Here is a 115343-nt window from a genome sequence, read left to right on the forward strand (position 1 = left end):
CCTGGGCGTTCAGCATCTCCCAAGCTGACCTGCCCGAGCACGTCACGGTCCGCGCACTCGGCGCAGACAAGGCCGTCCTGGCTGAGCAGCGGAACGATCTGGTATGGACCAGGGTTGGCGGGTCCGAGCAGTGCGGTGGACCTGTGACTACTCCGCCGATCATCCTCAGAGTTCCCTGAGATGGCCTAGTAGTCGATGGCCTTGCGGTCCATGGACTTCAGGGCGGCGAGCCGGGCTTCCACTTCGGTCTGCTCTCCGAGGTCTTCGAGGGAGGCGAACTGGGCGTCCAGGGATGAGGCGGCAAGTTCCTGCTGGCCGCGGACGGTGGCTTCCTCGCGGCGGATCCTGTCCTCGAACCGGCCGATCCCCGAGGTCGGGTCACCGGCGTCCAGGGCCTTGAGGGCGTCGTTCACCTGGGTCTGGGTGGCGGCGACCCGGGCACGGTTGACCAGTTCGTTGCGCTTGGCGGTCAGTTCGCCGAGCTTGCCGCGCATCTGGTCCAGGCCATCACAACCCGCCGCAGCAGCCAGAAGGGCGCCTTCGCCGCCATCGAAGCCACCGAGTACACCGCGGAGCTGAGCTACTACGAGGACAATACGCTGGCCGCCGTCGCACTGGCTTTGGTCCAAGAGCGGAACACCATCTAGGGAGAATGCACGAGCGGGCCTCCAGAACGCGGAGCAGACGATCGGAATCAACCGTCGGAGGCGATCTCAGTAGAATCGCTCATCGACATCCGCGATGTCATAGCCAGCCGCCTTCGCCTGTTCAATGAGGTCATAGCACGGCTGGCGACTAGTGAATCCGTTCCTACCCAACAGGCGACACACTCTGCGTCGTCGAACTCCACGCCATAGGGACGCTTCGCCCATCTGTCGTCGTCGATTGCGATTGTTGCCCGAATTGCCACTGCGGTACTCCCTTCCATGAGACCAAATCGCGATGGCCCCGGCTAACGCCAGATCTCCAGCGCGCCCGGGTCCCGCATCTCCATTGGTGCGACGCCGTTGTGATAGACCCGCTCTCGCAGATCGTAGCGCCGGGTTCAATCGGCTCGAGTCCTGACTGACGTTTACGAATATCCCGGACGAATTCGATCAGCCGACTTGTTGATTGATGCGCCTGAGCTGTTGCCTCGGGGCATTGAGGCAACGTTCGAGCTCTTTACGCTTCTGGTCGATTGTCGCTGGAATTGCTCGAGCTGGTTGCAAGAACTGGTCCGACCCGTCCTGTCCCTAAGCTACGATCGGCCCATGGCAATCAATACCGAGCTACTGGAGTTCGTCTCCGTAGACGAGCTCCTCGGCCCCGGTGCCCCCTCGCTCCGGATCCCCGACTTCCAGCGCCCGTACTCGTGGACGCCGCGCATCGCCGCGCAGCTGTTCACCGATGTCGAGGACGCTCTGAACGCCAGGCCCGAGCACCCTTACATAATGGGCACGGTCATCCTTCTCAGGCGACCCGACGACTCGCACTTCGAGGTAGTGGACGGGCAGCAGCGCCTGCTCACCTTCCACCTGCTAAGAGCACTACTGCGAGGCGAGAAGCGTGATCACCACGCGGAAGGAAGTACGCCACTCCATAAGGTCCACCGCGAGCTGGCCCGCCTCGTCTCCGCTCTCGAGCACGGCGAGCACGGCGAGCACCGCCTCGCGCGCTACAGAGACTTTCTGGACTCTAAGGCGCAGATGTTGCGGATCGTCACCGATGACGAGGACGAGGCGTTCCAGTTCTTCGACTCGCAGAACTTCCGCGGCAAGGCGCTGCGTCCACACGATCTGCTCAAGGCCTTCCACCTGCGCGAGATGGCCGATGCCTCGGCCTCGGAGCAGCGGGCCGTGGTGGAGCAGTGGGAGGAGGCCGACGAGAACGATCTGGACCGGCTTTTCGGCACCTACCTCGCTCGGATCCATTGGTGGAGCCGGAACCTGCCTGCGCACGACTTCACCAATGACGATCTCGACCTCTTCAAGGGGGTCGGCCGGGCGACGCGGCGCCTCCCCGGCGCGGAGTACCACCGCACTGCCAAGGCGGTACTGCCCGGCTTGCAGGCGTGGGCGCACCCCGCCCCCGATCTTGTCGCGCTACGAAATCTCAAACGTGCGCAGCATCAGCTCGATGCCCCGGTCGCGGCGGGGAAGTCCTTCTTCGACTTCGCCTCCTTTATGCTGGAAGAGTCCCAGCGCCTGGACGAGGAGCTCTACTTCCCCGCAACCGGCGCCGGCATCTCTCATCCGGAGCTGACAGTCTTCCGGAACAGCGCCCGCTTCCGATATTGCCGAGAGCTGTACGTCGCCGCAGCGCTGTATTACACCAACAAGTATTCGGAAGCGGACCTACCTCTGGCCCGTCAGCGCCTGTTTCGCTGGGCCTATGCGTTGCGCCTCGCCTACGAGCGGCTCGGCTGGAGATCTACTGACAATTACGCACGCGGACTCAGCGCCCAAGTCGACGGGCTGAGCTCACTCAACGTCTTCTCCACCATCCGCGACAGCCTCGATCCCAGAGATGTGCCGCTCACGGATGTTAGCGCTCCGAAGGAAGCACGCACCAAGAATCCCGAGGACGCGCAACTCCTCGCCCTCTTGAAGGAGGCCGGCTGAGATGACACAGATCCTCGCACCCGACGATGTCCAGGCCATCCCCGTCGGAAATCTCTTCGACCACGACGCACCGAAGTACTCAATCCCGCTGTACCAGCGCAATTACACCTGGGGCGAGGAGCAGATCCATCGCCTCGTCCACGACGTCCTCGACGAAGCAGAGCAGGAGGTTCAGAAGGACTACTTCCTGGGCAACCTCGTGGTCGCACCTCCGCATTACGCCGACGACCCCTTCGACGTGATCGACGGCCAGCAGCGACTAACCACCCTCTACCTATTGCTGACGAAGCTCAGTTCGCGCCAGCACTTGAGAGGACGCATCGGCGAGCTGCAGCCTCTCACCTACGAGGCACGAGACAAAGCCACCCGCGCACTGCGCGACGTCGCGGACACTTCTCTCAACCAACCGGAGAAAGAGAGCGACCGCGAGGATTCCGGCATCCTCCGCGCAGCCCGGATCATCGACCAGCTGCTCGACGGAGACAAGGCTGGGGCCCGTTTCCTGGCACCGCGCGTGACCGACTATCTGCTCACCCGGGTGCTCCTCATCCGCATGCCGATCGACCGGACGACGGATTTGAACCGGTACTTCGAGATCATGAACACCCGCGGCGCCCAGCTCAGCCCCGTGGACATCGTCAAAGCCCGGCTGCTGCGCCATCTGACCGATCCGTTGGACCGAAAGCTGCTGAACCGCGTCTGGACCGCCTGCGCGGACATGGAGCACTACGTGGGCATGACCGTCACGGCCGGTGACGCCCAGTTGCGCGCAGAGGTCTTCGGGTCGGAGTGGGACTCCGTGCCCACCGCGGACTTCACCAAACTTCGCGCTCAGCTCATCGACCGCCCGTCCAAGGACAACCCGGCGCGCGATGAGGAAAAGCTACCGCCGACGTCCACTGCGATGACGCTCGACGAGGCGGTCACGACCTACGCCCGCGACGACGTCGACACGGAATCAGTGGACGCAGACGGCGGGGACCGGTTCACCTCCCAGATCACGTTCCCGACCCTGCTGCTCCACGTCCTCGCCGTGCACGGACCGATCAACGACCCGAAGCGCGACGACCGGCAGCTCGATGACAAGCAATTGGTCAGCCGCTTCGCGAAACGCCTCGAGGAGCAGAAGCTTACTGAACGCCCGGCCTGGGTTCGGACGTTCACCACGGGCCTGCTGCGGATCCGGTATCTTTTCGATCAGTTCGTACTCAAGCGCGACGCGACCCTGACCCGAGGGCACGAGTCGACGACCGACGATGAGCCCGGGAACTGGTCGCTGTACCGCTTGGCGCGCGGCACGTCGAGCCAGGGCCGACGGGTGCAGGACACCCCGCGGTACCCCCCGACTTTCGCGGCCGATGAGACCGGGACCGGGCCGGGAAGCCTGCAGCGTCGCATCCTGCTGCTGCAGTCGGCCCTGCGCATCACCTACACGTCTCCGCGCACCATGCACTGGATTACCGATACGCTGCGCTATGTCACCGAATGCACCGACCGCGGCCAGCCGGTCACCGCGCGCGATTTCCTGGACCGGCTCGAGGCGCACACTCTCGAGCGTGTGCACGCGGCACTCTCCCCGGATCCGGAGAAGGAGGAGGTAGGGCCTGACGGCCTGCCGCTCGGTTTCGCGATCCCGCGCATCATTTACACCTACCTCGACTACCTGCTGGTCGAGGAGATGAACCGGTGGGAATTCACATTCAGTTACCGCACTTCGGTGGAGCACTTCTCCCCCCGTACCGAGGACGCCGAGCACATCTCCGATGCGTATCGAGTCGAGGACCGCAGCCTGCTGAACTGGCTGGGCAACCTGGCACTGGTCACGGTGAGCACGAACTCCAAGTTCAGCAACTACCTGCCGGCGCAGAAGGCAAACAACCATGCCGCACGCCGGCAGAGCCTGAAGCTCGAGCTGATGGCACGGCGGGCGGAGACCGGGAGTTGGAACGATGAGGACGTCCGGGCGCATCATGAAGTGATGCTGAAGCTGCTGATCGGGGCACTCGGCACCCGAAGCGGTGGAATCGTGCGTGGTCCGGCAATCGGGAAGCAATGACCCGTCACGATGGCCTCGATGAACCGGCCGTTGCGCGAAGCTTCAATGTGGGACGAGAGGTCCGGAAGAGCGACATCGACGCCTCCTCGTCCGACCCGGTGATCTCGCCGGCCTGCTTCTTGCCTCCAGAGGTTAGAGCGAGAAGCGAAACTCCACCACGTTCCGTAACCGAATAACCTTTGGGTGGTACGTGGTTCCGAGGCGCCGGGGCTGAGCGCGGACGTATGCTATGCCGACGTCAAGATGCTCCTGTGCCGACACCCTTAGCGCTAGGCGATTCGCGCCGTGGGAATGGGCGGCAATCTTCCATGCGGGCGCGAGTTGAATTCCGCCAGGAGCACCCGCCCGTGGGCCTTCAGTTATTGACGGTCGTATACGTCCATGGTCGGAGCGGGCCATGCCTCGCGGGTGTTGACAAGAACGCGCGCTTCGAAGTGGTCCTGCATGCCCTCGGCTTGGTCCATCTTCATCGTGCGCGACTCGATCCTGACCGCATCCATGACCGCCTCCGTTGTGAGCCATAGAATCTGACCGGTGGCCACAAATGGTCCTATAGGTTTCGCCTCAAATCCGACGATGGGCGAGTCTTATTCGACATAACGAATACCCATCCATATACCTTATGACCATGACTGACGATGTTAAGCCTCTCCTCGTACGAGCGCGAATGATGTGCGAGGACGGCCTTTTTGCGAAAGCCCACGAACTCGTCGATAAGGCGCTCAACATAGATCCCCAAAACGCTGACGCCTACATAGTCTTGCTGATGGCACATCATCAGGCCGTGAATGAGGCAGAGCTCGGAGCGATCCCTACCGACCGACTCGCCACGCATCCTGATTACGTAAAGGCAATGCGTTTCGGAGACGCAGAGCTTCGCCGCCGTTTAGGGAAGTACGCCGCTCGCGCATGCGAGTTAGCCTCCTTCGAGGAGACGACGCATCTACTGCGCTTAGTAGGCATCGCGCAGGACCGACCCCTAGCTGAAATGTGGCAGTCGAAGCTCGAGGCCTTCGCAAAGGAGCGTATGGAAGAAGAGCGACGCGAAGCCGAGGCAAAGGCAAGAGAAAACGCAACGAAAGCCCGCGAGAAGGATTTAAAAACAAGAGCGGAAGAAATACTCAACGCGGATTACCATCCCGATGGGGTTCGCTGGATAACCACCTACGTACACCCGAGCGAAGACCGCGTTCTCGTCCTGTCGAGCCACTTGATCGCGCAGCGGTCTTGGGAGGGGACGACATGGCGCGATTCGGAGTTGCGGGCGTGGCTGAATTCGGAGTTCCTGGGGTCATTGCCTCCACGTTTACGGGCGCGAGTCGTAGCAGTCGACCACCGCACGCGAGGCGAAACCGACTCGGTCATGGACGCGGTGTTCGTCCCGTCCCAAGACGAGCTTAGAGGATCCCGGTGTCCAACATACTTATACGTTGGGAAGGACAAACCCTCGGGACATGACTGGTCAAAAGGACAATGGTGGGTTCGGGATTCCGGCTCCGCGCCAGGACGTGCGGCAGCCATTGATAAGGACGGTGGCATCGTTTTCGAATGGGGCCGAGAGCGACGCTACGACTTCGAACAGATCTATGGTGTGCACACGGGATCTGTTCTTGGGGTACGTCCGTCCTTTTGGCTCAGCGTCGCCTGACCCAACGGCATCCCTGTACCCCGTGATGCTGGTGTCATTCGGCAGCGTGGACGTGCAGAGCGAAAGCATGGACGGCCCCTACATCGCGCCGCACGTCACGTTCCGCGGGCGGGCCATTGAGTCCTCGTGATCCGGAACAGTTCGAGGCTTCGCAGACTCTCCCGCGATCCGCCTACCCACGTTCCGGGTGAAGGATCGCGAGCGAGGCAGAAACGATGCAATCGCTGCTGCCAGACGTTAAAGTGCGAACCTAAATTCCACCACATCGCGTCACTCGGAAACACTCATGTCTTGCCACGTGGCGACACAGTGAACTCATACCGCCGGATCGGTATCCGTTCCACGGCTCCCCGCCATGGAGCCTTCGCATGACTCAGATGGTCGTCTCTGGACTCGGTCGACCATCTTAATAACCGGCCATACCACCAGCCGCAGACAGAACCACCAAATGTACAACGCCGAGTAACTCCACGCCGCGGCATCGTTGAGAAGGCCGTGCGCAACGTCGTTCCGCAGGTTCGGGCCCCCTTGGACGATCAGCATCGCCTTCATCTCCATGACCATGCCCGCACCGAAGATTTCCTCGGTCTCGGTCATGTCGAGAAGCGCATTCAAACTCTTCTCACTCTCTACGCCGTGATCATCGACGAACAGCGTATACACGTCGTTCCGTCTCAACATGACCCGCACGACCTGTTCCAACTGGGGCGCCAGCACAGATACCGCGGCACCGTAGTTGCCGCTTAAGCCGAGCGCCAGCCCTTCGCCCCACAACATCTCGTGTCCCTCCGGCACCGTTGGCGACTCGACGCACAGCGACACCATGTACTGCCGGTTGAACCGGTGCTCGGTCGTCAGAATCTCCTGCGCAGGTTGGATCATGCCCTTTCCGAGCAGCTGGGAGTGGTAGAACACTGTACGGACCATCTCGACCCAGACCGCGTTCTCGTCCGCCTGCCCCGAGGACCCTGGGCTCATGGCGATCTTACGGAAGTCAGCGGAGAACGTCGATGACTGGAAGATGCGACTAATGCTGCCCTCCAGCATCTTCTCCGCGTTCTCGCGCGTACTGGATTTGTCCATGGGCGGTGCGAGCGTCGCGAAGGCAGCGAGTGCGGCGAACTTGTCCGCGTGACCGGAGACTTGCGACCGCGCATAGGAAACGGCATCGGTCAGATCGACCGGGTCCGACTCAATGCGCATCATTTGCTCTATCGAGAGCTCCCGGCTCTCATGCAGCCGAGCGCGGAGGTCGTCGATGAGCTCGACGAGGTCGTTCTCGAGCCGGTAGGAGCGCGGGATGGTTCGCAGGACCGCGATGGCCTTCTCCAAGAAGTGGCCCTCGACCAGGGCACCCGCTTTCGGATCCGCCTTGATGCGGGCATCTGCCTCCGCGATGTAGGTCCTTGCAATGCGCTCGGTTGCGGCGTTCGCCGCCGCGGCGTCCGAACCGCCAAGCCATGCGAGCGCCTCCCGCTCCAGTTGACGTGACAGGCGTGGATTTTCCGACAATGCCCGGGACGCAAGCGCGAACAGCGCTTCGTGCACCTCAATGCGTCCGGCCGCGTCGACCCGACCATGCTTACGTAACGTCTCGGCGAACCTGACGGTTCTGAAGTTGTCCGTCACTTGGCCCGCCAAGACCTGACCCTTGAGCGCGTCCGACATTTCCTGTACACGGACATGACCGTCCGCGCCGCGCCGCCCCGCAAGCGCAAACGCTCGTACCCACGCATCCTGCCCCACGCTGAACCAAATATCGCCCGTGAGCGGCGCCGCCCGGTACGCGTCGATGGCTCGGTCCAACATCGCCACATCAGACCGGTCCCCGTAGACCCACGCGACATCGGCAACCCGGGCCCGGAGATCATCACGCTCGACAAGCGGAGCGATACGGGCCAGCAACGCAATCTGGTCCGCATCCAAGTCCGCCGGCACCGAGGTCCGCCTGTCACCGAGCTGCATCGCGGGTGTAAACGGCTCCAGCCAATCCTCAGCGTTCAACCTCGCCGACGTCGCCTTCGCCAGTACCGTAAGCACCAGCTCCTGGAACCCGGTGACAGCCGAGTCCGCCGCAACTCGCTCGAAATGCAACGACAGCAACTCTGGAGGCTCATATGGATCCTCCCTCGACGCCGCCGTCAGCACATCTTCCCACCATGACGGGTTAATCTCATCGTTCATCGGCTCCATGGCAGATCGTCCCCCTTCGCGTTATTACCAGCTGCGCCCGTCGGTGGGCAGGTCATCTTCGATCTCACGCTGAATGTCCCTTTCGGCCGACTTCGCCATATCGGCGTAAAACCGTCTCTCGATGGAGCCAGCCGGCAACTCCGCTGCGAGTGCGCGCGACCTGTCTCGCTGTTCGATCGTCTCCTGGAACGGCTCACCGGGAGTACCGATCCGGCTACCGGAAATCGTGGCCGACCATAGGGCTTCCATCATCTGGTGCCGTACATCGTCGCTCAGCTTGTCGGCTATTTGCAGCGCATTGCGCACGAAGACGGATTGGTCCCAAATCAAAGTCCGGGGAGCCTCGTGGAGGACAGCTGCTACGGCTCGTACCGAGCTCTCCGTGCCACCGGCGAGAGCCTTCCTAAGAAGATCCAGCACTTGGTCGTCGTACTTGACCGCCACCGCGCGAAAGATTTCGGCGCCCATCTTGCGTCGGAGCCATGAGTCGAGCTTCTCCGCGATCCAAGCCAGAATGCCACTCAGGCTCGCTTGGAAGGCTGACGTGTCCCGAATCCGCAAGTCGTTGTCCCAGGAGTGCGGGAGAGCTTGGTAATCCTGGATTGAGCCGAGAGTCTCCGCGAACTCAACCCGCTCTTGGAGAAGTCGGACGACCCACGCCGGGTTCGTTTCCGACCGATCCGCAAGCGCCTGTGAGACCGAGTACTCGCCGATACCTGGCAACGTCACGAGGTCTTGGCGAATTAGCTCAAGTTCGGCGTCCGAGAAGTCATCCCAGGCGATACCGGCGTCAAGGCGGAACGACATGAAGTAGTCACCAGCCAGACGTTGGCTATCACCGAACCGGAGGCGTGCAAGCAAACGGACCGCTTCTGCCTTCTGTCTTCCGATCAGAAGTTGAGCCGCCCGGACCACATTTCGTCGTATGACTACATCGGAGTCAGAGGCCAATTCCAGCAGCAGGTCGAGTTCCCCGGGATGTAGCTCCCGAAGGCCTCGGTTCCAACCCATCGCCTGGCTCACCGACCGTCGGCGATCTAGTGACGGCCCGCTAAGCAGACCTCGGGCGCTTAGCAGTGCAGCTGCAGGATCGTGCATGGCGAACGTGCCGAGGATGACCGGAAGGACCGGGTCGAGATCCGTGACAGCAGCGGCGTCCCGCATTTTCGCCAACATCGCGGGTGCGAGAGTCGGGCGAGCGTCGATCAGTCCCTGCACCAAGGGTCCCGGATAGCCTTCGGTCGGGCCAAAGACTTCCCGGTCGGCCCGGAGCCGCGCGATCAGCAGCTCGACTACCTCCTCGTCCGCGTGGGACTTAAGGGCCTCAACCACCTGCCCAATAAGTTCCAGGCGTTTGGCTTCCATCTCCTCGAAGTTGTCACCACGGCCACGCACCAAGCGGCCCCAGCCGTCATGAACCATAAGACCAAGCAGAGCCTCGACGTCATCCGGAATCGACTCTACGGCTCGCTGCGCGGCCTCCTGAGTCGGGCCGGACGCGTAACTGTCGTGCCAGAACAGAGCATCACGGACAGCGACGAGAACCGCAGGATCCAGATCGCCGGCCGCAGCTCTGGCGCCAAGGCGGTCGATGGTCTCGACCATGCCCGGGATCCACCCCGCTCGTTCATCTTTCGATACCTCGCGGCCGAAGCGCCCCGTCGGGAGATGCACTGCGGACTTCAAGGCCTTCGCTGCGGCTCCCGAACGTCGCAGGTCTGGGGAGTCTAGTTCCTCGAAGGCCAGGTCGATGACTCGTTGCCGGACCCTCATGATGCTTTGCGGGTTCAGCGCGAAAGGCTGAAAGGTGATTGCGTGGCCGCGAAAGGAAGACTCGTCTCCTTCCGTCGCGAGCAGTGGCTTGAGAACGTCAAACGGAGACAACTGCTGACCATCCACGAACCATGTTAAAGCACAGTCGACGATCAGCTCGTTGAACCAGATAGGCTTCCCGACACGGAACTCAGCTAGTTCACCCAAGACCCGAAGCGGATGACTCGGATGTGGGTTGGTAGCGCGCGTGTCGCCCTGGGCCAACTTCCACAACTGCGCAAGCGCCTCCGGGAGCGTCTCTTCGGTCAAGGCTGCGAGCTTGATCACTGCGGGCACCGCCTCAAACACGCCGTTGTAGTCCACCGGGAGCAGACTTCGCCAAGCGGCATGGTCACCGTCGAGACGATCTGTTGGGTTATCGATTAACCATCGGGTCAGTTCAAGAGCGCGGGTGGGTTGGAAGTACGCGACTTTGGCCAACGTCTCGACGAAGGTGCGTCGGTCGAACGCATCGGCAGCCTCGACACGGGCCCGGAAAGCAACCCAAAGGGAGTCAGAGAGGCTCGGTGCATCCTCACGGAGGTTACGGACCTGCCAGTCGACGCGACTCACGTTGATGAATAGGTGCTCGACGCTACTCCCCGTCACCAGCGGCTCGATGCGTGAGAGGTAACCGGTGCCCAGCGGGTTGATGTCATCAAATGCAGCTTCGGTCAGGATCACGTCGCCAAGGAGGTCGGGGACGATTCGCAGAGCCTCGCCGCGCCGCCGCAGGATTCCGGCGTTCTCCAGGCTCCGCAAGTGCTTGTGCAACTCGTCGTATGACTTACCCACGATCGCGCTCAGCGATGTGCGCGCAGCTTCGTCGTTAGTGCGGAACGGTTGTAGGGCAGAGATTGCATCCAATACTGCGCGTCGGATCGGCGGGTCATATGACAACGGATCGTTCACCAGAGCATCGCGAAACCCGCGCATGATGTGAAGTCGAACGTTGTCGTCCTGCTCCAATGCCGTCGGCTCGAGCTGGCCTTCCTTTATCAGGACACCCCCGATGACGGTCACCAGCGGAGAGTCCGTAGTGAGCCCGGCGAGCCGACGTGCGACGGCTGGAGACGCTGCCCCGCCAAGCGCTTCATGCGCCAGGGCCACGGCCTCGTCGAACTCAAGGTCTCCAAGCACAACCTCCGTATGTGGCACGGGAAGCAGTCCGTGGCGTGCCATTTCCTCCTTCAGAGTACGCAACCCATAAGGCCTGGTAGCGAGGATGACCTTCGCGTTTGGATTGCGCCTCCAAATGCCAGAAACGATGCCGGTGACCTCGCCGATCTCATGGGCGTCGTCGATGATGATCGTGAGTTCGGGGTCATAGGGCAGTAGCTCGAAGTCGGCTGCAGTCACTTGCACGTTGCCGGGCAATATCCGGACCGGGGAGCCTACTGGCGCGGTGTCCGCAAAGGCCTTGAGGAGTCTCGTTTTTCCGACGCCGCCAGCACCAGTTAGGAACGCGACGGCGGCGCCGCTCTGGTGGGCCGCGCCCATCAGTTGATCCAGTTGGAACTGCCGTCCGACGAGGCTCCACTCGTGGTTGAAGACAGTGCCACGGATGCCGCTGAAGTGCTCCTCCGGCAAGAGCCAGGGGCCAGACGCCGGAATGCCCAGGAACGACTCCCGGTGACCCGGGAAGTAATTATCGACGATTCGTACGGCACGCTCGAGCGGCAGGTTCCGGATATGGCGAGAGATGTCCTCACCGTCCCACAGTTCCCAAGTCGCGTGCTTCCCTGCCGCCTTACGTGCGGAGGGAGTAGCGACCAGTCGAGATAGGAACAGATAGTTCTTGGGAGCGGCGATCGTGACCTCATTGATTGCTTTCTCTACAGCGGCCGGGCCGAACTCTCGGTGGCGCTTGCACTGGCCGGTGGCGAGGTTCGTTCCGTTAGCAGTGACGATGATGTCAATGCCGTGCTGCTTATGTCCACGACCGCCGTACCTGCTCGCATGCCCGTCCTGGTGCAACGTGGCCACCACCTCGGTGAGCAGGTCCTCGAACCTTTCCTCAGTCAGTTCATCGAGGGGGAGAGCGCGTGTCAGTGGCCGGACAGGGACACGAACGGCCGGCGCCGGAGGCAAATATCCACCAGCATCGAGGAGAGTATCGAGATCGATTTCGAGAATGCGGGCGACATCGTCTAGTGTCGCCCGCCGCGGCCGAGAGCGACCCTTCTCCCACCCGCTGACGGCTTGCTGGCCGACGTTCAGGTTGGCTGCAAGCGTCGCCTGATCCAGCCCCAGCGACTCACGTCGTTCACGGATCATCTGCCCAAGATCTTTGTTCACAGAATTAGTGTACGCATTGCATGCGTGCGGACCAATAGTCCCACGCAGGAAATGCGTACGACACTTAGTGCCTGTAGCCCCACGCGGCCCCGACGCGCAGCTCTCGTCGTTGCCGCGCCTGCAACCACTAGCATTGGCCGAAACTCTTCGGGAAAGGCTTTGGGCACTGACGAACATCCTTTCACCCGCACGGATCAAATCCTCTCAGGCAGAGTGCCAATCAAACCTTCAGCAGTCCCCCGATCAGCACAAAGACGAACACTCGATGCTGCGGGAACCGTCCGGCTCGGGATCGCTTTAACGGGAGAGTCCGATAAACTGCTGCCAGGGTCAGGAAGAACTCGCGGCCTTGGTCTTAGTGTTCCTGGTGCACGCGCCGTCGACCACCTCACGGTAGTCCTCGATCACGTCGATCTGAGCGGCAGCCCCTAGTCGCGTCGGTGAAGAAGCCTTCCCATGGAGATCGCGGACTTCCATCTTGACCGGCTATCCGTCATTGCATGACCCACTCCGGGATCGGTTCGCGGCGTTAGCGGTCCAGAAAGGCCGCCAGCTCATGCCAGTAATCGACAGGCAGCCGCTCGACCCCATCCACTCCCTTGAGGGGCCTCGTAGCGGGGCTGGCTGAGGAAGTTGACGGCAGGACAAACACGAGGCTTTCGCCCACTGCCCAATCCTGCGGGCCGAAGTAGACATCGCCGTAATGCCCGATGAATGGACCGAAGAATGCTCCCACACCAAGCTTCCCGGTGAAAGCTACGACTTTGGGCCGGAGGGGTGTCAGACGGTCAATCAGGCTCTGACAATCAAAGCTGCCACTTTGCTCCTCGCTGCCATCCATGCCGGCATAGGTCTTGCTGAGGTCGGTCAGACCGATCCCAAAGACAGGCAGTAGGTGGTCGTCGGTCGGCTTCAGCAGATTTGGGGTGAACCCGGTCTGGTGCAGCCAGCGGTAAAACCGGTTGCCGCCGTTGCTGTAGTAATGCCCGGCTTCGGCGCTCCTCTTCCCCGCGGACGTGCCAACGAAGACAACGTCAAGATCAGGGCCCATGATGTCCGGAAGCTTCTCCCCCGCCACACTGCCTCCTTCAGGATGCACCATCGCCCTCGCGAGCAAGCGAGGCTGTGCTGGACGTTCTATCACATGTCCTCGCCTTCTACCGCTTCCGGGTGAAGGGCGGGGCTGCAGACGTAATTGGCAACTTCAGTCAGCACAGCGAGACCAAGCCCAACCTTGACGGCTCTTTCACCGCCATCGTTACCAGTGGTTAGAGCGCAAACCTAAACTCAACCACGTTGCCGTCTAACCAGCGGGGGGCCACGAGAAGTCTTCCGGCTACCGGGAGCTACCCCCCGTCGACGGCTGGGGGCGGAAAGGAAAAAACCAAGCTACTCAGGTTACAGCGAAGGTCCCAAGGCGCGTTTGCTTCGAAATTGACAACTGTTAAGAATGGGAGAATTCAAAAGCGGAATTGTTAATCTCCGGCCGCACTGGACAAACACGCGGGACTAGTACGAAAAACGACGACGCCCAAGTTGAAGTAGGGCAGATAGATCGGTACGACCGAAACAGCGACATCACGACGATGTGTGGCAGAGCGCGTGACCGATGCAGGACGACAGGAGTCCCTGGGAGAATGAGGCGGGCTAAGGCCTCTTGCCGGATGCGTCCGACCTACAAGCCGCGGGCGCAGACAAGTCCGGCTTTTATCGACCTCTAAGCAAGCCAAGTTCGGGCCAGAGGAAGTCGCCGCTATCCGGCAAGGCTCGTCAACCGGACGCCGGAGCCTCCGCCCACCAGTTGGAAGGGACGGCAGCGAAATAAAAGGTACGGGCTTTAGGGTTTGCAGGCAGTGACGAGTAGGACGGGAACAACGCTGCACAGATCCCAGCGAAGCTGCGCGCCAAACAGTCAGAGTTCAAAGCCTGGCGCGCAGGCAACGAGTGGAAGCCTCAGCTACCGGACGTCACTGACCGTCGATTAGCCCCTCTAGTACCTGCCGAAACGAGACGCCGGCTCCTGGCTCTTCCCATCAGAGCCCGGAATTTCACCCAACGGGATGGTCCTCCGGGTGCCGTCAACGTAGTTCCAGCCATTGGGTGAGTACTCACGTACTACTCGCCAGTCATCTCCGTCTTTCTCCACAATGCTGAGAACCCCGCCCGATACGAGATAGTGGTACTCCTTCGACCCGCCATCCTCGTACGTCTTATCTCCGCCATCAAAAACAACTGATACTGCCACGTCATCTCCTTCTTCAAAGGCGGCACGAGTGCGCCCCCCAACCCAGCAAAACTACCAATGTTCATTGGAGGAACGAGGCCCGACAGACCATCCCGGTTTCACCCCCGAGAGAGCTTCTGTTCCCACCTCGTGATCACGACCAAAACTGCCGAGTGCAGCAAGGGATGCAGCACGGCAAGCTGATAGCAAATTAGTTGCCTTCGGTTTCTTCCTCAGGGATTTCCCCCGCAGCGATCCTCTCGGCCGTGGTTTTATATGCCTGGCTGATGTATTCCTCGATGTCAGTCGTGGACACGCGCCAGATACCTCGGCCGCCGATCTGGATCCCGCGGAGTTCACCCGTCCGGAGGAGCGCACGAACGAGGGGCTGCCCGACGTTGAGTTCCTCGGCTACCTGCTCGATGGTCAGGAATCGGCGCTGCACTTGAGGCGTTATCACCGCTCAACAATATCGTTCTCGGCGGGCCAGCCGGGGCAGTGGCATGCTCAGAACTCGAAACCATGCCCGGCGACGCAGCTTCAACATCTCGGGGATGCCCGTCGGTCTGGCGAGCACAATGTGCAGCCTCCATCGACCGGATCGACACCATGAACGAGCGCACCGCCGCTATTGCCGCCGCCGCCGAATACATTGACCTGAACATCATCATCGCTCCTAGGGCGATCCGGCCGAAGAAGCGATGGACGCTGGGTCCGTGATGTCGCCTTTGGCTTGAGTGCCCATCCACGGAGACAATGTCGTCTTGCACGCGGAGGGCGGCGCCGACGACGCCTTGGGCCACTCGGTCCGGATTCTCGAAACCAAACACGGCGCCCACTGAAATCCTTGGGCGTGCACCTACTGGCATGCCTTGCTACGGCATCGGCCGTCAGATGCGAATCTCTGTCCGTTCAAGGTTACGGGGGCAAAAGGTAATGTCCCGCCGGCCGACGTGGGTGGAAAGGTTGCGTCGCAACGGTCGTTGCAACACCAGCCGTTTTGGGAGTTACAACGACCGGTCAACTCCGCCGAAAAGTGGGCAGCGTAGGCAGGGAGGAGCAAAAATTGCACCTAATTGGAAGACTTCCAACTCGTCACTTCGCGTCTTCCAAATAAGGGTGAGTTCTGCCACTTAGGTCTACCTCTCACAGAGGACTAGAAGTCCCAGTCCTCGTCTTCAGTGTTAACAGCCTTGCCGATCACGTATGAAGAACCCGATCCTGAGAAGAAGTCATGGTTTTCGTCAGCGTTCGGGGACAGTGCCGAGAGGATGGCCGGGTTCACGTCGGTGACGGAAGCCGGGAACATCGCCTCGTAGCCCAGGTTCATCAGCGCCTTGTTGGCGTTGTAGTGCAGGAACTTCTTGACGTCCTCAGCCAGGCCCACGCCGTCGTAGAGATCGTGCGTGTACTGGACTTCGTTCTCGTACAGCTCAAAGAGGAGCTCGAACGTGTAGTCCTTGATCTCCTGGCGGCGCTCCTCGGACACGGTCTCCAGCGCGCGCTGGAACTTGTAGCCGATGTAGTAGCCGTGCACGGCCTCGTCGCGGATGATCAGGCGGATCAGGTCAGCGGTGTTCGTCAGCTTGGCGCGTGAGGACCAGTACATGGGCAGGTAGAAGCCCGAGTAGAACAGGAAGCTCTCCAGCAGGGTGGAAGCAACCTTCCGCTTCAGGGGGTCATCACCCTGGTAGTAGTCCATGACGATCTGCGCCTTCTTCTGAAGGTTCTCGTTCTCCGTGGACCAGCGGAACGCCTCGTCGATCTCCTTGGTGGAGGCCAGCGTGGAGAAGATCGAGGAGTAACTCTTTGCGTGCACGGACTCCATGAACGCGATGTTGGTGTACACGGCTTCCTCGTGCGGGGTCAGCGCATCCGGGATCAGGGAGACAGCGCCCACGGTGCCCTGGATGGTGTCCAGCAGGGTGAGCCCCGTGAACACGCGCATGGTGAGCTGCTGCTCGGCCGGTGTCAGCGTGTTCCACGACTGGACATCGTTGGACAGCGGCACTTTCTCCGGCAGCCAGAAGTTGTTGACCAGGCGGTTCCAGACGTCCACGTCCTTGTCGTCCTGGATGCGGTTCCAGTTAATGGCCTCGACGTGGCTCAGCAGCTTGACCTTCTCGGTCATGTCATCCCCTATGCGTTGGGTGGGTTTTCTCTAAGTTAAAGCGTACGACGGCGGGCGGGCACCCGCCGTCGTACTGGCACGATTTAGTTGAATATTAAAGCATGCAGGAAACGCAACCCTCCACCTCCGTCCCTTCCAGCGCGAGCTGGCGGAGACGGATGTAGTAGATGGTCTTGATGCCCTTCTTCCAGGCGTAGATCTGGGCCTTGTTGATATCGCGCGTGGTGGCGGTGTCCTTGAAGAACAGCGTCAGCGACAGGCCCTGGTCCACGTGCTGCGTTGCGGCGGCGTAGGTGTCGATGACCTTCTCGTAGCCGATCTCGTACGCGTCCTGGTAGTACTCCAGGTTGTCGTTGGTCAGGTACGGCGCCGGGTAGTACACGCGGCCCAGCTTGCCTTCCTTGCGGATCTCGATCTTGGACGCCACCGGGTGGATCGAGGAGGTGGAGTTGTTGATGTAGGAGATCGAGCCGGTGGGCGGGACGGCCTGCAGGTTCTGGTTGTAGATGCCGTGCTCCATGACCGAAGCCTTCAGCGCCAACCAGTCGGCCTGCGTGGGGATGTGCACGTTCTTGAACAGCTCGCGGACCTTCTCGGTCTGCGGCACCCACTCCTGCTCCGTGTACTTGTCGAAGAACTCGCCCGACGCGTACTTGGACTTCTCGAAGCCGCCGAACGTCTGGCCGGTCTCGATGGCCAGCAGGTTGGAGGCGCGGACAGCGTGGTACACCACCGAGTAGAAGTAGATGTTGGTGAAGTCCAGGCCCTCTTCGGAACCATAGTGGACCCGCTCACGGGCCAGGTAGCCGTGCAGGTTCATCTGGCCCAGGCCGATGGCATGGCTCTGGTCGTTGCCCTTGGCGATGGACGGCACCGAGGTGATGTTGGACATGTCCGAGACAGCCGAGAGCGAGCGGATCGCCGTCTCGATGGTCAGGCCGAAGTCCGGCGAGTCCATGGTCTTGGCGATGTTCAACGAACCAAGGTTGCAGGAGATGTCCTTGCCGGTGTCGGCGTAGGAGAGGTCATCGTTGTACGTGGTGGGCTGCGAGACCTGGAGGATCTCGGAGCACAGGTTGGACATGATGATCTTGCCGTCGATCGGGTTGGCCCGGTTTACGGTGTCCTCGAACATGATGTACGGGTAGCCGGATTCGAACTGGATCTCGGCGAGGGTCTGGAAGAACTCGCGGGCCTTGATCTTGGTCTTCTTGATCCGGGAATCGTCCACCATCTCGTAGTACTTCTCAGTGACCGAGACGTCAGAGAACGGCATCCCGTAGACGCGTTCGACGTCGTACGGCGAGAACAGGTACATGTCCTCGTCCTTCTTGGCCAGCTCGAACGTGATGTCCGGGATGACCACGCCAAGGGAGAGGGTCTTGATGCGGATTTTCTCGTCCGCGTTCTCCCGCTTGGTGTCCAGGAACCGGTAGATGTCCGGGTGGTGCGCGTGCAGGTACACGGCGCCGGCACCCTGGCGGGCACCAAGCTGGTTGGCGTAGGAGAAGCTGTCTTCGAGGAGCTTCATCACGGGGATGACGCCGGAGGACTGGTTCTCGATCTGCTTGATCGGCGCGCCGACTTCGCGGATGTTGGTCAGGGCGAAGGCCACGCCGCCGCCGCGCTTGGACAGCTGCAGTGCGGAGTTGATGGAGCGTCCGATCGACTCCATGTTGTCCTCGATGCGGAGCAGGAAGCAGGAGACCAGCTCGCCGCGCTGCTTCTTGCCCGCGTTCAGGAACGTGGGGGTGGCCGGCTGGAAGCGGCCGTCGATGATTTCGTCCACCATCTGCAGGGCCAGCTGCTCGTTACCGCGGGCCAGGTGCAGGGCCACCATGCAGACGCGGTCCTCGTAACGCTCCAGGAAGCGCTTGCCGTCGAACGTCTTCAGCGTGTACGAGGTGTAGAACTTGAAGGCACCCAAAAAGGTCTCGAAGCGGAACTTCTTCTTGTAGGCGCGGTTGAACAGCTCACGGATGAAGTTCATCGTGTACTGGTCCAGGGTTTCGCGCTCGTAGTACTGGTTCTTCACCAGGTAGTCGAGCTTCTCCTCCAGGTCGTGGAAGAACACCGTGTTGTTGTTCACGTGCTGCAGGAAGTACTGGTGGGCGGCCTCGCGGTCGGCGCCGAACTGGATTTCGCCGTTGGGACCGTAGAGGTTCAACATGGCGTTCAGCTCGTGATAGCCCAGCCCCTTGTAGGCGGCGGGCATCTCAGGCTTCTGGGACCTGGTTACTTCTGTGTCTGCGACAGTCGTGTCCAAAACGTGTCCAATCCTTGGTTGACCCGGGTAACGTCTTCCGGCGTTCCCATAAGTTCGAATCGATAGAGGTGGGGTACCTGGCATTTGGCGGCGATGATGTCCGCGGCCATGCAGTAGTTGTCCCCGAAGTTTGTGTTGCCGGCGCCAATCACGCCGCGGAGCAGTTTCCTGTTCTGCGGGTTGTTGAGGAACCGGATGACCTGCTTGGGTACGGATCCTTCTCCCCCGGTGCCACCGTAAGTGGGCACCACCAGCACGAACGGCCGGGTGGCGAGGAGGGGTGCGTCCTTTGGATAGAGCGGTATCCGGGCCGAGTCGCGGCCAAGCTTCATGACGAAGCGGCTGGTGTTCTCGGATGCGGAGGAAAAGTAGATGAGCTGGCTGCCGGTGGAAACCGGTGCAGCCTCATGCTGTGGTCCGGACGGCAGGGACACCGCCACGCGCTGAGCCGCGTGGAGCTGAACAACCTGGTGAATGGGTAAGGCCTCGTGGTCATGCTGTGCTGCTGGTGCTGCCACGTGAGTCACCTCAGCTGGTTGATGGTTGCCGGCAGGAAAGCCGAACTCCTAGGCCACGGAGGAAACGGCGGAAAGTGCCAGTTCCTCGATCTTGTCGGGGCGGAAGCCTGACCAGTGGTCCTGGTCGGTGACCACAACGGGAGCCTGCATGTAGCCCAGTGCCTTCAGGCGCTCGAGGGCCTCGGCGTCCTGGGAGATGTCAACGCTCTGGTAGGTGATGCCCTTTTTGTCGAGAGCCCGGTAGGTGGCGTTGCACTGAACACAAGCAGGCTTGGTGTAAACCGTTACGGTCATGATTCCTGTCCCCTTTTCTGGAAAAACTTGCTCGTCCGGTGTTCCCGCCCAAGCTGTATGTAGATACTACATCTAGTGCAGACGCCTCTTCGGAACCCCAAGATGATGTATTACAAGTATGTCATTTAATGCACCTTTAATCCACAGGCAAGGGCCGTAAAAATGCCCGGGATCCCGGGTTTTTTAAGGGCTGGGTCCACACCCTGTGGAGTACTTAGCCACATTTAACGCCCAGCGTGTCGTGGAAAAGACGGCGTGTCGCCCCTGCCGCGTTGAGTACCGGCGGAGTGCGGACGGCACCAAAAAGGGGCTCCGAAGTGACCTTCGGAACCCCTTCTGGTGATCAAACGCACGACGCCGGCCGGCACCCGGGTGCCGGACCCGCCGCTGGCTGCGGCTGCTAGAGCTGCGCCTCCCGGCGGTCCAGGACGATCTGTTGCACGTCCAGGTAGCCCGACTGGAAACCGGCGCGCGAGTAGCAGAGGTAGAACAGCCACATCCGCTGGAAGACGGCATCGAAACCGAGCTCCCCCACTTCCCGGGACCGGGAAAGGAACCGTTCCTCCCACAGCCGCAGGGTGGCCGCGTAGTGGTCGCCCATGCCCATGCGCTCCCGAACCCGCAGTGTGGTGTGCTGCTGGGTCACGCCCTCGATGGCGCGGACGGACGGCAGGAATCCGCCGGGGAAGATGTACTTATGCACCCAGGTGTAGGCGTTGCGGGTGGCCAGCATCCGCCCGTGCGGCATGGTAATTGCCTGGATGGCCACCTTGCCGCCGGGTGCCAGGACGCGGTCGATGGTCTGGAAATAGATGGGCCAGTACTCGTACCCCACGGCTTCGATCATCTCCACCGACACCACGGCGTCGTACTCGCCTTCCACGGCACGGTAGTCCTGCAGGGCCACCGTCACCCGGTCCGCGAATCCGGCATCCTGAATCCGTTCCTGCGCGAGCGCCTGCTGCTCACTGGACAGGGTGACGCTGTAGACCCTGGCGCCGCGGGCGGCGGCACGCAGGGCAAGCTCGCCCCAACCGGTGCCGATTTCCAGCAGCCGCGTCCCCTCTCCCACGCCGGCCTTGTCCAGCAACCGGTCGATCTTGGCCCGCTGGGCCCCGGCCAGGAAGTCCCATGTCACGGCAGGGAGCGGCCCGGCCTCCTCCGGGAACAGGGCCGAGGAGTAGCTCATGGTGGAGTCCAGGAAGTTGGAGAACAGATCGTTGGACAGGTCGTAGTGCCGGGAGATGTTGCTGCGCGTGTTGTGTTCGGCGTTGCGTTCCTGGCGGGGAGTCCGGGGCAGGTACAGCGAGCGCAGTTTTTGCAGAGGCACGGGGATCAGCGTGTCGACGGAGGCTGCGAAGACTTCGAGCAGCGCGGCGAGGTCCGAAGATTCCCAGTCGCCCGCCATGAAGGATTCGCCCAGGCCGATCAGGCCGTTGTCGCCGATCCGCGCCTCAAAGGCGTCGGGCCGGAGCATGGTCATCGCGGGGGCCTGCGGGCCGCCCGTCCCGAGGACAGTGCCGTCCGGGTATTCAACGCGCAGCGGCAGCCGCTTGGCCGCACCCCTGAACAGCAGCCCGGCAGCCTTTCCGGCCAGCTCTGCCTTCAGGCCCGACGGCGGCTGGGCAACACCGGGCCACAGGTCGGGATCGATGGTGGCTGGCGACGCCGGCACCCCCGTTGCGCCCCAGGCTGCGGGCAGGCGTCCGGTGGATTGGCCGCCTGACTTGTCTTCGAGACGGCCTGCGGTGGTCCCGTTATCGTCCGTCATGGTCATTGAACTGCCTCCTGTGAGGTCTGGTGTGGTCTGGCGACGACGGGCAGGCGTCTTGCCCAGAGTTTAATGCCCTGTACCCGGATCAGGGCGGATACCAGCAGCGGCGCGGCAGGGGCTGCGAAAGCCGCTGCCAGGATGTTCGCAATGGTGGCGGGCCGGCGCCGGCCGTCCATGGTGGCCACGAAGGGCCTGTGCCCCTCCCGTTCCAGGATGATGGAGACGGCAAGCCGGTCCCCCGGTGCCGGGAGCTTCATCCGGTACTCGCCGTCGACGTCGTTAAAGGGTGAAACGTAGAAGGCCTTCGGCACCGAAGCCCGCCCGGAGGGATCGGTCCGCAGCAGGTAGCAGTGGCGCTCCCCGTAGGTGTTGTGGACCTCGGCCACCACGCACTGCAGTTCGCCGGTGGAGTTGTAGCACCAGAACAGGGTGAGCGGATTGAAGACGTAGCCGAGGACCCTGGCGCTGGTGAGCATATGGATGGGACCGCCGTCGGGCTCCATGCCTTGCGACACAAGGTACCGCTCCACGTTGGCCCGGATGCCCGCGTCGGGATCGCCCAGGTGGTCTCCGGCGCGGAACACTGCCAGCGGCCGGAGCAGGAACGGCAGGCGCGGCATCTGGTCCACGTCAACGAACCAGCTGTAGCTCCGGTAGGTGAACGCGTTCTTCAATGGACTGCGCCGCACGTGCGATATCGATGTGCGGAAGATTGAGGCGTCCATGGTCACGCAGGTTCCGTGGCGAGCAGTTCCCGCTCCCCCTCGCCGGAGGAGTCGGTGGAGTCCTCCGCGCGCGGCACTGGCCAGCTGCGGCCCAGTTTTTCAGCGGCCCGGACGCCGGAGAGGGCGCCGTCCTCATGGAATCCCCAGCCAAGGTATGCACCGGCATAGGCAATCCGGTTGTCGCTCAGCGCGGCGATGGTCTGCTGGGCCTGGAGGGATTCGGGTGTGTACTGCGGGTGTTCGTAGACCATGCGCTCCAGCACGGCGGAGCCGGCAATCAGCTCCGACTCCCCCAGGCTCACCAGGTACCGCTTGCCGTCCAAGGGAGTCAGCCGCTGCAGCCGGGTCAGGTCGTAGCTCACCAGGACCTTGTCCGGGCGGGCGTCGCAGGCCGGCAGCCGGTAGTTCCAGGACGCCTTGGCGTTGTCTGCGGCGGGCAGGACTGCGGGGTCCTGGTGGAACACGGTGTGGTTTACCGAGTACGGCATCCCGCCCAGCGCCTCCTTCTCCTCGGGTGTGGCGTCAGCCAGGAACCCGAGCGCCTGCGCGGGATGGGTGGCGATCACGACCGCGTCGAAGTCTTCCAGCCCCCTGTCCGTTGCGAGCTCCACGCCATCGGTCAGGCGCCGGATGGCGGTAACGGCTGCGTTGAGCCGGACGTCGGCCAGCGTGGCGGCGAGCTTTTCGACGTACCGTCCCGAGCCGCCGGTGACGGTGCGCCATTGCGGCGAGCCCTTGACTCCCAGCATGCCGTGGTGGCCCAGGAACGTGAAGAGGTACCGCGCGGGATAGGCCAGGGCGGTGGTGGGATCGCAGGACCAGACTGCACTGACCACGGGGGTCATGAAGTGGGAGATGAAGTAGGGGCTGAACTTCTCCCGTTCCAGGAACGCGCCAAGTGTCAGTTCCGGCACCTCCACGTCGTCGCTGACAGCCGACGGCGGCGCGGCATTGAGCAGTTCCCTCGCCTTCCGGTAAAAGCGGGTGACCTCCAGCAGCATCAGCAGGTAGCGGCCGTTCAGCAGGCTGGAGGGTTTGGCGATGATGCCGCGGGCGCCGTCCCTGGCTCCTGCGTATTCCAGTCCGCAGCCGTCGCAGCGGATCGACATGCTCATCTCGGAGTCCTGGGTTTCAACGCCAAGCTCCGCGAACAAGCGCAGCAGCGTGGGATAGGTCCGCTCGTTGTGCACGATGAACCCCGTGTCCACGCCGATGACGCTGCCGTCAGCCTGCGGGATGTCATGGGTGTGGGCATGGCCGCCCAGCCGCGAATCCGCCTCGAACAAGGTGACGTCGTCCTGCCGGTTCAGCACATAGGCGGCGGTCAATCCGGCCACCCCGCTGCCGATCACGGCGATGCGCCGCCGCCCGCCTGCACTTCCTGCTGGGTAAAGTGACAATTCATGCTCCTCTGCTGAACATTTGTCGCTGGGCTGGGTATACAGACGGTTGTTCGGCGCGGTACGGGCGGCGGATGGGTGCAGTACTGTGGGCTGGTGGTAAACCCGGTACACCTGAAGACCCTCCTTGAAGTCACGCGGCTGGGCTCGTTCGCTGCGGCAGCCGCAACCCTCGGTTACACGGCATCGGCCGTGTCGCAGCAAATGTCGGCGTTGGAGCGGGAAACGGGCGTAACCCTCTTCCAGCGTTCGGCGCGGGCAGTGATTCCCACGGAAGCCGCCGTCGTCATGACCAGGCACGCCGCGAAGGTGCTCACGGACATCGAGGCACTCATGGCCGCCGCGTCCAGGACGCAGGACACGGAAAGCCAGGAACTGCGGCTGGGGATCTTCCCCAGCCTGGCCACGTATGTCCTGCCGCGGATCCTGAAGAACCCGGCGTGGAAGAAACTTGGCATCGATCTGCGGGTGTCCGTGGCTGAACCCGGCCAAACCATCCAGGGGCTGCGCACCGGCGGTGACTTGGACCTGGCCGTGGTGTTCCAGGTGGGCCAGACCGGTTTTGCCTGGCCCAACACGATCAACCGGCAGTGGATTGGCGACGACGACTTCCGGGTGGTGCTGCCTGCCGGCTGGGGTTTCCGGGCCGATGCCAAGGTCGCCGCCGACCATCTCTCTGAGATGCCGTGGATCATGCACCATCCGGGCACCAGCGACGCGATGGTGATCGAGCGGCTGTTCGCGGGCTGCAACCTGCATCCACGGGTGGTGGCGCACAGTGATGATTTCCATGCCAGCCTGGAGATGGCTGCCGCAGGGCTGGGGGCGGCTTTGGTTCCGGAGCTCGCGCTGCGGAGCAAGCCGGCAGGCGTGGTGGTGCTGGACGTTCCTGAGATCCGGCTGGCGCGGAACGTGTTTGCCTTGCTGATCAATGACCGGAAGACCGCGCGGGTTCAGCTTTTCGTTGACCTCCTGGCCGAAACCCTTGCCGGAATGCGCACCGCGGTCAATTAGGGCAGAACGCTGGAATGGTCTGCCCTTCGGGTCTATGTTGAGAATATGAACAAGGTAGCGAGCCAGCACTTTGGGGAGATCGAGCTCAACCACGGCATGGATCATCTCTTTGCCGCCAAACATGAGCTGCGCGGCCACCCGCTGGAACTCGACCTGAACGTCACCGCCCACGACAACTTCGATGAAGCCGCGCTCCGCAAGGTCGATTACCGGCTGCGCTTCCTTCCGGAGCTTGTGGACGAGGTCCGGGAAATGATCGCCGAGGAACTTGAGCAGGAAGGCACCAGCCCGCAGGAGTACCTGCACTTCCACTGCAACGCGCTCAAGGACGAGCACCTGCACAAGGTGTTCGGCGTCCAGGACCGCAGCCAGCTCACCAACGAGGTTTTCCTTAAGGCTCTCAAACTCGGGCACGTGGCCATCTACCCCGGGCAGCCCGAACGCTACTTCGTCATGGACTTCACCCTGGGAGAGCACTTCACCGATGAGGTCCTGGTGGCCTCCGCCGACCAGGACGGCGTTGTGGACGACGAGATCGTCTGGGAGTCCTGAGCCCGCCGGTACTTCGAAAAAGGGCCGGGCACGAAGGATGGTGGGCGGTCATGGTGGCAGTTGATGACAGGCGCGGAACCTGGCGGCTCGCTTCGTCGCTGCTGCTGGCCGGCGTCGTGGTTTCGATTCTCGCCGGCCTGCTGCATGCCGAATCCCACGACGCGAACGACCATGTGGCGTCCTTCACTGCGTATGCCAACAGCGGTACCTGGACCGCAGTGCACCTTGGCCAGTTCGTTGGCATGGCGTTGGTTTGTGCCGGGCTGGTTTCTTTGGGCACCGCGCTTGCTTCCCTGGGCTCCGCGCCCGGGGTCCAGCGCCACGCGCTGGCATGGACCGCACGGCTTGGTGCTCTTTCCGCCGCTGCTGCAGTTGCGCTCTACGCTGCCCTGCAGGCGGTGGACGGGGTGGCCCTGAAGCAGGCGGTGGACGCGTGGGCTGCTGCTCCGGACACGGAGAAAATGCCGCGTTTTGCCACGGCCGAGGGCATCCGCTGGCTGGAATGGGGAATGCGCAGCTACCAGAGCATCCTGCTGGGCGCCGCTCTGGTGCTTGTGGGTGTTGTGGTGGCCGCAACGCACCACGTCTCCAGCGTTGTCGGCTACCTCATGGCGCTGTCCGGGCTGGGCTACCTGGCTCAGGGGTGGATCATCGGGGAATCCGGATTCTCCGCCGGCAACTCCATACCCACACTGGTCAGCATCCTGGCAATAGTCATCTCTGCCGCTTGGCTGGCTGTCAGCACGTGGCGGATGAAGGAACCGACGACGAGATCGTCTGGGAGTCCTGAATCGATTGCTCCGTAAACGTCCTTTTGCGCGCTCAAAACGGCAGCTACGGAGCAATGGATGGTTGGAACACGACGGCGGCGGGTCACTTCACGTGACCAGCCGCCGTCGTATCTGTCTGGTGCTACTTCGCTGCTTCCAGCAGTCCCGCGCGGACAGTCTGCGTGGCCTTGACCAGGTTGCGCAGGGACGCTTCGGTCTCGGCGTAGCCGCGGGTTTTCAGGCCGCAGTCCGGGTTGACCCAGAGCTGGCGGGACGGGACGTGTTTGACGGCTGTTGCCAGCAGTTCAGTGACCTCCTGCTCGCCGGGCACGCGCGGCGAGTGGATGTCGTAGACCCCCGGACCCACGCCGCGGCCGAAGCCGTGGGACTCGAGGTCATGGACAACCTCCATCCGGGAGCGGGCAGCCTCAATGGAGGTGACGTCGGCGTCCAGCCCGTCGATCGCGTCGATAATCACGCCGAACTCCGAGTAGCACAGGTGGGTGTGGATCTGCGTGGCGTCGGCGGCACCGGCGGTGGCCAGGCGGAAGGAATCAACGGACCACTTCAGGTAATCCGCCTGGTCTGCCTTGCGGAGCGGGAGCAGTTCGCGCAGGGCGGGCTCGTCCACCTGGATGACCTTGATGCCGGCAGCTTCAAGGTCGGCGATCTCGTCGCGCAGGGCCAGGCCAACCTGGTTGGCGGTCTCGCCCAGCGGCTGGTCGTCGCGGACGAAGGACCAGGCCAGGATGGTGACCGGGCCGGTGAGCATGCCCTTCATCGGCTTGGCGGTGAGGGACTGTGCGTACTTGGCCCATTCCACCGTGATCGGGGCGCTGCGGGTGACGTCACCCCACAGGATGGACGGCCGTGTGCAGCGTGAGCCGTAGGACTGGACCCAGCCGTGGACCGTTACGTCGAAGCCTTCGAGGTTCTCGGCGAAGTACTGAACCATGTCGTTGCGCTCCGGCTCGCCATGCACCAGGACGTCATAGCCGAGCTCTTCCTGCAGCTCCACCACGCGCTTGATTTCGTCCTTCATCAGCTGCGCGTACTGTTCGTCAGTGAGCTCGCCCTTGTTGTTCCTGGCCCGCGCCGAACGGATCTCCGACGTCTGCGGGAAGGAGCCGATGGTGGTGGTGGGCAGCGGCGGAAGGTGCAGCGCCTCCTCCTGGGCGGCTTCACGGACCGAGTATTCGGAGCGGGAGAAGTCGGCGGCGGTCAGGGCTTCAGTACGGGTCCGGACGTCGTCGCGGCGGACGCCTTCGGCGGTAGCGCGGGATGCGATCACCGCGGTTGCTTCGTCTATGGCTGCCTTCGCGGAGGCGGAGTCTGCCAGGTACGCGGCCAGGGTCTTGACCTCCACGGCCTTCTGGTCGGAGAACGCGAGCCAGCTGCGCAGCTGCTCGGACAGCTGGGTTTCCTCCGCAACATCGTGCGGGACGTGCTGGGTGGAGGTGGACGTGGAGACGGCGAGCCTGCCGGCGGCTTCCTTCAGCGCGTCCAGCTTCGCGGCGGATGCCGCGAGGTCGTTGCGCCAGATGTTGTGGCCATCCACGACGCCGGCCACCAGGGTTTTGTTGCCAAGGCCGGCCAGGGCGGCGGCGGAGGGAACTGCGCCCTTGAAGACGTCGATGTGCAGGGCGTCGATGTTGGTGGCGGCGAGGGTGTCCAGCTGGCCGTCGAGCGAGCCGTACGGGGTGGACACGAGGATCTGCGGGCGGTTGGCCGCCGCCGTGAGGACCTCGTAGGCGCGGGTAACGGCGGCTTCGATTTCGCCGTCCGGGGTGTCCTGGTCAACTACCAGGGCAGGTTCGTCGAGCTGGACCCAGCTTGCACCGGCTGCTGCAAGCTTCTCAAGCAGCCGCACGTAGACGGGCAGGATGTCCCCGAGGCGGGACAGCGGGTTGAAACCGGCCGGGGCGTCGTCGGAGGCCTTGGAGAGCAGCAGGTAGGTGACCGGGCCCACGATGTACGGGCGGGTCTCGATGCCGTTGGCCAGGGCGAAGGCGAACTCGTCAACCTTGGCGGTGGAGGCGAGGGTAAATCCGGTCTCCGGACCGATTTCCGGCACCAGGTAGTGGTAGTTGGTGTCGAACCACTTAGTCATTTCCAGCGGCTGCTGTTCCTTGCTGCCGCGGGCCAGCGTGAAGTAGCCGTCGATGCCCAGCTGTCCCTCAGCGTTGAGGAGGTTGCCGAAACGGGCCGGCACGGCGCCGAGGTGCGCGGTGGTGTCCAGTACCTGGTCGTAGTAGGAGAACGTGCCGGGGACGGCGGCGGCTTCGGTGAGGCCGAGTTCCTGCAGGCGCTTGGCGATGGCCAGCTGGATGTCCTTGGCGGCGGCGTCCAGCTTGGCGGCGTCGATTTTTCCGGCCCAGTAGGCTTCGACGGCCTTCTTGAGCTCACGGCGGCTGCCGATGCGGGGGTAGCCGAGCAGTGATGCTGCCGGGAACGGAGTGCGGGCGGTGTTCTGTTCAGTCATGGGGTACTCCTAAAGGTCGAGTAAATGTCGAGGTGAGGATCGGGGGCGTGCCGCTGTCAAAGCAGCACTGATGAACGCAGCGTGTACGAACGCTGCGCGGATGAATTGGAAGCTGTGTGGTGGCGGGCCGGTCAGCTGGCGAGCTGGCTGCGGGCCGAGGATTCCCGGCGGCTGCCGGGGCGGCTGCGCCGCGGAAGGGCAAGCTTGTCCAGCACTTCCAACGCACTTTGGTGCTCGTTAAAGGTGTAGATGTGGATGCCGGGGGCACCCGCATCAAGGGCGGCATTGGCCAGGTCAACGGTGGCGTCGACCCCGATGTGGAGACGTTCGATGTCGGTGTCGGCCGCAGCCAGCCGCGCCATCAGTTGCGGAGCGGGCTCCACTCCGGTCAGCTCGCCCAGCCGGTTGAGCCGGCGGAGGCTGGTCAGCGGCATGACGCCGGGGATGATCGGGATGGTCACGCCGGCGCGGCGGGCCCGGGTGAGGAGGTCGGCATACTGCCTGGTCTCGAAGAACACCTGGGTGATGGCGAAATCCGCGCCGGAACGCTGCTTCGCTAGCAGCACCTCGACGTCGTGCTCTTCACTGGGTGACTCGGGATGCCGGGTGGGGTACGCCGCGACGCCCACTGCGATCTTTCCGGCGCACAACAGGGCCGAACGGCGCTGCTCCACACGGCGGATGAGTTCGATCAGGTCCTGGGCGTACCGGAGGGACCCGCTGGCAGGGGCGCTGGCGTCCTTGGGAAGGTCTCCGCGCAGGGCAAGGATGCCGCGAACCCCGGTGTCCAGCAGTTCGCCGACGATGGCGGCGAGTTCCTGCGGGGTGTTGCCTACGCAGGTGAGGTGGGCCAGCGGCCGCAGAGTAGTTTCGAGCAGGAGCCGGTTGATGAGTTCGACGGCGGTATCCCGGTTGGATCCGCTGGCGCCGTACGTCACGGAGACGTAGTCCGGTTCAGTCGCTTCCAACTCACGGATGGTGGTCCAGAGCGTCTCCGCTGCCGCGGGCGAACGCGGCGGGAACAGCTCGTAGGAAAGGGCCACCGGAGCGGTGTCGGAAAGGTTTGGGTGTGCGTCAATCAGGCTGGGTGGTGACATTTGCGTCCTTGGCTTTGGGCCATTGGGGTTTCCTGGCGACGAAACAGGACAGGAAATCCGGCAATGAATTTGAGTTTGGGGAACACGGAGGGACTCCACAGGGACGCAGCCGCGACTGTTACGCCTTGAATGAAGTAGTCCGTGAGCAAATGTCAGGCCCACATGGGGGCACCCACACCCTCCGGAAGGAGGATCGCTGACACGTTACCGCGGTAACTTGTCTACGACTCTAGGGGCCCGGGCGGGGACCGGACAAGTCCGCGCCGAATTAAGACGCACTTTTACGGGTTGTTTCGTTCAGCAGCAGAATTTCCTTCGCCGGGGCAAGCGTCTGCCAAGGGCGGCCGGCGCCGTTCCAGGGCCGCCATTCCATCCGAGCCCGCTAAACGGAGCCGGGCAAGGGGCACCCCTCCCCATGCGAGGCCTGCAGGTCTATCCTTTTGCCATGATCGAGCTTCCAGCCAGTTACAAGGAATATCTCGCCGACAAGAGCCAGATGTTCATCGATACGGTCAGGCCGATCCTGATGCAGTCTGCAGCGGAGAAGCTGCACGGCGTCAGGGTCGTCTACAACCCAGGTTCCACCGGGCACCAGGCGCACCTGGACGACACCCTGCCGTTCGGCGTGGTGCTGGAGGATATCGATTAGCCCCTGACTGCGCCAGCAAGGGCCAGCGAGTTCCCGGAGCCCCGTGCCACGATGACGTAGAGGGCCAGGACCGGGATCGAATAGAGGATCGAGAATGCGGCCAGCTGGCCGTAGGCGACTGCCCCGTGCTGGCCGAAGAAGCTGAAAATCGACACTGCTGCGGGCTGCCTGCCCTCGGACAGCAGGAGCACGAACGGAACGAAGAAGTTCCCCCAGGCCTGGATGAACACAAAGATGAACACCACCCCCAGGCCCTGGCGCATGAGCGGCAGCACGATCGAACGCAGGGCTGCCAGCCTTGAGGCGCCGTCCACCCAGGCCGCTTCCTCCAGGGCCAGCGGCACCGCGTCCATGAAGTTCCGGGTCATCCAGATGGCCATCGGCAGGCTGGTGGCGGCCAGGAAAAGCACCGTTGCCGGCAGCGAATCCAGCAGCTGGAGCTGCACGAACAGCCCATAGACGGGCACCATGATGGCGGTGACGGGCAGGCAGGTGCCAAAGAGGATGCCATACATGAACGGGGTGTTGAACCGGGACCGGTACCGGGACAGCGGGTAGGCCGCCAGCACGGCCGCCGCCAGGGTGACCGTCCCGGTGCCCGCGGAGAGCAACAGGCTGTTCCACAGCGGACGAAACAGCAGCTCCGGGGTGAGGACGGCGGCAAAATTGTCCAGCCCGGGCTGCTGCGGAACCTTGGTGCCGTGTCCGGCGGCCGGATCCACGGAACCCAGCACCAGCCACAACAGCGGCAACAGGAAACAGGCACCAATCAGCAGCAGAACCGCATCCGCCCAGATGGCGGCACGCTGATTCACGGCTTCTGCTCCCTCAGGAGGCGGAGATAGCCTGCCCCGAACACGGCGCCGACCAGGATGAGGACCGACGCGACGGCGGTGCCGTAGCCGATGTCGCCGAACTTGAAGGCTTCCTGGTAGGCCAGGACGGGTAACGTGGTGCTGCCATTCGCCGGTCCGCCTGCAGTCATGACCCAAATCAGGGTGAAAACCGCCAGGGTCTGCAGCGTGACCAGCATCAGGTTGGTGGCGATGCTGCCCCGGATCACCGGCAGCGTCACGAAGGCCAGGCGCTGCCAGGCAGCGGCACCGTCCATCTGCGCGGCCTCGGTCAGCTCCGCCGGGACACCGTTGAGGGCGGCCCGGTACACCAGCATGGAAAAGGCCGTCCCGCGCCACACGTTGGCCAGGATCACGGCGGCCATGGGCACTGCATAAAGCCAGTCAGTTTCCGCCGCCCCAAACCGGCCCAGCATTTGGTTGAGCGTGCCGTCGCGGCTGAAGAAGGCATAGGCGGCGAACGCAGCCACGATTTCCGGCAGGACCCAGGCGGCCACGACGGCGGTGCCAACCGTCGCCGAGACGACGGGACGTGCGCGGCGCATGAGGACGGCAAGGGCCAGTCCCAGCACGTTCTGGCCCAGGACGGCTGAGCCTGCGACGAACAGGACCGTCAGCGCCAGGGAGAGCGGGAAGACCGGGTCCTGCAGCAGCCGCTGGTAGTTGTCCAGCCCCACCCAACCGGGGTTCCTGGCGTAGCGGCCGGTCAGTCCGGCATTGGTGAGCGAGGCGTGGAAAGCCCACAGCACGGGGCCGGCGAGGAACACGAGCAGCAGCACGACGGCAGGCAGGACGGGCAGGTAGCGGAGCAACTGCCGTGTCCGGTGGTTGGCCGCCACCGCTACTTCCGGATGGTTTTGTCGCCGCCTACAATGCCGGCCACGGCTGTGTCGTAGTCGGCCGCGGCCTGCTCAGGGGTCTTGCTGCCCGTGATCACGGCCTCGGTGGCTTCCTGGACGGCAGCCGAAATCCGTGGATAGTCGGAAGTGGCAGGCCGGAATTTGGTGACGGCGACCAGGCCGGACACGTCCTTCACAAACGGGTTGCCGGACTGGTAGGCAGGGTCAGCGGCTACGTCGGTCCGGACGGCGATCTGCGAGCTGGCCACCGTGAACGCCAGCGAGTTCTTCGCATTGAGCGCCGTGGTGAGGAAGGTGAAGGCAAGATCGGGCTGCTTGGTTTCCGCACCCACGGCCAGGGTCCAGCCGCCGGACATGCTGACTGCGCCGGGAGCGCCGCCGCTCTGCGTCGGGAACGGGGCCACGCCCATCTCCTGTTCGTACCCCGGCCAGGCGTAGCTTCCGCCGTCCTGCCAGAACGACGGCGCGTAGGAACCTTCCACGGTTGCCCCGAGTTTTGCTTTCGGGAACCATTCGCCGAACACCTTCTTCCAGACGTTCGGGTCCAGCGCCTCGGCCGGTGCCACCGCGAGGTTTTCGCTATAGAGCGTCTTGAGGAAGGTCAGCGAGTCCTTGAAACCGGCGGAGCCGACGACCCATTTTTTCGAATCAGTGTCATAGAGCGTTGCTCCCGTTCCATACAGGAGTTCGTAAAACCCCTGCATGACGGTTCCTTCACCGGTGCCCTTGCCGGCATACATGTTGAACGGGATCACGTCAGGGCTGGCGGCCTTGATTTTCCTGGCGGTGTCCAGGATGTCCTGCCAGCTGGACGGCCGCCAGGGCAACGCGACGCCTGCGGCCTCGAAGACTCTCCTGTTGTACCAGATGGCACGTGTGTCGGTGCCCAGCGGCACTGCGTACGTGCCGCCGTCGTCCGCTTTCCCCGCCTCCTTGGCGGCGTCGTCGAACTTGTCCCAGTCCCCCCATCCTTCCAGCCGGCTGTCCAGGTTCAGGAGGTACCCGGCGTCAACGTCGGAGCGGACCTTAAAGGTGTCTTCGTAGAAGACGTCCGGAGCAGTACTGGGTGAGCGCAGGGCCAGGGCCAGCTTGGTACCGTAATCGTCGTCGTTGGCCTGGATGGGCTGCAGCTCGACGGTGACGCCCTGGTTCGCGGCCTCGAACTCCTTTTTCGCGTCCTGGAACATGGTGTCCAGGGCCGTGAACGAGTCCGTTTTCTGGTAGGCGACCTTGATGGTCTTGTTTCCCTCGGCCGGATTTCCGGGGGTGCAGGCCGCGAGCGCCAGCACAGCGGCGGCCAACAGGGAGACTGTTTTCGATGCCCGGCGAAGCATGTCAGGTCAGCTTTCCAGCAGGAGCCGCTGGGCCCGGGGAGCGAGGGTATGTTCCAGGACCAGGGAGGCGGCGCCGATGGCTCCCACGTCCTCCCCCACGCCCGTGCCCACAACCTCGATGGGGTGGATGAGCCGGACGTCGCTGTTCGCATCCAGGAGTGGCGGAATCCGTTCCAGGTAACGCTCTGCCAGCCCGCTCCAGAAGGGGCCGCCGAAAACCACGCGTTCCACGTCGAGGGTGTTGGTGACCACCGAGACGGCGCGGGCGACCAGGACGGCGGACTTGTCCAGGATGGCGGCGGCACGTTCGTCCCCGCCGTCGGCGAGGGCGCACAGCCGGGAGAAGCTTTGCTGGACTTCGGCTCCGCTGTTTCCCTCGCGGGATCCGTCCAGGATGCCCGCTGCTTCCGCCTCGGCCACCAGGACCTGCGGGATGCAGGACGATTTGACGCAGCCGCGCAGGCCGCAGTCGCAGGGCGGCCCATCCGGATCCACGATGATGTGGCCTATCTCGCCGGCGTTGCCGGACGTGCCGCGGACCACCTCGTCGTTCAGCACGATGCCGCAGCCGATGCCTGTACCCATGTACATGAAGACGAAGCTGCCGGCTCCGCTGGGGCCGCCGGCCCACGTTTCCGCCACGGCGGCGCTGGTGACGTCCTTGTCAACGAGTACCGAGTAACCGGTGGCTGCGGCCAGCGCTTCCCGCAGTTCCACCCTGTCCCAGCCGGGCAGCAGTGGCGGATCCACCACGGTGCCGTTGTCCAGGTCGATGGGCCCGGGGGCAGCTACGCCCAGACCGGCGATACGGCTGCGGTCCACGCCGGAATCGGCGACGAGCTGGTCGATTTCCGTGGCGATGGTGGTGATGACGGCGGACGGGTCATTTCCACCGGGCGTCTTGATCTGCGAGTGCCGGACCACCGACCCCACCAGGTCCAGCACCACGAACGTGGTCACCGCCGGATCCAGGTGGACACCCAGGGCGTACATGCCCCCGGGATTGAGGCGGAGGATGGTACGCGGCTTGCCGGGGCCGCTGCCTTCCTTGCCTGCCTCGACAATCAGGTTCTGGTCCAGCAGGCGGCGCGAGATATTCGAAATGGTCTGCGGGGACAGGCCCACGATCTGGGCCAGCTCCACCCGGCTCAGGCCGCCGGACGTCCTGCGGATTGCGTCAAGGATGACGGTGAGGTTGAAGTCCCCCATCCTGGGCAAGTTGGTTCCGCGTCTCGGAGAAGATTGGCGGATCTCAGACACTGTGTCCCCTAAACGTCTTCGGCTACCTGCTGATGATGCTGCTTTGAATCGTACGTTAAGGGCGCGCCCCCGCCCATACGTGCGGGCAGCGGCGCGGCGTGCATGTTTCTTGGGTCCGGATGCGGTCCCGGGTGGCCGGGCGGCCGTTCCAGTCAGCGGGGAGTGCGGGTGCTGCGGGTGACGGTGAACTTGGGGTTCCGGCCCTCCACCACGGTGGGTCCGACGTTCCGTTCCAGGGCGGGCAGGTAGGCCAGGTGCCGGTTGAAGACCGTCCACAGCTCACCCCCGGGAGCCAGCACCTGCCCTGCCGCCTCAATCATCTTGAGGCCGGCGCCGGCGTGGACGCCGGCACCAACGTGGAAGGGCGGGTTGAGGAGCACGGCGTCCACGGTGCCCTCGGCGAAGGTGCTCAGCGCGTCGTCCTGCAGAACGGTGATCCGGTCCCCCAAACCGTTCGCACGGGCGGTCGCAAGGGCGGACTGGACCGCGGCTGCGGACTGGTCCGTCGCCGTCACCGCGGCGGCCGGGAACTGCCGCGCGTACATCGCGGCGAGGATTCCGGTGCCGCACCCCAGGTCGACGGCGTGCCGGGCAGGTTTCATCGCGGGCAGGAACGTCAACAGGAAACGGGTGCCGATGTCCAGCCTGGGGCCAGCAAAAACAGCGCCGTGGGCGGCGACGTCAAGGTCCAGCTCCGCCAGGTGCTCCACCACCGGGAAACGTGGCGCCGAGGTGGGGGGTTTGGGTCCGGCGGCAAGGAGGACCCGCGATTTTTGCCGTGCGAGCTGCGGCTGCACCGAAGCGAAGTACCGTTCAAGCACAGCGTTCATGCCCAGTGACATGTGTTTCACCCGGCCTCCTGCCAGCAGCCGGACTTCCGGTGCGGCATGCAGGGCCACGGCGGCAGCTATCTCTTCAAGTTCCGCCAGGGTTTTGGGAAGCTGCAGCAGGACCGTGTCTGCTCCTGCCAGCAGTTCGCGCCCCAAGGGCAGCTGGACAAACGTTGTCTCTGCCGCGATGTGCCCAGCAGCCAAGTCCGCCGCGTTAAGCCGGAGTGCCCGTTCCCCAGTGATCAGGTCCTGGTGCACGCGCAGCGACGCCGGGGCAAGCACCGCCGAAGCGCCGAGCGTCAGGGCCCCGTAGCGGTCACCGATCACCGCCACGGTACTGCCCGCCCGCCCAAGCTGCACTCCGGTCTCGAGCAGCAGCCGGTCCGTGGCGTCCCAAGCCTGAAGGTTGGGGGCTTCGACGTCGGGCCGCCGGCGCAGGACCTGGAAGATGTCCGCCAACGTGTTTACTGCCACCGGTGTCCTGCCGCCTTCTGTTGCCGCTGCCCGCCCCGCGTCCAGGATGGTCAACCCCACGTTACCGTTTCCGCCGCCGTCGCCATTCCAGGCAGTTTCAGGATGGCAGCCACAGCTGCGCGGCCTGCACGGTTGGCTCCAATGGTGGACGACGACGGCCCGTAACCCACCAGGTGCACGCGCGGTTCGGCCGCCACCTGGGTTCCGTCCATGGCGATTCCGCCGCCGGGTCCACGCAGGTGAAGCGGGGCGAGGTGTTCCAGTTCGGCCCTGAAGCCCGTGGCCCACAGGATGACGTCGGCCTTGAGGAGGCTTCCGTCGGCGCGGCGGACCCCGTCCGGTTCGATGGACGTGAACATGGGCTGCCGGTCCAGGGCACCCCGTTCCCTGGCCGCACGGAGGGCAGGGGTCCAGATGAGGCCGGTCACCGAAACGACGCTTTGCGGTGGAAGTCCCTTGCGGACACGGTCCTCGACGAGCGCCACGGCGTCGTGCCCGGCTTGGGCATCGAACGGGGCGTCGCGCCACACCGGTTCCCTGCGCGTGAACCAGCTGGTGGTGGTGACGCGGGAAATCTCCTCCAGGAGGCCGACGGCGGAAATGCCACCGCCCACCACGATCACGTGCTTGCCGCGGAACTCCCCGGCGGAGACGTAGTCGGCGACGTGAAGCTGCCTGCCCCGGAAGGAGGACTGGCCCGGGTAGATGGGCCAGAACGGGCGGGTCCACGTACCGGTGGCGTTGATGACCGCCCTGGCGCTCCAGTCCCCGTGCGTGGTTTCGACCCTCAGGCGCCCGGCCGGGTTGTCGTCTTCCCTCCTGACAGCCTGGACCTTCACGGGCCGGTGAACGGACAGACCCAGCTCAGCCTCGTAGCTTCCGAAGTAGCGGGTCAGGAACTCCGAGCTCGGTTCCGCCGGGTCCACTTCCGGTTTGGCGATGCCCGGCAAATCGCTGATCCCATTGACCGTGGCCATGCGCAGGCTCCTCCAGCGGTGCCGCCACGCGCCGCCCGGACCTTCCTCGGCGTCGAGCACGGCATAGTCGAGGCCGCGGCGCCGGAGATGGTATGCGGCCGACAGGCCGGCCTGGCCTGCCCCGATGACCACTACGTCGGTTGGGTCAGGAATCACCTGCCCATGATAGTCGCGGAGGGCAGTCCGGCCTTAGGGTGGGCGCATGGACACTGGAGCAGGCGCACTGACCGGAACCGGAAGCACTGGGCATGCTGCCCGGCTGGAAAAGGCCCTGGGGGTGGTACTGGGAACCGGTCAGATACCCCTGCGCCTGCGCGCATGGGATGGCTCGGAAGCGGGACCCCCGGACGCACCCGTCCTTGAGTTCAAGTCCCGAAAAGCCCTGCGGCGCATCCTCTGGTCGCCGGGACAGCTGGGGCTGAGCCGCGCATACGTGGCAGGTGAAATCGACACCCCGGACGACATCTTCGCGGCCTTCGCGGCGTTAAGCTCGGCCGGCAAATTCGCCGAGCCCGGGCCTTTCCGACCGCTGTCCGCCGGCGAGCTCTGGCTGCTGCTGCGCACCGCGGTAAGGCTCGGGGCGATCGGGCCCAACCCTGCCCCGCCCCCGGAAGAAGCCCGCATCGCCAGGAAAGGCAGGATGCACACCCGTCGCCGCGATTCGGCGGCCATTTCGCATCATTACGACGTCGGCAACGACTTCTACGCGCTCGTGCTGGGACCAACGATGGTCTATTCCTGCGCAGTGTGGCCCGCCGACGCCGCCGTCGCCACCGAAGCCACGGCCGGGGGCGGGCCGGATGCTGGGAAGGTGGCTGGCCTGGACGCTGCCCAGGAGGCCAAACTGGACCTGGTCTGCCGCAAACTTGGCCTTCGGCCCGGGATGCGTGTCCTGGATGTGGGATGCGGCTGGGGCAGCTTCGCCCTCCACGCTGCGGCCAGGTACGGCGTCACCGTGGTGGGGGTGACCCTCTCCACGGAGCAGGCCGGCCTGGCCCGCAAGCGTGCAGCGGATGCCGGCCTGACAGAGAGAGTGGACATCCGGGTGCAGGATTACCGGGACGTGCGGGACGGTCCGTTCGACGCCATCAGTTCCATCGGGATGTCCGAACACGTCGGGCGTGCCCAAACCCCTGCCTACGCCGCGGCCCTTTACGGGCTGCTCCGGCCCGGCGGGCGGCTGTTGAACCATGCCATCTCCTGGAACGCCGGCCCCACCAGCCCGGACCCGGACTCATTCATCCCCCGGTACGTTTTTCCCGATGGCGAAATGATCAGCCTCGGCGAGATGGTGACAGCCCTGGAAGCGGCACGGTTCGAAGTCCTCGACGTGGAGGCACTGCGCCGGCACTACGCTCTCACGCTCCGGGCGTGGGTAAGCCGGCTTGAGCAGAACTGGGACGAGGCGGTGAAGCTGGCCGGCGCGGGACGCGCCCGAGTCTGGCGGCTGTACATGGCGAGCAGCGCCATAGGCTTCGAAACCGGGCTCACCGGAGTCAACCAGGTCCTGGTGCGCCGCCCGGGCGGGGAGGAACCGCCGCTGCGGCGCACCGCCTGGCTGTAAGTCGGGCTGTAAGGTGTCAGTGCCCTCAGGCCGCCGTGGTCAGGGCGGCGTGGTCAGGCGCCGGGGTCAGGGCACCGGGGAAGGACCGCCGGGCTGGGTGAAGCGCTGGGTTTTCTCGATCTGCACCACCTTCGGGTCCGTTTCGTCCGCGGCGTAGTCCGTGGGCCGGGTCAGGTCCTTGCCCGTGCGCACCTTCAGGGCCCGCAGCACCAGGGTCAGGACGGCGGCAACGACCAGGTTCAGCGCGAACGCGGACACGGCGATATATACGCTGAAATCCGTCCCGGGGATGGGGGCAACAGAGCCGCCGAAGTGGGCCTTGGTTATTGGGTTGACCACGTTGTAGGCGGAGATGGTGCCGAAGACTATTCCCACCGCCCAGCCGACAAGCAGCGCCCAGCGGTCGAACCACCGGGTGTAGAGGCCCGCCACCACGGCCGGGAAGGTCTGCAGGATCCAGATGCCGCCCAGCAGCTGCATGTTGATGGCCGCCGACTGGTCCATGGCGATCACGAAGACCAGTGCGCCCACCTTCACCACCAGGGAGACGATCTTTGACACTTTCGCCTCGGTCCTGGGATCGACGTCAGGCCGGATGAAGTCGCGGTAGATGTTGCGGGTGAACATGTTCGCCGCCGCGATCGACATGATGGCCGCGGGTACCAGGGCCCCAATGGCGATGGCAGCCAGCGCTATCCCCGCAAACCAGGCCGGGAAGTGGTCGAGGAACAACTGCGGAACCACCAACTGCGGATTGACCGATCCGTCCAGGTCTATGGGCTTGGTGCCTGCCTTGATGGCCACGAATCCCAGCAGCGCCAGGAAACCAAGCATCAGTGAGTACAGGGGCAGGATGGCGGCGTTGCGCCGGATGGTATTGCGGGCCTTTGAGGCCAGCACTGCCGTCACCGAGTGCGGATACATGAACAACGCCATGGCCGAACCCAATGCCAGGGACCAATAGGCGGAGTAGTTGGCGGCGCCCGGGATGAAGACGCCTGCCGGCTTTCCGGTGGCCTGGTTCACCGTGCCCAGCTTCGCCTGTGCCGAGCTGAAAATAGTGTCCCAGCCGCCGAATTTAATGGGCAGGTAGATGACGGCCACGATCACGGCAAGGTAGATCAGGAGGTCCTTGACGACGGCGATCATCGCCGGCGCCCGAAGCCCCGAGGTGTAGGTGTACGCGGCGAGGACCACGAAGGCCAGGATCAGCGGCAGGTCGGTCAGCAGCACGTTGCCGGAGCTGCCCAGCCCAAGGACCGTCAGGACCGCCTTGATGCCCACCAGCTGCAGCGCAATGTAAGGCATGGTGGCCACGATGCCGGTGACGGCGACGGCCAGCGAGAGCCAGCGGCTGCCGTAGCGCCCGCCCACGAAATCCGCGGAGGTGACGTAGCCGTGGCGGTGGGACACCGACCACAAGCGGCTCATGATGATGAAGATGATCGGATAAAGGACGATGGTGTAGGGGACGGCAAAGAAGCCGCTGACCGCACCCGTAGCCCACATTGCCGCCGGCACCGCCACGAAGGTATACGCGGTGTAGAGGTCCCCGCCCAGCAGGAACCAGGTGATCCAGGTGCCGAATCCGCGGCCGCCCAGGCCCCATTCGTCCAGGCTGTGCAGGCCTTCCACTTCTGTGCCACGGCGCCACTTGGCAGCCAGGAAGCCCATGACGGCCACGACCACGAAGAGCAGCACGACAATGACCAGGGCAGTCCAGTTGATCTCGCGTCCGTTCATGGCCGGTCCCCTCCCAACCCGGCATCGGCGGAGGCGGCGCCTGCCCGCGGTGGCCCGCCTGCACGTACCTCGGCCCGCCGTCGTCGGTCTTCCCTGGTCACCAGCCAATAGGACGTGCCGGTCAGTATGGCCGAGATCGGCACCCAGAGCAGCTGGTACCAGTAGAAGAACGGCATCCCGGCCAGCCTGGGCGCATCAAAGGAATAGAGCTGCGGCATAAGCGGGAAGAGGATGGCGGCGGCCAGCAGGATGCCCGCGCCGACATACGGAGCGGGTCTCGCCGGCCCCCGGATGGCGGTATCGCGCGTCACGCGCGATTCCTCCGGAACAGAATCGCCGTTCGGGCTGCGGCCGGAACCATCTGCGTGGGACATCTGTGACCTCCTCGTCAGCCTGTCCCGCGTCCCCGCTTTTGGGATGAAAGCGGCCGGGCGGCGGGACGATGTGCCCTCAATGTCCAGTTGTACCCCCCTTTGACCTGCGCGGGAAGAGTTTTCACCGGCGCAGGCCCTTCAACCAGGGAGACCAGGAAGGGTCGGGCAGACAACGAAAAAAGGGAACCACCGCGAATGCGATGGTTCCCTTTTCCGTGTACCGGTGGAGCTGAGGGGACTCGAACCCCTGACCCCCTGCATGCCATGCAGGTGCGCTACCAGCTGCGCCACAGCCCCGTACTCTTGTTCCTTCCGGTCGAATTCGCCGGAGCAACCTGACCAGAGTAATGCACTTTTCCGCTGCACGCCAATCGGCCGCCAACACTCCCCGGAGCGGGCCAGCTCCGTCGGGGAATCCTGCCGTTCACCCCAGCCACTCGAAGGTGGGCAGAACAGCCGGAAATGAAAAAGTCCGCCGGAACCCTGATGGTTCCGGCGGACTCGCCGGTGGAGCTGAGGGGACTCGAACCCCTGACCCCCTGCATGCCATGCAGGTGCGCTACCAGCTGCGCCACAGCCCCGGATTGTTGCTGCTCCAAGGAGCTTTCTCCAAGGTCTCCCCCGAAGCAACTCAAATATCTTAGAACAGCAATTCCGAAAATTCCAAATCGGGAATATTCACCGTCCGCACACGTTCAGGGTGCGGCGCGGCTTACTCGATTTCGGCAATTGCCCCGGCTTTCGCGGATGCGTCGTCGCCGAGCTGCAGGTCCACTACAGGGCAGTCCTTCCAGAGACGCTCCAGTGCGTAGAACACCCGGTCCTCCTCATGCTGGACGTGGATGACAACGTCGGCGTAATCCAGCAGGACCCACCGGCCGCCGGAGCGGCCCTCGCGGCGCACCGGGCGCAGGTCCTGTTTGGCAAGTTCTTCTTCGATGCCGTCGACGATGGCGTTGACCTGGCGTTCGCTGGGCGCCGATGCGATGAGGAAGACGTCGGCCAGGGCCAGGCGTTCGCTCACGTCCATGGCGACGATGTCCTGCGCGATCTTGTCGGCGGCGGCCCTGGCGGCCGTGCGGGCTGTGGCGATGGACGATTGGGTTGCAGTCACGGGACTCCTTGTTTGATTAAGTGGTGATGCCGGTGCGGGTCAGCGGGACATGCCGCTGACGATCAGGATGATGCCGGCAACGAGGGCCAGGATCCCGAACGCGAGGATGCAGAACTGCAGGATTCGGTTCCGCCGGGCCCTTGAAAGGCCGGCAGTAGCGGCGTCCAGGGGGTCGAGGCCATAGGCGGAGCGGGCTGGAACGCGGGGAAGGTCCTCAAAGAGATCCTCGGCGTGGTTCTCAGACGGGATTTCCGGAACCGATACCCGCTTGGGACGGCTGGCCGCCTGGGCCGCTGCCTCGGCACGGGCGATGACCTGGGACCGGCCGGTGGCGGAATCAGGCGCAGGCGCCTTGGAACGGGTGGCGGGTTTGCGTTTTCCCGGAACCTTGGTGCCGGGCCTGGTGGTGACCGGAACATGCGAGGTTGCCGGCGGCTTCATCACCGGACGTTCGACGCCGGGCACCTGGACGAACTCAAGCGGCGTCACCATCGCCAGGTTGTTGGCGGTGGACGGGCCCGGCTTGTCGCCGGGCGCGGCCTCCCTGGCCGGGCCGGGTTTGTCCTTTGGAGCGGCTTCCCTGGCCGGGCTGGCAGGACTACCCGCCTGTTCAGCAAGTTTCTGCCGCGCCATGGCCCTGCGGTTGAGGACCGCTGCCCGTTCGGCCAAGGCAATCTGCTCAGCCAGGATCTCCGGATCCACGGCTTCCGGATCCATGGAGGCGATGTGCTCCATTTTGGCGATCTGGTTCCTGGCCTGTGCGGCGATCAGAGCCCGTGCTTCCAGCGCCTGTTCAACCGTCATCCCGTCCGGGGTGCTTCCGGAAGGCGGTGTTGGACTTTCAGCAGTTGCCGCGGCCGCCGGGCGGACAGTCTTTGCTGTGCCATTAGTTTCCCTTGCGCCCACAGTCTTTGCCGGCGCAACGGCATGCGGTGCGGGCGTAGCCGTGGGGGCCGGGACAGGCGCCGGCGGCACGATGGGGTTGGCGGCCGTCAGTGCCTGCTCTTTGAGTTGCTGCAACCGCAACTGGCGCCGGGTGGGCGGTCCCCCGGCAGCAAGTTGGCCTTCCTTTTCCTCAAGCTCCTTGATGGTGCGAAGCGCGGCACGGTCACGGGCACGGATCTGGGAGGAACGCTGGGTGGCCGTCTGGTCTGCGGCCCCCTGGCTTGAAGCCGCCTGGCCCGAAGCCTGGGGCCGCGCCGGCGAAGCGGTGCCTGCAGAGCGGGAGCCCGCCGTCGCATCCTGTCCTGCCGGTGCGGGCGCGGCGTCGGCCGGCCGGTTCGCGGCAGGCGGGCGCTGCCCAGTGGCGGGCAGCGAGGCCTGCTGGGCGTCCCTGGCCTTCCGGAGTTCCCGGCGGCTGCGGATTGGGGGCTGTTCCTGACTCATTGAGGGCTCATTCAGTACTGGCTGGTTCGCGTGCTTCAGAAGTTTGTTCATCCGCGCCTGCAGGCGCCGGATCCGAATACAGGCCGTACTTGGCGATGTATTGGACCACCCCGTCGGGGACCAGGTACCAGACCGGGTGGTTCACTGCCACGCGGGCGCGGCAGTCAGTCGACGAAATGGCCATGGCCGGAACTTCCAGGAGGCTGACGTCGTCGCGGCCCATGCCGTCAAGGACATGCCCGGGACGGGTTACCCCCACGAAGTGGGCCAGCGACCACAGTTCGTCAATGTCCTTCCAGGACAAAATCTGCGCCAGGGCGTCCGCGCCGGTGATGAAGAAAAGGTCGGCGTCGGGGCGCTGGGCCCGGAGGTCGCGCAGGGTGTCGATGGTGTAGGTGGGACCTGGGCGGTCAACGTCGACACGGCTGACGGTGAAGCGCGGATTGGACGCCGTGGCGATCACGGTCATGAGGTAGCGGTGCTCTGGCTCGCTGACCTGTTTATGGGACTTCTGCCATGGCTGCCCGGTGGGGACGAAGACCACCTCATCGAGGTCGAACTCCGCCGCGACTTCGCTGGCCGCCACAAGGTGGCCGTGGTGGATGGGATCGAATGTCCCGCCCATCACGCCCAGCCGCAGCCTCCCCCGGGCCCCATTGCGTTGCAGGTTGTGCGAAATCTTAGTGGCCCTGCCCGCGATCGTGCTTGTTGGGGTGCTGGCGGTGCGGATCGGCATGCTCGTCCGTGGCTGCGTGCCGGTTGCCCAGGTTGTTGTAGGACCAGGCAATGAACATCAGCACCACCAGGATGCCGAACATGGACACGCCGAAGACCCACGGTTCAGCCCACAGAGGCGCAAGCTCCTCATGGCCTGATTCGCCTGCGGCGGCGACGGACGTGGCAATCTGCTGGAGCAGCATTTTCTCCCCTTGTTCAAGGATTAATGGGCAGCGGAACCTTCCGCTGCTTTCCGGGTTCTGGTCTATGTTACCGCGTTGCTACGCGCGGACTTGGCCTTCGCCCTGGACAATCCACTTGGTGGTGGTGAGCTCGGTCAGGCCCATGGGGCCGCGGGCGTGCAGCTTCTGGGTGGAAATGCCCACCTCCGCACCAAGGCCCAGTTCCCCGCCGTCGGTAAACCGCGTGGAAGCGTTGACGATCACCGCCGCTGAGTCCACCTCGGCGATGAACCGTTCGGCATTGGCAAGGCTGTTGGTGAGGATCGCTTCGGTATGCCCGGTGGACCAGGTCCGGATGTGCTGGACTGCTTCATCGAGGCTGTCCACCATGGCCACGGCCAGGTCCAGGTCCATGTACTCGGTTGCCCAGTCCACATCCGTGGCCTGCTGGGTCTCGACCCCGGGCAACGCGGCACTGACGCGGGGGTCGACGTGCAGGCGAACGCCGGCGGCGCGCAGGGCGTCGGCGACGGCGGGCAGCACCGTTGAACCCGAGTGGACCAGGAGCGTCTCCACAGTGTTGCAGACACTGGGCCGCTGGGTCTTGGCGTTGAGCAGGACCTCAACGGCCATGTTTTCGTCAGCGGACTCGTCAATGAAGATGTGGACGTTCCCCTCCCCCGTCTCGATGACGGGCACAGCGGAGTTGGTGACCACGGTCTGGATCAGGTCCCGGCCGCCACGGGGAATCAGCACATCCACGCGGCCGCGGGCCTTCATGAGGATATTGGCACCGGCACGGCCGAACTGGTCCACGGTCTGGACGGCATCGGCGGGAAGGCCAACGGATTCAAGTGCTTCGCGGAGCACCCGTACCAGGACCTGGTTGGTGGCCTCGGCAGCACTGCCGCCGCGCAGGATGACGGCGTTGCCGCTCTTGAGGGCCAGTCCCGCGATATCCACGGTGACGTTGGGGCGAGCCTCGTAAATGGCTGCCACCACGCCCATGGGCACGTTGACCTGGCGCAGGCGCAGCCCGTTGGGAAGGGTCTGACCGCGCACCACGTTGCCTACGGGGTCGGGGAGGTTGGCCAGGTTTTCAAGGGCGGCCACCAGCCCGGTGATGCGGGCTTCGGTGAGGGTGAGCCGGTCCAGGAGCGCCTTGGAGGTGCCGTTGGCCTTGCCCTTGTCCACGTCCATGGCGTTGGCCGTGAGGATGGCCCGTGAATTCTCCTGCAGGGCGGCCCCGACGGCACGGAGGGCACGGTCCTTCCAGGCCCGGTTGGCGGTGGCCATCCGGCGGGCGGCATGGCGGGACCGGTCCGCGATGGCGTGGACAGCGGCCTCAACCTCCCCGGCGGAAAGCGGTGCGCCAGCTGATCCCGGGTCTGCAGCGGCACCCGGCTGCGCCTGCGCAGCAGTGGTTCCGGAATTTTCAGCAGCGTGGATCAGGGCTTCAGTCATGATCCAAGTTTAGGCGAGCCCTGGCCTCAGACCAGCACTAGGTCATCAACATGAACAACTTCACGGTCATAGCCGCTGCCCAGTTCCTCGCCCAGCTCCCGGGTGGACCGCCCCAGCATGCGGGGCAGCTCCTCTGATGAGTAGTTCACCAGGCCGCGGGCAACAACGGTGCCGTCGGCTCCTGCCAGCTCCACGGCGTCGCCCGCTTCAAAGTCGCCCTGCACCGCGGAGATGCCCGCCGGCAGCAGCGAGGTGCGGTGGTGCCGCACGGCGCGCACCGCCCCATCGTCCAGGACAAGGCGGCCCTGCACCGAGGCAACGTGCGCCAGCCACAGGAGCCGGACGGGCTTGCGGGAACCGTTCACGGAGAACCACGTGCCGACGTCCTCGCCGTTCAGCGCCGCCGCGGCGTTGGACGTGGAGGTCACCAGGGCATGGATTCCCGAACCGGCGGCCATGCTGGCAGCTTCCACTTTGGTCATCATTCCACCGGTGCCCACTCCGGCCTTGCCCGCTTTGCCGATGGAAACCCCTTCGAGGTCGTGCGGGCCGGTGACCAGGGGGATGCGCCTGGCACCCTGGGCGGGCGGTCCGTCATAGAGGGCGTCGACGTCGGACAGCAGCACCAGTGCATCGGCACGCACCAGGTGCGCCACCAGGGCGGCGAGCCGGTCGTTGTCACCGAAGCGGATTTCGTGGGTGGCAACGGTGTCGTTCTCGTTCACGACAGGGACCACGCCCAGGTTCAGCAGGCGGTCCATGGCGCGGAGGGCGTTGGTGTGCTGGCTGCGGCGCATCAGGTCCTCAGCTGTGAGGAGGACCTGGCTGACGGTGACGCCGTGCGCACCGAAGGCCTGCGTGTACCGGGCCATCAGCAGTCCCTGGCCCACGCTGGCTGCCGCCTGCTGGGTGGCAAGGTCGCGGGGCCGCTTGGCCAGCCCCAGCGGGGCCAGTCCGGCGGCGATGGCACCGGAGGACACCAGGATGATCTCGGCTCCGGCGTTGCGTTTGGCTGCCAGCGCGTCGGCCAGGGCGGTCAGGGATTCCTCCGAAATGCCGCCCTTGATGCTGGTCAGCGAGGAGGATCCCACCTTCACGACAATCCGGCGGGCACCTGCCAGCGCGCTTCTTTCCGCGGCACGTTCAGCGGATTCCGCAGTCATGCCCCTAGAGGTCATCGTCCGCTTCCAGTCCGCTCTCCTTCACGGGGTGGGCGGCGCGGCGGCCGCTGACGGATTCGGTCCAGATACCGGCTTTCCGTTCCGCCTCGAGCTCGGCCCGGGCGGCAGCCTTGGCATCCCGGCGCTCCTGCTGCTCCTCGCGCTTCTGGCTGCGGGTGGGGCGGTCACCGATATCGGCGAACCGCACATCGGTGCCGCGCGGCGAGGCCAGGAGTTCAGCCCCCGCCATCATGGTGGGCTCCCAGTCGAAGACGACGCCGTCGTCCTCGCCGATGACCACCGTGTCGCCCGGCTTGGCGCCCTGCTTGAACAGTTCGGTTTCCACGCCGAGCTTGGCGAGGCGGTCCGCCAGGTAGCCGATGGCTTCCTCGTTGGTGAAGTCTGTCTGCTTGACCCAGCGCTCCGGCTTTTCGCCCAGGACGCGGAACAGCGGCTCCAGGTTCTTTTCCTCGCGGCGGATCTTGAAGCCGGCTTCGTTGACGGCGCGGGGCCGCAGGACCGCAGGCTGGACCTTGGGCGGGGCGGCAGCGACGGCGTCGCGGGCGGCCTTGACGATTTCTGCCATGGCGAAGCCGAGCTGGCGCAGGCCCTCATGGCTGGTGGCGGACACCTCGAACACACGGTAGCCGCGTGATTCAAGTTCCGGGCGCACGAATTCGGCCATGTCCTTGCCGTCGGGAAGGTCAACCTTGTTCAGGGCAACCAGCCGCGGCCGGTGGTTCAGGGGAACCACTTCGCCGTCCTGGCCCGCGTAGCTCATGTCGACGGCGTACTTCTCCAGTTCGCCTTCGATGATGGCAAGGTCGGACAGCGGATCGCGCTCCGACTCCAGAGTGCCGCAGTCGAGCACGTGCACCAGCGCGGCGCAGCGCTCCACGTGCCGCAGGAAGTGGTGGCCCAGTCCCCTGCCCTCGCTGGCGCCTTCGATGAGCCCGGGAACATCGGCGATGGTGAACCGGACGTCGCCGGCCTGCACGACGCCGAGGTTGGGCACCAGGGTGGTGAAGGGATAGTCAGCGATCTTGGGACGCGCCGCGGACATTGCTGCGATGAGGCTGGACTTGCCGGCGGACGGGAAGCCCACCAGGGCGATGTCGGCGATGGATTTCAGCTCGAGGATGACGTCCCGGGATTCGCCTTCGATGCCCAGCAGCGCGAATCCGGGCGCCCGGCGCTTCTGCGAGGAGAGGGCAGCATTGCCCAGGCCGCCGATGCCGCCTGCTGCCGCTACGAACTCGGCACCTTCGCCCACGAGGTCCGCCAGGACGGTGCCGTCCTTGGATTTGACCACCGTGCCGTCCGGTACGGGCAGGATGAGCGTTTCGCCGTTCTTGCCGCCGCGCCAGTCGCCCATGCCCGGTCCGCCGTTGCTGGCGTGCCGGTGCGGTGCGTGGTGGTAGTCGAGGAGGGTGGTGGTCTGGTGGTCCACGCGCAGGATGACGTCGCCGCCGTTGCCTCCGTCGCCGCCGTCGGGACCGCCCAGTGGCTTGAACTTCTCACGGTGCACGGAGACGCATCCGTTGCCGCCGTTACCGCCGGATACGTGCAGTACTACCCGGTCTACAAAGCTGGCCACGTGGATCTCCTCAGAAGCTGTTTACCTGGCGCCCCGGGGACGCCACATCGATTGTAATGCGGTTAAAAGAACAGTGGAGCGGGCCCTTAGGCCCGCTCCACCGCTTCAGAACTGGTTGTTACTCTGCAGCTGCAGCAGCAACGATGTTGACCACGCGACGACCGCGGCGGGTGCCGAATTCAACGGCGCCCGGGGTCAGTGCGAACAGGGTGTCGTCGCCGCCACGGCCAACGCCGGCGCCCGGGTGGAAGTGGGTGCCACGCTGGCGGACGATGATCTCGCCTGCGGAAACTACCTGGCCGCCGAAGCGCTTGACGCCGAGGTACTGAGCGTTGGAATCGCGACCGTTGCGAGTGGAGCTCGCGCCCTTTTTATGTGCCATCTGAAATGCCTGCCTCTAAATTCTGGGGAATCTGTTGAAATGCCTGAACTGTAACGAAGGTTACTGGATACCGGTGATCTTGACCTTGGTCAATTCCTGGCGGTGACCCTGGCGCTTCTTGTAGCCGGTCTTGTTCTTGAACTTCTGGATGACAATCTTAGGACCACGCAGGTCCTGGAGGATTTCAGCCGTAACAGTTACCTTGGCCAGGTCGGCGGCGGCGGAGGTGACCTTGTCACCATCAACCAGGAGCAGTGCGGGCAGCTCAATGGTGCTGCCGGCTCCACCGGCGACGCGGTTCAGGGTAACGAAGTCTCCAACGGAAACCTTCTCTTGGCGGCCGCCTGCGCGGACAATCGCGTACACCACTTGGGAACTCACTTCTCTCGACGTTTATAACTAAATTTGCGTGCGGAACCGACTATCAAAAGCCTGGTTTCTCGCTGTGCCTCAACGCCGTGGGGTCATAACCCAAGTGTTGGCGTAAGCACCGAAGATCTAGATTACGCTAATTTTGTCTTCGGCCGCAAATGAGGCTGGTTCCCGGCGGGTTGCTGTGATAGGTACCACAGCTCAGGTCCGGCGTCCGCACCCTGCCCCACCATAGTACCGGCACAGCCGCCGGCAATGGATCAGGAGTACAGGCGCGGCGCGTCGAAGAAGTCCAGTTCCAGCCGGCAGGATTGCTTGAACGCCGTCACCATCGCGGCCCGTTCATGCCCGGATGCCTTCCGTCCGGCCGCATCCACGATGGCGATGGCCTGGCGGGTGGCTTCGGCAAAGCCCTCGTCGGCGTAGGTGCGCAGCCAGTCCGCGTAGGCATGCCCGTCGGGTTCGCCGGAGGCAAAGAACCGGGCATGCAGCGTGGCGCCAACCTCGGCGTAGAGCCAGAAGCAGGGCAGGACGGCGGCGGCGAGGACCGCGTAGCTGCCCGACGCCGATGCTGCCGTGAGGTGGTCGACGTAGGACTTGGTGACGGGGCCCAGGCCGTTCGGGGCCGGCCGGGTGCTGAGCCACGAGCGGTGGAGTTCCGTTTCCACCTCAAGGCACTGCTGCGCGGACCGTGCCCAGAACAGCTGCTCGGCCTCCGAGGGGGCCAGGGCGCTAGCCCGCGCCAGCACGCGGGAGTAGCCGTTCAGGTAGAGGGCATCCTGTGCAAGGTAGTAGGCAAAGTCCTTCTCGGGAAGGTCGCCGGAGGCCAGGCCGTGGATGAAGTCCAGCGCGTAGATGCCGGCGAGGTCCTGTTGGGCTTCCGCCCACAGCCTGGCCGCGAAGCTGCCTTCCGCCAGGACCGGCCGCACATGGTGGAAGTGGTCCACGGGTCCGTTCCCCTGGCCCACCTCCAGCTGGCCGGAGTTCTCAAGCGCCCCGGCCAGCCAGGGCTTGACCGTGCGCAGCGATGCCTCCCAGTCGCCCACCCGGGCCTGGACCGTTGCCATGGCAGAGGACAGGGAACAGCCGGTGCCGTGGCTGTTGCGCGTGGCAACACGCTTTCCCTGCACTTCCACCACGTCCTGTGCCAGCAGGCCCGCGGTGTTCACCAGCGCGTCCGGGCAGTCCATGCCTGCCAGGTGGCCGCCCTTGACCAGTACGGTGGCCCCGGTGGCATCCGCCAGGCGCCTGCCCTGGTCCAGTGCAGCGTTCCAGCTTGCCGCCGGGTCCGTGCCCAGCAGCAGCGCGAGCTCGGGCAGGTTGGGGGTGAGAAGGTGGGCAAGGGGCAGCAGTTCCCGGAGCGCGGCTTCGGCGGATTCCTGCAGCAGCCGGTCGCCGCTGGTGGCCACCATCACCGGGTCAAGGACCACGACGGCGGGACGGACCTTTTCGAGCCACTGGCGGACAGTCCGGATCACCGACTCGTCACCCAGCATGCCGATCTTGACGGCGTCGATGCTGATGTCATCACTGACCGCGTCCAGCTGCTGCGCAAGGAAAGCGGCCGGAGGGACGTGCACAGCCTGCACGCCGCGGGTGTTTTGCGCGGTGAGGGCGGTAATCGCGGCCATGCCGTAGCCGCCATGGGCGGCAATGCTTTTGAGGTCCGCCTGGATCCCTGCTCCGCCGGACGGATCGGAGCCGGCGATGGAGAGGACGCGCGGGACGTCACGGCCCACGGGAGGCCCGGAGGGGACACCGGGCGCGGTGGGCAGGGGCATGGAAAGGGTCGAAGACAAGAGACATCCCTTCGCCGGTACTAGCCGGACAGGTTCAACGGGTCTGGATCTCAGCCGGCCTTCTGCGCGGCACCCCGTGTCGGTGTCCAGCGTAGCTGCTGGGGCGCAACCGGCGGAAAGGTGACAGCACCGGTGCATGCAGGAAGTCCCCGCCGTGCGGTCCGTTCCACCGGAAATTCTCAGGGGAACGGACCACGCGACGGGGACTTCCTGGTGGCGCCTTTTTGGTTTGCGCGGCTCAGAGCTCGGAGGCAGGGACTCCGACGCCGAGGATGATCGGCTCCGACGCTGCGGCAGGTTGCGCTTTAGCGTTGTCCGGTGCTTTAGCGGTGTCGGGGGCCTTGGCTGCGTGTGAATGCCCCGTAGCCGTCGACTGGACGTTTTCGTGCTGCTGGACAGCGGTCTCGTTGGCAGCGCCCTGGGCGCGGCTGGCAGCCCGGTGGCGCCGCGGCCTGCGTTGCCGGGACTGCTCCAGCGTATGGTCGGAGTAGTCCTTTTCCGCCGGAGCTTCCGCGGTGGCGCGGGTTGCCGCTCCCCCGCCGGTCTCCTGTTCGGGAGCTGCCGGTTCGGGTGCCCTCAGCGTGTCCGCGGCTTTGGCCGGGGCATCCTCCACGGGCGAAGCCGGCTGGCCAAGGTGGGCGAAGGCTTCCGCCAGCCGGTCCAGTGTGAGGGCGGGCTTGGGATGCTGCTCCTCGGCGTGCTCCACGAACGGAAGCGGGACTTCCTCGCCGCCGAACGTCAGGACAGCTGCTGGCCGAGCCGGGGCATCGGCGTCGTGCTTCTCCTCTGCAGGAGCGGGCGCAGGCTCGACCGCCGGCACCTGCCGGGCTGCCGCCACCTCGTCGTCATGCAGGTGCGCCGCGTGCGCAGCGGCGGCGATGTTCGCCAGGGCCAGCCTGGTGGCTTCTGCCTTGGCATGCCGCTCAGCATCTGCCGCGTCCGGTACGACGGTATGGACATGGACTGCAGGCGCCGGGACAGCCTCGGGCTGCTGGCCGCCGCGTCCGCGCCGCCGTTTGCGCTCTGGACGGACTCCGGGCTGGCTGGTGTCGGTCCGCTGCGCCTCGGTGCGGTGGACTTCCCCGCGGGCTTCGGGACGGTTGTCGGTGCGCTGGACGTGGTGCTCGGCCGCCACGATGTTGGCGCGGCGGTGCTCCACGGGATCGTCGTGGGTCACTACCCCGCGGCCCGCGCAGGCCTCGCACTGCTCGCCGAAGACTTCCAGCAGCCCCGTCCCCATCCGCTTGCGGGTCATCTGGACCAGGCCCAGCGAGGTGACCTCGGCAACCTGGTGCTTGGTCCGGTCGCGGCCCAGGCATTCCACCAGGCGGCGCAGGACCAGGTCGCGGTTGGATTCGAGCACCATGTCGATGAAGTCGATCACGATGATGCCGCCGATGTCGCGCAGCCGCAGCTGGCGCACCACTTCCTCGGCAGCTTCCAGGTTGTTCTTGGTGACGGTTTCCTCCAGGTTGCCGCCGCTGCCGGTGAACTTGCCGGTGTTGACGTCCACCACGGTCATGGCCTCGGTGCGGTCGATCACCAGGGAGCCGCCGGAGGGGAGGAAGACCTTGCGCTCAAGGGCCTTGTGGATCTGCTCGTCGATGCGCCAGGCGGAGAAGATGTCCTGGTCCTTGGTCCACTTCTCGAGGCGGCCCACCAGGTCCGGCGCCACGTACGTGACATAGGCCTCGATGGTGTCCCAGGCCTCCTCACCGGAGACGATGAGCTTGGAGAAGTCCTCGTTGAAGACGTCGCGGACCACCTTGATGGTCAGGTCAGGTTCGCCGTAGAGCAGTTCGGGCGCCAGGATCTTGGTGGACGCGGACTGGCTTTCGATGCCTTCCCACTGGGCGCGCAGCCGGTTGATGTCGTGCGTCAGCTCTTCCTCCGACGCACCTTCCGCGGCGGTGCGGACAATGACGCCGGCGTGCTCGGGCAGGCGGTCCTTGAGGATGCGCTTGAGGCGGTTGCGCTCGACGTCGGGCAGCTTCCGGGAGATGCCGGTCATCGAACCGCCGGGTACGTACACCAGGTAGCGGCCGGGAAGGGAGATCTGGCTGGTGAGCCGGGCGCCCTTGTGGCCCACGGGGTCCTTGGTGACCTGGACCAGGACGGTGTCGCCCGACTTCAGCGCGTTCTCGATCCGGCGCTGCTTGCCTTCGAGGTTGACGGCTTCCCAGTTCACTTCGCCGGCGTACAGCACGGCGTTGCGGCCGCGCCCGATGTCCACGAACGCAGCTTCCATGGACGGCAGCACGTTCTGGACCTTGCCCAGGTACACGTTGCCGATGAGCGAGTCCTGCTGGGTTTTGGACACGAAGTGTTCGGCCAGGACGCCGTCCTCGAGGACGGCGATCTGGATCCTGTCGTCGCGCTGGCGGACGATCATCTGCCGGTCCACGGATTCGCGGCGGGCCAGGAACTCTGCTTCGGTGATGACGGTGCGGCGGCGGCCGGTATCGCGGGACTCGCGGCGGCGCTGCTTCTTGGCCTCCAGGCGGGTGGAACCCTTGACACTGGTGACCCGGTTGCTGACCGGCGCTTCGGTGACGGCGCGCGGCGCACGGACGCGGGTGACGGTGTTGGGCGGGTCGTCTTCCCCGCCGCCCGTCAGTTCGAGGTCCTGGTCACCGCGGCGGCGGCGACGGCGGCGGCGGGAGGTGACACCCTCCTCCAGCTGCACGGCGCTGTCTTCGTCGGCCTCGTCCTCGGCGTCGGCCTCGGCGTTGTCGCCCTCGATGTCCTCGTCTGCGCTGTCGCCGATGCGGCTGCGGCCCCTGCGTCCCCGGCTGCGGCGCCGGCGGCGGCCGGAGGAATCGTCGCCGTCGTCGGTCTCTTCCTCTTCAGGCTCCTCGACGGCGGGCACTGCGGGACGGACCACGGTGCTGAGGTCCGGCGCCTGGAAGATCACGGACGTGGGAGTTGCAGGCTCCAGGAAGAGGGAACCAAAGGGGCTGGCAGCCGCGGCGGGTGCGGGCTCTTCCTTGGCCGTGGTTTCCCGGGCCGGCTCCTGGGCAGAAGCGGCCTCCGGGGCAGCGGGCTCCTGGCCCGGCTCCTCCGCCGCGACTTGCTCCTGCGCAGCAACCTGTTCGGGGGCGACAACCTGTTCTTTGGCTTCCGGCGCTACTGACTCTGCAACCATGGCGCCGGCTGCCCCGGATTCCACTGCGGGCGTGGCGGCGGGGGACACAACCTTGCGGGTGGCCACCCGGCGGCGGCGAACGGGCCTGGTTTCGGCGTCTGCCGTGGCCGTGGCGGCAGGTACTGCTTCAGGGCTTTCGTCGGGCGCGTCCGATTCCGATGCCGGAGCGTCGACGGCCGCAACGCCGGCAGCGGGTGCCGCCGCTTCGGCTTCATCAGCGAAGGCGGGCAGGGGTTCGGCGATGCCGGCTTTCCTCCGGGCGCGTGTGCGCCGCGCCGGGGCCTTGGCCGCCGCGGCGGCTTCCTCCGCCGGCGAGTCGCCGCTCGCTTCGGGGGCGGGCGCTTCCGGCGCCGTCGCTACGACACCTGTCACGGCATCTGTCGGTGCATCGTCGGTCTTGGGAGCCGCTTTGCGGCGGGTACGTACAGCCCTCTTGGGAGCAGCAGCCCCGGCAACCGCTGCATCATCGTTAACGGCCAGTTCCTGATCATTGTCCATATGTGGCAACACTCCTGCCCCTGACGTACCGCCACATCCGGCACCCATTGGGGCACATATTGTCAAAACCCGCAGGCGTTGACAGAAGTCAAGTGGATACTCCCAGGTTCGCACCGTCATTGGGGTGCGGCAGCCCGTGGGAGCCGGTGGATGTTCTGAAAACCCGTTGTTCTGCGTGCCACAACCAGGTGCCGCCCAATGGAGTGGCGGGAGTGCCGGAAGAATCCGAAGCCTGCCCTGCCCATCATTGGCGGTCTTGGGAACATACCACCGGACCGGAGTCCGAATGTGGATCGGCTTCCAGCCACGTTCATTCTCTCACATCCGCGCCGGATCGCCGCGGAAGCAGGCGCTGCTGATCCTGTTTCTGTGTGGCGGCTCCAGCCTCCGGCGTTACAATCAGGCACAGGAGCACCGGACGAAAAGGACGCCACACCCATGCCCAGCACCTCCCCCGTCAGCGCCCATCAACAGGAAAGGGCCACGGATCCGCAGGCCACTGCTGCCGCAGGCGTTCCGCGGATGACCCGGAACAGGCCCTTCGGCTGGCTGCTGGTCATCACCGGAATCGTGGGCTGGCTTGCCTCCGGAACCTTGGTCCTGGAAAAGCTCGAGGTACTCAAGGACCCCACCCACACCACCGTGTGCGACGTGAACCCCTGGATCTCCTGCGGCCAGGTCATGCAGACGTGGCAGAGTTCGCTGTTCGGTTTTCCCAACATGTTCATCGGCATCGTGGCCTTCGCCATCATCATCACGGTGGGCACGGCCTTGCTGTCCGGCGCCACCTTTGCCCGGTGGTACTGGATGGGGCTGCAGGTCGGCGTCACGCTCGGCTTCGCGTTCGTGGTGTGGCTGTGGTCCCAGGCGCTGTATTCGATCCACATCCTGTGCCCGTTCTGCATGATTGTCTGGGCGGCCATGATTCCGCTCTTCGTGTGGACCACCATCAGGAACATCACCGCCGGGGTGATTCCCCTGCCTGCAGGGCCTGCCCGGGTGCTGGGTGATTCGGGCTGGATCATCACGGCACTGCTGTATGTGGCCGTCGTCGCCACCATCTTCTTCGCGTTCATCCAGGTCTTCGCCGGAACGTCGGGCTTCTAGAGCAGGCGGCAAAAGCCCCCGGCACGGAAGAAGCCCCCGGTTCCGAAGAACCAGGGGCTTCCTGCTGTCCTTGGGGTGTCAGCCCTGGAACCAGATCTTGATCTCGCGCTCGGCGGAGTCGGTTGAGTCGGAGCCGTGCACCAGGTTCTGCTGGACCTTCAGGCCCCAGTCCCGGCCGAAGTCGCCGCGGATGGTGCCCGGGGCCGCCGTCGTGGGGTCCGTGGTGCCGGCCAGTGACCGGAAGCCCTCGATGACGCGGTGCCCTTCAAAGATGGCCGCCACAACGGGTCCGCTCAGCATGAACTCCACCAGCGGCTCGTAGAACGGCTTGCCCACGTGCTCCTCGTAGTGCTGCTCCAGCAGCTCACGGGTGGCGTCAACCTTCTTCAGTTCAACAAGGCTGTAGCCCTTGGCTTCGATCCGGGCCAGGATGGCGCCGGTCAGGTTACGGGCGACGCCGTCGGGCTTGATCAGGACAAGGGTGCGCTCTGTAGTCACAACTGCTCCAATGCGTTGGTGGGGTTTCGGGATAAGTCTACGGGGCCGGGTTTCCCGGGACGGGCCGTCGGGGACTGGCCTACGGTGACTGCGGCTGGGCAGGGCCGGCGGCACCGTCCGGGTGGGCAGCTTCCCATTCGGCCTGTTCACGTGCGCGCTGCGCGGCCTCCCGGTCCAACCGGATGCCGGTGCGGATTCCGTACCACCAGGCCAGAGCGAAGAGCCCGCCCACCAGGAACATGGCCGGCTCGAAGATGCCGGTGAGGATCAGGACCAGCTGCAAAATCCATCCCAGCCCGATGCCCCAAGGCTTGTTGAGGACCGCACAGGCGAAGATCATCACCACGCTGAGGGCAATACCCACACCAAGAATCACTGCCGGCGGGAACTCTCCGCGGCGCAGGCCAAATACCGCCAGGGTGGCAAAGAACATGACGAACGCTTCCAGGAGCAGCACCGTGGAGGCGAACATCACCTTGGTGGAGCGGCGCTTCTTTGGCATGCCCGGACGCCACTCGCGCTGGGCTTTGGTCAATCTCGCCACGGCTACGCCTCCGTTTTTCCGAGCAGGATCCGGGCCTCTGCCACCAGGGTGATGGAGCCGGTGACCAGCACGCCGCCGGAAAGGTCGTCGTTGGCTTCGGCCCGTTCCACCGCCCATTCAAGTGCGTCGTCCAACTGCTCGGCGACGTGCACGTTGTCCTCGCCAAATCCCAAGTCAATTGCCAGCTCGGCCAGCTCAGCGGCCGGAACCGCCCGGGGAGAGTTGGACTGGGTGAAGCAGTACTCCACCGCCATGTCCCCCAGCGACTCCCTGAGTTCGCGCAGGATCTCCTCGGCGTCCTTCTCCTTGAGCACGCCCACCACGGGGACCAGCCTCGTGAAGGTGAATGCTTCGTGCAGTGCGGCGGCGGAGGCCTTGATGCCGTCGGGGTTGTGGGCGGCGTCCACGATGATGGTTGGCGCGGTCCTGACCACCTCCAGGCGGCCGGGCGACGTTACGGCCGCGAAGCCTTCCTGCAGCACTTCGGCGTCGAGTTCTTTTTCACCGCCGAAGAACGCCTCCAAAGCGGCCACCGCCACGGCAGCGTTTTGCGCCTGGTGGGCGCCGTGCAGCGGCACCAGGAGGTCCGGGTAGCGGCCGGCGATGCCCTGGATGGTCACCATCTGCCCGCCCACAGCCACTGCCCGCGACTCGACGCCGAACTCCACGCCCTCGAAGCGGAAAGGTACGCCCACTTCCTTGGCCTTCTCCAGCAGCACCTGGGCCGCATCGAGGGGCTGGGCGGCGCTGATAAGGTAGCCGCCGGGCTTGATGATGCCGGCCTTTTCATGGGCGATGTCCTCCGTGGTGTCTCCCAGGAGGTCGGTGTGGTCCAGCGAGATCGGCGTCACCACCGATACCTGGCCGTCGCCCACGTTGGTGGCGTCGGTAATGCCGCCCAGGCCCACCTCGATGATGGCCACGTTGACCGGCTGGTCAGCGAAGACGGCGAAGCCCAAAATGGTGAGGCATTCGAAGTAGGTCAGGCGCGGCTGCCCCTCGGCTTCGAGTTCGGAGTCCACGATCTGCAGGTAGGGCCTGATTTCATCCCAGATCCTGACGAACGTCTCGTCAGATACCGGATGGCCGTCGATGCTGATCCGCTCCGTGACCTTGGACAGGTGCGGGCTGGTGTAGCGCCCGGTGCTCAGGCCGTGGGCGCGGAGCACCGACTCGATCATCCGGGACGTCGAGGTCTTGCCGTTGGTCCCGGTGACGTGGATGATCGGGAACGCCTTGTTGGGCTCGCCCAGCACGTCCATCGCGCGGAACAGCGGCGCCAGCCGGGGCTCCATCTTGTTTTCCGGCGCCCGTCCCAGCAGTTCGGCGTACACGCTTTCCACGGAAAATTCGTCGCTCATGTCCTAGGCCTCCACTTTTCCAACCACGACGGCGGGTTCGGACACGGTGCCCGGTTCTGCCGCCAGATCCACCGTCAGCGTCTCGCCCTTGACCAGTTCAGCGTTGGCCAGCAAGGCATCCACGACGTTCTGCGGGGCGGTGACGGTGGTCCGGATACGGTCGCTCACGCTGAGCCCGGCGTCCTTGCGGGCCTGCTGGATGGCGCGGACCATGTCGCGTGCCAGCCCTTCGGCCTCAAGTTCGGGGGTGACTTCCGTGTTCAGGACAACGAATCCGCCGCCGGGCAGTACGGCAACCGCTGCCGACGCGCCCTCGGACTCGGCCACCACTGTCTCCAGCGTGTACTCCTGGGGTTCCAGCTGGAGTCCGCCGGCGGTGACCACACCGTCTTCGTCCACCGACCAGTCCCCGGACTTGGAGCCCTTGATGGCAACCTGGACGTTCTTGCCCAGGCGCGGCCCGGCAGCGCGGGCGTTGACCACCAGCTTCTGCTGGATACCGAACTCCTCGGGGGAGGCGGTGGCGGCGTCCAGCAGGCGAACCGAACGGAGGTTCAGTTCATCGGCGACGACGGCGGCGAAGCCCTGCAGGGTGTCCGCTCCCGGTGCCACGACGGTCAGCTCCTGCAGCGGGAGGCGGACACGGAGGTTGGCTGCCTTGCGGAGCGAGGAACCGGTGGAGCAGATCTGCTGGACCCGGTCCATGGCTTCCACCAGGGACGGATTTGCGGGGAAGAGGTCCGCGTCCGGCCAGTCGGCAAGGTGCACGGACCGGCCGCCGGTCAGGCCGCGCCAGATCTCCTCGGAAACCAGCGGCAGCAGCGACGCCGCTGCACGGGTTACGGTCTCCAGGGCAGTGAAGAGCGCGTCGAAGGCGTCCTGGTCCTCGTCGAAGAACCGCTGGCGGCTGCGGCGGACGTACCAGTTGGTGAGCATGTCCAGGTAGCTGCGCAGCGAGTCGCAGGCGCCGGAGATGTCATAGGTGTCCAGCTGCCCCGTCATGCTGCGGACCAGGTCGCCGGTGTTGGCCAGCAGGTACTGGTCCAGCGTGTCCCGGTAGCCCTCGTAGCGCAGTTTGGCGTCGTAACCGGCGCCACCGTTTGCGGCGTTCGTGTACAGGGTGAAGAAGCTGTACACGTTCCAGAGCGGCAGGATGACCTGGCGGACGCCGTCGCGGATGCCCTGCTCGGTGACGATCAGGTTGCCGCCCCGGAGGATGGGGCTGGACATGAGGAACCAGCGCATGGCGTCGGAGCCGTCGCGGTCCAGGACTTCGGAGACGTCCGGGTAGTTGCGCAGGCTCTTGGACATCTTCTGGCCGTCGGAGCCCAGCACGATGCCGTGGCTGATGACGTTCCGGAACGCGGGCCGGTCAAACAGCGCGGTGGACAGGATGTGGAGCATGTAGAACCAGCCACGGGTCTGGCCGATGTACTCCACGATGAAGTCCGCGGGGTTGTGGGTGTTGAACCAGGCCTCGTTCTCGAACGGGTAGTGCACTTGGCCATAGGGCATGGAGCCGGAGTCGAACCATACGTCCAGCACGTCCTCCACGCGGCGCATCACCGACTGGCCCTCTTCCGGGGTGCGGGGATCATCCGGGTTGGGCCTGGTGAGTTCGTCGATGAAGGGCCGGTGGAGGTCCACCTGGCCGTCCTTGTTCAGGGGAAGCCGGCCAAAGTCAGCCTCGATCTCGGCCAGGGAGCCGTAGACGTCGGTGCGCGGGTATTCGGGATCCGTCGACTGCCATACGGGGATGGGGCTGCCCCAGAAACGGTTGCGGCTGATGGACCAGTCGCGGGCGTTCTCCAGCCACTTGCCGAACTGGCCGTCCTTGACGTTGCCGGGGATCCAGTTGATCTCCTGGTTCAGTTCGGACATCCGGTCCTTGAACTTCGTGACCTCCACGTACCAGGACGACACGGCGCGGTAGATCAGCGGGTTGCGGCAGCGCCAGCAGTGCGGGTAGCTGTGCTCGTAGCTGGCCTGCCGGACCAGCCGTCCATGGGCGCGGAGCACCTGGGTGATGGGCTTGTTGGCTTCGAAGACCTGCAGGCCGACGATGTCGTGGAGGTCACCGTGCTTGAACAACGGCAGGAATTTGGCGCCCTCGTCCACGGAGAGCACAACAGGGATGCCTGCCTCCTCGCACACTTTCTGGTCGTCTTCACCGTAGGCCGGCGCCTGGTGCACGATGCCCGTTCCATCTGTGGTGGTGACGTAGTCCGCCACCACGAAGCGCCAGGCGTTTTCCATGCCGTACTTTTCGTTGTCGGCAAAGTCGTCCCAGAGCCGCTGGTATTCCAGCCCTTCCAGTTCGGCGCCGGAGTGGGTCGACACCACGGCGGCTTCGGCCTCTTCGAAGCTCCCGTAGCCGAGGTCCTTGGCGTAGGCGCCCAGGAGGTCCGCCGCGAGCAGGAAGCTGCCCGTGACCGGGGCGTCCGGCGAGGCGGCCTTGATGCCGTTGGGGCCGGCAGGCAGCACGGCATAGGTGATGGAAGGCCCGACGGCGAGCGCGGCGTTGGTGGGCAGCGTCCAGGGGGTGGTGGTCCAGGCGAGCGCCTGCACGCCGGCAAGCTCCTTCGACAGTTCCGAGTCCCCGGCGAGGATGGGGAACGTGACGGTGACGGTCTGGTCCTGGCGGTTCTTGTAGACGTCGTCGTCCATGCGCAGCTCATGGTTGGACAGCGGGGTCTCGTCCTTCCAGCAGTACGGCAGCACCCGGTAGCCGTTGTACGTCAGGCCCTTGTCGTGGAGCTGCTTGAACGCCCAGAGGACTGATTCCATGTACTCGACGTTGAGTGTCTTGTAGTCGTTGTCGAAGTCCACCCAGCGGGCCTGCCGGGTGACGTAGCTGCGCCACTCATCGGCGTACTTCATTACTGAGGCGCGGCAGGCGTCGTTGAATTTATCGATGCCCATGGCTTCGATCTGGGTCTTGTCGGTCATCCCCAGCTGCTTCATGGCCTCCAGCTCGGCAGGCAGGCCGTGGGTGTCCCAACCGAAGCGGCGTTCCACGCGCTTGCCGCGCTGGGTCTGGTAGCGGCCCACCAGGTCCTTGGCGTAACCGGTGAGGAGGTGGCCGTAGTGCGGCAGGCCGTTGGCGAAGGGCGGGCCGTCGTAGAACACGAATTCGTTGCTGCCCGGCTCCCCGCCGGGAAGGTCGGCGCTGCGTTGGTCAATGCTGGCCTGGAAGGTGCCGTCCTGGTCCCAGTACTTCAGGATGCGCTCTTCGATCTCCGGAAACTTCACGGAGGCGGAAACGCCGGCGCTGCCGTTGGAAGAGGTGCTGGAGGCTGAGGCCTTGGGGTAAAACGTCATTTTCGACATCCTGGGTTGAGCGTGGGTGAACTCCCGGCGCGGGGGCCGGTGGTTCCGTTCAGGATGCGAGGACGGCTGCCGTGCCGTCCGGAAGACTGCACGTTCACCGCGGTACCACCTCACTTACCGGCGCTGCGTGTTCCCTGGGGAACGGCCGCTGGCCCCGGCCTCTCATTACTGCTGTGACGGGCTTACCCGTCCGGTTCTACTGACGCGGGGCCGCCTTGCAGGGCGGCTGCGTGTTCTTCCGGAAGCTCACCGGTGATTGCCGGGTCTTAGCCACTCCAAAGTCTACTATCGCCGCGGCGTCCAGTGCCATTCGGAGCGGGCTGCCCATTCCGGGGCTGACGCCGCCGCGGCCCATTGCCTAGACTCGCGTCATGACAGCTTCCGGACGTCCCGCCGGCCGGCGCCGTGCAGCCACGGTGTGCAGGTGGCTGTTCTTTCCTGTTGCCTTGCCGGTGGCGGCCGTCTCAGGGGTCCGCGCGGTGCCCGTTGACTGGCCCGTGTTGGGGGTCCAACTGGTGGCATTCACGCCCTGGCTCGCGGTGCCCGCCGCCGCGGCCCTGTTCCTGGCCTTCGCGGGGCGGAGCCGGTGGCAGCAGGTGCTGGCCGCGGCCCTGGCGGGCTGCCAGGTGTTCTGGCTTTTCCCGCTCGAGATCCGAGAACCTGCGGCCAAGGCTGCCGGCAAGTCCGTCTCCCTGGTTGCCATGAGCATTAATTCGGAGTTGGGCGGCGTGGATGCCGGCGGCGTCGTGGCACTCGTCCGTGAGCTGCATGTGGACCTGCTGGCGGTTGAGGAGTACACGCCCGAACTGGCGCGAAAGCTCACGGCGGCGGGACTGGACGGACTGCTCCCCCACCGGGTTGCCCAGGCGAGGGAACACGCCGGCGGCGCTGCCATCTACTCCTCCTACAACCTGACGGCCAGCGGAATGCTCCCCGATACCCGGTTCGCCATGCCGGTGGCGCGCCTTGACCTCGCCGACGGCAGCGGCAGCAGCGTGCGGGTGGTGGCTGTCCACTCCCTGGCACCCGTAGGGGACGGCCTCGATCAATGGCGCAGCGACCTCGCCGCCGTGGCCAGGGCTGACACCGGTTCCGGTCCCCTACTGCTGGCGGGCGACTTCAACGCAACCTATGATCACCGGGAATTCCGGACACTGCTCGCCGGGAAGGGTGGCAGACGGCCCCTGGTGGACGTGGCGGCTGCCGGGGGCAGCAGGCTGGTGCCCACCTGGCCGATGCGCGGCTACCGGTTGCCGGGCATCGCGCTGGATCATCTGGTGACCAGCCCGGACATCAGCGGCTCCGGTTACTCGGTCCACCGGGTTGGCGGGACGGACCATGCCGCCGTGGCCGCCACCCTGGACATCCAGGTCCCCTAGCCCTTCCCCCAAGGACTCAGCTTCCCGGCCGGCTCAGGCTTTCCTGATCAGTTTGTGGTTGGCGGCCTGTGCCACCGGCCGGATGACGATCTGGTCCAGGTTGACGTGGTGCGGAATGGTGACGGCGTAGCGGACCACATCGGCAACGTCCTCTGCGGTCAGCGGCTTCTCAACGCCCTGGTAGACCTTGTCCGCCGCCTGCGCGTCCCCCAGGCGGTTAAGGGCGAATTCCTCGGTCTGCACCAGGCCCGGCGCCACCTCGATGACGCGGACGTTGTTCTCCACCTCTTCAAGCCGGAGGGCGTTGGTCATGGCGTGCTGCGCGAACTTCGCGGCGTTGTAGCCGCCGCCGCCCTCATATGCGTCCAGTCCGGCGGTGGAGGTGAGGTTGAGCACGGTTCCTTCGCCGGCGGCGCGCAGCATGGGCAGGAACGCCCGGGTGAGCTTCATGGTGCCCAGGACGTTGACGCGGTACATCCACTCCCAGTCAGCAGTGCTGGCGTCACCCACCCTGTCGGCGCCGCGGGCGCCGCCGGCGATGTTGATGAGCGTATCGACGCCGCCCGCGTCGGTGACCTGCGCGAGAAGCCGGGACACGTCGTCGTCCTCTGCAATGTCAGCAGGAATCGCGACGGCGCCCGTTTCGCTTTCCAGCGCGGCGAGGCGTTCGGCGCGGCGGGCCACGGCGAACACCGTCCACCCGTCGGCGCGCAGGGCGCGGACTGCCGCTTCCCCGATCCCGCTGCTCGCGCCGGTCACCAAAGCTGCCTTTTTCTGCGAATCCTTCGTCATGGCACCACCCTAACGGGATCAGCCGGCAGGACGTCCCCGGAGGTAATCAAGCAGGACACGTGCGTGGTTGGCCTCAGTGTTGCGCGCAGCGTAGAGCAGGGTGACGCGGGCGTGGCGGCCGGCCAGTTCCAGCAGCGTACCCACCGCCTGATTTGAATCCAGTTCCACCTGATAGCGTTCGCTGAATTCCGCGAACCTCTCGGGACGGTGGTTGAAGTCCTTCCGGAGGCCCGGGGACGGGGCAACGTCCTTAAGCCAGAGGTCGATGGCCGCGTTCTCCTTTGGCATCCCCCGCGGCCAGAGCCGGTCCACCAGGACCCGGCAGCCGTCGTCGTCCGCTGGTGGATCGTAGATGCGCTTGATGCCAAAGCTGCCCCGGTGCTGGACCATACGCCGCATGCTACCCGCCTTTCCAAGCGCCGGGCCGGAACGGGTTGGGTGGGATGGAAGCGGGCATGAAAGAATTGCCCAATGGCCGAAGACACGCAGGGTACAGACACGCCCACCACCGCCCCCATCAACGTTCCGGACAAGCCGGCCCTCGAAGGACTCGAAACAGCGCTCACCCAGCGCTGGCTGGCCGAGGGAACCTACAAGTTCAACCCCGACACCGCGCGGGAGCAGGTCTACTCGATCGACACTCCCCCGCCCACGGCGTCCGGATCCCTGCATGTGGGCCACATGTTCTCCTTCACCCAGACCGACGTGCAGGCGCGCTACATGCGCATGACCGGCAAGAACGTCTTCTACCCCATGGGCTGGGACGACAACGGCCTCCCCACCGAGCGCCGTGTCCAGAACTACTACGGCGTCCGCTGCGATCCCGCCATTCCCTACAACGCCGACTACCGGCCGCCCGCGCAGCCGGCGAAGAACCAGCGCGATTTCGACGTCGTCTCACGCCAGAACTTCATTGAGCTCTGCGAGGAACTGGCTGTTGAGGACGAAAAGGTCTTCGAAAACCTGTTCCAGACCCTTGGCCTGTCCGTCGACTGGGATCTGACCTACCGCACCATCGATGACACCTCCCGTGCTGTGTCCCAGCGCGCATTCCTGGCCAACCTGGCCGCCGGTGACGCCTACATGGCCGAAGCACCCACGCTGTGGGACGTCACGTTCCGCACGGCGGTTGCGCAGGCTGAGCTTGAGGACCGCGAGGTCCCGGGCGCCTACTACCGCTACCCCTTCTTCACGGAAGACGGGGACAAGGTCTTCATCGAGACCACACGCCCTGAACTGCTGGCGGCGTGCGCGGCGCTGGTGGCAAACCCCGACGACGAGCGGTACCAGCCGTTGTTCGGCAAGACCGTGAAGTCCCCGCTGTTCGACGTTGAACTCGAAGTCAAGGCCCACCCGCTGGCCAAGGCGGACAAGGGCTCCGGCATCGCCATGGTCTGCACCTTCGGCGATTTGACCGACGTCACCTGGTGGCGTGAACTCCAGCTGCCCACGCGCGCCATCATGGGCCGCGACGGCCGCATCATCGCCGAGACCCCCGAATGGATCACCAGCGACGCCGGCAAGGAGGCGTACGCCGCGATCGCCGGCAAGACCGCCTTCTCCGCCAAGGAAGCCGTGGTGGAACTGCTCAAGGAAGCAGACCTGCTGGACGGGGAGCCCAAGAAGATCACCCACCCGGTGAACTTCTTCGAGAAGGGTGACAAGCCCCTGGAAGTGGTCACCTCCCGCCAGTGGTACATCCGCAACGGCGGCCGCGACGAGGACCGCCGCGAACGCCTGATCGGCCGGGGCAAGGACATCGACTTCCACCCGTCCTTCATGCGCTCCCGCTACGAGAACTGGATTGCCGGCCTGAACGGTGACTGGCTGGTCTCCCGCCAGCGGTTCTTCGGCGTCCCCATCCCCGTCTGGTACCCGCTCGACGCGCAGGGCAACCCGGACTACGACAACCCCATCCTGCCCACCGACGGGATGCTCCCGGTGGACCCCGCAGCGGACGCCGCCCCGGGTTTCGACGAGGCACAGCGGGACCAGCCCAACGGCTTTACGGGCGACGCCGACGTCCTGGACACCTGGGCCACCTCCTCCCTGACCCCGCAGATCGTGGGCGGCTGGAGCCGTGACGAGGACCTGTTTGCCAAGGTCTACCCGTTCGACCTCCGCCCCCAGGGCCACGACATCATCCGGACCTGGCTCTTTTCCTCCGTGGTTCGCGCCGACGCCCTGCAGGACTGCGCCCCCTGGAAGCATGCGGCCATCTCCGGCTGGATCCTGGACCCGGACCGCAAGAAGATGTCCAAGTCCAAGGGCAACGTGGTGGTGCCCACCGACGTGCTGAACGAGTACGGCTCGGACGCGGTCCGCTACTGGGCTGCTTCGGCGCGGCTCGGCGCCGACACCGCCTACGAGATCGCGCAGATGAAGATTGGCCGCCGCCTGGCCATCAAGCTGCTCAATGCTTCCAAGTTCGTGCTGAACCTGGGCGCCACCGAGAACTCCGTGCTTGGCGCCGATCTTTCGGTCCTGGCGAACCCCCTGGACCGGGCGCTGCTGGCCCAGCTGGCCGACGTCGTCACCCAGTCCACCAAGGCGTTCGACAACTACGACTACGCCCGCGCCCTGCAGCTCACGGAGACATTCTTCTGGCAGTTCACTGACGACTACGTGGAGCTGATCAAGGACCGCGCCTACGGAGCGGCCGGCGAAGCCGAGCAGGCATCGGTACTGGCGGCCCTGGCCACCACCCTGGACACCCTGCTGCGGCTCTTCGCACCGTTCCTGCCTTTCGCCACGGAGGAAGTCTGGAGCTGGTGGCGGAACGGATCAGTGCACCGCGCCGCATGGCCGGCGGCGCTGGAGATCCCCGGCGGGGACACCACCATGCTGGCTACTGTGGGTGTGGCCCTCAGCGGTGTCCGCAAAGCCAAGTCCGAGGCGAAGGTCAAGCAGCGCACGGAGGTGCTTTCCGCAACCATCACCGCCCCGGAGGCCATGACTGCGCAGCTGCAGGCGGGACTGGCTGACCTGAAGGCCGCGTCCAATGCGCGGGAGATCACCCTCGTGGTGGGCGACGGGGATCTCGCGGTGACCGGCGTTGCCCTGGCTCCGAGCGACGAGCCCGCCAAGGCCTGACAGCCGGCCGGATCCACCAAGGCCTGTTTCCGGAACCTGTCGCCAGGTACCTGTTTCCAGGCAAAGGGGAAGCCCCATCAGCGTTTTGCCGTTGGTGGGGCTTCGACTTTTCGGCCATCTTGTGACGTTATTTCGATGGTCTGGCAGGATCCTCTGAATTCCAGGTCTTGCTACACCGTCACTGGTAGCTTGCACTCAACTTTGCCGATGGCTGCGTCAAATTACATATCACTGGATCTTTGGTTCCTGCGTCCCGCTTCTTTCGAAGTGGGTAAGAACCATTGTTCTCCTGCCCCATTGCATGCACAAGGGCCCCGGAAGAACTACACACCGGTAGTTCTTCCGGGGCCCTTGGCAGGCCAGCCGCCGGCCTGGCGGCCGGGAGGTCAGTCGAATTCCGGGCTCTCCGTGCGGCTGCGCTTCAGCTCGAAGAAGTGCGGGTAGGCGGCAATGGCGGTGGTGGCGTCCCAGATCCTGCCGGCTTCCTCGCCGCGGGGTATGCGGGTCAGGACCGGCCCGAAGAACGCGGTTCCGTTGAATGCGACCACGGGTGTGCCAACATCCTGTCCCACGAGTGAGATGCCTTCCTCGTGGCTGGCCCGCAGCTGCTGGTCATAGGCATCGGTAGTGGCGGCATCGGCGAGGGCGGCAGGCAGGCCACACTCTGCCAGGGCCTTGCTGATGACCTGTGCGCGGTCCTTTTCACCCTGGTCGTGGATCAGCGTGCCCATGGCGTCGTAAAGCGGTTTGATGACCTGCGGGCCATGCTCTTCCCGGGCTGCGATGATGACCCGGACCATGCCCCAGGCGTTGTCCATGGACTTCCGGTAGGCGGGCTCCAGGTCGCGTCCCTCGTTCAGGACCGCGAGGCTCATGACGTGCCACTCCGTTTCGATGTCCCGGACGGCTTCCACTTCGCCGATCCAGCGGGAGGTGACCCAGGCGAACGGGCAGAGGGGGTCGAACCAGAAGTCGGCTTTGTTCTTTGCAGGTGCAGTCACGAAGGTCCTCTCGGTCAGGCAGACTTACGGCGCTTGGCCACGTGCGGAATCATGGTCGGTTCGGCCCCCCGCAGGACCACGTCCTCGGTGATCACTACACTCGCCACATCCTCGCGGCTGGGGAGATCGAACATCACGGGAAGCAGGACTTCCTCCAGGATGGCGCGCAGGCCGCGTGCACCGGTGCCGCGTTCCAGGGCCTGCTCGGCAATGGCGTCCAGGGCGGTGTCGTCGAACACCAGCTCCACGCCGTCGATCTGGAACATCTTCTGGTACTGCTTCACCAGGGCGTTCTTGGGGGTGGAGAGGATCTGGATCAGGGCATCACGGTCCAGATTGGACACCGTGGTGATCACCGGGAGGCGGCCGATGAATTCCGGGATTAGGCCGAATTTCAGCAGGTCCTCCGGCATGACTTCACCGTAGGAGTCCACTTTCTTGCTGGCCTCGTTCAGCGGGGCACCGAAGCCGATGCCCTTGCGCCCGGAGCGGGAGCCAATGATCTCTTCCAGGCCGGCAAAGGCGCCGGCCACGATGAAGAGGACGTTCGTGGTGTCGATCTGGATGAATTCCTGGTGCGGGTGCTTCCGTCCGCCCTGCGGCGGCACAGAGGCAACGGTTCCTTCCAGGATCTTCAGGAGGGCCTGCTGCACGCCCTCGCCGGACACGTCCCGGGTAATGGAGGGGTTCTCGCTCTTGCGGGAGATCTTGTCGATCTCATCGATGTAGATGATGCCCTGTTCGGCCTTCTTAACGTCATAGTCCGCGGCCTGGATGAGTTTGAGGAGGATGTTCTCCACGTCCTCGCCCACATAACCGGCCTCGGTCAGGGCGGTGGCGTCCGCGACGGCGAACGGCACGTTCAGGCGCCGGGCAAGGGTCTGTGCCAGGTAGGTCTTGCCGCAGCCGGTGGGTCCGATGAGGAGGATGTTCGACTTGGCGATCTCGACGTCATCGTGATGCCCGCCGTCCCCCAGGCTTCCGGACTTGGGCGCATGGCCCGCCTGGATGCGCTTGTAATGGTTGTAGACCGCGACGGCGAGGGAACGCTTTGCGGGCTCCTGGCCGATGACGTATTCCTGCAGGAAGTCGAAGATCTCACGCGGCTTGGGCAGTTCAAAGCTGCCCAGGTCCGCGACCTCCGCGAGCTCCTCTTCGATGATTTCGTTGCACAACTCGATGCACTCATCACAGATGTAGACACCGGGCCCGGCAATGAGCTTGCGCACCTGCTTCTGGCTCTTTCCGCAGAAAGAGCACTTCAGCAGATCCGTGCTCTCGCCAATCCGAGCCATATGTGAACCCCTTAGTATCCTGCTGCCAGGCAGCCTTGCACCGTTGCTGAAATCTCTGACCGGCCCGCGGGGCCGGTTCGTGACAACATCCACTCTAGGTCACATTCGCCCTCAAGGGTGGAAAGAAAAGGCCGGTGCGGTCAAATGAACCTGACTGCACCGGCTTCCCGTACTGCTACCTCGTAATTGCCTGGGGCTTGATCTTGCGGGAATCAAGCACCTGGTCGATCAGGCCGTAAGCCTGCGCCTCTTCGGCGGTGAGGATCTTGTCGCGCTCGATGTCGTTGTTGACCTGCTCCGACGTGCGCCCGGAGTGGTGGGCCAGCGTGTCTTCGAGCCAGGACCGCATGCGCATGACCTCAGCCGCCTGGATCTCCAGGTCGGAAGCCTGGCCGCCCTGGCCGCCGGACAGTGCCGGCTGGTGGATAAGGACGCGGGCGTTGGGCAGGGCCAGCCGCTTGCCGGGGGTACCCGCGGCCAGCAGGACGGCAGCCGCGCTGGCGGCCTGGCCCAGGCAGACCGTCTGGATCTCGGGGCGGATGTACTGCATGGTGTCGTAGATCGCCGTCATGGCCGTGAACGACCCGCCCGGGGAGTTGATGTAGAGGGTGATGTCGCGGTCCGGGTCCGTCGACTCAAGGACCAGCAGCTGGGCCATGATGTCGTCGGCGGAGGCGTCGTCAACCTGCACGCCGAGGAAGATGATGCGGTCCTCGAACAGCTTGGTGTACGGGTCCTGGCGCTTGAAGCCGTACGGCGTGCGCTCCTCGAACTGCGGCAGGACGTAGCGGCTGGACGGAAGATTACCGGCGGACCACCCGAAGTTGTAGTTCATTGTCTTTGCTCCTGATCGAAGTGTTCTGGTTGCCGGTTAGTTCTGGGAGGCTGTTTCGCCGGAGGATCCGTTGGAGGTTCCACCGCCGCCGGACACCGAACCGGCGTGTGCGGCAATCTTGTCGAAGAAACCGTATTCGAGGGCCTCGACAGCGGTGAACCACTTGTCGCGGTCGTTGTCCTTGAGGATGGTCTCAACGGTCTGGCCGGTCTGCTCCGCCGTCAGTTCCGCCATGACCTTCTTCATGTGCAGGATGAGCTCGGCCTGGATCTTGATGTCCGAGGCCGTGCCGCCGATGCCGCCGGAAGGCTGGTGCATCAGGACGCGGGCGTTGGGCGTGGCGTACCGCTTGCCCTTGGTGCCCGAGGAGAGCAGGAACTGGCCCATGGAGGCGGCCAGTCCGGTGGCAACGGTCACGACGTCGTTGGGAATGAACTGCATGGTGTCATAGATGGCCATGCCTGCCGTGACGGAGCCGCCGGGCGAGTTGATGTAGAGGTAGATGTCCTTTTCCGGGTTCTCGGCCGAAAGCAGGAGAAGCTGCGAGCAGATCGCGTTGGCGTTGTCGTCACGCACCTCCGAGCCCAGCCAGATGATCCGCTCCTTGAGAAGGCGGTTGTAAATGTAGTTGTCCTGGGCTGCAGGATCGACGGTCGCCATCCGGGGGGCCTCTGAGTGCTGTGACATGTTTATTTACCTCTCACTGGTGACGGTGACATCACTGAAAATCACTACTTGGACACTAACCGGTTTCCCCGGCGTTTTGTTCGCGCACCGACGGCTGTTCGCTGACGGCGCACGATGGCCGAATCCGCGCCATGCTGTTTCAGGGCCAACGCGAACGGCCCCCGGATCGGAAGGATCCAGGGGCCGTTGCTGCGGGTTGTTAAGGACTAGGCCTTGGCCTCTGCCGCGGCGTCCTCAGCCTCGACAACCTCGGCCTCGGCGGCTTCGGTTGCCTCAGCGTCGGCTGCCTCTGCGGCGGGGGCTTCCTCGCCGCCGGGGCGGACGAAGTCGCTGAGGTCAACGGTGTTGCCCTCGGTGTCGGTCACCGTGGCCTGGCCCAGGACGACAGCCAGTGCCTTGCGGCGGCGGACCTCGGACACCATCATGGGGACCTGGCCGCTCTGGTCGATGATCTGGGCGAACTGGTTGGGATCCATGCCGTACTGGCTGGCGGTGCTGACGATGTAGTCGATCAGCTCGTTCTGGCTGACGTTGACTTCTTCCTTTTCGGCGATGGCGTCAAGGATGATTTCGTTCTGGAAGGCGCGGGCCGTGTTGGCGCGGACCTCTTCGCGGTGCTCTTCGGTGTCGTGCTCGCCGTCTCCGTGGCCGTTGCCCTCCTGGAAGTGGGCTTCGAGCTGCTCTTCGACCACCGAATCCGGAACGGGAACCTCAACCAGTTCGACCAGCTTGTCCAGGACCTTGTCGCGGGCTTCAACGCCCTGCTCCACGATCTTGGACTCGGCGGCCTGCTTGGCCAGGTCCTCGCGAAGTTCGGCGAGGGTGTCGAATTCGGAGGCGAGCTGGGCGAAGTCGTCGTCCGCGTCGGGCAGTTCGCGTTCCTTGACGGCCTTCACGACAACCTTGACCTGGGCGGCTTCGCCGGCGTGGTCGCCGCCGACCAGGGTGGTGTCGAAGATGGCGTCCTCGTCGGCGCTGAGGCCGGTCACGGCCTCGTCCATGCCCTCAAGCATGGTGCCGGCGCCAACCTGGTAGGACAGGCCGGCAGCGGAGTCCACTTCCTCGCCGTCGATCGTGGCGGTGATGTCGATGGTGAGGAAGTCACCGTCGGCAGCGGGACGGTCGACGGACTTCAGGGTGCCGAAACGGCCGCGCAGTTCGTCCAGTGCCTTGTCCACGTCGGCTTCCGAGGATTCCGCAGCCGCAACCTGGACCTCGATGCCGGCGTAGTCCGGGAGCTCGATTTCGGGACGGACGTCAACTTCCGCGGCGAACTTCAGGCCGCCGTCGGTCGCGGAGGGGTCGGGCACCTCGGTGATTTCCACCTCGGGACGGCTCAGGGGGCGGATGCCGGACTCCTGCACGGCAGCTTGGTACCAGCCGTTGAGGCCGTCATTGATGGCCGTCTCCAGGACGTAGCCGCGGCCGACGCGCTGGTCGATGAGCTTGGCAGGAACCTTGCCCTTGCGGAACCCGGGAACCTGGATCTGCGACGCAACAGTCTTGTAGGCCGAGTCGATGCTGGGCTTCAGTTCCTCAAAGGGGACCTCAACATTGAGCTTGACCCGCGTGGGGGTGAGGTTCTCGACAGCGCTCTTCACGGTCTAAGTACTCCTGGGTTGTGGGATGGGTTTCTGCAAACGCAATGGATGTCCAGGCCTACCGGTCCTGGCCGCAGAGTCGGGGTGACAGGATTTGAACCTGCGACTTCCTGCTCCCAAAGCAGGCGCTCTAGCCAAGCTGAGCTACACCCCGTAAGTGCACAGGCAAGTCTACGGTGATACGCGTCGCGATTGCACATTTGACACGTAGGCCATGGATTAGGTTTAGTTGTATCCGGCTTGAACAGCCAGCCCGGAGTTTCCGCGAAAAACGGATCTTCCTTCGGGGACGTAGCTTAATGGTAAAGCCTCAGTCTTCCAAACTGATTACGCGGGTTCGATTCCCGTCGTCCCCTCCACAACAAGCAGAAGGCCCCTCCACGGAGGGGCCTTCTGCTATTTAACTTCCTACTCCTGTCCCTGTTGGCAGAACGGGCACCAGTAGAGGTTCCGCCCGGCCAAGTCGGCGATGAGCACGACCGTGCGGCACACCCGGCAGGGCAGGCCGTGCCGTTTGTAGACGAAGTGGACATCGTCCCGGCCGGGGAAGTGGGCGCTTTTGGGCGGCACCGGCGCCCCGGACGCAGCAGCTTTCGCGGCCGTGGTGCCGTCGAGCCTCCAATATTTCGGCGGCGTGGTGATGATCCGCCCGTCCGCCACGCCGTCATTCATGACGGCCACGATGTCACGCCAAAGCTTCCGGGCATCGTTGTCCGGAAGTGAAGTCCCGGGCAGCCAGGGGTCCAGGCGACGGCGGAACAGGACTTCCGCGCGGTAGACGTTCCCGACGCCGGCAATCACCTTCTGGTCCATGAGCAGGGCGGCCAGCGGCGCCTTCCGCGCCTGGACGTTTGCTGCAAAACGGCCCGCATCGCCGCGGAAGTTCCGCAGCGGGTCAGGTCCCAGCCGGGCCAGCACCGTGCGGGCTTCCGCGGCCGTGATGGTTTCGCACGTAGTGGCACCCCGAAGATCCGCCCAGCCGTGGCTCGCGGCGAGCCGGACCCGGACGGCCCCGACGGGAGCCGGCGGGCCGGCGTAGGGCGCGCCGCCGTCGTCGTCCCCGTCAGCGAAGGCCTCCTGCTCCCCGACGCGCCGGGGCGCACCAATGCTGGAGGCACCGGCGAAAGTGCTGTCACCGCCGAAGCTCCAGGCGCCGTACAAACCAAGGTGAACGTGCAGCACCAGCGCGTTGTCGAAGTGCAGGAACAGGTGCTTTCCATGCGCCTCGGCAGTGAGCAGGATGTGCCCGTCCAGCAGTGCCGCTCCCCCGCTGAACCTGCCCTGGGGGCTGGACACAGCCAGCGTCTCACCCGCGAAGACGTCGCCGAACTGGCGCGCGAGCCTGCGGACGGAATGGCCCTCAGGCACTACTCGATGACCTCGCCGGTTGCCTCGTAGGCCGCAATCTTGCCGATCCTGCGCACATGGCGCTCGTCGTTGCTGAACGGCTCGGACAGGAATGCCTCGATCAGCTCCGTCGCTTCTTCCACCGTGTGCTGGCGTCCGCCGACAGCCACGACGTTGGCGTCGTTGTGCTCGCGGGCCAGGGTGGCGGTGGAAAGGTTCCACGCGAGGGCTGCGCGGACGCCCTTGACCTTGTTGGCGGCGATCTGCTCACCGTTGCCGGAACCGCCCAGCACGATGCCAAGGGCGTGGACGCCCGCCTGCTGGTCGGCAACCACAGCCAGGGCCGCGTTGATGCAGAAGGAAGGGTAATCGTCCTGGGCGTCGTAGGCCTTGGGCCCGTGGTCCACCACCTCGTATCCCTTGCCGGTCAGGTGGGAGACCAGGTGGGCGCTGAGCTCCATGCCTGCGTGGTCGGTGGCGATGTGGACCCGCGGGAAGGCAGGGGAAGTGGTCACGTGCAAAGTCCGTTCGGTTGTGGGAGCTGGCGGGCCGCCGTGTGGGGCCCGGAACGACACCGATAAGGATACTAGGAGTGCCGCTGGTCAGGACTCGGGATGCCCGGCGGCCGGCGGGGTGTTCCCGCCGCCGCGGGCCCGGGCGGCAACGCGGGTGAGGACTTCGGCCAGTTGCGCGGCGGAATCCTGGCTGCCGCCGCTGACGGCCAGGCGCTGGCCGTCAGTCTTGCTTACGACGACGGCGGGGCCGCTGCTGACCAGCATGGCGGCGGTCCCGCGGTGGTGCCGGTAGCCCCACCCGCCATAGTCCGCGGCCCGCACGTCCGCGGCGCTGGCATCCGAAATGGCACCGGCAGGCACATCCATGACGGGGACCACCCCGGCCAGCAGGACCTTCAGCCCGCGGCGGTCCGCCCGGATGCGGGCGAAGAGGAACGCGGCGCCGACGAGCGCCAGGACCACGAGCAGGATCCCCAGCCACGGCACCGCCAAGGCGATGAGGGCCGCCGGGAACAGGGAGGCGATGGCGATCATGACGAAGACCGAACTCCTGGCATGGACCCAGAACCGGATGCTGTCCCGGGCAAGGTCGGGGTCCAGTTCCCGGGTGATGGCGGCCTGCAGCGCCCGGTCATCATCCGGCGACCACTGCCGGTCGGCCTTGTAGACCATGGCCATGGCGACCCCCAGCGACACCGCCGCGCCGCTGCCGAGGGCGAGGACGGTCATGTCCACCCGCGACTGCCGGGCATCGGCCAGCCCGGTCTGGCCGATGAGGCCCGCGGCAAGGGCAGAGGTAATGAACAGGCTGAGGAACAGCCCGGCCCCCATCATGATCCTGCGCATCATCACCGGCCTGCCCAGCGGGACGGCCTGCAGCAGGACCAGCCAGCCTGCGACGACAATCACTGCGGCGCCGACGCCCACGTAGGCGCCGAAGGGCGCGAAGTTGGCACCGCCGTCGTCCGTCCACCGGATGGCGAGCGGCTCCGGAAGGTCCGGGCGCAGCAGCGACGCGCAGTAAACGAAGGCGGCGGCCAGGACGAGGGGGAACCCGACGGCGAAGCGCAGGGCCTTGGTATCCACCGAATCCAGCAGCTTTCCCATGTATTTAACGCTACCCCTGCGGCCGCCCGTCCAACCGCCCGGAAGGCGACACAGGACGGCTGTGAGCTGCGCAACTTGCCAAGGATCCCAAGGATGAAAGAATGCAACAGTGCCGGAACCGGGACCACCGGCCGGCAGCCGAACTTCTCTGGAGGCCCTCCTTTGCCAGGCATGAACCTGACGCGCGCCGAAGCCCGTGAGCGCGCCGAACTGATCACCGTCGAGTCCTACGATGTCAGCCTGGACCTCACCCGCGGCGGAGAGGTCTTTGGCAGTACTACCACCGTGAAATTCACGGCATCGCCGGGCGCAGCCAGCTTCATCGATGCCGTGACCCGCACCGTGCACAGCGTGACCCTGAACGGCACCAGCCTCGATCCGGCCGCTGTGTCCGACGGCGTCCGGATCCAGCTTCCCGGCCTGGCGGAGCACAACGAGCTGACCGTGGTCGCCGATGTGCCCTACATGAACACCGGCGAAGGCCTGCACCGGTTCGTGGACCCGGTGGACAACGAGGTCTACCTGTATACCCAGTTCGAGGTTCCCGACTCGCGCAGGATGTTCGCCGTCTTCGAGCAGCCGGACCTGAAGGCAACCTTTACCTTCAATGTCACGGCCCCGTCGCACTGGGACGTTGTCTCCAACTCCCCCACCCCGGAACCGGTGCCGGCCCCTCCCGCGGAAGACGGAGCGGCCCGGTCCGTATGGGCCTTCGCGCCCACCCCGCGCCTGTCCTCGTACGTCACCGCCCTGATCGCGGGCCCCTACCAGTCGGTCCGCAGCCAGGTCACCAGCTCGGATGGCCGCGTCATCCCGCTCGGTGTCTTCGCGCGGAAGTCACTGATGCAGTACCTGGACGCGGAGAACATCTTCGAACTCACCCGCCAGGGCTTCGGGTTCTTCGAGGAACAGTTCGGCTGCCCCTACCCCTTCGAAAAGTACGACCAGCTGTTCGTGCCGGAATTCAATGCCGGTGCCATGGAGAACGCCGGGGCCGTGACCATCCTGGAAGGCTACGTTTTCCGCAGCAAGGTCACCGGCGCCCAGATCGAGCGCCGCGCCATCACGGTCCTCCATGAACTGGCCCACATGTGGTTCGGCGATTTGGTGACCATGCGCTGGTGGAACGACCTGTGGCTCAACGAGTCCTTCGCGGAGTACATGTCGCACCTGGCGGCGGTGGAAGCCACGTCCTTCACCAGCGCCTGGACCACCTTCGCCTCAGTGGAGAAGTCCTGGGCCTACCGCCAGGACCAGCTGCCCACCACGCATCCGATCTTCGCCGAGATCAACGACCTCCAGGACGTCGAGGTCAACTTCGACGGCATCACCTACGCCAAGGGCGCCTCGGTGCTGCGGCAGCTGGTGGCCTGGGTCGGCCCCGAACAGTTCATGGCCGGCGTCCGTGAATACTTCGCCAAACACTCCTGGCAGAACACCGAACTCCGCGACCTGCTGGTGGAGCTGGAGAAGGCCAGCGGCCGCGACCTGGATGACTGGGGCCGGCAGTGGCTGGAAACAGCGGGCGTCAACACGCTGAGCCCGCAGCTGGATGTGGATTCCGACGGCAAGCTGCGCTCCTTCGCGATCCTGCAGTCCGCCGTTCCGGAATGGCCCACCATCCGGCCGCACCGCCTTGCCGTGGGCTTCTACAACCTGGACAGCGCAGGAAAGCTTGAGCGGGTGCACCGCGAGGAGCTGGATGTCGACGGCGAACGCACCGAGGTGCCGGGACTGGCCGGATTGGCCCAGCCGGACCTGATCCTCATCAATGACGACGACCTCGCCTACGCCAAGGTGCGCCTTGACCCGAAGTCGCTGGCCACCGCGACCGCCCACCTGAAGGATTTTGCCGGCAGCCTGCCCCGGACCCTGGTCTGGAATTTCGCCTGGGACGCCGCCCGCGACGGCGAGACGCCGGCCCGGAAGTACGTGGAGCTGATCCTGTCCAACGTCGCCGCGGAAACAGACTCCTCCGTCATCCTGGTCCAGCTCCGCCAACTGGCCACCACCCTCAATTTCTACGTGGCCGAAGACCACCGTGAAGCCACTGCGGTTGCCGCCGTGGACCGGCTGTGGGACCTGGCGTCGAATGTACCCGGCGGCTCGGACGCACAGCTGCAGTTCATCAAGTCGTTCGCGCTGCTGGCCCGAAGCGCGTCCCAGCTGGACCGGGTGGCCGGCCTCCTCGACGGGTCGGTTGTCATGGACGGGCTGGCCGTGGACCAGGACCTGCGGTGGGAACTCGTAGCATCCCTGGTGGCCGGCGGCCGGCTGGGACAGGAAGGGATCGACGCCGAGCTGCAACGGGACAACACCTCCAGCGGTCAGAATGCGGCCGCCCTGGCCAAGGCTGCCATCCCCACCCCGGAGGCCAAGGCCGCGGCTTGGGAATCCATCGTCGTCAAGGGAGAGCTGTCCAATGCACTGCAGGGATCGGCGGTAACGGGCTTCATGCGCGTGCTGGACCGCTCCCTCCTGGAACCGTACTCGGAAAAGTACTTCGCGGCAGTGCCGGGCATCATGGCAACCCGGACCCACGCACTCGCCCAGCAGATCGTCGTCGGCCTCTACCCGGCGTTGCTCACCACGCAGGCCACCATCGACCGGACGGACGGCTTCCTGGCGTCGCTGCCGGCGGAAAGCGCCGCGCTGCGGCGGATGATGCTGGAGAACCGCGACGGCGTTGCGCGCGCCCTGCGTGCCCGGGCCGCCGACGTTATTGAGGACGGCAGCCCGCAGTGAGTCTTGACCAGCACCGGTATGCGCTGACAGTGCAGTGGACCGGCAACCGGGGTGACGGCACCTCCTCCTACCGGGGCTACTCCCGGGACCACGACGTGCTCATTCCCGGCCTGCCGGCCCTTAAAGGCTCGGCGGACCCCACCTTCCATGGGGACCGGGAACGCTACAATCCCGAGCAGCTCCTGCTGGCCGCGCTGGCGCAGTGCCACATGCTGTCCTACCTGCATGTGGCCGTGAAGCACGGGGTGGTGGTCACGGACTACCGGGACGAGGCGACCGGACTGATGCGGCTCAACCGGGACGGCAGCGGCCAGTTCGAACGGGTGGTCCTGCATCCGCACGTGACGGTGGCCGACGCCGGACAGTCTGAACTGGCCGCAAGCCTCCACCACGAGGCAAACCAGGTCTGTTTCATCGCCCGCAGCGTGAATTTCCCGGTGGAGCACCAGCCGGTGACCGTGGCCGATTAAGCTCCGCCTCCGTTGCGGAGCATATCCACGAGGCGTTGTTCCGTGGCGGGTGGAAGGCCGGCTTTCCGGGGCCGGTCCAGCCCGCGGATGCGTTCATCGTCCAATGTGGCGGCCAGCGTTTCCTGCCAGGGCCGCAGCACCATTCCGGCGACCCGGGCGGCACGGTTGCTGCGGGCCATGAAGCCATCGTGGCCGGGCGGGAGCCAGAGCGGCAGGGACTCCGGCCCGGACCAGTAGTTGACGCCCTGCTCCACCAACCAGTCTCCACCGGCGGTGACGGTGGTGCTGTTGGAGCCGGACGCCCCGCGGCAGGCGCTGATAAGTCCGGCAAAGGGCACCTGGTCCCCAATGGCGTTCAAGGGACCGGTGACCCCCTGCCCCGCTGCGAGCAGGATCCAGGCCGCCAGGTCCCGGACGTCGATGACCTGCGTAGGGTGGCTGCCGATATCCGGGACCAGCACCGGCCCGGAGTTCCGGGCACATCGGGCGGGCCAGTAGCCGTAGCGGTCGGTGGGATCGCCGGGGCCGCTGATCAGGCCGGCCCGGCACAGGTGCGGCCTGCCGGCAGCCGCCTGCAGGGTTGCCTCTTCGATGGCCACCTTGGACTCGCCGTAGTTTTCCGGGGTGGACGGCACCCCTGGGGCCAGCGCCGGCAGCAGTTCCGCGTCTTCCGCCGCTCCGGGGACGGAGTGGTCAGCGTACGCCGAGCAGCTGGAGACGAACGTCCAGTGTCCTGCTTTCTCCGCGAGGCCGGCCAGTGCCTGCCGGGCAGGTCCCGGGTCCCGGGCAACCTCGATCACGGCATCCCATTCGCCTGTCAGTGCCGAGTATGCGGCCGGACCCGTTGAGCGGTCGGCCCTGACCCAGTCGGCCCCGTGCGGCGGTTCGCCCGATGTTCCCCGCGCCAGGCACGTCACGTCATGCCCTGCGGCAACCGCCTGCCTGGCGATTTCCCTGGAGAGGAAGGCGGTTCCGCCGAGGATGAGAATGCGCATTGCCCTACGCTACGGGGGCTAGGGTTGAAAGAGAACAGAGCAATATCGCTAGGAGCTATTTCCACCCATGGTCAGCATGTTGTCCATCCTTCCCCCTGCCAACACCCAGCCGGACGGCATCAGCGTCCCGGGCATCGTGATCAGCCTCGGCATCGGCGTCGCCGTCTGGCTGGTAGCCACGTTCATCATCTCCCGCATCACCAGGCGCATCGCTGCCGGAAGCAATTTCTTCAAGAAGCCCATGTTCAAATGGGTGGCGCCGGCCATCCGCGCCCTGGACCATGAGCGGCGGGTGCAGCGCGCCGAAACCATTGGTTCGCTGCTGAACAGCGTGGTGGGTGTGCTGGTGGTGATCATCACCGGCATGTACGTGCTGCAGAACCTGGACATCGACATCACTCCGTTGCTGACCAGCGTGGGCATCCTGGGTGTTGCCATCGGCTTCGGCGCCCAGCAGCTGATCCGCGACTTCCTGGCCGGGATCTTTATTACCATTGAAGACCAGTACGGAATCGGTGACGTCATCGAAACCAGCGAAGTGGTGGGCGTGGTGGAGTCCATGGGTTTGCGGATCACCCGCGTCCGCTCCGACGACGGAGCTATCTGGTACCTGCGCAACGGTGAAATCCTCCGCGTGGGCAACCGCTCGCAGGGACGCTACGTTCCGCTGCACGAGTCCGACGACGGGACCACCGACCAGGGCTCGGCGCACGTTGAGACCAAGAAGACAGACCAGAAAGCCGGGGAATAGCATGTCGCTTCCCATCGAACCGCGCCCTGTCCAACCGCAGCGGCCCCAGTTGATGCAGAACGATCCCTTCAGCAAGCCGGGCTATACCGACAGCTTCTACGACGCAGTGGGCGGCCACGAGACTTTCGTGAAACTCATCGATGTCTTTTACGACGGCGTGGCCACCGATCCGCTGCTCCGGCCGATGTATCCGGAGGAGGACCTGGCCCCGGCGAAGCGCCGGTTCCTGATGTTCCTCGAGCAGTACTGGGGCGGGCCCACGACCTATGGGGAGGAACGCGGCCACCCGCGCCTGCGGATGCGGCACTTGCCGTTCAAAGTGACGCAGGAGGCAAAGGACCGCTGGCTGTTCCACATGCGCACCGCCGTGGACGCCCTGGAACTCCCGCCGCTTTACGAGGGCACGTTGTGGGAGTACATGGAGCGCGCGGCGCTGTCCATGGTGAACAGCGCTTCCGAGGCCTGACGCCTCCCGGCCCGCGACCCGGTAGGCCCGCGTCCGTTTTCCGCTACAGCAGGCCGCTTCCGGTCCGTGCCAGGACGTGCCCGCGGGGACCGGACAGCCGGAACCAGCGGCCGGCGCGGTACAGCTTCTGGTCGCCGTCGGCCAGGAAGCCCAGCGCGAACGCTGCGAAGGCAGCTCCGGCCGGAAGGCCTGACCCGTCCAGTTCGCGTCCCCACACAGCTGCCCGGGCGTTGTTCACAATGAGGGCGCCGGGTTTCTCGGGCACGATGCCCGCCACCTCCGCGATGCCCGCTTCAGCTGCCGCCTTCAAACCGGCATCACTGACAGCCCCCAGCAACTCCCATCCGCCCCGTGGGGCGCCCACTCCCGTCCACGATTCGGTGACGGTGGTGGGCGGAACCGGCAATTCGGCGTCGTACTCTCCCGCACGTGCCAGCCGGTCCAGGACGGCGGACAGGGCAACGGTGACATCCGTTCCGGACGGTTCCGCAAGCGCCATGGTGCGCAGGCCCAGGATGGTGGGGGTCGATTCGCCCAGCAGCCGGGGCCGCAGGACACAGACGTAGGCGGCCAGGACGGAACCGGCGGCCTGCAGGCGGATGGCGCCGTCGTCGATGGCCTTGGCCCGGGTGGCGAACGTCTTCAGGTCGGCGAGATCCCGGGGATCGGCGAAACGGAAGGACGAGGTGAGAAGTTCAGACACACCTAAACACTACCGGCTGCGCTCCGGTTGAGTGGCTCCCCGCGCGCCGTCTAGAGTCGGACCATGACTGAAGCCGAAGCCGGACTGCTGGCCCCGCCGAGCGGAGACCCCACCTCATCCCTGATCGAACTGCTGGACCTTGGTGAGCTTGAGGGCGCGCGGACGGACGAGGACATCTTCCTGGGCCCCTCCCAGCGGCAGCCGCACCACAGGGTTTTCGGCGGACAGGTGCTGGCGCAGTCACTCGTGGCGTCCATGCGGACGGTGGATCCCGAACGCTTTGTCCACTCCATGCACGGCTATTTCCTGCGGCCCGGAGACGCCAACAAGCCCATCACCTTCGGTGTGCAGCGGCTGCGCGACGGCCGGTCGTTTTCGGCCCGGCGCGTCCACGCCTACCAGGACGGTGTGCCCATCCTGTCCATGATTGCCTCTTTCCAGGGTGAGGACGAGGGGGTCGAGCACTCGTTGGCGATGCCGGCCGGGATCCCGGACCCGGAATCACTGCCCAGCACGGCAGACCTGCTGGGAAAGTTCGACCATCCGGTGGCACGCCACTGGGCCTATGAGCGGCCCTTCGACATCCGGCACGTCGATCCGCCGCTGTACGTTTCGGCCACCGGCCCGCGGGAGGCCCGCAATGCCGTCTGGATGAAGACGTTCGGGCCGATGCCGGACAACTCCAACCTGCACCGCGCCGCCCTGGCCTACGCCAGCGACTACACCCTGCTCGAGTCCATCCTTCGGCGGCACGGCCTCAGCTGGATCACCCCCGGCATGAACGTTGCCAGCCTGGACCATGCGATGTGGTGGCACCGCCCGGCGCGGGTGGATGAATGGCTGCTCTACGTCCAGGAGTCCCCCAGCGCGCAGGGCGCGCGGGGCCTGGCCACCGGCAGGATCTTCAACCGGGAGGGCCAGCACGTGGCCTCGGTGGCGCAGGAGGGAATGGTGCGCGTTCCCGCCGATGCGGCGCACACGTAGGACCCGCACCATCAGTCCTGCCGCTGGGCCTGCGCTGACACGCAGCCGGGCATAAGGAAGGCCGGCACCTCGATCAGTTGAGATCAAGGTGCCGGCCTTCCCTTTGATGCGTTACAACCGCGTCCGGGCCCGCAGGCTAGTCGCGGGTGAGGCGCCGGTGGGTGACGCGGTGCGGCTTGGCAGCATCGGGACCCAGGCGCTCCACTTTGTTCTCCTCGTAGGATTCGAAGTTACCCTCGAACCAGTACCACTTGGAGGGGTTCTCCTCGTCACCTTCATAGGCCAGGATGTGCGTGGCCACCCGGTCCAGGAACCAGCGGTCGTGCGAGACCACCACGGCGCAGCCGGGGAATTCGAGCAGCGCATTTTCCAGGCTGCTGAGGGTTTCGACGTCGAGGTCGTTGGTGGGCTCGTCGAGGAGCAGCAGGTTTCCGCCCTGTTTCAGTGTCAGGGCCAGGTTCAGGCGGTTCCGCTCACCACCGGAAAGGACACCTGCCTTCTTCTGCTGGTCCGGGCCCTTGAAGCCGAAAGCGGCCACATAGGCACGCGACGGCATTTCGACGTTGCCCACCTGGATGAAGTCGAGTCCGTCGGAGACAACCTCCCACAGGGTCTTGTTGGGGTCGATGCCGCCGCGGCTCTGGTCCGCGTAGGAGATCTTGACGGAGTCGCCGATCTTCAGATCGCCGCCGTCCAGCGGTTCCAGGCCCACGATCGTCTTGAAGAGGGTGGTCTTGCCCACGCCGTTGGGGCCGATGACGCCCACGATGCCGTTGCGGGGCAGGGTGAAGGACAGCCCGTCGATCAGTGTCCGGTCTTCAAAGCCCTTCTGGAGATTCTTCGCCTCCAGCACCAGGCCGCCCAGCCGGGGTCCCGGCGGGATCTGGATTTCCTCGAAATCAAGCTTGCGGGTGCGGTCCGCTTCGGCGGCCATTTCCTCGTACCGGGCCAGGCGGGCCTTGGACTTGGTCTGGCGGCCCTTGGCGTTGGACCGGACCCACTCGAGTTCCTCGGCGAGGCGCTTGGCTTGCTTGGCATCCTTCTTGCCCTGGATCTCCAGGCGGGCGCGCTTCTTCTCCAGGTAGGTGGAGTAGTTGCCTTCGTACGGGTAGAGGTGGCCGCGGTCCACTTCGGCGATCCATTCCGCCACGTGGTCCAGGAAGTACCGGTCGTGGGTGACGGCGAGGACGGCACCGGGGTAGCTGGAAAGGTGCTGCTCCAGCCACAGCACGCTTTCGGCGTCCAGGTGGTTGGTGGGCTCGTCGAGGAGCAGCAGGTCCGGCTTCTGCAGGAGGAGCTTGCAGAGCGCCACACGTCGGCGCTCACCGCCGGAAAGGTTGGTGACGTCGGCATCGGCCGGCGGGCAGCGGAGGGCGTCCATGGCCTGTTCCAGCTGGGAATCAAGGTCCCAGGCGTCGGCGGCGTCGATGGCCTCCTGCAGCTTGCCCATTTCATCGAGGAGGGTGTCGTAGTCAGCGTCTGGGCTGGCCATTTCCTCGGAAATTTCGTTGAAGCGCTGGATCTTGCCGTAAATCTCGCCCACGCCCTCCTGGACGTTGCCCAGGACAGTCTTTTCCTCGTTGAGGGGCGGCTCCTGGAGCAGGATGCCCACGCTGTAGCCGGGGCTGAGCCTGGCCTCGCCGTTGGAGGGCTGGTCCAGCCCGGCCATGATCTTGAGGATGGTGGACTTACCGGCACCGTTCGGGCCCACAACACCAATCTTGGCGCCCGGGAAGAAGGACATGCTTACGTCATCAAGAATGAGTTTTTCGCCAACGGCCTTGCGGGCCTTGGTCATTGTGTAGATAAATTCCGCCATGGTCTCAAATCTAGTGGGTTGGCGGGCAGATCTCACATTTGCAGCCGACGGGACAGCCGCGTCAGGAGCCCACGAAGCATTTGCCGCTGGCCAATACCGGAAGGACTGTGACGGTCACGGCACCTTCACGTACCTGCCCGATCACGCAGTCCCTGCCCTGAAGCACGGCGGCTTCGATGGCGTCCGCCTCCAGTCCGGTGGGTGTCCGGCTTTGCGAGACCTGGAGCGCTGCAGGGGCAATGCCCGCTCCGGTCAGGGCGTCACTGACCTGGGCGGTGGCCGGTTTGGGTGTTCCGGTGGCCAGTTTGGTGAGGGCATCCGTAACTGTCCGTTTCACGGTTTCCGTGGCTGCAGCTGCGGCCGCGGACGCAGCACCGGATGTGTTGGCCAACGCTCCCCCGCTGGCGTCCGTGCCTTGCGTCGCCGGCGGCAATGCCTCGCCGCCGCTGCCCTCGATTACCGGTCCGTTGCCGGAAGCATCGGCGCCACAGGCCGACAGAAGACAAACCAGGACGGCGCAGGCCAGGGCTGCACCTGCGCGGTTCTTCTGCCGGTTGTGAGGGGTGGGACGCATGGTGTCATTGTGCCATGGGAACCCGGACGGCCAGGCCGCGTGACGGGTGGTCGGCAGTGGTCCCCGGAGTCAATCGCGGATAACCGCAATACGCAGGTCAGTCATCGGCGGGCGGACGGATGACGGCCGGGGGGGTGCCGCCATTCGTCCGTCCGGGACTGGATGGGAACGTTGATACCTGATGCGTGTTCCTAGACTTCGGCGAGTTCCCCCGTTTCCAGGTCAAGGGAAGCGAGGCCGCCGTCGTTGTCCTCGACGACGACGGCGGCGTGCCCGTGGTCTTCGGGGTTTTCGTCTTGCGGGTCCTCGGGCTCGTACGCGACCTGGTCCATCCCGGGAGCATCATCCGGGGCCGGCGGCTGCTCCACGAGGGAGAGCGCAGGCCTGGAAGCCGTGCGGATGAAGTTTGCCGATCCGAAGGTGAGGTCATGCCCCACAGCTTCGGCGTCGATGATGGTGGAGTGGTACACCCGCCCGTCTTTTTCCCAGGTGCGGAGCTTCAGCTTGCCCACCACGATGACCGGCTGGCCTTTCCTGATGCTGCAGCCGAGAGTTCCCGCAAGGTTGCGGTAGCCCTGCACGGTGAACCAGTTGGTGTGCCCGTCACCCCAGGTCCTGGATTCCCGGTCAAAGCGGCGGGTGGTGGAGCCGATGCGGAAGGAAGCTGTTGCCACTCCCCCCGGCGTGGTGGAACTGGTTATCTCCGTGGCCACGAAGCCGCGGATGGTGATCGATTCGCTCATGTCTACGTCCTGTCTGGATGGTGGCGCCTGTAGCAGGCATGACCAGCATCGCGCCGGACGACAGCGGGCAGGAGGTGTGGGTTTTGCTATGTGGACAACGTCTCTGCTGACAGCGGATGTGGAGGAGGAGTGGCCGTTCGATGACACGGCCGGCATCAGGGCAATGTAAACTTTTTGAGGCACCGGCCTGAAGGCCGGAAGCCAACGCCTCAGTAGCTCAGGGGATAGAGCAGCGGCCTTCTAATCCGCCGGTCGGGGGTTCGATTCCCTCCTGGGGCACCACGGAAAGCGGCTCTGACCTGCCGACACACGGGACAGAGCCGCTTCGGTTTCAGCTAATCCAGCGCGTGGCCAATGAATTCACTTCTCCCCCGCCCTCGGGGCCAGGCCTTTCCGCATGTCCTTGATCCTCCCGACCGCTTCTTTCCACTGGTCTTCCCCGCCCCGATTAGGAACGGCAGCCAAGGAAATTTAAGCCAGTCCGTAATGGATTGAACAAGCCGTGCGGCCGGCGTTGGGTGAAGAGTTCGCGGATTCTGCCCAGCCACGGCAGTGGTAGAAAGGGCTTTGCTTTTTTGTTGCCGTAGCTGTACTTCCACCTAAGCACTCCGCAATTCTGCAGTTCATTGAGCCTGCGCCCGAGGTGCCGCGTCCTGCGGAGCCTGTATGGCTTGATGTCGGGCACGGTTTTCTCCAAATGCCTGTGGCAGCGCCGCCATGTCGGGCGCCTCGCGAGTTTTCTGGAGACAGTACCGGCCCGTGACTTGCGCGCTCGAGTTGCCTAACGGGGCGGATGCTGCGGCCGTGCCTCCCGGCCATTGCCAAGAACGTACCCACGGACTTCCGGAACGTGTGCGTTGTGAGTCACTGGATGCGGATGTCGTCCCAGTCGGGCCCACTGCTTCTTGCAGTCCCCGTGTCCCTCAGCGTGCCGATAGACGACGGGAACACCACGTCCCAAGGGTTGGGTTTGCCATGAGCTGCTGCACTTGGCGGCTAACCGCCGACAAGAAATAAGGCGGACCGTGATGTCACCGGACCGGTGGCGTAGCTAGGCGATCCTGTCCGCCCTGCAGCGCCTCCGCGGCAGCCTGGCGCGCCTTCAACCGGAGCGCGGGTTGTTCGATAAATTTGCAACTCGCCCAAGCGAAGGGGATCACAAGGACGGTTGTGACAGCGACGAAAGCCCAGTAAGGCAATGCCTGGCCGGGAAAGGCCAGGGCAAGGCATTGCTGCACAGGCCACGCGTAAATGTACACGCCGTATGAGATGTCATACCTGGACCCGACCGTCTGCAACGGGAGTCTTTGACCAAGCCACAGCATGAGGTAGGCGAACGGCAGATGAGCGAGGGACGTCGCGGCTCCCGCCAAGATGACGGCCAGTAGTAGCCCGAACGCAATCGCCACTGTGTAGTTGTTAAGCCGAACCCGTTGTGCGTAGATAAATAGGAGTGCCCCTGCTGAGAACGAAATGCCCAATGGGAGAGCCCCAGCCAGCATCTGCGGGACGGCGATAACATGCCAGCCGGCTAGCAGCCGGACGGCGGTCATGGCACAAAAGCACACTACGAGGATCGCCCCCAAATGCGTTTTCTTCGCCACGCTGACGAGAACCCCGATCGCGAAGTAACAGAAGAATTCGTATCCGATGGTCCATAGAGCGCCATTCCAGGTGTTCGGGAACACAAGACCGTCTGCAAGGGTGTCGGATATTCCAGGCTGGTTAATGAACGGCAGGTAAAGGGGCAGATTGCGAAGTGCCCACGTAACCGCATCAAGCAGTTCATAACGGCCAGTAGAGCCGAATAGATAAGACAGGGGAGCTATTGCGAAGGCGACTACTAGAAGGCAGACGATATAGCCGGGAAAGATCCTCAACGCTCGTGCCCGGTAGTAGTCACTGACTCGCCTAGCACCCATGCGGCTGCGGGTGATGAGGTACCCCGAGATCCCGAAGAACCCAAACACGGCCCAGCCACCCAAGGTTTCGCCCCCGACCCTCAATTCGTCGCCGTACCCACCAAGCGCCGTTGAGTGCGAGACAATAACAAGCCACGCGAGTAGTAGTCGTAGAGCGTTCAAAGAATTGTGGCGCGGCTGAAATGTTGATTGCAAGGACATGAGACCCCCCGAAAATAGCGCCACCCAGAAGGCGCAATGTTCCTTATCCTACCGACGATAAGACGGGTTAGGTTTTTAGCGATGTATCCCGTGCCGCTGATTCGGAAAGTAAACCTACTGTCTATCGACTTCGTCTGCTGAATGATGGCCTCGGGTTCGCCAATATCGGATACCGACCAAGACGATCGACTGGTACAGGCGACCCGTAACAACTTTCTAAACGCTCGCCGCTCACCACGAGGAAACTCAGAAAATTAGTGGGCATTACCGCATGCTCCAGAGCCTCAGAAGTCAGGAAGTTCCCAAAATTGTGCGGTTAGGGACGCACCTGAAAACCGTCATCCCCTAATCCGCCGGTCGGGGGTTCGATTCCCTCCTGAGGCACCACGGTGGCGGCGCCCCGGCCTTCGGGCCGGGGCGTTTGCGTTGGCGCTACGCGTGCAGCCGGTGCGGCGCTTCCACCAGGGACCGGATGACACTGCCTGCGGCTCCCAGCAGGGCGCCCGACTCGCCCACCGAGGACACTGTCACCTGGCTGGACGAATACTTGCCGGGCGCATACTTCGCCAGGCTTTCCAGCAACGGGGCCCGCAGCCAGGGCTCAAGGACAGCGAAGTGGCCGCCAAGGACCACGGAGTCGATGTTGACGACCCGCGCCGTTGAGGCGAGGGCTATGCCAAGGCAGCGGCCCGCGCCGTCGACGGCGGAAACCGCCCGGGGCTCCCCGGCCTCCAGTGCCTGCAGGAGCAGGGACATCAGCGTGGAACGCGAACCCCCGTCCGGGGCGAGGCCGGCTGCGGTGAAGATGGCATCCTGGCCGGCAACAGTCTCCAGGCAGCCGGTCCCCCCGCATGAACAGTGCCCGCCGTCAGGGTCCACCACGATGTGCCCCACCTCCCCGGCGTGGCCGTGCGGTCCGGTGAACAGCTCGGATCCGATGACAATCCCGCCGCCGACGCCCACCTCGCCGGAGACGAAGAGGAAGTTTGACGCCCCGTCCGGCCGGTGCCGCAGTTCGGCAAGGGCTGCGGCATTGGCTTCGTTGAACAGCTCCACACCCAGGGGAGCTTCGGGCAGCAGTGCGTCAAGGTCGAGGTCCACGTTGACCCAGCCCAGGTTTGGGGCGGTGAGCACCCGCGCCAAGGCAGGGTCGACGAGTCCGGGCACAGCCAGTCCGCCGCCAAGCACCTCGATGCCCTGCTCCCCAACCGTACTCCGGACCCGGGCCGCCAGGGCTGCGAGCGCGGCCAGCACCGGCCCGTCCGGGCGGTTGCGGTTGTCGCGTTCCTGCTCCTCCCGCGCGAGCACAGTTCCGGTGAGGTCCACCACGGCTGCGGAGATGTAGTCGACGTTGATTTCCATACCCAGGACGGCCCGGCTGGGGCTAAGTTCCAGCCCTACACCGGGCCGGCCACGCCCCTGCGGGTTGAGGCCAATCTCCCGGATGATGCCTGCGTCCAGGAGGTCCAGCACCAGGCTGGACACCGATGCCTTGGTAAGGCCGGTGGCGCCGGCCACCTGGGCGCGGCTGGGATGGGCGCCGGGCGGGAACTCGGCGATCGCCCCCAGCACCAGTGCCAGGTTGCTGCGCCGGACATCCCCCACGCTTCCGGGGGCCGCCCCTCCTGGCCCCGCCACTGCAGGCGCCGGCATCACCATCACAAACCTCCACGGTCACACGTGCTCACAATATTTCCGGCTGTTCTCCAACCTGGACCCTTGACCCCACCCTACGTCCGCTCATATAGTTCAGGCAATGAACTAAAGCTTCGCAACCCCGCGGAGCGCACGATCGCAAGGACGCATCATGACTCTCTCGCCCACCCCCGCCGACAAGTTCACTTTTGGCCTCTGGACCGTCGGCTGGACCGGCGCCGATCCGTTCGGCGTCGCCACCCGCTCCCCGCTTGACCCGGTGGAGGCCGTGCACAAGCTCAGTGAGCTCGGCGCCTACGGCATCACGTTCCACGACAACGATCTGGTCCCCTTCGACGCCTCCGCCTCGGAGCGGGACCTGATCCTCAAGAACTTCCGCGCAGCCCTGGCAGAAACCGGGCTGAAAGTCCCCATGGTGACCACCAACCTCTTCAGCCACCCGGTCTTCAAGGACGGCGGCTTCACCTCCAACGACCGCTCGATCCGCCGCTTCGCCCTGTCCAAGGTCCTGCGGAACATTGACCTGGCCGCCGAACTTGGCGCCGAGACTTTTGTCATGTGGGGCGGCCGGGAAGGCAGCGAATACGACGGCTCAAAGGACCTCGCCGCCGCCCTTGACCGCATGAAGGAAGGCGTGGACACTGCCGCCGGCTACATCAAGGACAAGGGCTACAACCTGCGGATTGCCCTCGAGCCCAAGCCGAACGAACCCCGCGGCGACATCTTCCTGCCCACCGTGGGCCACGGCCTGGCCTTCATTGCCCAGCTGGAACACGGCGACATCGTGGGCCTGAACCCCGAAACCGGACACGAGCAGATGGCCGGGCTGAACTTCACCCACGGCATCGCCCAGGCCCTGTGGGCCGGCAAGCTCTTCCACATCGACCTCAACGGCCAGCGCGGCATCAAATACGACCAGGACCTCGTCTTCGGACACGGCGACCTGACCAGCGCATTCTTCACCGTGGACCTCCTCGAGAACGGCTTCCCCGGCGGTGGCCCCACGTACGACGGCCCGCGCCACTTCGACTACAAGCCTTCCCGCACGGACGGCTACGACGGCGTGTGGGAATCGGCCAAGGCCAACATGGCCATGTACCTGCTGCTGAAGGAACGGGCACTGGCCTTCCGCGCCGACCCGCAGGTGCAGGAAGCCCTCAAGGCCTCCGGCGTCTTCGAACTCGGCGAGTCCACCCTCGGCGCGGGCGAAACCACCACCGACCTGCTGGCCGACGCCGCAGCATTCGAAGACTTCGACGCCGACAAGGCAGCCGAACGCTCCTTTGCCTTCGTCCGCCTCAACCAGCTCGCCATCGAACACCTTCTGGGCGCCCGCTAGGCCATGGTGCTCGTCGCAGGCATCGACAGCTCCACCCAGTCCTGCAAGGTGGTGGTCCGCGATGCGGACACTGGAGCACTGGTCCGCCAGGGCCGCGCCACGCACCCTGCCGGCAGCGAAGTTCATCCGGACCATTGGTGGACCGCCCTCCAAAAGGCGGTAGCCGACGCCGGCGGGCTGGATGACGTCAGTGCCGTCTCGGTGGGCGGCCAGCAGCATGGAATGGTCTGCCTGGACAGCGACGGTGCCGTCATCCGCCCGGCGCTGCTGTGGAACGACACCCGCAGCGCCGGGGCGGCCGTGGAGCTCATCAAAAGTGCCGGCGGCGGCGATCCCGCCGCCGGTGCGCAGTATTGGGCGCGCGCCACCGGCACAGTTCCGGTTGCCTCCCTGACGGTGACCAAGCTGCGCTGGTTGGCGGAAAACGAACCGGAGAATGCGGCGAAGGTGGCCGCTGTCTGCCTTCCGCATGACTGGCTGACCTGGCGGCTCGCGGGTTTCGGCCCCGGCAGCGGCGCGCAGGGACTGGCGGCTTTGGCCACGGACCGCTCCGACGCATCAGGGACGGGGTACTACTCGACGGCGGAGGGCAGGTACCTTCCGGACGTCCTGTCCGCGGCGCTCGGCCATGTTCCGGTCGTTCCCAAGGTTCTTGGCCCGCTGGAGGCGGCCGGACGGACCCCGGCAGGCAGCCTTCTGGCCGCGGGTGCCGGGGACAACGCAGCCGCCGCGCTCGGGGCCGGGGCGGGTTTGGGCGACGTCGTGATGTCCCTGGGCACGTCCGGCACCGTTTTTGCCGTCTCGGAGACCCCGGCGGCAGATCCGTCGGGACTGGTGGCGGGGTTTGCCGATGCTGCCGGGCATTACCTGCCGCTGGTCTGCACCTTGAACGCCACGCGCGTTTTCGATGCCACTGCTGGGCTGCTGGGCGTGGACCTGCCGGAGTTCAACCGGCTGGCCCTGGCTGCTGGCCCCGGCGCCGGAGGGCTCACCCTGATCCCTTACTTCGACGGGGAGAGGACACCAAACCTGCCGGACGCCACGGGTTCCCTGCATGGCATCACCCGGGCCAACTACACCCCCGCCAACCTGGCGCGCGCCGCCGTCGAAGGCGTGGTCTGTTCCCTCGCCGACGGCCTGGCCGCACTCCAGGCGCAGGGCGTGTCTGCCCGCCGGATCCTTCTGGTGGGTGGGGGTGCACAGTCCGCAGCCGTACAGGAAGCAGCAGCTGCCCTGCTGGGAACGGCCATCGCGGTGCCACAGCCCGGTGAATATGTCGCCGACGGCGCTGCACGACAGGCAGCGGCGGCACTCACCGGACGTTTCCCCGCATGGGCGGCTGACGCCGTCGACCTTCCGCAGGGGAAGGACGACGGCGGCGTGCTGGCCAGGTACCGGCGGTTCGCCTCGCTGTATACCCAGGACAGCAATAGGTAACAGAGACGGAAAAGGACCCGGACCGGCGGTGGAACATTCACCGCCGGTCCGGGTCCTTCCATGTGGGGCGCAGGCTCCTGCCGTGACGTAGCAGGAGCCCGCGGTCTATCTCAGGTCAGGCGAACGGGAGAACAAGCTCCGCGTAGCGCTCCTTCACTGTGGCCAGGACGGTGTTGCCGTCCGTGTCCCAGATGTCCTGATTGAAGATTTCTACTTCGATATCCCCGGTGTACCCGGCTTCACGCACCCAGGTGCCGATAGTGGCAAAGTCCACCACGCCGTCGCCCATGTAGCCGCGGGACAGCAGCGGATCGGCGGCGATGGGCATGTTGAAGTCGCACACCTGGTAGGAGGCGATGCGGTTTTCCCGGCCCGCGCGCCCGATCTGCGCCTTCAGTTCGGGATCCCACCAGACATGGAAGGTATCGACGGCGATGCCCACGGTGGATGAGTCGAACGGTGCTGCAAGGTCCAGGGCCTGCCCCAGCGTGGAGATCAGGGCACGGTCCGCGGCGTACATCGGGTGCAGCGGCTCCAGGACCAGGCGGACGCCGTGTTCCTCGGCGAAGGGAACGAGGTCCGCGAGGCGGTCTGCCACGCGCTGGCGTGCTGCCACCACGTCCTTCTCCCCCGGCGCCAGGCCGCCCACCACCAGGAACAGTTCCTTGGTGTCCAGCGCAACGGCTTCGAGGATGGCGGCCCGGTTGTCGGCCAGGGCAGCCGCCTGCCCCTCGGCGTCGGGTGCGGTGAGGAACCCGCCGCGGCACAAGGAGGACACCCGGAGTCCGGCGTCCTTGATCAGGCGCGCGGCCTTGTCCAGGCCGGCTTCCTCCACCCGGTCCCGCCAGGGACCGATCGAGGGAATGCCGGCGTTGACGCAGCCCTCAACGACCTGGGCCAGGGTCCACTTCTTGGTGGTGGCGCTGTTGATGGAGAGGCGCGAGAAGTCGTTCATACGCCCACCCCATTGATCCGCAGGTAATCGGACATCCGGAAGGCAGCCAGTGCCGGGTCCCGCAGGAGGCCGGCCTGGTCCGCCAGTTCGAAGGTCTTGGCCAGGTGGCAGACCGAGCGGCCGGAGTGCAGGCCGCCCACCATCTGGAAGCCGGGCTGCTTGCCGTTGAGCCAGGACATAAAAGCGATCCCGGTCTTGTAGTAGAACGTGGGGGCGCTGAAGATGTGCTTGCCCAGTTCCCGGGTGGAATCAAGGATTTCGCGGGCCTTGACGGTGTTGCCGGCGTCATAGTTCTGCAGCGCCACAGAAGCGGCGGGGTAGATCGCCGCGAAGATGCCCAGCAGGGCGTCGGAGTGGTGGTTGCCGTCGCCGTCGATCAGTTCCGGGTAGTTGAAGTCGTCGCCCGTGTAGAGGCGGACGCCTTCGGGAAGGGCGGCGCGGAGGGCAACCTCGTGGCTTGCGTCCAGCAGCGAGACTTTGACGCCGTCCACCTTGGCCGCGTTGTCCCTGATAAGGCCCAGGAATGTTTTGGTGGCCGTTGCGACGTCGTCCGAGCCCCAGTAGCCCGCGAGGGCGGGATCGAACATGGTGCCCAGCCAGTGCAGGATCACCGGCTGGTCCACTTCGTGCAGCAGGGTGGAGTAGACCTTCAGGTAGTCTTCGGGGCCGCGGGCAACCTTGGCCAGGGCGCGCGAGGCCATGATGATGACCTTCGGTCCGGCTTCGGTGATGACGGAGATCTGCTCGCGGTATGCCTCGAGGACGGCCTTCAGTCCTGCTTCGCCGGCGGGCAGGGAGTCGATGTCCAGCTGGTCGGTGCCGGCGCCGCAGGATACGAGGTCGCGGACGGACTTGCCGGCGGTGGCCGGGTTGTTGGCGGAAACCACCGAGGCGGCTTCCACTCCCGTGCGCTTGATGAGTTGCTGGGTCGCCGCCCAGTCCAGGCCCATGCCGCGTTGGGCGGTGTCCATGGCATCCGCGACGCCCAGCCCATAGGACCACAGCTCGTGGCGGTACGCCATCGTGGCGTCCCAGTCCAGCCGGGCAGGGGCACCGGGCGTGTTGTCGGCCAGGACCTCGGGAATGACGTGGGCCGCCGCATAGGCGCGCCGTGCAGTCAGGGGCGCCGCGGGCCGGGCCCAGGAGGTGCCGCCCTGCAGGCGGTATTCCCGGGTGCCGCCGTCGTGGGAGGGAAGGATGAGTGAGGTCATTAGAGGGTGATCTCCGGGATGTCGATGGTGCGGCGTTCGTCGCTGGACTGCAGGCCAAGCTCGGCGAGCTGGACGCCGCGGGCGGCGGAGAGCAGGCCGAAGCGGTGCTCGCGGCCGGCCACGACGTCACGGAGGAATTCTTCCCACTGCAGCTTGAAGCCGTTGTCCAGCTCAGCATTGGCCGGAACTTCCTGCCACTGGTCGCGGAAGGACTCCGTGACGGGCAGGTCCGGGTTCCAGACGGGCTTGGGGGTGTGGGCGCGCTGCTGGGCGACGCACTTGTTCAGTCCGGCGACGGCGGAACCGTGGGTGCCGTCCACCTGGAATTCCACGAGTTCGTCGCGGTAGACGCGGACGGCCCAGGACGAGTTGATCTGGCCAACGACGTCGCCTCCACCCGGAGTCTCGAGTTCGAAGATGCCGTAGGAGGCGTCGTCTGCGGTGGCCTTGTATTCCTTGCCTGCTTCATCCCAGCGGGCGGGGATGTGCGTTGCAGTCTTGGCGTTGACGCTCTTGACCTTGCCGATGATGCCTTCGAGCACGTAGTTCCAGTGGCAGAACATGTCCGTGGTCATTCCGCCGCCGTCTTCCTTGCGGTAGTTCCAGGACGGACGCTGGGCTGCCTGGATGTCGCCTTCGAAGACCCAGTAGCCGAATTCGCCGCGGATGGAGAGGATGCGGCCGAAGAAGCCTTCGTCCACCAGGCGGCGGAGCTTGACCAGGCCCGGCAGGTAGAGCTTGTCGTGGACAACGCCGGCGGTGACGCCGGCCTCCTTGCCGATCCGGGCCAGCTCAATGGCTTCCTCAAGCGTTTCGGCCGTGGGCTTCTCGGTGAAGATGTGCTTGCCGGCCTGCATTGCCTTCTTCAGGGTGGCGGCGCGGAGGCTGGTCATGGAGGCGTCGAAAACGACGTCGACAGTGGGGTCGTTGATCACGGCGTCCAGGTCGGTGGTCCATTCAGAGACCTTGTGCTTTTCCGCCAGCTCGCGGATCTTGGCCTCATTGCGGCCCACCAGGATGGGTTCAACCTGGACCCGGGTGCCGTCCTCGAGGGTGAAGCCGCCGGCATCGCGGATGGGCAGGATGGAGCGCAGCAGGTGCTGGCGGTAGCCCATCCGGCCGGTAATGCCATTCATGGCGATGCGGATTGTTTTGGTTTCGAAGCCCATGTGTCCTCCACGGTGAGTGAGCAATGTACTCAAGCTGATTGGGAAAGCGCGTTCCCACTGCTTCAATGATGCACGGCGGGCTTTCAGTTGGCAAGCGCTTTCCGGAACTGGTTCGAACTGCCATAATGTGCTTAGCCTTTGAGCCCGTACGACGACCAGGAGATGCAGTGGCTGCAAGTACCCTTACCGAGGTGGCCCGCCTGGCCGGCGTCTCGCCCGCCACCGCTTCCCGCGTGCTGAACGGCTCGGCCCGTAAACCGGGCAAGGACATCGCCGACCGCGTGCGGCAGGCAGCGGATTCGCTGGGCTACATCCCCAACGCCCAGGCACAGGGCCTGGCAAAGTCCAGCTCCGGCCTGATCGGCCTGATCGTGCATGACATCGCGGACCCGTATTTCGCGGCGATCGCCAGGGGGGTTCAGGATGCCGCCCGTGAACAACACAAAATGGTACTGCTGGCCACCACCGGCGGCGGCCCGGCCGAAGAGAAGGAAGCGGTGGCCGCCTTTGCGGCGCGCCGCGCGGACTCCATCGTGATCGCCGGCTCCCGCTCCTGCCGTGATGAGGACCGGGACGGCAACGCCGAGCTGGCCGCCGAACTTGACCGGTACTGCCGCAACGGCGGCCGGGTTGCCGTGGTGGGGCATCCGGTGGTGGGTGCCACCGCACCGGAGGGGTACCACGTGGTGAAAGTCCCCAACCAGGAACTTGCCGGGCAGCTCGCCACGGGGCTTGCGGAGGGCTGGGACGGTGACTTCGTCATTGTCGGCGGCCCTGAGGGGCTCCTGACGTCCGATGACCGGGTCCGTGGCTTCCAAGAAGGGCTGGAGCGCGCCGGGCGCCGGCCGGCGGATGTGATCCGCACAGCATTCAACCGGTCCGGTGGATATGAAGCCGGGCTCCAGCTGGCCGCCAGGATCCGGGCAGCCGGTGCCGGGGACGCGGCACCACCCAGGCTGTGTATTTTTGCCGTCAACGATGTGATGGCTATTGGTACCGCGGCGGCACTGCGATCCGAGGGCCTCCGGATCCCCAGGGATGCGGCCATTGCCGGCTTTGATGACATTGAAACCCTCCGCGATTTCCGGCCTGCGCTGTCCACGGTCCGACTGCCCCTGGAGGACATCGGGCGCATAGCCACCCGGTCCACCGGCGGAAAGCCGGCCGGCGACGACGGCGGCGAGGCGGAAGGCGCCGCTCCGGATGACATCACCGGCGAAGTCACCCTGCGGCGCAGCACGGAAGCGGCAGCGTGATGGCACCGCGTGGGCTGACAGCGGTCCGCGCCCGTCCGGAAGCCGGAGGCGCACGTCCTGCCATCCTGGTCCTGCCGGGCGGGGGCTACGCCCGCCAGGCCGACCATGAAGCGGAGCCGGTGGCAGAATGGCTTGCCTCGCTGGGAATCCATGCCTTTGTGCTCCGCTACCGGGTGGCCCCTGACCGGCACCCGGGCCCCTTGGAGGACGCCAAGGAAGCAATGCTCCACATCCGGAACGGGCAGCACGGGCTCGCCGTGGACATGGACCGCGTTGGTGTCCTGGGGTTCTCCGCCGGTGGGCACCTCGCCGTCACCCTGAGCACGGCAGCGGCCACGGGGAACCAGGACCTCGACATTCCCGCGGCCGTGCCGGACCTTTCGGTACTGTGCTACCCCGTGGCGTCGCTGACCCACGAAACCCATCAGGGATCGGTGGCCAACCTCCTTGGCGACGCGCCGCCGTCGGCCCTCCTCACCGCACTCTCGGCTGAGTTGAACGTCACGCCCCGCACACCGCCCGCGTTCTTGTGGCACACGGCGGACGACGAAGCAGTCCCCGTCAGCAACAGCCTCAACTACGCCAAGGCACTGATTGCCGCAGGAGTTCCAGCCGAACTCCACGTCTTCCCGGAGGGAAGGCACGGGTTGGGACTTGCGGCCGGCAAACCGGGGCCCGGCCAGTGGACGTCACTGTGCGCAGCGTGGCTGGAACGTGCCGGGTGGGCCACCTCCCCTGCTGAATCAGCAGCGGGTAACTGAACAGGACCGCGGCCGGGCTATCCGGGCTGCTGGGTCAGCGCCCGGATGGTCCAGCCCGCCGAATGGGACGCGCCCGGCTGCAGGTGCACAAGGTCAGTGCCGGAATGCAGGGCATCCGGGGGGCACGTCATAGGCTCGACGGCCAGGCCGAGACGGTCCGGGCCCACGGGCTTGTCCCCGGTGTGCACCTGGACCCAGGGCCACTCCGCTCCCCACTCCAGCTCCACTCCCGTTCCCGTTGGGTCCAGCACCCGAACCCGCGCGAGGCCGGCACCTTCCCGCGGGATATCCGTAAATGCGTGGTCGATCTTCACCTCTCCCAGCCGGCGGGGCGAGCGGAAGTCAAAGTCTCCCCCGGCCACCTGGCGCATGCCCACGGGGAGCAGCCGGTCCGGGGTGACCTCGAGATAGGCATCGGCCGGAAGCTCCAGGGACCAGTCATCCAGCGGGGACGGACCGGCCACGAGGTAGGGATGCGGGCACACCCCGTACGGCGCGGCAACGGAGCCGTTGTTGACCGCCCGGACGGTACCCCGGAGCCCGTCGTCGGAAAGCGAGTAGGTAACGGTGAGCTCCAGCTCGCCCGGATAACCCGGCCCGGACGGAATGCGGCAGCCCAGGACTGCCCGCTCCGCGGACGCCTCCAGCACTTCCCACGGCTGGTGGATGGCCAGGCCGTGCAGCGCGGCGCCACGTTCGGGTTCGTTAACGGCGGCGGCGTAGGGCTTGCCGGCGTAGGTGTAGGTGCCGTCCGCCAGGCGGTTGGGCCAGGGCGTGCAGATGACGCCCCGGTAGTCGGGAACATCACCTTCGGGCCCAAAGCCCACCACGAGGTCCCGGTTCCCGTGGCGCAGTTCGCGCAATGCCCCGCCCCGGCGGGTAACGACGGCGGAGTAGGGTCCGTGGGCCAGGTGGACGTCGGTTCCAGGCATGGATTCCCCCAGGTTCAGCGAGTGTGTTAGCGCTCACTAGCGTACCGCACATGCACCTGCGGCTTGTGGCTAAAGTTGCCGCATGGACACGGACGCGGACCAGGACCTCATAGAAGCCGTCAAGGCTGCCCTCCGGGAACTCGCCAATCCGGAGCGTGCCGCCGGCGCCCAGGCCTACATGAAGTCCGGGATCCCCTCCCTGGGCGTCCGGGTTCCGGACGTGCGGCGCATCGCTTCCCGGGCCGCGGCAGGGTTCCCGCCCGCTTCCGCCGGCCAACTGCGCGCCACGGTGCTGGAACTGTGGCGCACCTCCTCGTTCCGGGAAGAGCGGTATGCGGCCATAGACCTGACCGGAATCCGGCTGGTGGCCCGCGATCTGGACATGCTGCCCGTCTACGAGGAGATCATCCGCACCGGCGCATGGTGGGACCTGGTGGACGGCGTGTCCGGGCGGATCTGCGCCCTGCTGCAAGCGCACCCGGTCGCGATGTCAGCAACGCTCCGGCAGTGGAGCCGGGATCCGGACCTTTGGGTCCGCAGGGCCGCCATCACCTCCCAGCTGTGCGCGAAGAAAGCCACGGACACCGCATTGCTCGCCGCCGTCATCGAGCCGAACCTGCCCGACCGGGAGTTCTTCATCCGGAAGGCCATCGGCTGGGCCCTGCGTGAATACGCGAAGACGGCGCCCGGGTGGGTGGAAGCCTTCGTCGCAGTTCACCCCGACGCCATGAGCCCGTTGTCACGCAGGGAGGCCTTGCGGAGGATCGCCTCCCTGCCGGCGGCGCCGTAGGGGCGCCCGCCCAGTGAGCGGGTACGGCTAGATCACGGGACGTTCGACGACGGGCTCGTGCGTTTTGCGGAACAGCCGGCGGGTGCCCGGGTCCCAGAAAATCAGGTACAGGGCGAACAGGAGGGCCGTCAGCGCCGCCGCGATCCGGGCCAGGGCAAGGGCGAAGCCCAGATCCTGGGTCTGCAGATAGGGGAAGACGTCCAGTTGGTCCGAAATGGCGTAGATCATGAAGAAGGACACCACGAAGTACAGGGCCTTGACCTGCCAGTCGTTGCGGATCCCGGTCACGGCAAAGAGCGGGATCAGCCAGACGACGTACCAGGACTGGATGATGGGGGCCAGCAGCACCACGGCGGCGAAGCCGAGGGCCAGCCGGCGCATCAGCCGGTCATAGTCCCCTTTGAAGATCTGCCAGGCGACGATGCCCACGGCAAGCAGCTTCCCGGCGTCGTACACCCAGCCTGCTGGCACGGACCCGTCCAGTCCGAACGCGTTGGCCAGCGATCCCACCACCATCCCGATCAATCCCACCGGTGCATACCAGATGGAGATGCTGCCCGGCGCGGACAGGCCGTTGATCCAGCCGAAGCCGAACCCGTTGACCAGGCTCATTGCGGTCAGGAGCGCCAGGCTGATGCCGGCCGTCAGGGCCCAGAAGGCAGCCTTCCGCAGCCAGCCCGCGTTCTTTCCTGCCCACAGGAGTCCGATGAACGGCAGGAAGACGATGGTGATGGGCTTGACGGCGATGGACAGGGTCACCAGGAGGATTCCCCGGATCTCCCGCCGGGTGGCGGAGTAGTACAGTCCCGCCAGGGCCAGCCCGATCATCAGCGAGTCGTTGTGCACGCTGGCGATGAAGTTGGTCAGGAACAGCGGATTCGCCACGGTCAGCCACAGGGCCCTGTGCGGGTTGACCCCATGCAGTTCCGCCAGCCGGGGCACGTAGATGACGCACAGCACCACGCCGGCGAGTGCCACCAGCCGGAACAGCATGACGCAGACCTCCGGCTGGACATTGGTGGTCCAAACCACGAACTGCTCGATCCACAGGAACAGCTGCCCGTAGGGAACCGGGGCTTCAGTCCACATCTTGTCTGCGCCCAGCTGGAAGTAGTTGGACAGGGCGGAGATGCCGTTCTCGTAGGGGTTGAAGCCCTCCACCATCAGGCGCCCCTGCCCGATGTAGGCGTAAACGTCCCGGCTGAAGAGCGGCACGCTGAACATCATGGGAAGCCCCCACGCCGCCACCGCGGCCAAGGTGGCCCGCCGCGCCTGCGGTCCCCACACGCGGACCTTCTGGCCGAGCCGCAGCCACGCGCGCACCAGCAGCATGCCCCCGGCAGCCACCAGGACAATGGACAGGGCCACGCCGGGCGCTTCGGTGCGCATCCAGATGAACAGGGGCATTCGGCGCAGTTCCGAGACAGGGGCCAGCCAGCCCACGCCGAAGGATCCAACGAGCATGAACATGGACCCCAGGAAACCGGCAAGCAGGGGTGAGCGTGGATTGTCCACCTCGGCACTTCCTGCTCCGGCAATGCCGGCCGCCGCCATCTCCCCCGTTGCGGGCACAGGCGCCGTCATCTCAGGATTGTCCAATCTTCTTGCGTTTCCGCTGTTTTCCCGGCGGGCCGGGCGGGCCGGCCGGGACATCGTCCAGGGGCGGAAGGGCGACCCGCCGCGTACCCGAAATCCTAGCATCGGCAGGGCGCCCGGGAGCGTAACGGTAGGCTGGTCCGGTGCCTATATCTAACGAACGAATCGTCTGGATCGACTGCGAAATGACCGGTCTGGACATCAAGAACGACGCCCTCATCGAGGTGGCAGCCCTGGTCACCGATTCGGAACTGAACATCCTGGGCGACGGCGTTGATGTGGTCATCAAGCCTGACGACGCCGCCGTGGCCCAGATGTCCGACTTCGTCCGGGACATGCACACCAAATCGGGGCTGCTGGCGGAACTTCCGCATGGCAGGACGATGGCGGAGGCCGAGGCCGCGGTGATGGAATACATCTCCGCCTGGGTTCCGGATCCGCGCAAGGCACCCCTGGGCGGAAACTCGGTGGGGACGGACCGCGTGTTCCTGTCCCGGGACATGCCTGCCGTGGTGGAACACCTCCACTACCGGGTCATCGACGTCAGCACCATCAAGGAATTATCACGCCGCTGGTACGCGCGTGCCTACTTCCAGTCACCGGCCAAGAAGGGCGGGCACCGCGCGCTCGGGGATATCAAGGATTCCATCGATGAGCTGCGGTACTACCGTGAAGCCGTGTTCGTGCCCGCGCCCGGACCCGACAGCGCAACGGCCCAGAAGATCGCCCGGGGCATCACTACAAGCGGAGCTGCCGGGCAGCCGGCGGAGTAATCTGCGCCACGTTTGGATGAAATTTCGATTCAAATCGCTGAAAGTGGACAAAGCACTCCTTCCGAGCAGGTAAGCTATTTGAGTTGCGTTTCCAGGGAGCCGGTAAAGCGGATTTCCCTTGATGCACATGGTGGGCGTAGCTCAGTTGGCAGAGCGCCTGGTTGTGGTCCAGGAGGTCGCGGGTTCAACCCCCGTCGCTCACCCTCACGGGGCGGCACATGCAGCCGTCAACAAAGGAGGCCGCACCGGATATCCGGTGCGGCCTCCTTTGTTGTGCCCCACCGGGTACGCGCAGGAAAACCGGGGACACCGCGAAAGCCGAAGGACAACTGATATGACCGTTCTGCCAATCACCATCTGGGGCGAGCCCGTCCTGCACCGGCGCGCGGCCGAGGTGGAGGTTTTCGACGACGAACTGCGCGCGCTCATTGCCGACATGTTCGAAACCAATGAGGCTGCACATGGCGTGGGCCTCGCCGCCCCCCAGATCGGCGTGGGCAAGAGGATCTTCGTCTACAAGTACGCCAACGACGATGGCGCTCCCCCAAGCGGGGTGCTGGTGAATCCCGTCCTGACCCTCTCCAAGGTCTCCGGCGCGGCTCCCGACCCGGACGAGGAGGAAGAGGGCTGCCTTTCCTTCCCCGGCGAGCAGTATCCGCTCAAGCGGGCCGAGTGGGCGCGGGTCGAAGGGTTTGATGGCTTTGGGAACCCGGTGAAGTTTGAGGCAACGGGCTGGTTCGCCCGGGTGATCCAGCACGAATACGACCATCTGGACGGCAAACTGTACGTTAACCGGCTGATTGACCGCTACGCCCGCAAGGCAAAGAAGCAGGCCAAGAAAAACGGCTGGGGCGTGCCGGGGCTGACGTGGATGCCCGGCGTGGACCCGGACCCGTTCGGTCACTGACCATCAGCGGGCAGTGATGGTTTCCTGTCCGGGGCAGGAGCCAAGGACCCGCCTCATGGCGTCCTTCTCGGCCGCCGTAACCCACAGCCCGTAGGCGGCCTTTACCGAGATCTGGCGGGCCACGTAATGGCAGCGCAGCGCGGTGTTTTTCGGCAGCCACGTGGCGGCATCTCCCGCGCTCTTCTGCTGGTTCGCGGCGCCGTCGGCCGCGATGAGGTTCAGGGGGTCGTTGGCCAGGCTCTGGCGTTCCTTGGGCCCCAGACCCTGCGCCCCCTTCTGCCAGGCGTCACCCAGTGCCACCACATGGTCGATCTGGACGGCACGGCTGCTGTCGGAACCCCGGCGGAAGTCCATGTCCTGGCCCGTATAGGGTTCCCGGAAGTGCCCGGCGGCTACCGTGCAGGTGGAGCCTTCGGCGAACACTACGCCGGCGAGGTCCCTGCGGAGGATGTCATTGCGGGTATCGCAGCCGTTCCTGTCAACATCCTGCCACGCCTGGCCGAAGGCCTCGCGGCTGTAGCCGGTGTTCGGCGCCCGGCCCTTCACAGCGAGCCCGTCGAGTGCCGAGAGGGCGCTGCCCGCCGGCACCGGGTTAGGTTCCTGGACCGGTTTCATCCAGGCGGCGTTGAACACCGGCGCCTCGCTCGGGCCGTCCGGCGCCGGCCCGGCTGCCGCAAACTGTCCGGCGGTGAAGAACCAGAACAGGGCGGCGACGATGCATACAGCGGCCGTCGTGAGCAGCGCCCACGCCTGCCGGGAACGGCGGCGTGCGCGGCGGTAGGCAGACCAGCTGACGGTCACGGCGCTGACGCCGGAAGGGGAAAATCAGGCACCCCAAGAGCCTAGGACAAAGGGTGGGCCCGGCCGCTGATATCCACACTGTTGAGGACGAGTGATGGCTCACACGGCCGTACGGCCGCTGCTGGGCTACTGCTCCCTGGTGACCCTCCGAAGGTCTTCCTCGGCGATGGCCAGCAGGCCCTCGAGCTGGCGCACCCGGTCATCGCTGACATCCCCGGTCTTATGTCCGGCGCGGGCACGTTCGAGCAGCCGCACTGCTTCCTTATGGTTGGCCTTGGCCACGTCCAGGGCATGTTCGAGGGTGGTGTCGTGCTGAAGTGTCGATTCGTTGTCCATGCCACCAGTGTGGTCCCGTTTCCCGGCTGATTCCAGAGAACCAGCCGGGAATTCGCAGGACGAGCCCTGATTTGGTCAGACGGCGATGGCGGCCAGGGCGGCGGCGCTTTCCTTGGCCGGGAACGACGGCGGGTTCACGCCGGCCATTTCCTCCATGACGCGCACCACCTGGCAGCTGTAGCCGAATTCGTTGTCATACCAGACGTAGAGGACCAGGTTCTTGTCGGTGGAAACCGTGGCGAGTCCGTCGACGATGCCGGCGCGGCGTGAGCCGACGAAGTCGGTGGAGACAACTTCCGGTGAGTCGATGTAGTCGATCTGCTTGCGGAGGTCCGAGTGCAGCGACATTTCACGCAGGTAGTTGTTGACCTCGTCCTTGGTGGTGCCGTTTTCCAGGCTGAGGTTCAGGATGGCCAGCGATACGTCCGGGGTGGGGACGCGGATGGAGCTGCCGGTCAGCTTTCCGAGCAGTTCAGGCAGGGCTTTCGCCACTGCCTTGGCGGCACCGGTTTCGGTGATGACCATGTTCAGGGCTGCGGAGCGGCCGCGGCGGTCGCCCTTGTGGAAGTTGTCGATCAGGTTCTGGTCGTTGGTGAAGGAGTGGACGGTTTCCACGTGCCCGTGCACCACGCCGAACTTGTCGTTGATGGCCTTCAGCACAGGGGTGATGGCGTTGGTGGTGCAGGACGCTGCGGAGACGATCCGGTCCGAATCGGCAATGTCCTTGTGATTGATGCCGTGGACGATGTTCTTCAGGTCGCCCTTGCCGGGTGCGGTCAGGAGGACCCGTGCCACGCCTTTGCTCTGCAGGTGCTGGGAGAGTCCTTCGGCGTCGCGCCAGCGGCCGGTGTTGTCCACCACCAGGGCGTTGTTGATGCCGTAGGCGGTGTAGTCGATGGTGGCGGGGTCGTTCGAGTAGATGACCTGGATCTGCACTCCGTTGGCGGTAATGGTGTTGGCGTCCTCGTCGATCCGGATGGTGCCCTCGAAGGACCCGTGGACGGAGTCGCGGCGCAGCAGGCTGGCGCGCTTGGAGAGGTCGTTGTCCGAGCCGCGGCGAACCACGATGGCGCGCAGGCGCAGTCCGTGGCCGCCACCGGCCTTTTCGATCAGGAGGCGTGCCAGGAGGCGGCCGATGCGGCCAAATCCGTAGAGTACGACGTCGGTGCTGGTGCGGTCATCGCCGCCCCGCTTGCCCACGATCTCGGCGAGCTCGGCGCGGAGGAATTCCTCCAGGGTGGCGCCGTTGCCTTCTTCCTTGAACTTCTGGTTCAGGCGGGCAATGTCGATCGCGGCAGCGCCTAGTTCGAGTCCGGCCAGGGTGTTCAGCAGGGGCGCCGTGTCCTCCAGGAGCAGTTCGTCCTTGCTCATCCGGCGCGCAAAGCGGTGCGCCTTGAGGATGTTCATCGTGGACTTGTTGATCAGGCTCCGGCCGTGGATGCTGGTCACCACGTTGTTTTCGCGGTACAGCCTGCCGATCACCGGGATCATGGCCTCGGCGAGGGCCTCCCGGCCCATCCACGTATCAAGACAAGAATCAGACGTCTGGCTCACAGAAATACCTTCCTCGGTTCAGCCGTGTACGTCCTCGTACACAGATGTAGGCCACCTGATGATGTCCAGGGGCACCGGCGCCTGCAGGGATGGCCCCCAGGCGCCTGGATCGCGTGTAAAGAAAAACCGCCGGTTGCGAACGCAACTTTCGGCGGTAGAACTCCTGCGTCCGTGATCCATTCTAATTTGGTCCGCTGCAGGGAACACGCTTGCGCTGCGTGAAATCACTCACACGGCCCCGAACGCGGCGCCTGATATGCCCGGTTTCAGTTGTGGACAGCCGAATAGAGGTTCAGGCTCGAGGAAAAGACCACCCAGGAAAAGTACGGCAACATCAGGAAGCCGGCAGCGGCGTCCACCGGCCCGAACCGTAGGATCAGGTACGCCAGGATTGCTGCGAGTGCGCAGATGACCAGGAATGCGGTCCAGAGGGCCACGGAACCGAGCATCGGGTACAGGGCAAAGAACACAAACGGCCAGGCCAGGTTCAGCAGGAGTTGGAATCCGTAGGACCGGCGGAGACGGCCGGCCATGGCTCCCTTGCGCCACACCAGCCATCCGGAAAGGCCGCTGAAGGCATACAGCCCAATCCACACGGTACGGAACATCCACCCGGCAGGCATCCATGGCGCCCTTGCCGAACTGGCGAACCAGCCGTTTGAGTGCAGGATGATCGGGACGGAGGCCAACATGCACACGGCATAGGAAACGGCCAGGAACCCGGCCAGTGCCAACGCTTGCCTGCCGGTTGAGGGGACCGGGCGCCCGGCGGTTCCGGGGGCGGATTGTCGATCAGGATTTACGGGCACGGTCCAGCATCCCGAACACAACGCCCGGGGTCAAACGAGGTATAAGGATGGGACAGCCGGTACGCCGGGTTCTGTTCTCCCCTGCCGTTGCCGGAAAGGGAGCGACGGCCATCCATCTACGAGTACCGTTGCCGGCACCCTCCAGCGGCCTACCCGGACACTCGGGCGGGCAGCCCTCGAACGTGTCCTGTCTGGCCTTGCTCCGGGTGGGGTTTACCTAGCCTTCCCGGTCACCCGGGAAGCTGGTGGTCTCTTACACCACCGTTTCACCCTTACCTGCCCTTCCCGGCAAAACCGGAAATGCAGGCGGTCTGTTTTCTGTGGCACTGGCCTGCGGGTTACCCCGAGTGGGCGTTACCCACCACCCTGCCCTGCGGAGCCCGGACGTTCCTCGAGCCACTTGCGTGGCGCGCGGCCGTCTGGCTGTCCCATCCGCGTCCAGTCTACCGGCGCCGGCAGCCGCTTTTGTCGCCGGTAGGATCGGACGGTGCTGATTCTGCTTCCCCCTTCCGAAGGCAAGACACCCGCGCTCCGTGGGCCCGCCGTCGACTGGTCCTCGCTGGGCTTCCCGGAACTGAACCCCTACCGCGCCAAGGTCCTCGAGGCGCTGGGAACGGTCAGTGCGCACCAGGACGCCCTCGCCCTGCTCGGCGTCGGTGCCTCATTGCGGGAGGACGTGGAACGCAATACGCGCCTGGGCGCCGAGCCTGCAGCGCCCGCGCACAGCATCTACTCCGGCGTCCTCTACGACGCCCTGGGCTACCGGAGCATGACACCGGCCCAGAGGCGCAAGGCGGAGGCGTCCGTCCTGGTGATTTCTGCCCTGTGGGGAGCGCTTCGCTTCGGCGACAGCGTCCCCGCCTACCGGCTCTCCATGGGCACGGCCCTGCCAGACGTCGGCCGGCTGGCGCCGTTCTGGAAGGCGCAGCTTGGGGAGACTTTGGTCGGCGCGGTCCAAGGGCACCTGCTCGTCGACTGCCGGTCCAGCACCTACGCGGCCGCCTGGGCGCCGCCGCCGGAACAGGCCGTGTCGGTGAACGTGTTCACGGAGGCCGGCGGAGTCCGCAAGGTGGTCAGCCACTTTGCCAAGCACACCCGGGGGGAGCTGGCGCGGCACCTGCTGGTGCGGCGCGGTAAAACCCCCGCAGCGCCGTCGGACCTCTTGAAGGCTGCCCGCGAGAAGTGGGACGCCGAACTGGTACCCGCTACGGCCCGCAAGCCGCACGCCCTGAACATCATCCTGCCGGGCTGACTCCCCTACCCCTCCCAAGTAAGTAGCCCTAAGTGACCCTTCTATAGTTCGTCAAGCCGTGAAGGGGTCCATTTTTGTAGCGTTGAGGGTTCGATAAATTCGTCGGGCGAGATAGCGTTTCACGCATCGGCGGATTTCCCTTTTGGTACGTCCTTCGGCTTGCCCTTTCTCGACGTAGGCAGTGGTTTCGGCATCGAATGTCATCCTGCTTACGGCGGCCATGTGAAGAGCCTTGTTCAGGGTTCTGTCGCCGCCGCGGTTGAGTCGGTGCCGGACAGTGTTGCCCGAGGAGGCCGGGATCGGGTTGACCCCTGCGAGGGAGGCGAAGGCGGCCTCGGAATGGACCCGGCCGTGGTGGGACCAGGCGGTGAGGCAGATAGCGGCCGTGACGGGGCCGAAGCCGTTTTCCTGGAGCAGTGGCGCGGCTTCACTGATATGGACCAGTTCGGTGATCTGGTCGTTGTTGGTTTTGATGTCCGTGTCGAGTTTGCTGATGTGTTTGGCGAGCCGGACTGCTTCGGCGCGGGCGACGGACAACGCGAGCGGTTCCTCACGGGCCCGCCACCGGGATACCTCGGTGATTTGGGTGCCGGTGAGGGGTTTCCGCGCGTCGAGTCCTAGGTCATTCACCCGTGCCAGCGCGGTGAGGGCGTTCACGGCCCGGGTCCGATCGGCGGTCATGGACGCACGGGCGCTGATGAGGATCCGCAGGGCTGCGCGGACGCCTTCGTTGAGCCGTGGCTGGCGCAGCTGCCGCTCGTCCAAGGCCAGAACGGCGGCGGCGATCCGGTGGGCGTCCAACTTATCGGACTTGCCCACCCCGTGGTGGGCGCGGGGATCCATGCGTGCGGCTTCAACGACGTCGTAACCGGAGGCGGCGACGGCACCGGCCAGCAGCGCGCCGTAGGAAGCAGCGCCCTCAATCACCCAGAGGGCAGCCAGGTCAGCGCCGGTGAGGCGGGCCACCCAAGCGATGGCACGGCTAACACCAGCGCCGGTGGTGGGGAAATCCCGGGTCTGCAGCAGTGCCCCGGTAGCGGTGTTGATGATGGCATAGACATGTTTTTTCGCGTGGGTATCGACCCCCACGACAAATGGGTAGGAATGAGCAACGATAGACATAGCGGTTCTGGCACTTTCCTCTATTCGCGGATACGGTCAGGGCCGCGAACGGCCGGTACCAGCCCGGGTAGAGGTCACTTCGGAACAGCACTGTGACGAGCCACGCCCCCAACGGGGCGGGCAACCTTCTGATCAAGTCACCAAAGTGGGCCGGGAAGGTACCGGCCGGCCCACACCACAGACGGACAAGTCACTTGAGGGACACCCCGCAGGGGTCAATCGTTTTGTGAGTCACGACCGCAGCGCGGAACGGCCAGTACCAACTCTGCCAGCCAGTCCCGGACCAGCCACCCCAATCCTCACAGTCGTTTTGAGCCCTCAAAACGACACTTAGCGCTACCCAGTTGAGTCAGGACCACTCGTCGGAGCGGACCAGGATGGCGCCGGAGTCCGGGCAAAATACGATGTCTTCCGCGGCCGCCGCCTTGATCTCCGCGAGATCGCCGGGGCTGAGCTTCATTCCGGAAGCCTCCGAGGTGCCGTGGAAGAGCCGCGCCGCACCGACTCCGCGCTTGGCGAGGGTCTTTTCATAGACCGCCAGCATGCCCGTATCCAGGCCGGCAGCGAATTCGGCGCGCTGGGCGCGCAGCCCTGCTGCTTCCGTTTCGACCTCGGCGAGGGCCGCATCGAGCTCAGCCCTGATAGTGCCGAACGAGCCCTGGATGTCGTCGACGATCTGCTGCTGGGCCGCCTGCCGCTCCCGCAGGCCGTCCAGCCGCTCCATGACCTCCAGTTCCACGTCCTCAAGGTCGGAGCGCCGCTTGTTGAGCGAGGCGATGTCCTTTTGCAGCGCAACGAGGTCCTTGGACAGGCCCGTGCCGCTGTTGAGCCGGGCTTCGTCGCGTTCGATCCGTGAAGTGACCTGTTCGACGTCGGCCTCAGCCCGCTTGAGCGCGGCCTCGGCGTCGTGCACAGCCACTTTCGCTGCCCCCAGTTCACCGTTGGCAACGGACAGGGCAGCCTCCAGGTCCTTGATGCGGGGATCATTTTCCAGCGTGCGGCGGCGGTTGGTGAGACCCTTCAGCCGGGCATCCAGCCCCTGCAGTTCGAGCAACTTCAACTGTTCCGCCGGTGCCGCCTTAGCCACTGTTACCTCCGCTGAATCCCTTCCGGCCGTGGCCGGGCACCGAACCGGCGCTTCCTAGACTCTAGCGCCTGGCCTGCTCCCCTGCCTCGCCGCATCCCCCGGCCGGCTGCTCAGCCCGGAGTCAGGATGAAGTCCCACGGATCGCTGTTGGTGGTGCTGACGCGGATCTCCACCTCATGGCCTTGGTCAGCCAGAACGTTGCCCAGGGCTGCAGCAGCCGCCGGCAGCCACAGCCATTCGCTGGCGAAGTGCGAAACGTCCACCAGATAGGGCCGTCCATTGAGGGCGGCCTCGCGTGCCTCCGATGCGGGGTGGTGGCGAAGGTCCGCGGTGACGTAGACGTCGGCGTTGCTGGCCCGCACCTCGTTGAACAGGGAATCGCCGGCACCGCCGCAGACAGCGATGCGACGCACCAGTCCGTCCTTGTCCCCGGACACCCGCACTCCCCCGGCAACGGATGGAAGGATTCCGAATACCCGGGCCGCGAAGTCGCCCAGGCTCATGGCATCTGCCAAGTCCCCCACGCGGCCGATGCCTTCCTCCGGCAGCCCGTTGGCCGCCACCGTGAGCGGCGCGACGTCCTGGAGCCCCAGGGCGTCGGCCAGGACATCGGAAACACCCCCGACGGCGGAGTCGCCGTTGGTGTGCACAGTCAGCAGTGCCGTCCCGGACTCGATGAGCCGGTGGACGGCCCGGCCCTTCGCCGACGTGGCGGCGACGGACGTGACGCCCTTCAGCAGCAGGGGGTGGTGGGTGATGAGCAGTTCGGCTCCCCACTCAACGGCTTCCTCGATGACCTCCAGTGTGGGATCCACCGCAAACATGACCTTGGTAACGGGGGCGGACGGGTGGCCTGCCACAAGCCCTACCTCGTCCCAGTTTTCCGCCAGGGACTCCGGCCACAGTTCTTCCACCGCCAGGAGCAGTTCGGCCAGGGTGGGGGCGTCCGCGGTCCCGGCCGGAGCCGGCGCGCCGGAGGAGGCTTCGCCGTCGTGATCTGCCCGGCCGGTAACGTCGGTGTCCACAGGTTCCATAGTCTTAGTTTTACCCCATCGGCTTTCGGCCGCCGCAGTTTGCGGTCATTGCGCCGGCCGGCCCGGGAATCATCCGGGCCCGCCAACCATTGAAGAGATCATGAAAACTTTTGTTCTTGGCGGAGGCTGCTTCTGGTGCCTTGACGCTGTCTACCAGAAAACCAAAGGCGTCACCTCCGTGGTGTCCGGGTACACCGGCGGGCACGATCCGCACCCGGACTACTACTCGGTCTGCAACGGAACCACGGGCCATGCCGAGGTGGTGGCGGTGACGTTCGACGAGGAGGTCATCCCCGCGGAAGTCATCCTGGACATGTTCTTCGCCCTGCATGACCCCACCACGCTGAACCGGCAAGGATACGACGTGGGTACCCAGTACCGTTCCTCGATGTTCTACGAGACCACCGAGGAGAAGATCTTGTTCGAGGAAGCCATCGAACGGAACCAGGCCCTGTGGTCGCACCCCATCGTCACGGAGGTCAGCCGCCTGCCGCGGTTTTACGTGGCCGAGGAATTCCACCAGGACTACTACGCCAAACACCCGGAGCAGGGGTACTGCCAGGTGATCATCAACCCCAAGCTGGCCAAGGCCCGGAAATATTACTCTGCATGGCTTAACGCTTAGCCTGTCGTTACACGGCCTCGTTAGGCTGACCTCAGTATTCACCTTTTAGAGATAGGCGTATGTACATGGCACGGATCTATGACGATGTGACGCAGCTGGTGGGCGGGACCCCGCTGGTCCGGTTGAACCGGCTCAGCGAGGGGCTGGACGCCACCGTTGCCGTGAAGCTGGAGTTCTACAACCCGGCCAACAGCGTCAAGGACCGCATCGGCGTTGCCATCATCGACGCCGCGGAAAAGTCAGGCGCCCTGAAGCCGGGCGGCACCATCGTCGAGGGCACCTCCGGCAACACGGGCATCGCCCTGGCCATGGTGGGTGCCGCCCGCGGATACAAGGTCATCCTCACCATGCCGGAGACCATGTCCACCGAGCGCCGGGTCATGCTGCGCGCCTTCGGTGCCGAGATCGTCCTCACCCCTGGCTCCGAGGGCATGCGCGGCGCAGTGGAAAAGGCCCAGGAAATTGTGGCCAACACCGAGAACTCCATCTGGGCGCAGCAGTTCGCCAACGAAGCCAACCCGGAGATCCACCGCAAGACCACTGCCGAGGAAGTCTGGGAAGACACCGACGGCGCCGTGGACATTTTTGTTGCGGGCATCGGCACCGGCGGAACCATCACCGGCGTCGGACAGGTCCTGAAGGAACGCAAGCCCGGCGTGCAGATCGTGGCCGTGGAGCCCAAGGACTCCCCCATCCTGAACGGCGGCGCCCCCGGCCCGCACAAGATCCAGGGACTGGGCGCCAACTTCATCCCGGAACTGCTGGACACCAACGTTTACGACGAGGTCATCGACGCCACCCTTGAGGACTCGGTCCGCGTCGCACGCGAGCTCGGCATCAAGGAAGGCATCCTGGGCGGCATCTCCTCCGGCGCGATCGTCTGGGCCGCGCTGGAACTGGCCAAGCGCCCGGAAAACGCCGGCAAGCTGATCGTGGCAGTCGTGTGCGACTTCGGTGAGCGTTACATCTCCACCGTGCTCTATGACGACATCCGCGGCTGATCAGACCGCCCTCCGCCCGTTTCCTGTAGAAAGAACTTTGTGGGCTTTTTCGCAAGATTGAAGGAAGACCTCGATGCCGCCCGGTCCCACGACCCGGCGGCTCGAGGTTCTTTTGAGAACTTTTTCGCCTATTCCGGCCTTCATGCCATCTGGGTCCACCGGCTGACGCACCGCATGTGGCAGAACCCGTCGCTCCGGTTTCCGGCGCGGCTCCTGTCCCAGCTGGGCCGGTCCTGGACGGGTATTGAAATTCATCCGGGCGCCACGATCGGCCGCCGATTCTTCATCGACCACGGCATGGGCGTGGTCATCGGCGAGACCGCTGAGATCGGCGAGGACGTGATGATCTACCACGGTGTCACCCTCGGCGGGCGTTCTCTGGCACGGATCAAGCGCCACCCCACCATCGGGGACCGGGTCACCATCGGGGCGGGTGCAAAGATCCTTGGGCCCATCACCATCGGCCGGGACAGTGCGGTGGGCGCCAACGCCGTCGTGGTCAAGGATGCACCGCCGGAATCGATTATTACCGGTGTTCCTGCCAGGTGGAGGCACCGGGATGCACAGCGGGAAACCAAACCCGCGGTGGACCCGGCCGAATACGACATCGAGTACCGGATCTAGCATCAGCAGGCACAGCAAAAGGCGGGCAGTTCCACCGGGTAACCGGGGAACTGCCCGCCTTTGTTGTACGGCAGCAGGTGCTAGTGCGTGTCCACCGCTTCAACTTCGGACTTGTCCTCGCCCCACAGGGTGTGGAAGGTCCCTTCGGTGTCGATCCGGCCATAGGTGTGTGCGCCGAAGAGGTCGCGCTGGCCCTGGATCAGGGCGGCTGCCACGCGCTTGCGGCGCAGGCCGTCGTAGTACGCCAGCGATGAGGAGAAGACCGGCACCGGGATGCCGAGCTGGACGGCGGTGGCAACCACGCGGCGCCAGGCCGGCAGGGCGTCGGCAATGGCCTGGGTGAACGCCGGAGCGAACAGAAGGTTTGCCGGCTTCTCATCAGCGGCGTACGCCTTGGTGATGTCCTTGAGGAGCTCGGCACGGATGATGCAGCCCGCGCGCCACAGGGAGGCGATCTCGTCCAGCTTCAGTTCCCAGCCGTATTCCTTGGCGGCCGAGGTCAGCATGTCCAGGCCCTGGGCGTAGGAGACCAGCTTGGAGGCGTAAAGCGCCTGGCGGACGTCTTCAACGAATGTCTCGGGAATTTCGACGTCGGCCTCGTTGCCTGCCAGCAGTTCCTGGCCCAGCTTGCGCTGCGCGGCCTGGGAAGAGAGGGCCCGGGCGAAGACGGATTCGGCGATGCCGGATACCGGCGAGCCCAGTTCCAGGGCTGAGATGACGGTCCAGCGGCCGGTGCCCTTCTGGCCGGCGGCGTCGACGACGACGTCGACGAACGGCTTGCCGGTCTTGGCGTCCACATGGCCCAGGACCTCCGCGGAAATCTCGATCAGGAAGGAGGACAGCTCGCCCTGGTTCCACTCGGAGAAGATCTTTGCCTGTTCCGCGGGCTCGATGCCAGCGCCGGAGCGGAGCAGGTCAAAGGCCTCGCCAATGACCTGCATGTCGGCGTATTCGATGCCGTTGTGGACCATCTTGACGAAGTGGCCCGCGCCGTCGGTGCCGATCCAGGCGCAGCAGGGCTCGCCGTCGACCTTTGCGGAGATCTTTTCCAGCAGCGGGCCGAGGGCCTTGTAGGACTCCTTGGAGCCGCCGGGCATGATGGAGGGGCCGTTCAGTGCACCCTCTTCGCCGCCGGATACGCCGACGCCCACGAAGTGCAGGTCCTTCTTGGCCAGCGCGGCTTCCCGGCGGCGGGTGTCCTCGTAGTGGGAGTTGCCGGCATCGATGATGATGTCGCCCGGCTCCAGCAGCGGTTCGAGCTGCTCGATGACCGAATCCACGGGCTTTCCGGCCTTGACCATGATGAGCACCCGGCGGGGCTTCTCGAGGGAGTCAACCAGTTCCTGGAGGGTTTCGGTCCGGATGAAGTCTCCTTCGGAGCCGTGCTTCTCCAGCAGCGCGTCCGTCTTCTCCACCGACCTGTTGTGCAGGGCAACCGTGAACCCGTTGCGGGCGAGGTTACGGGCAAGGTTGGCGCCCATGACGGCGAGGCCGGTGACACCGATGTGTGCAGACATCAATAACTCCAATTCATTATTAGTCCCGGATGCCGGCTTCCGCAGGCGGGAAGACGCCGGGGCGTATCAGGGGGTCGGAATAAAGCATATATATTCTCGCTGTGACGCGAAAGTAACGGCGGCGTAATGGACCATATTGTGTCGGTGCCAGTTTAGGACCCCGCCCTCCGGTGCCCCGTTGACAGTCGTACCCGCGCAACCGGCCGCTTGCCAGCAACTAGGCTTAGCAGCATGACCAGCAGCCTCCACCACCGTGCCATCGACAACCTTGGCACCCGCATTATCTCGGGCGATCTACCTGCCGGCCATGTCATGCTCGCGGAGCAGTTGGAGGATGAACTGAAGGTTTCCCGCTCCGTGATCCGGGAGGCCGTGCGGGTCCTGCAGTCACTTGGGCTGGTGGAAACCACCAAGCGGGTGGGCATTCGGGTGCTGCCGGCAAGCCGTTGGAATCCCTTCGATCAGCAGGTCATCCGCTGGCGGCTGGCAAGCGACGCCCGCGGCGCCCAGCTGCGTTCCCTCGCCGAACTGCGCGCTGCGGTGGAACCCGCAGCTGCCGAACTGGCCGCCCAGAATGCCCCTGCCCCGCTGCGGATGGAGCTGGTCGACGTTGCCCGTGCCATGCGCGAGGCCGGAAACAACGGCGAGGTAGCCCGCTTCCTGGAACTGGACATCCGGTTCCATTCGCTGCTGCTGTCCGGTTCCGGCAACGAGATGTTCGCCAACCTCATGGGCCAGGTGGCCGAAACTTTGACCGGCCGTACCGTCCATGGACTGATGCCGGACCACCCGCACCAGGCTGCCCTCCAGTGGCATGAGGATGTGGCGCAAGCGATTGCCAGGGGGGATGCCTCGTCTGCACGGGAGGCCTCGGACCGGATCATGCGGCGCACCATGTCGCAGATGGCGGACACCTGGACGGAGCAGCCACGGGTGTTTATCCCCGTTCGGCAGTGATCAGCGGGCTCGCCGGTGATCAGCAGGCTCGGCAATCTTCAGCCAGTGCCGAAGCTGAGAAGGACCTTGGTTGCCGGAGGATTCATTCCCGACACCAACGACTCCGACGGTATGACTTTTTGTTTCCGGCAGTTCACGGTATATTCGTCCCAGGCCCTCCACCGCGGCATCCCCCAATAGTCGCGGTGGAGGGTTTTCCAATGCCCTGAAACAGCGATATCCGAGGACATGGTGCCCCGGGGAAGCAGCCCGGCAGCGATGGTTCACGCTGCGCCCGCCGAGGCTTTCTTGAGCCGCCAGCCCCCGCCGGCTCCATCACGCTGGAGGTACAGGGTGGTCAGGGCTGACCTGCTGTTGTTTCCCAGCCTCACCTGCAGCTGCAGGA

General features: G+C 65.2%; 98 protein-coding genes, 6 tRNA genes, 1 other RNA gene, 1 pseudogene and 1 riboswitch (2 of these 107 running past the window's edge). Of the genes and pseudogenes, 32 read left to right on the top strand and 74 right to left on the bottom strand.

From position 1 onward, the window contains the following. On the top strand, positions 1-179 hold the 3' portion of the coding sequence (locus tag Q9R31_RS07555) for a hypothetical protein (RefSeq protein ID WP_311262101.1). 313 nt of this gene lie to the left of the window's left edge; 179 of the gene's 492 nt are visible here — the last part of the coding sequence; its start codon lies off the left edge, out of view; it ends in the stop codon at positions 177-179. 6 nt (positions 180-185) lie between these two features. Here the strand turns inward: Q9R31_RS07555 and Q9R31_RS07560 are convergent. Further along, positions 186-506 (bottom strand): annotated as a pseudogene (locus Q9R31_RS07560) (PspA/IM30 family protein); the annotation flags it as partial. Between the two features lie 747 nt (positions 507-1253). Here Q9R31_RS07560 and Q9R31_RS07565 point away from each other — a divergent pair. Next, complete coding sequence (locus Q9R31_RS07565) at positions 1254-2603, top strand: DUF262 domain-containing protein (protein ID WP_311262102.1); 1350 nt, start codon at positions 1254-1256, stop codon at positions 2601-2603. A 1-nt stretch (position 2604) separates the two neighbouring features. After that, on the top strand, positions 2605-4659 hold the full coding sequence (locus Q9R31_RS07570; protein ID WP_311262103.1) for a DUF262 domain-containing protein: 2055 nt from the start codon (positions 2605-2607) through the stop codon (positions 4657-4659). Positions 4660-5018: 359 nt separating this feature from the next. Here the strand turns inward: Q9R31_RS07570 and Q9R31_RS07575 are convergent, their stop codons facing one another. Continuing rightward, the gene (locus tag Q9R31_RS07575; protein ID WP_311262104.1) at positions 5019-5201 is read right to left on the bottom strand and encodes a hypothetical protein; all 183 of its coding nucleotides are present in this window, start codon (positions 5199-5201) and stop codon (positions 5019-5021) included. 86 nt (positions 5202-5287) lie between these two features. Between Q9R31_RS07575 and Q9R31_RS07580 the strand changes: the two genes are divergently transcribed. Then, on the top strand, positions 5288-6307 hold the full coding sequence (locus Q9R31_RS07580) for a DUF6273 domain-containing protein (protein ID WP_311262105.1): 1020 nt from the start codon (positions 5288-5290) through the stop codon (positions 6305-6307). 315 nt (positions 6308-6622) lie between these two features. On the opposite strand, the gene Q9R31_RS07585 is transcribed toward Q9R31_RS07580, so the two are convergent. From Q9R31_RS07585 to Q9R31_RS07640, 12 genes are all read right to left on the bottom strand, one after another. Next, the gene (locus Q9R31_RS07585) at positions 6623-8491 is read right to left on the bottom strand and encodes a DUF4209 domain-containing protein (RefSeq protein ID WP_311262106.1); all 1869 of its coding nucleotides are present in this window, start codon (positions 8489-8491) and stop codon (positions 6623-6625) included. A 33-nt stretch (positions 8492-8524) separates the two neighbouring features. After that, entirely contained in the window at positions 8525-12610 is a 4086-nt protein-coding gene (locus tag Q9R31_RS07590) for a helix-turn-helix domain-containing protein (RefSeq protein WP_311262107.1), read from the bottom strand. Positions 12611-13139: 529 nt separating this feature from the next. Beyond that, on the bottom strand, positions 13140-13688 hold the full coding sequence (locus tag Q9R31_RS07595) for a mismatch-specific DNA-glycosylase (RefSeq protein ID WP_311262108.1): 549 nt from the start codon (positions 13686-13688) through the stop codon (positions 13140-13142). A 912-nt stretch (positions 13689-14600) separates the two neighbouring features. After that, positions 14601-14855: a hypothetical protein gene (locus tag Q9R31_RS07600; protein WP_311262109.1), complete on the bottom strand. Its 255-nt coding sequence runs from the start codon at positions 14853-14855 to the stop codon at positions 14601-14603. A 190-nt stretch (positions 14856-15045) separates the two neighbouring features. Continuing rightward, the gene (locus Q9R31_RS07605) at positions 15046-15279 is read right to left on the bottom strand and encodes a helix-turn-helix domain-containing protein (RefSeq protein WP_311262110.1); all 234 of its coding nucleotides are present in this window, start codon (positions 15277-15279) and stop codon (positions 15046-15048) included. A 711-nt stretch (positions 15280-15990) separates the two neighbouring features. After that, entirely contained in the window at positions 15991-16965 is a 975-nt protein-coding gene (nrdF, locus tag Q9R31_RS07610) for a class 1b ribonucleoside-diphosphate reductase subunit beta (protein ID WP_311262111.1), read from the bottom strand. 94 nt (positions 16966-17059) lie between these two features. Next, on the bottom strand, positions 17060-19180 hold the full coding sequence (gene nrdE / locus Q9R31_RS07615) for a class 1b ribonucleoside-diphosphate reductase subunit alpha (RefSeq protein ID WP_110540837.1): 2121 nt from the start codon (positions 19178-19180) through the stop codon (positions 17060-17062). A gap of 20 nt (positions 19181-19200) precedes the next feature. After that, positions 19201-19671 (bottom strand): class Ib ribonucleoside-diphosphate reductase assembly flavoprotein NrdI, encoded by a 471-nt coding sequence (nrdI, locus tag Q9R31_RS07620; RefSeq protein ID WP_311262202.1) that lies wholly within the window; start codon positions 19669-19671, stop codon positions 19201-19203. A gap of 126 nt (positions 19672-19797) precedes the next feature. Continuing rightward, positions 19798-20043: a glutaredoxin-like protein NrdH gene (gene nrdH / locus Q9R31_RS07625; RefSeq protein WP_013601222.1), complete on the bottom strand. Its 246-nt coding sequence runs from the start codon at positions 20041-20043 to the stop codon at positions 19798-19800. 400 nt (positions 20044-20443) lie between these two features. After that, a complete protein-coding gene (locus tag Q9R31_RS07630) occupies positions 20444-21820 on the bottom strand; it encodes a class I SAM-dependent methyltransferase (protein ID WP_311262112.1) in 1377 nt (458 codons plus the stop codon). Further along, complete coding sequence (locus Q9R31_RS07635; protein WP_311262113.1) at positions 21817-22548, bottom strand: DUF1365 domain-containing protein; 732 nt, start codon at positions 22546-22548, stop codon at positions 21817-21819. Before Q9R31_RS07635 ends, Q9R31_RS07630 begins: the two co-directional genes overlap by 4 nt. Next, positions 22545-23942 (bottom strand): FAD-dependent oxidoreductase, encoded by a 1398-nt coding sequence (locus Q9R31_RS07640; RefSeq protein WP_311262114.1) that lies wholly within the window; start codon positions 23940-23942, stop codon positions 22545-22547. Before Q9R31_RS07640 ends, Q9R31_RS07635 begins: the two co-directional genes overlap by 4 nt. A 96-nt stretch (positions 23943-24038) precedes the next feature. Between Q9R31_RS07640 and Q9R31_RS07645 the strand changes: the two genes are divergently transcribed. Genes Q9R31_RS07645 through Q9R31_RS07655 form a run of 3 tightly spaced genes read left to right on the top strand, consistent with a single transcriptional unit; the run spans position 24039 to position 26314 of the window. Further along, complete coding sequence (locus Q9R31_RS07645; RefSeq protein ID WP_311262115.1) at positions 24039-24956, top strand: LysR family transcriptional regulator; 918 nt, start codon at positions 24039-24041, stop codon at positions 24954-24956. Positions 24957-25001: 45 nt separating this feature from the next. Beyond that, positions 25002-25508 (top strand): DUF2004 domain-containing protein, encoded by a 507-nt coding sequence (locus Q9R31_RS07650; protein WP_311262116.1) that lies wholly within the window; start codon positions 25002-25004, stop codon positions 25506-25508. Positions 25509-25558: 50 nt separating this feature from the next. Continuing rightward, complete coding sequence (locus tag Q9R31_RS07655) at positions 25559-26314, top strand: hypothetical protein (RefSeq protein WP_311262117.1); 756 nt, start codon at positions 25559-25561, stop codon at positions 26312-26314. Positions 26315-26420: 106 nt separating this feature from the next. Here Q9R31_RS07655 and metE read toward each other — a convergent pair whose 3' ends face one another. Then, positions 26421-28760: a 5-methyltetrahydropteroyltriglutamate--homocysteine S-methyltransferase gene (gene metE, locus Q9R31_RS07660; protein WP_311262118.1), complete on the bottom strand. Its 2340-nt coding sequence runs from the start codon at positions 28758-28760 to the stop codon at positions 26421-26423. A 131-nt stretch (positions 28761-28891) separates the two neighbouring features. Continuing rightward, the gene (locus Q9R31_RS07665) at positions 28892-29857 is read right to left on the bottom strand and encodes a methylenetetrahydrofolate reductase (RefSeq protein ID WP_311262119.1); all 966 of its coding nucleotides are present in this window, start codon (positions 29855-29857) and stop codon (positions 28892-28894) included. A gap of 415 nt (positions 29858-30272) precedes the next feature. Here Q9R31_RS07665 and Q9R31_RS07670 point away from each other — a divergent pair, with 415 nt between their 5' ends. Beyond that, on the top strand, positions 30273-30506 hold the full coding sequence (locus tag Q9R31_RS07670) for a hypothetical protein (RefSeq protein WP_306632517.1): 234 nt from the start codon (positions 30273-30275) through the stop codon (positions 30504-30506). Here the strand turns inward: Q9R31_RS07670 and Q9R31_RS07675 are convergent. From Q9R31_RS07675 to Q9R31_RS07700, 6 genes are all read right to left on the bottom strand, one after another. Further along, positions 30503-31321, bottom strand: a complete 819-nt coding sequence (locus tag Q9R31_RS07675) for a carbohydrate ABC transporter permease (protein WP_311262120.1) — start codon at positions 31319-31321, stop codon at positions 30503-30505. The two genes, Q9R31_RS07670 and Q9R31_RS07675, sit on opposite strands and share 4 nt — an antisense overlap. Continuing rightward, positions 31318-32199: a sugar ABC transporter permease gene (locus Q9R31_RS07680; RefSeq protein WP_311262121.1), complete on the bottom strand. Its 882-nt coding sequence runs from the start codon at positions 32197-32199 to the stop codon at positions 31318-31320. The genes Q9R31_RS07675 and Q9R31_RS07680 overlap by 4 nt, the downstream gene beginning before the upstream one ends. 2 nt (positions 32200-32201) lie before the next feature. Further along, complete coding sequence (locus tag Q9R31_RS07685) at positions 32202-33554, bottom strand: extracellular solute-binding protein (RefSeq protein ID WP_311262122.1); 1353 nt, start codon at positions 33552-33554, stop codon at positions 32202-32204. A gap of 6 nt (positions 33555-33560) precedes the next feature. Next, positions 33561-34763: an ROK family transcriptional regulator gene (locus Q9R31_RS07690; RefSeq protein ID WP_311262123.1), complete on the bottom strand. Its 1203-nt coding sequence runs from the start codon at positions 34761-34763 to the stop codon at positions 33561-33563. 203 nt (positions 34764-34966) lie between these two features. Continuing rightward, on the bottom strand, positions 34967-36118 hold the full coding sequence (locus Q9R31_RS07695; protein WP_311262203.1) for a methyltransferase: 1152 nt from the start codon (positions 36116-36118) through the stop codon (positions 34967-34969). Between the two features lie 50 nt (positions 36119-36168). Beyond that, positions 36169-37251 (bottom strand): FAD-dependent oxidoreductase, encoded by a 1083-nt coding sequence (locus Q9R31_RS07700; protein WP_311262124.1) that lies wholly within the window; start codon positions 37249-37251, stop codon positions 36169-36171. 46 nt (positions 37252-37297) lie between these two features. On the opposite strand from Q9R31_RS07700, the gene Q9R31_RS07705 reads away from it, so the two are divergent. Next, on the top strand, positions 37298-38659 hold the full coding sequence (locus tag Q9R31_RS07705; RefSeq protein WP_311262125.1) for a class I SAM-dependent methyltransferase: 1362 nt from the start codon (positions 37298-37300) through the stop codon (positions 38657-38659). Between the two features lie 66 nt (positions 38660-38725). Here Q9R31_RS07705 and mctP read toward each other — a convergent pair whose 3' ends face one another. The 15 genes from mctP to Q9R31_RS07780 form a co-directional block, all read right to left on the bottom strand. Then, a complete protein-coding gene (mctP, locus tag Q9R31_RS07710; protein WP_311262126.1) occupies positions 38726-40402 on the bottom strand; it encodes a monocarboxylate uptake permease MctP in 1677 nt (558 codons plus the stop codon). After that, entirely contained in the window at positions 40399-40776 is a 378-nt protein-coding gene (locus Q9R31_RS07715; protein WP_311262127.1) for a DUF3311 domain-containing protein, read from the bottom strand. Before Q9R31_RS07715 ends, mctP begins: the two co-directional genes overlap by 4 nt. Before the next feature lie 224 nt (positions 40777-41000). Continuing rightward, positions 41001-41073 (bottom strand) — tRNA-Ala (locus Q9R31_RS07720). A 211-nt stretch (positions 41074-41284) separates the two neighbouring features. Next, positions 41285-41357: transfer RNA gene (locus Q9R31_RS07725), tRNA-Ala, on the bottom strand. A 131-nt stretch (positions 41358-41488) separates the two neighbouring features. After that, positions 41489-41890 (bottom strand): ribosome silencing factor, encoded by a 402-nt coding sequence (gene rsfS, locus Q9R31_RS07730; protein ID WP_311262128.1) that lies wholly within the window; start codon positions 41888-41890, stop codon positions 41489-41491. Positions 41891-41929: 39 nt separating this feature from the next. Next, positions 41930-43276, bottom strand: coding sequence for a hypothetical protein (locus tag Q9R31_RS07735; protein ID WP_311262129.1), 1347 nt, complete (start codon positions 43274-43276; stop codon positions 41930-41932). A 7-nt stretch (positions 43277-43283) separates the two neighbouring features. After that, positions 43284-43901, bottom strand: coding sequence for a nicotinate-nucleotide adenylyltransferase (gene nadD / locus Q9R31_RS07740; protein WP_397428216.1), 618 nt, complete (start codon positions 43899-43901; stop codon positions 43284-43286). Positions 43902-43956: 55 nt separating this feature from the next. Then, the gene (locus tag Q9R31_RS07745; protein ID WP_311262130.1) at positions 43957-44196 is read right to left on the bottom strand and encodes a hypothetical protein; all 240 of its coding nucleotides are present in this window, start codon (positions 44194-44196) and stop codon (positions 43957-43959) included. Positions 44197-44274: 78 nt separating this feature from the next. Beyond that, the gene (locus Q9R31_RS07750) at positions 44275-45639 is read right to left on the bottom strand and encodes a glutamate-5-semialdehyde dehydrogenase (RefSeq protein WP_311262131.1); all 1365 of its coding nucleotides are present in this window, start codon (positions 45637-45639) and stop codon (positions 44275-44277) included. A gap of 26 nt (positions 45640-45665) precedes the next feature. Beyond that, complete coding sequence (proB, locus tag Q9R31_RS07755) at positions 45666-46802, bottom strand: glutamate 5-kinase (protein ID WP_311262132.1); 1137 nt, start codon at positions 46800-46802, stop codon at positions 45666-45668. A 4-nt stretch (positions 46803-46806) separates the two neighbouring features. Then, complete coding sequence (gene obgE / locus Q9R31_RS07760; RefSeq protein ID WP_311262133.1) at positions 46807-48396, bottom strand: GTPase ObgE; 1590 nt, start codon at positions 48394-48396, stop codon at positions 46807-46809. A gap of 118 nt (positions 48397-48514) precedes the next feature. Then, positions 48515-48778, bottom strand: a complete 264-nt coding sequence (rpmA, locus tag Q9R31_RS07765; protein WP_009372867.1) for a 50S ribosomal protein L27 — start codon at positions 48776-48778, stop codon at positions 48515-48517. Positions 48779-48838: 60 nt separating this feature from the next. Next, positions 48839-49147: a 50S ribosomal protein L21 gene (gene rplU / locus Q9R31_RS07770; protein WP_079596325.1), complete on the bottom strand. Its 309-nt coding sequence runs from the start codon at positions 49145-49147 to the stop codon at positions 48839-48841. A 263-nt stretch (positions 49148-49410) separates the two neighbouring features. Continuing rightward, the gene (gene thiD / locus Q9R31_RS07775; protein WP_311262205.1) at positions 49411-50931 is read right to left on the bottom strand and encodes a bifunctional hydroxymethylpyrimidine kinase/phosphomethylpyrimidine kinase; all 1521 of its coding nucleotides are present in this window, start codon (positions 50929-50931) and stop codon (positions 49411-49413) included. A gap of 7 nt (positions 50932-50938) precedes the next feature. Continuing rightward, a riboswitch (TPP riboswitch) is annotated at positions 50939-51036 on the bottom strand. 151 nt (positions 51037-51187) lie between these two features. Beyond that, positions 51188-54592, bottom strand: coding sequence for an Rne/Rng family ribonuclease (locus Q9R31_RS07780; RefSeq protein WP_311262134.1), 3405 nt, complete (start codon positions 54590-54592; stop codon positions 51188-51190). 438 nt (positions 54593-55030) lie between these two features. Here Q9R31_RS07780 and Q9R31_RS07785 point away from each other — a divergent pair, with 438 nt between their 5' ends. Further along, positions 55031-55699 (top strand): vitamin K epoxide reductase family protein, encoded by a 669-nt coding sequence (locus Q9R31_RS07785; RefSeq protein ID WP_311262135.1) that lies wholly within the window; start codon positions 55031-55033, stop codon positions 55697-55699. Between the two features lie 78 nt (positions 55700-55777). Here the strand turns inward: Q9R31_RS07785 and ndk are convergent, their stop codons facing one another. The 4 genes from ndk to ileS form a co-directional block, all read right to left on the bottom strand. After that, complete coding sequence (ndk, locus tag Q9R31_RS07790; protein WP_018769466.1) at positions 55778-56197, bottom strand: nucleoside-diphosphate kinase; 420 nt, start codon at positions 56195-56197, stop codon at positions 55778-55780. 79 nt (positions 56198-56276) lie between these two features. Next, complete coding sequence (locus Q9R31_RS07795) at positions 56277-56741, bottom strand: DUF4233 domain-containing protein (protein ID WP_311262136.1); 465 nt, start codon at positions 56739-56741, stop codon at positions 56277-56279. A gap of 2 nt (positions 56742-56743) precedes the next feature. Continuing rightward, positions 56744-58102, bottom strand: a complete 1359-nt coding sequence (locus Q9R31_RS07800; RefSeq protein ID WP_311262137.1) for a folylpolyglutamate synthase/dihydrofolate synthase family protein — start codon at positions 58100-58102, stop codon at positions 56744-56746. 3 nt (positions 58103-58105) lie between these two features. After that, entirely contained in the window at positions 58106-61423 is a 3318-nt protein-coding gene (ileS, locus tag Q9R31_RS07805; RefSeq protein WP_311262138.1) for an isoleucine--tRNA ligase, read from the bottom strand. 380 nt (positions 61424-61803) lie between these two features. Here ileS and Q9R31_RS07810 point away from each other — a divergent pair, with 380 nt between their 5' ends. Further along, entirely contained in the window at positions 61804-62811 is a 1008-nt protein-coding gene (locus tag Q9R31_RS07810; RefSeq protein WP_311262139.1) for an endonuclease/exonuclease/phosphatase family protein, read from the top strand. Positions 62812-62844: 33 nt separating this feature from the next. Here Q9R31_RS07810 and Q9R31_RS07815 read toward each other — a convergent pair whose 3' ends face one another. Beyond that, positions 62845-63603 carry an SDR family oxidoreductase gene (locus tag Q9R31_RS07815; RefSeq protein WP_311262140.1) on the bottom strand — a complete coding sequence of 253 codons (759 nt, stop codon included), beginning with the start codon at positions 63601-63603 and terminating at the stop codon, positions 62845-62847. 18 nt (positions 63604-63621) lie between these two features. Further along, positions 63622-64002 carry a DUF488 domain-containing protein gene (locus Q9R31_RS07820; protein ID WP_311262141.1) on the bottom strand — a complete coding sequence of 127 codons (381 nt, stop codon included), beginning with the start codon at positions 64000-64002 and terminating at the stop codon, positions 63622-63624. A gap of 72 nt (positions 64003-64074) precedes the next feature. Between Q9R31_RS07820 and valS the strand changes: the two genes are divergently transcribed. Continuing rightward, positions 64075-66696, top strand: coding sequence for a valine--tRNA ligase (gene valS / locus Q9R31_RS07825; RefSeq protein ID WP_311262142.1), 2622 nt, complete (start codon positions 64075-64077; stop codon positions 66694-66696). 386 nt (positions 66697-67082) lie between these two features. Here the strand turns inward: valS and Q9R31_RS07830 are convergent, their stop codons facing one another. The 6 genes from Q9R31_RS07830 to Q9R31_RS07855 form a co-directional block, all read right to left on the bottom strand. Next, a complete protein-coding gene (locus Q9R31_RS07830) occupies positions 67083-67697 on the bottom strand; it encodes a DsbA family protein (protein ID WP_311262143.1) in 615 nt (204 codons plus the stop codon). A gap of 14 nt (positions 67698-67711) precedes the next feature. Beyond that, positions 67712-68992 carry an ATP-dependent Clp protease ATP-binding subunit ClpX gene (gene clpX, locus Q9R31_RS07835; RefSeq protein WP_311262144.1) on the bottom strand — a complete coding sequence of 427 codons (1281 nt, stop codon included), beginning with the start codon at positions 68990-68992 and terminating at the stop codon, positions 67712-67714. 175 nt (positions 68993-69167) lie between these two features. Next, the gene (locus Q9R31_RS07840) at positions 69168-69827 is read right to left on the bottom strand and encodes an ATP-dependent Clp protease proteolytic subunit (protein ID WP_018769476.1); all 660 of its coding nucleotides are present in this window, start codon (positions 69825-69827) and stop codon (positions 69168-69170) included. 36 nt (positions 69828-69863) lie between these two features. Continuing rightward, a complete protein-coding gene (locus Q9R31_RS07845; RefSeq protein ID WP_311262206.1) occupies positions 69864-70487 on the bottom strand; it encodes an ATP-dependent Clp protease proteolytic subunit in 624 nt (207 codons plus the stop codon). A 233-nt stretch (positions 70488-70720) separates the two neighbouring features. Beyond that, positions 70721-72115 (bottom strand): trigger factor, encoded by a 1395-nt coding sequence (gene tig / locus Q9R31_RS07850; protein WP_311262145.1) that lies wholly within the window; start codon positions 72113-72115, stop codon positions 70721-70723. Between the two features lie 79 nt (positions 72116-72194). After that, positions 72195-72269, bottom strand: a tRNA-Pro gene (locus tag Q9R31_RS07855). A gap of 131 nt (positions 72270-72400) precedes the next feature. On the opposite strand from Q9R31_RS07855, the gene Q9R31_RS07860 reads away from it, so the two are divergent. Next, positions 72401-72474, top strand: a tRNA-Gly gene (locus Q9R31_RS07860). 49 nt (positions 72475-72523) lie between these two features. Here Q9R31_RS07860 and Q9R31_RS07865 read toward each other — a convergent pair. The 3 genes from Q9R31_RS07865 to Q9R31_RS07875 all read right to left on the bottom strand — a co-directional run bounded on the left by Q9R31_RS07865 (position 72524) and on the right by Q9R31_RS07875 (position 75084). Continuing rightward, a complete protein-coding gene (locus Q9R31_RS07865; protein WP_311262146.1) occupies positions 72524-73483 on the bottom strand; it encodes a DNA-formamidopyrimidine glycosylase family protein in 960 nt (319 codons plus the stop codon). Then, entirely contained in the window at positions 73483-73977 is a 495-nt protein-coding gene (locus tag Q9R31_RS07870) for a ribose-5-phosphate isomerase (RefSeq protein ID WP_311262147.1), read from the bottom strand. Before Q9R31_RS07870 ends, Q9R31_RS07865 begins: the two co-directional genes overlap by 1 nt. An 87-nt stretch (positions 73978-74064) precedes the next feature. Continuing rightward, a complete protein-coding gene (locus tag Q9R31_RS07875) occupies positions 74065-75084 on the bottom strand; it encodes a hypothetical protein (RefSeq protein WP_311262148.1) in 1020 nt (339 codons plus the stop codon). A gap of 171 nt (positions 75085-75255) precedes the next feature. On the opposite strand from Q9R31_RS07875, the gene pepN reads away from it, so the two are divergent. Next, positions 75256-77829 carry an aminopeptidase N gene (gene pepN, locus Q9R31_RS07880; RefSeq protein WP_311262207.1) on the top strand — a complete coding sequence of 858 codons (2574 nt, stop codon included), beginning with the start codon at positions 75256-75258 and terminating at the stop codon, positions 77827-77829. Beyond that, entirely contained in the window at positions 77826-78299 is a 474-nt protein-coding gene (locus Q9R31_RS07885) for an OsmC family protein (protein ID WP_311262149.1), read from the top strand. Before pepN ends, Q9R31_RS07885 begins: the two co-directional genes overlap by 4 nt. Here the strand turns inward: Q9R31_RS07885 and Q9R31_RS07890 are convergent. After that, entirely contained in the window at positions 78296-79294 is a 999-nt protein-coding gene (locus tag Q9R31_RS07890) for an NAD-dependent epimerase/dehydratase family protein (protein WP_311262150.1), read from the bottom strand. The genes Q9R31_RS07885 and Q9R31_RS07890 overlap by 4 nt on opposite strands. Positions 79295-79361: 67 nt before the next feature. Between Q9R31_RS07890 and Q9R31_RS07895 the strand changes: the two genes are divergently transcribed. Further along, the gene (locus Q9R31_RS07895) at positions 79362-80045 is read left to right on the top strand and encodes a mechanosensitive ion channel domain-containing protein (protein ID WP_311262151.1); all 684 of its coding nucleotides are present in this window, start codon (positions 79362-79364) and stop codon (positions 80043-80045) included. A gap of 1 nt (position 80046) precedes the next feature. Further along, the gene (locus tag Q9R31_RS07900) at positions 80047-80511 is read left to right on the top strand and encodes a globin (RefSeq protein WP_311262152.1); all 465 of its coding nucleotides are present in this window, start codon (positions 80047-80049) and stop codon (positions 80509-80511) included. Between the two features lie 43 nt (positions 80512-80554). Here the strand turns inward: Q9R31_RS07900 and Q9R31_RS07905 are convergent, their stop codons facing one another. After that, positions 80555-81214, bottom strand: coding sequence for a hypothetical protein (locus Q9R31_RS07905; RefSeq protein ID WP_311262153.1), 660 nt, complete (start codon positions 81212-81214; stop codon positions 80555-80557). 63 nt (positions 81215-81277) lie between these two features. Between Q9R31_RS07905 and Q9R31_RS07910 the strand changes: the two genes are divergently transcribed. After that, on the top strand, positions 81278-82198 hold the full coding sequence (locus tag Q9R31_RS07910) for an acyl-CoA thioesterase II (protein ID WP_311262154.1): 921 nt from the start codon (positions 81278-81280) through the stop codon (positions 82196-82198). A 136-nt stretch (positions 82199-82334) separates the two neighbouring features. On the opposite strand, the gene ettA is transcribed toward Q9R31_RS07910, so the two are convergent. From ettA to Q9R31_RS07925, 3 genes are all read right to left on the bottom strand, one after another. Then, positions 82335-84017, bottom strand: a complete 1683-nt coding sequence (gene ettA / locus Q9R31_RS07915) for an energy-dependent translational throttle protein EttA (RefSeq protein WP_142122397.1) — start codon at positions 84015-84017, stop codon at positions 82335-82337. A gap of 61 nt (positions 84018-84078) precedes the next feature. Next, positions 84079-84591, bottom strand: a complete 513-nt coding sequence (locus tag Q9R31_RS07920) for a DUF6993 domain-containing protein (protein ID WP_311262155.1) — start codon at positions 84589-84591, stop codon at positions 84079-84081. A gap of 191 nt (positions 84592-84782) precedes the next feature. Further along, complete coding sequence (locus Q9R31_RS07925) at positions 84783-85334, bottom strand: single-stranded DNA-binding protein (protein ID WP_311262156.1); 552 nt, start codon at positions 85332-85334, stop codon at positions 84783-84785. Between the two features lie 206 nt (positions 85335-85540). Between Q9R31_RS07925 and Q9R31_RS07930 the strand changes: the two genes are divergently transcribed. Continuing rightward, a tRNA-Arg gene (locus Q9R31_RS07930) sits at positions 85541-85616 on the top strand. Positions 85617-86365: 749 nt separating this feature from the next. On the opposite strand, the gene Q9R31_RS07935 is transcribed toward Q9R31_RS07930, so the two are convergent. Together Q9R31_RS07935 and Q9R31_RS07940 are read right to left on the bottom strand one after the other, a co-directional pair. Continuing rightward, positions 86366-87457 carry an acyltransferase gene (locus Q9R31_RS07935; RefSeq protein ID WP_311262157.1) on the bottom strand — a complete coding sequence of 364 codons (1092 nt, stop codon included), beginning with the start codon at positions 87455-87457 and terminating at the stop codon, positions 86366-86368. Positions 87458-87889: 432 nt separating this feature from the next. Beyond that, entirely contained in the window at positions 87890-89116 is a 1227-nt protein-coding gene (locus Q9R31_RS07940; protein WP_311262158.1) for an ROK family protein, read from the bottom strand. A gap of 148 nt (positions 89117-89264) precedes the next feature. On the opposite strand from Q9R31_RS07940, the gene xylA reads away from it, so the two are divergent. Both xylA and xylB read left to right on the top strand, forming a co-directional pair. After that, positions 89265-90452 (top strand): xylose isomerase, encoded by a 1188-nt coding sequence (gene xylA, locus Q9R31_RS07945; protein ID WP_311262159.1) that lies wholly within the window; start codon positions 89265-89267, stop codon positions 90450-90452. A 3-nt stretch (positions 90453-90455) separates the two neighbouring features. Further along, entirely contained in the window at positions 90456-91889 is a 1434-nt protein-coding gene (gene xylB, locus Q9R31_RS07950) for a xylulokinase (protein WP_311262160.1), read from the top strand. A 115-nt stretch (positions 91890-92004) separates the two neighbouring features. Here the strand turns inward: xylB and Q9R31_RS07955 are convergent, their stop codons facing one another. The 3 genes from Q9R31_RS07955 to Q9R31_RS07965 are packed head-to-tail and all read right to left on the bottom strand — an operon-like array spanning position 92005 to position 95224. Beyond that, positions 92005-92844 (bottom strand): sugar phosphate isomerase/epimerase family protein, encoded by an 840-nt coding sequence (locus Q9R31_RS07955; protein WP_311262161.1) that lies wholly within the window; start codon positions 92842-92844, stop codon positions 92005-92007. Continuing rightward, positions 92841-94055, bottom strand: coding sequence for a dihydrodipicolinate synthase family protein (locus Q9R31_RS07960; RefSeq protein WP_311262162.1), 1215 nt, complete (start codon positions 94053-94055; stop codon positions 92841-92843). The genes Q9R31_RS07955 and Q9R31_RS07960 overlap by 4 nt, the downstream gene beginning before the upstream one ends. Then, a complete protein-coding gene (locus Q9R31_RS07965) occupies positions 94055-95224 on the bottom strand; it encodes a Gfo/Idh/MocA family oxidoreductase (protein WP_311262163.1) in 1170 nt (389 codons plus the stop codon). The genes Q9R31_RS07960 and Q9R31_RS07965 overlap by 1 nt, the downstream gene beginning before the upstream one ends. Positions 95225-95391: 167 nt before the next feature. Between Q9R31_RS07965 and Q9R31_RS07970 the strand changes: the two genes are divergently transcribed. Next, a complete protein-coding gene (locus Q9R31_RS07970; RefSeq protein WP_311262164.1) occupies positions 95392-96480 on the top strand; it encodes a LacI family DNA-binding transcriptional regulator in 1089 nt (362 codons plus the stop codon). Next, positions 96480-97241: an alpha/beta hydrolase gene (locus Q9R31_RS07975; protein WP_311262208.1), complete on the top strand. Its 762-nt coding sequence runs from the start codon at positions 96480-96482 to the stop codon at positions 97239-97241. Before Q9R31_RS07970 ends, Q9R31_RS07975 begins: the two co-directional genes overlap by 1 nt. 17 nt (positions 97242-97258) lie before the next feature. Here the strand turns inward: Q9R31_RS07975 and Q9R31_RS07980 are convergent, their stop codons facing one another. Continuing rightward, positions 97259-98173, bottom strand: coding sequence for an aldose 1-epimerase family protein (locus Q9R31_RS07980; protein ID WP_311262165.1), 915 nt, complete (start codon positions 98171-98173; stop codon positions 97259-97261). Positions 98174-98255: 82 nt separating this feature from the next. On the opposite strand from Q9R31_RS07980, the gene Q9R31_RS07985 reads away from it, so the two are divergent. Continuing rightward, positions 98256-98963 (top strand): DNA alkylation repair protein, encoded by a 708-nt coding sequence (locus Q9R31_RS07985; protein ID WP_311262166.1) that lies wholly within the window; start codon positions 98256-98258, stop codon positions 98961-98963. A gap of 27 nt (positions 98964-98990) precedes the next feature. On the opposite strand, the gene mptB is transcribed toward Q9R31_RS07985, so the two are convergent. Continuing rightward, positions 98991-100547: a polyprenol phosphomannose-dependent alpha 1,6 mannosyltransferase MptB gene (gene mptB / locus Q9R31_RS07990; RefSeq protein ID WP_311262167.1), complete on the bottom strand. Its 1557-nt coding sequence runs from the start codon at positions 100545-100547 to the stop codon at positions 98991-98993. Between the two features lie 155 nt (positions 100548-100702). On the opposite strand from mptB, the gene orn reads away from it, so the two are divergent. The 3 genes from orn to def all read left to right on the top strand — a co-directional run bounded on the left by orn (position 100703) and on the right by def (position 102239). Beyond that, complete coding sequence (orn, locus tag Q9R31_RS07995; protein ID WP_311262168.1) at positions 100703-101332, top strand: oligoribonuclease; 630 nt, start codon at positions 100703-100705, stop codon at positions 101330-101332. 130 nt (positions 101333-101462) lie between these two features. Beyond that, a tRNA-His gene (locus Q9R31_RS08000) sits at positions 101463-101535 on the top strand. A gap of 131 nt (positions 101536-101666) precedes the next feature. After that, positions 101667-102239 (top strand): peptide deformylase, encoded by a 573-nt coding sequence (def, locus tag Q9R31_RS08005; protein ID WP_311262169.1) that lies wholly within the window; start codon positions 101667-101669, stop codon positions 102237-102239. Between the two features lie 3 nt (positions 102240-102242). Here the strand turns inward: def and Q9R31_RS08010 are convergent, their stop codons facing one another. The 5 genes from Q9R31_RS08010 to rnpB form a co-directional block, all read right to left on the bottom strand. Beyond that, the gene (locus tag Q9R31_RS08010; RefSeq protein ID WP_311262170.1) at positions 102243-103040 is read right to left on the bottom strand and encodes an HNH endonuclease family protein; all 798 of its coding nucleotides are present in this window, start codon (positions 103038-103040) and stop codon (positions 102243-102245) included. Positions 103041-103166: 126 nt separating this feature from the next. Next, positions 103167-103376, bottom strand: coding sequence for a hypothetical protein (locus Q9R31_RS08015; protein WP_311262171.1), 210 nt, complete (start codon positions 103374-103376; stop codon positions 103167-103169). Positions 103377-103451: 75 nt separating this feature from the next. After that, entirely contained in the window at positions 103452-104930 is a 1479-nt protein-coding gene (locus Q9R31_RS08020) for a glyceraldehyde-3-phosphate dehydrogenase (protein WP_311262172.1), read from the bottom strand. 266 nt (positions 104931-105196) lie between these two features. After that, entirely contained in the window at positions 105197-105622 is a 426-nt protein-coding gene (locus tag Q9R31_RS08025; RefSeq protein ID WP_397428217.1) for a TspO/MBR family protein, read from the bottom strand. Between the two features lie 161 nt (positions 105623-105783). After that, positions 105784-106170, bottom strand: an RNA gene (gene rnpB, locus Q9R31_RS08030) — RNase P RNA component class A. A 56-nt stretch (positions 106171-106226) separates the two neighbouring features. On the opposite strand from rnpB, the gene Q9R31_RS08035 reads away from it, so the two are divergent. Next, positions 106227-106991, top strand: coding sequence for a peroxide stress protein YaaA (locus Q9R31_RS08035; RefSeq protein ID WP_311262174.1), 765 nt, complete (start codon positions 106227-106229; stop codon positions 106989-106991). Between the two features lie 51 nt (positions 106992-107042). Here Q9R31_RS08035 and Q9R31_RS08040 read toward each other — a convergent pair whose 3' ends face one another. The 3 genes from Q9R31_RS08040 to Q9R31_RS08050 all read right to left on the bottom strand — a co-directional run bounded on the left by Q9R31_RS08040 (position 107043) and on the right by Q9R31_RS08050 (position 110234). Then, positions 107043-108113 (bottom strand): IS110 family transposase, encoded by a 1071-nt coding sequence (locus tag Q9R31_RS08040; protein ID WP_311262175.1) that lies wholly within the window; start codon positions 108111-108113, stop codon positions 107043-107045. A 349-nt stretch (positions 108114-108462) separates the two neighbouring features. Beyond that, entirely contained in the window at positions 108463-109200 is a 738-nt protein-coding gene (locus Q9R31_RS08045; RefSeq protein ID WP_311262176.1) for a C4-type zinc ribbon domain-containing protein, read from the bottom strand. Between the two features lie 110 nt (positions 109201-109310). Beyond that, positions 109311-110234, bottom strand: a complete 924-nt coding sequence (locus Q9R31_RS08050; protein ID WP_311262177.1) for a Nif3-like dinuclear metal center hexameric protein — start codon at positions 110232-110234, stop codon at positions 109311-109313. A 100-nt stretch (positions 110235-110334) separates the two neighbouring features. Between Q9R31_RS08050 and msrA the strand changes: the two genes are divergently transcribed. The 3 genes from msrA to epsC all read left to right on the top strand — a co-directional run bounded on the left by msrA (position 110335) and on the right by epsC (position 112484). After that, the gene (gene msrA / locus Q9R31_RS08055) at positions 110335-110859 is read left to right on the top strand and encodes a peptide-methionine (S)-S-oxide reductase MsrA (RefSeq protein ID WP_311262178.1); all 525 of its coding nucleotides are present in this window, start codon (positions 110335-110337) and stop codon (positions 110857-110859) included. A 65-nt stretch (positions 110860-110924) separates the two neighbouring features. After that, the gene (cysK, locus tag Q9R31_RS08060; protein WP_311262179.1) at positions 110925-111860 is read left to right on the top strand and encodes a cysteine synthase A; all 936 of its coding nucleotides are present in this window, start codon (positions 110925-110927) and stop codon (positions 111858-111860) included. A 39-nt stretch (positions 111861-111899) separates the two neighbouring features. Continuing rightward, entirely contained in the window at positions 111900-112484 is a 585-nt protein-coding gene (epsC, locus tag Q9R31_RS08065) for a serine O-acetyltransferase EpsC (protein WP_311262180.1), read from the top strand. A gap of 80 nt (positions 112485-112564) precedes the next feature. Here epsC and gndA read toward each other — a convergent pair whose 3' ends face one another. Continuing rightward, on the bottom strand, positions 112565-114001 hold the full coding sequence (gene gndA, locus Q9R31_RS08070) for an NADP-dependent phosphogluconate dehydrogenase (protein WP_311262181.1): 1437 nt from the start codon (positions 113999-114001) through the stop codon (positions 112565-112567). A gap of 231 nt (positions 114002-114232) precedes the next feature. On the opposite strand from gndA, the gene Q9R31_RS08075 reads away from it, so the two are divergent. After that, entirely contained in the window at positions 114233-114958 is a 726-nt protein-coding gene (locus Q9R31_RS08075) for an FCD domain-containing protein (protein WP_311262182.1), read from the top strand. Between the two features lie 263 nt (positions 114959-115221). On the opposite strand, the gene Q9R31_RS08080 is transcribed toward Q9R31_RS08075, so the two are convergent. After that, positions 115222-115343, bottom strand: the final stretch of a protein-coding gene (locus tag Q9R31_RS08080; RefSeq protein ID WP_311262183.1) for a hypothetical protein. Its footprint extends 169 nt past the window's final position; the window shows 122 of its 291 coding nt (coding positions 170-291); the start codon falls outside the window, past its right edge; the stop codon is at positions 115222-115224.

The organism is Pseudarthrobacter sp. BRE9, assembly GCF_031844305.1.
Taxonomy (GTDB): Bacteria; Actinomycetota; Actinomycetes; order Actinomycetales; family Micrococcaceae; genus Arthrobacter.

Excerpts from the sequence above, each read along its gene's own strand:
- Q9R31_RS07750 (WP_311262131.1), bottom strand. The coding sequence starts at position 45,639 with ATGACTGAAGCCCTGATCCACGCTGCTGAAAATTCCGGAACCACTGCT.
- Q9R31_RS07935 (WP_311262157.1), bottom strand. The coding sequence starts at position 87,457 with ATGTCCTTGCAATCAACATTTCAGCCGCGCCACAATTCTTTGAACGCT.
- Q9R31_RS07900 (WP_311262152.1), top strand. The coding sequence starts at position 80,047 with ATGTCGCTTCCCATCGAACCGCGCCCTGTCCAACCGCAGCGGCCCCAG.
- Q9R31_RS07810 (WP_311262139.1), top strand. The coding sequence starts at position 61,804 with ATGACAGCTTCCGGACGTCCCGCCGGCCGGCGCCGTGCAGCCACGGTG.
- Q9R31_RS07925 (WP_311262156.1), bottom strand. The coding sequence starts at position 85,334 with ATGAGCGAATCGATCACCATCCGCGGCTTCGTGGCCACGGAGATAACC.
- Q9R31_RS07570 (WP_311262103.1), top strand. The coding sequence starts at position 2,605 with ATGACACAGATCCTCGCACCCGACGATGTCCAGGCCATCCCCGTCGGA.
- Q9R31_RS08050 (WP_311262177.1), bottom strand. The coding sequence starts at position 110,234 with ATGGAACCTGTGGACACCGACGTTACCGGCCGGGCAGATCACGACGGC.
- Q9R31_RS07585 (WP_311262106.1), bottom strand. The coding sequence starts at position 8,491 with ATGAACGATGAGATTAACCCGTCATGGTGGGAAGATGTGCTGACGGCG.
- Q9R31_RS07890 (WP_311262150.1), bottom strand. The coding sequence starts at position 79,294 with ATGCGCATTCTCATCCTCGGCGGAACCGCCTTCCTCTCCAGGGAAATC.
- Q9R31_RS07650 (WP_311262116.1), top strand. The coding sequence starts at position 25,002 with ATGAACAAGGTAGCGAGCCAGCACTTTGGGGAGATCGAGCTCAACCAC.
- nrdE (WP_110540837.1), bottom strand. The coding sequence starts at position 19,180 with ATGCCCGCCGCCTACAAGGGGCTGGGCTATCACGAGCTGAACGCCATG.
- ettA (WP_142122397.1), bottom strand. The coding sequence starts at position 84,017 with ATGGCGGAATTTATCTACACAATGACCAAGGCCCGCAAGGCCGTTGGC.
- Q9R31_RS07580 (WP_311262105.1), top strand. The coding sequence starts at position 5,288 with ATGACTGACGATGTTAAGCCTCTCCTCGTACGAGCGCGAATGATGTGC.
- Q9R31_RS07975 (WP_311262208.1), top strand. The coding sequence starts at position 96,480 with ATGGCACCGCGTGGGCTGACAGCGGTCCGCGCCCGTCCGGAAGCCGGA.
- Q9R31_RS07685 (WP_311262122.1), bottom strand. The coding sequence starts at position 33,554 with ATGCTTCGCCGGGCATCGAAAACAGTCTCCCTGTTGGCCGCCGCTGTG.
- Q9R31_RS08040 (WP_311262175.1), bottom strand. The coding sequence starts at position 108,113 with ATGTCTATCGTTGCTCATTCCTACCCATTTGTCGTGGGGGTCGATACC.
- valS (WP_311262142.1), top strand. The coding sequence starts at position 64,075 with ATGGCCGAAGACACGCAGGGTACAGACACGCCCACCACCGCCCCCATC.
- msrA (WP_311262178.1), top strand. The coding sequence starts at position 110,335 with ATGAAAACTTTTGTTCTTGGCGGAGGCTGCTTCTGGTGCCTTGACGCT.
- mptB (WP_311262167.1), bottom strand. The coding sequence starts at position 100,547 with ATGACGGCGCCTGTGCCCGCAACGGGGGAGATGGCGGCGGCCGGCATT.
- nrdF (WP_311262111.1), bottom strand. The coding sequence starts at position 16,965 with ATGACCGAGAAGGTCAAGCTGCTGAGCCACGTCGAGGCCATTAACTGG.
- nrdH (WP_013601222.1), bottom strand. The coding sequence starts at position 20,043 with ATGACCGTAACGGTTTACACCAAGCCTGCTTGTGTTCAGTGCAACGCC.
- Q9R31_RS07920 (WP_311262155.1), bottom strand. The coding sequence starts at position 84,591 with ATGCGTCCCACCCCTCACAACCGGCAGAAGAACCGCGCAGGTGCAGCC.
- Q9R31_RS07665 (WP_311262119.1), bottom strand. The coding sequence starts at position 29,857 with ATGTCACCACCCAGCCTGATTGACGCACACCCAAACCTTTCCGACACC.
- gndA (WP_311262181.1), bottom strand. The coding sequence starts at position 114,001 with ATGTCTGCACACATCGGTGTCACCGGCCTCGCCGTCATGGGCGCCAAC.
- Q9R31_RS07985 (WP_311262166.1), top strand. The coding sequence starts at position 98,256 with ATGGACACGGACGCGGACCAGGACCTCATAGAAGCCGTCAAGGCTGCC.
- Q9R31_RS07800 (WP_311262137.1), bottom strand. The coding sequence starts at position 58,102 with ATGAGCGACGAATTTTCCGTGGAAAGCGTGTACGCCGAACTGCTGGGA.
- Q9R31_RS07735 (WP_311262129.1), bottom strand. The coding sequence starts at position 43,276 with ATGAGTCAGGAACAGCCCCCAATCCGCAGCCGCCGGGAACTCCGGAAG.
- proB (WP_311262132.1), bottom strand. The coding sequence starts at position 46,802 with ATGACTGCGGAATCCGCTGAACGTGCCGCGGAAAGAAGCGCGCTGGCA.
- clpX (WP_311262144.1), bottom strand. The coding sequence starts at position 68,992 with ATGGCTCGGATTGGCGAGAGCACGGATCTGCTGAAGTGCTCTTTCTGC.
- Q9R31_RS07705 (WP_311262125.1), top strand. The coding sequence starts at position 37,298 with ATGGACACTGGAGCAGGCGCACTGACCGGAACCGGAAGCACTGGGCAT.
- Q9R31_RS07815 (WP_311262140.1), bottom strand. The coding sequence starts at position 63,603 with ATGACGAAGGATTCGCAGAAAAAGGCAGCTTTGGTGACCGGCGCGAGC.
- xylA (WP_311262159.1), top strand. The coding sequence starts at position 89,265 with ATGACTCTCTCGCCCACCCCCGCCGACAAGTTCACTTTTGGCCTCTGG.
- Q9R31_RS07820 (WP_311262141.1), bottom strand. The coding sequence starts at position 64,002 with ATGCGGCGTATGGTCCAGCACCGGGGCAGCTTTGGCATCAAGCGCATC.
- thiD (WP_311262205.1), bottom strand. The coding sequence starts at position 50,931 with ATGCCCCTGCCCACCGCGCCCGGTGTCCCCTCCGGGCCTCCCGTGGGC.
- xylB (WP_311262160.1), top strand. The coding sequence starts at position 90,456 with ATGGTGCTCGTCGCAGGCATCGACAGCTCCACCCAGTCCTGCAAGGTG.
- Q9R31_RS07745 (WP_311262130.1), bottom strand. The coding sequence starts at position 44,196 with ATGCTGCTCCAGCAGATTGCCACGTCCGTCGCCGCCGCAGGCGAATCA.
- Q9R31_RS08075 (WP_311262182.1), top strand. The coding sequence starts at position 114,233 with ATGACCAGCAGCCTCCACCACCGTGCCATCGACAACCTTGGCACCCGC.
- cysK (WP_311262179.1), top strand. The coding sequence starts at position 110,925 with ATGGCACGGATCTATGACGATGTGACGCAGCTGGTGGGCGGGACCCCG.
- Q9R31_RS07840 (WP_018769476.1), bottom strand. The coding sequence starts at position 69,827 with ATGAACTACAACTTCGGGTGGTCCGCCGGTAATCTTCCGTCCAGCCGC.
- pepN (WP_311262207.1), top strand. The coding sequence starts at position 75,256 with ATGAACCTGACGCGCGCCGAAGCCCGTGAGCGCGCCGAACTGATCACC.
- Q9R31_RS07845 (WP_311262206.1), bottom strand. The coding sequence starts at position 70,487 with ATGGCGACCGTCGATCCTGCAGCCCAGGACAACTACATTTACAACCGC.
- Q9R31_RS07910 (WP_311262154.1), top strand. The coding sequence starts at position 81,278 with ATGACTGAAGCCGAAGCCGGACTGCTGGCCCCGCCGAGCGGAGACCCC.
- Q9R31_RS07940 (WP_311262158.1), bottom strand. The coding sequence starts at position 89,116 with ATGGTGATGCCGGCGCCTGCAGTGGCGGGGCCAGGAGGGGCGGCCCCC.
- Q9R31_RS07960 (WP_311262162.1), bottom strand. The coding sequence starts at position 94,055 with ATGACCTCACTCATCCTTCCCTCCCACGACGGCGGCACCCGGGAATAC.
- nadD (WP_397428216.1), bottom strand. The coding sequence starts at position 43,901 with ATGGGCGGGACATTCGATCCCATCCACCACGGCCACCTTGTGGCGGCC.
- mctP (WP_311262126.1), bottom strand. The coding sequence starts at position 40,402 with ATGAACGGACGCGAGATCAACTGGACTGCCCTGGTCATTGTCGTGCTG.
- Q9R31_RS07630 (WP_311262112.1), bottom strand. The coding sequence starts at position 21,820 with ATGACCATGACGGACGATAACGGGACCACCGCAGGCCGTCTCGAAGAC.
- Q9R31_RS07980 (WP_311262165.1), bottom strand. The coding sequence starts at position 98,173 with ATGCCTGGAACCGACGTCCACCTGGCCCACGGACCCTACTCCGCCGTC.
- Q9R31_RS07690 (WP_311262123.1), bottom strand. The coding sequence starts at position 34,763 with ATGGGGGACTTCAACCTCACCGTCATCCTTGACGCAATCCGCAGGACG.
- metE (WP_311262118.1), bottom strand. The coding sequence starts at position 28,760 with ATGACTGAACAGAACACCGCCCGCACTCCGTTCCCGGCAGCATCACTG.
- Q9R31_RS07655 (WP_311262117.1), top strand. The coding sequence starts at position 25,559 with ATGGTGGCAGTTGATGACAGGCGCGGAACCTGGCGGCTCGCTTCGTCG.
- Q9R31_RS07785 (WP_311262135.1), top strand. The coding sequence starts at position 55,031 with ATGCCCAGCACCTCCCCCGTCAGCGCCCATCAACAGGAAAGGGCCACG.
- Q9R31_RS07715 (WP_311262127.1), bottom strand. The coding sequence starts at position 40,776 with ATGTCCCACGCAGATGGTTCCGGCCGCAGCCCGAACGGCGATTCTGTT.
- Q9R31_RS08015 (WP_311262171.1), bottom strand. The coding sequence starts at position 103,376 with ATGGACAACGAATCGACACTTCAGCACGACACCACCCTCGAACATGCC.
- Q9R31_RS07780 (WP_311262134.1), bottom strand. The coding sequence starts at position 54,592 with ATGGACAATGATCAGGAACTGGCCGTTAACGATGATGCAGCGGTTGCC.
- def (WP_311262169.1), top strand. The coding sequence starts at position 101,667 with ATGACCGTTCTGCCAATCACCATCTGGGGCGAGCCCGTCCTGCACCGG.
- ileS (WP_311262138.1), bottom strand. The coding sequence starts at position 61,423 with ATGACGTTTTACCCCAAGGCCTCAGCCTCCAGCACCTCTTCCAACGGC.
- Q9R31_RS08025 (WP_397428217.1), bottom strand. The coding sequence starts at position 105,622 with ATGTTGGCCTCCGTCCCGATCATCCTGCACTCAAACGGCTGGTTCGCC.
- Q9R31_RS07965 (WP_311262163.1), bottom strand. The coding sequence starts at position 95,224 with ATGGGCTTCGAAACCAAAACAATCCGCATCGCCATGAATGGCATTACC.
- Q9R31_RS07565 (WP_311262102.1), top strand. The coding sequence starts at position 1,254 with ATGGCAATCAATACCGAGCTACTGGAGTTCGTCTCCGTAGACGAGCTC.
- Q9R31_RS07670 (WP_306632517.1), top strand. The coding sequence starts at position 30,273 with ATGCGAGGCCTGCAGGTCTATCCTTTTGCCATGATCGAGCTTCCAGCC.
- Q9R31_RS07955 (WP_311262161.1), bottom strand. The coding sequence starts at position 92,844 with ATGAACGACTTCTCGCGCCTCTCCATCAACAGCGCCACCACCAAGAAG.
- Q9R31_RS07875 (WP_311262148.1), bottom strand. The coding sequence starts at position 75,084 with ATGGGAAAGCTGCTGGATTCGGTGGATACCAAGGCCCTGCGCTTCGCC.
- rpmA (WP_009372867.1), bottom strand. The coding sequence starts at position 48,778 with ATGGCACATAAAAAGGGCGCGAGCTCCACTCGCAACGGTCGCGATTCC.
- Q9R31_RS07895 (WP_311262151.1), top strand. The coding sequence starts at position 79,362 with ATGGTCAGCATGTTGTCCATCCTTCCCCCTGCCAACACCCAGCCGGAC.